94 protein-coding genes, 1 other RNA gene and 1 pseudogene (2 of these 96 cut by a window edge) are annotated in these 115,343 nt (G+C 59.1%); 41 read left to right on the forward strand and 55 right to left on the reverse strand.

What is annotated here, in order from left to right; all coding sequences use genetic code 11:
* Nucleotides 1–2 carry a 2-nt sliver of an Hpt domain-containing protein gene (locus ACFC5L_RS14010; RefSeq protein ID WP_375203752.1) on the forward strand. 352 nt of this gene lie to the left of the window's left edge, so a 2-nt sliver of its 354-nt coding sequence is all that appears in the window; its start codon lies beyond the left edge, outside the window; only part of the stop codon is in view: it crosses the left edge, with 2 bases visible at nt 1–2.
* 2 nt (nt 3–4) lie between these two features.
* Here ACFC5L_RS14010 and rodA read toward each other — a convergent pair whose 3' ends face one another.
* From rodA to ACFC5L_RS14040, 6 genes are all read right to left on the reverse strand, one after another.
* Nucleotides 5–1,153, reverse strand: a complete 1,149-nt coding sequence (gene rodA, locus ACFC5L_RS14015) for a rod shape-determining protein RodA (protein ID WP_375203751.1) — start codon at nt 1,151–1,153, stop codon at nt 5–7.
* 2 nt (nt 1,154–1,155) lie between these two features.
* Nucleotides 1,156–3,099, reverse strand: coding sequence for a penicillin-binding protein 2 (gene mrdA / locus ACFC5L_RS14020; protein WP_375203750.1), 1,944 nt, complete (start codon nt 3,097–3,099; stop codon nt 1,156–1,158).
* Between the two features lie 3 nt (nt 3,100–3,102).
* Nucleotides 3,103–3,615: a hypothetical protein gene (locus ACFC5L_RS14025; protein WP_375203749.1), complete on the reverse strand. Its 513-nt coding sequence runs from the start codon at nt 3,613–3,615 to the stop codon at nt 3,103–3,105.
* Nucleotides 3,616–3,620: 5 nt separating this feature from the next.
* Nucleotides 3,621–4,553, reverse strand: a complete 933-nt coding sequence (mreC, locus tag ACFC5L_RS14030; protein WP_375203748.1) for a rod shape-determining protein MreC — start codon at nt 4,551–4,553, stop codon at nt 3,621–3,623.
* Nucleotides 4,554–4,615: 62 nt separating this feature from the next.
* Nucleotides 4,616–5,656: a rod shape-determining protein gene (locus ACFC5L_RS14035; protein WP_375203747.1), complete on the reverse strand. Its 1,041-nt coding sequence runs from the start codon at nt 5,654–5,656 to the stop codon at nt 4,616–4,618.
* A 160-nt stretch (nt 5,657–5,816) separates the two neighbouring features.
* Nucleotides 5,817–6,584 carry a TVP38/TMEM64 family protein gene (locus ACFC5L_RS14040; protein WP_375203746.1) on the reverse strand — a complete coding sequence of 256 codons (768 nt, stop codon included), beginning with the start codon at nt 6,582–6,584 and terminating at the stop codon, nt 5,817–5,819.
* A gap of 310 nt (nt 6,585–6,894) precedes the next feature.
* On the opposite strand from ACFC5L_RS14040, the gene ACFC5L_RS14045 reads away from it, so the two are divergent.
* Nucleotides 6,895–7,614 carry a lysozyme gene (locus ACFC5L_RS14045; protein ID WP_375203745.1) on the forward strand — a complete coding sequence of 240 codons (720 nt, stop codon included), beginning with the start codon at nt 6,895–6,897 and terminating at the stop codon, nt 7,612–7,614.
* Here the strand turns inward: ACFC5L_RS14045 and ACFC5L_RS14050 are convergent.
* Both ACFC5L_RS14050 and miaA read right to left on the reverse strand, forming a co-directional pair.
* Nucleotides 7,611–8,063: a YybH family protein gene (locus ACFC5L_RS14050; protein ID WP_375203744.1), complete on the reverse strand. Its 453-nt coding sequence runs from the start codon at nt 8,061–8,063 to the stop codon at nt 7,611–7,613. The two genes, ACFC5L_RS14045 and ACFC5L_RS14050, sit on opposite strands and share 4 nt — an antisense overlap.
* A 57-nt stretch (nt 8,064–8,120) precedes the next feature.
* Nucleotides 8,121–9,044 carry a tRNA (adenosine(37)-N6)-dimethylallyltransferase MiaA gene (miaA, locus tag ACFC5L_RS14055; protein WP_375203743.1) on the reverse strand — a complete coding sequence of 308 codons (924 nt, stop codon included), beginning with the start codon at nt 9,042–9,044 and terminating at the stop codon, nt 8,121–8,123.
* A gap of 20 nt (nt 9,045–9,064) precedes the next feature.
* Between miaA and serB the strand changes: the two genes are divergently transcribed.
* Entirely contained in the window at nt 9,065–9,964 is a 900-nt protein-coding gene (gene serB, locus ACFC5L_RS14060; protein WP_375203742.1) for a phosphoserine phosphatase SerB, read from the forward strand.
* Nucleotides 9,965–9,968: 4 nt separating this feature from the next.
* On the opposite strand, the gene ACFC5L_RS14065 is transcribed toward serB, so the two are convergent.
* The 3 genes from ACFC5L_RS14065 to hflK all read right to left on the reverse strand — a co-directional run bounded on the left by ACFC5L_RS14065 (nt 9,969) and on the right by hflK (nt 13,542).
* Nucleotides 9,969–11,354: a Do family serine endopeptidase gene (locus ACFC5L_RS14065; protein WP_375203741.1), complete on the reverse strand. Its 1,386-nt coding sequence runs from the start codon at nt 11,352–11,354 to the stop codon at nt 9,969–9,971.
* A 129-nt stretch (nt 11,355–11,483) separates the two neighbouring features.
* On the reverse strand, nt 11,484–12,359 hold the full coding sequence (gene hflC / locus ACFC5L_RS14070) for a protease modulator HflC (protein ID WP_375203740.1): 876 nt from the start codon (nt 12,357–12,359) through the stop codon (nt 11,484–11,486).
* 1 nt (nt 12,360) lies between these two features.
* The gene (hflK, locus tag ACFC5L_RS14075; RefSeq protein ID WP_375203739.1) at nt 12,361–13,542 is read right to left on the reverse strand and encodes an FtsH protease activity modulator HflK; all 1,182 of its coding nucleotides are present in this window, start codon (nt 13,540–13,542) and stop codon (nt 12,361–12,363) included.
* Between the two features lie 155 nt (nt 13,543–13,697).
* Here hflK and ACFC5L_RS14080 point away from each other — a divergent pair, with 155 nt between their 5' ends.
* Nucleotides 13,698–14,789: an Mrp/NBP35 family ATP-binding protein gene (locus tag ACFC5L_RS14080; RefSeq protein ID WP_375203738.1), complete on the forward strand. Its 1,092-nt coding sequence runs from the start codon at nt 13,698–13,700 to the stop codon at nt 14,787–14,789.
* Nucleotides 14,790–14,796: 7 nt separating this feature from the next.
* On the opposite strand, the gene ACFC5L_RS14085 is transcribed toward ACFC5L_RS14080, so the two are convergent.
* The 4 genes from ACFC5L_RS14085 to ACFC5L_RS14100 form a co-directional block, all read right to left on the reverse strand.
* A complete protein-coding gene (locus ACFC5L_RS14085; RefSeq protein ID WP_375203737.1) occupies nt 14,797–16,026 on the reverse strand; it encodes a YybH family protein in 1,230 nt (409 codons plus the stop codon).
* Nucleotides 16,027–16,291: 265 nt separating this feature from the next.
* Entirely contained in the window at nt 16,292–16,954 is a 663-nt protein-coding gene (locus ACFC5L_RS14090) for a dihydrofolate reductase (RefSeq protein WP_375203736.1), read from the reverse strand.
* A 161-nt stretch (nt 16,955–17,115) separates the two neighbouring features.
* Nucleotides 17,116–17,598, reverse strand: coding sequence for a GNAT family N-acetyltransferase (locus ACFC5L_RS14095; RefSeq protein ID WP_375203735.1), 483 nt, complete (start codon nt 17,596–17,598; stop codon nt 17,116–17,118).
* Entirely contained in the window at nt 17,595–18,389 is a 795-nt protein-coding gene (locus ACFC5L_RS14100) for a thymidylate synthase (RefSeq protein WP_375203734.1), read from the reverse strand. The genes ACFC5L_RS14095 and ACFC5L_RS14100 overlap by 4 nt, the downstream gene beginning before the upstream one ends.
* A 127-nt stretch (nt 18,390–18,516) precedes the next feature.
* Here ACFC5L_RS14100 and ACFC5L_RS14105 point away from each other — a divergent pair, with 127 nt between their 5' ends.
* Nucleotides 18,517–19,992, forward strand: a complete 1,476-nt coding sequence (locus ACFC5L_RS14105; protein ID WP_375203733.1) for a DUF4153 domain-containing protein — start codon at nt 18,517–18,519, stop codon at nt 19,990–19,992.
* Here ACFC5L_RS14105 and ACFC5L_RS14110 read toward each other — a convergent pair.
* The gene (locus tag ACFC5L_RS14110) at nt 19,989–20,330 is read right to left on the reverse strand and encodes a helix-turn-helix domain-containing protein (protein WP_375203732.1); all 342 of its coding nucleotides are present in this window, start codon (nt 20,328–20,330) and stop codon (nt 19,989–19,991) included. The genes ACFC5L_RS14105 and ACFC5L_RS14110 overlap by 4 nt on opposite strands.
* Before the next feature lie 31 nt (nt 20,331–20,361).
* Here ACFC5L_RS14110 and ssrA point away from each other — a divergent pair.
* The 5 genes from ssrA (at nt 20,362) to ACFC5L_RS14135 (ending at nt 23,747) form a co-directional block, all read left to right on the forward strand.
* Nucleotides 20,362–20,738, forward strand: a transfer-messenger RNA (tmRNA) gene (gene ssrA, locus ACFC5L_RS14115).
* A gap of 342 nt (nt 20,739–21,080) precedes the next feature.
* The gene (locus ACFC5L_RS14120) at nt 21,081–21,602 is read left to right on the forward strand and encodes an SspB family protein (protein WP_375203731.1); all 522 of its coding nucleotides are present in this window, start codon (nt 21,081–21,083) and stop codon (nt 21,600–21,602) included.
* A gap of 103 nt (nt 21,603–21,705) precedes the next feature.
* Entirely contained in the window at nt 21,706–23,097 is a 1,392-nt protein-coding gene (fumC, locus tag ACFC5L_RS14125) for a class II fumarate hydratase (RefSeq protein WP_375203730.1), read from the forward strand.
* Nucleotides 23,098–23,230: 133 nt separating this feature from the next.
* Nucleotides 23,231–23,449 carry a hypothetical protein gene (locus ACFC5L_RS14130; RefSeq protein WP_375203729.1) on the forward strand — a complete coding sequence of 73 codons (219 nt, stop codon included), beginning with the start codon at nt 23,231–23,233 and terminating at the stop codon, nt 23,447–23,449.
* 82 nt (nt 23,450–23,531) lie between these two features.
* Nucleotides 23,532–23,747 carry a ribbon-helix-helix domain-containing protein gene (locus ACFC5L_RS14135; RefSeq protein ID WP_375203777.1) on the forward strand — a complete coding sequence of 72 codons (216 nt, stop codon included), beginning with the start codon at nt 23,532–23,534 and terminating at the stop codon, nt 23,745–23,747.
* Here ACFC5L_RS14135 and ACFC5L_RS14140 read toward each other — a convergent pair whose 3' ends face one another.
* Entirely contained in the window at nt 23,748–26,567 is a 2,820-nt protein-coding gene (locus tag ACFC5L_RS14140; RefSeq protein WP_375203728.1) for a hypothetical protein, read from the reverse strand.
* A gap of 140 nt (nt 26,568–26,707) precedes the next feature.
* Here ACFC5L_RS14140 and ACFC5L_RS14145 point away from each other — a divergent pair, with 140 nt between their 5' ends.
* Nucleotides 26,708–28,345: a chloride channel protein gene (locus ACFC5L_RS14145; RefSeq protein ID WP_375203727.1), complete on the forward strand. Its 1,638-nt coding sequence runs from the start codon at nt 26,708–26,710 to the stop codon at nt 28,343–28,345.
* A gap of 4 nt (nt 28,346–28,349) precedes the next feature.
* On the opposite strand, the gene ACFC5L_RS14150 is transcribed toward ACFC5L_RS14145, so the two are convergent.
* Nucleotides 28,350–29,069 carry a squalene/phytoene synthase family protein gene (locus tag ACFC5L_RS14150; RefSeq protein ID WP_375203726.1) on the reverse strand — a complete coding sequence of 240 codons (720 nt, stop codon included), beginning with the start codon at nt 29,067–29,069 and terminating at the stop codon, nt 28,350–28,352.
* Nucleotides 29,070–29,240: 171 nt separating this feature from the next.
* On the opposite strand from ACFC5L_RS14150, the gene ACFC5L_RS14155 reads away from it, so the two are divergent.
* Complete coding sequence (locus ACFC5L_RS14155) at nt 29,241–29,840, forward strand: superoxide dismutase (protein ID WP_375203725.1); 600 nt, start codon at nt 29,241–29,243, stop codon at nt 29,838–29,840.
* A gap of 29 nt (nt 29,841–29,869) precedes the next feature.
* On the opposite strand, the gene secF is transcribed toward ACFC5L_RS14155, so the two are convergent.
* The 3 genes from secF to yajC are packed head-to-tail and all read right to left on the reverse strand — an operon-like array spanning nt 29,870 to nt 32,862.
* Nucleotides 29,870–30,835, reverse strand: coding sequence for a protein translocase subunit SecF (secF, locus tag ACFC5L_RS14160; protein WP_375203724.1), 966 nt, complete (start codon nt 30,833–30,835; stop codon nt 29,870–29,872).
* A 10-nt stretch (nt 30,836–30,845) separates the two neighbouring features.
* Nucleotides 30,846–32,477: a protein translocase subunit SecD gene (secD, locus tag ACFC5L_RS14165; protein ID WP_375203723.1), complete on the reverse strand. Its 1,632-nt coding sequence runs from the start codon at nt 32,475–32,477 to the stop codon at nt 30,846–30,848.
* Nucleotides 32,478–32,532: 55 nt separating this feature from the next.
* Nucleotides 32,533–32,862 carry a preprotein translocase subunit YajC gene (gene yajC / locus ACFC5L_RS14170; RefSeq protein ID WP_375203722.1) on the reverse strand — a complete coding sequence of 110 codons (330 nt, stop codon included), beginning with the start codon at nt 32,860–32,862 and terminating at the stop codon, nt 32,533–32,535.
* Between the two features lie 244 nt (nt 32,863–33,106).
* Between yajC and ACFC5L_RS14175 the strand changes: the two genes are divergently transcribed.
* The 6 genes from ACFC5L_RS14175 (at nt 33,107) to ACFC5L_RS14200 (ending at nt 40,012) form a co-directional block, all read left to right on the forward strand.
* On the forward strand, nt 33,107–34,573 hold the full coding sequence (locus ACFC5L_RS14175; protein WP_375203721.1) for an alkaline phosphatase family protein: 1,467 nt from the start codon (nt 33,107–33,109) through the stop codon (nt 34,571–34,573).
* A 93-nt stretch (nt 34,574–34,666) separates the two neighbouring features.
* Nucleotides 34,667–36,163, forward strand: a complete 1,497-nt coding sequence (locus ACFC5L_RS14180) for an alkaline phosphatase family protein (protein ID WP_375203720.1) — start codon at nt 34,667–34,669, stop codon at nt 36,161–36,163.
* 424 nt (nt 36,164–36,587) lie between these two features.
* Entirely contained in the window at nt 36,588–37,205 is a 618-nt protein-coding gene (locus ACFC5L_RS14185; RefSeq protein ID WP_375203719.1) for a TetR/AcrR family transcriptional regulator, read from the forward strand.
* A gap of 11 nt (nt 37,206–37,216) precedes the next feature.
* Nucleotides 37,217–37,984 (forward strand): lysophospholipid acyltransferase family protein, encoded by a 768-nt coding sequence (locus ACFC5L_RS14190; RefSeq protein WP_375203718.1) that lies wholly within the window; start codon nt 37,217–37,219, stop codon nt 37,982–37,984.
* A 69-nt stretch (nt 37,985–38,053) separates the two neighbouring features.
* On the forward strand, nt 38,054–39,340 hold the full coding sequence (locus ACFC5L_RS14195; RefSeq protein ID WP_375203717.1) for an MFS transporter: 1,287 nt from the start codon (nt 38,054–38,056) through the stop codon (nt 39,338–39,340).
* Between the two features lie 159 nt (nt 39,341–39,499).
* Entirely contained in the window at nt 39,500–40,012 is a 513-nt protein-coding gene (locus ACFC5L_RS14200) for a hypothetical protein (protein WP_375203716.1), read from the forward strand.
* Between the two features lie 18 nt (nt 40,013–40,030).
* Here the strand turns inward: ACFC5L_RS14200 and ACFC5L_RS14205 are convergent, their stop codons facing one another.
* Both ACFC5L_RS14205 and ACFC5L_RS14210 read right to left on the reverse strand, forming a co-directional pair.
* Entirely contained in the window at nt 40,031–41,335 is a 1,305-nt protein-coding gene (locus ACFC5L_RS14205; RefSeq protein WP_375203715.1) for a UDP-glucose dehydrogenase family protein, read from the reverse strand.
* Nucleotides 41,336–41,425: 90 nt separating this feature from the next.
* Nucleotides 41,426–42,886: an undecaprenyl-phosphate glucose phosphotransferase gene (locus tag ACFC5L_RS14210; protein WP_375203714.1), complete on the reverse strand. Its 1,461-nt coding sequence runs from the start codon at nt 42,884–42,886 to the stop codon at nt 41,426–41,428.
* 172 nt (nt 42,887–43,058) lie between these two features.
* Between ACFC5L_RS14210 and ACFC5L_RS14215 the strand changes: the two genes are divergently transcribed.
* Nucleotides 43,059–43,283, forward strand: a complete 225-nt coding sequence (locus tag ACFC5L_RS14215) for a hypothetical protein (RefSeq protein WP_375203713.1) — start codon at nt 43,059–43,061, stop codon at nt 43,281–43,283.
* A 54-nt stretch (nt 43,284–43,337) separates the two neighbouring features.
* Nucleotides 43,338–44,132 carry a 3'(2'),5'-bisphosphate nucleotidase CysQ gene (gene cysQ, locus ACFC5L_RS14220; RefSeq protein ID WP_375203712.1) on the forward strand — a complete coding sequence of 265 codons (795 nt, stop codon included), beginning with the start codon at nt 43,338–43,340 and terminating at the stop codon, nt 44,130–44,132.
* Between the two features lie 14 nt (nt 44,133–44,146).
* On the opposite strand, the gene ACFC5L_RS14225 is transcribed toward cysQ, so the two are convergent.
* Nucleotides 44,147–45,790 (reverse strand): hypothetical protein, encoded by a 1,644-nt coding sequence (locus ACFC5L_RS14225; RefSeq protein WP_375210770.1) that lies wholly within the window; start codon nt 45,788–45,790, stop codon nt 44,147–44,149.
* Between the two features lie 182 nt (nt 45,791–45,972).
* On the opposite strand from ACFC5L_RS14225, the gene ACFC5L_RS14230 reads away from it, so the two are divergent.
* Both ACFC5L_RS14230 and queG read left to right on the forward strand, forming a co-directional pair.
* Nucleotides 45,973–46,656 (forward strand): glutathione S-transferase family protein, encoded by a 684-nt coding sequence (locus ACFC5L_RS14230; RefSeq protein ID WP_375203710.1) that lies wholly within the window; start codon nt 45,973–45,975, stop codon nt 46,654–46,656.
* A gap of 5 nt (nt 46,657–46,661) precedes the next feature.
* Entirely contained in the window at nt 46,662–47,774 is a 1,113-nt protein-coding gene (queG, locus tag ACFC5L_RS14235; protein ID WP_375203709.1) for a tRNA epoxyqueuosine(34) reductase QueG, read from the forward strand.
* Here queG and ACFC5L_RS14240 read toward each other — a convergent pair.
* The 7 genes from ACFC5L_RS14240 to ACFC5L_RS14270 form a co-directional block, all read right to left on the reverse strand.
* Complete coding sequence (locus ACFC5L_RS14240; protein ID WP_375203708.1) at nt 47,771–50,941, reverse strand: Ig-like domain-containing protein; 3,171 nt, start codon at nt 50,939–50,941, stop codon at nt 47,771–47,773. The two genes, queG and ACFC5L_RS14240, sit on opposite strands and share 4 nt — an antisense overlap.
* Before the next feature lie 253 nt (nt 50,942–51,194).
* The gene (locus tag ACFC5L_RS14245) at nt 51,195–53,327 is read right to left on the reverse strand and encodes an NAD-dependent epimerase/dehydratase family protein (RefSeq protein ID WP_375203707.1); all 2,133 of its coding nucleotides are present in this window, start codon (nt 53,325–53,327) and stop codon (nt 51,195–51,197) included.
* A 16-nt stretch (nt 53,328–53,343) separates the two neighbouring features.
* Entirely contained in the window at nt 53,344–54,324 is a 981-nt protein-coding gene (locus ACFC5L_RS14250) for a glycosyltransferase (RefSeq protein ID WP_375203706.1), read from the reverse strand.
* Entirely contained in the window at nt 54,321–55,520 is a 1,200-nt protein-coding gene (locus ACFC5L_RS14255; protein WP_375203705.1) for a glycosyltransferase family 2 protein, read from the reverse strand. Before ACFC5L_RS14255 ends, ACFC5L_RS14250 begins: the two co-directional genes overlap by 4 nt.
* A gap of 44 nt (nt 55,521–55,564) precedes the next feature.
* Nucleotides 55,565–57,718 (reverse strand): AAA family ATPase, encoded by a 2,154-nt coding sequence (locus ACFC5L_RS14260; RefSeq protein ID WP_375203704.1) that lies wholly within the window; start codon nt 57,716–57,718, stop codon nt 55,565–55,567.
* 60 nt (nt 57,719–57,778) lie between these two features.
* The gene (locus ACFC5L_RS14265) at nt 57,779–60,199 is read right to left on the reverse strand and encodes a tetratricopeptide repeat protein (RefSeq protein ID WP_375203703.1); all 2,421 of its coding nucleotides are present in this window, start codon (nt 60,197–60,199) and stop codon (nt 57,779–57,781) included.
* A gap of 66 nt (nt 60,200–60,265) precedes the next feature.
* On the reverse strand, nt 60,266–61,477 hold the full coding sequence (locus ACFC5L_RS14270) for a WecB/TagA/CpsF family glycosyltransferase (protein WP_375203702.1): 1,212 nt from the start codon (nt 61,475–61,477) through the stop codon (nt 60,266–60,268).
* A gap of 460 nt (nt 61,478–61,937) precedes the next feature.
* Between ACFC5L_RS14270 and xrtD the strand changes: the two genes are divergently transcribed.
* From xrtD to ACFC5L_RS14295, 5 genes are all read left to right on the forward strand, one after another.
* Nucleotides 61,938–63,563: a VPLPA-CTERM-specific exosortase XrtD gene (gene xrtD, locus ACFC5L_RS14275; protein WP_375203701.1), complete on the forward strand. Its 1,626-nt coding sequence runs from the start codon at nt 61,938–61,940 to the stop codon at nt 63,561–63,563.
* 269 nt (nt 63,564–63,832) lie between these two features.
* Nucleotides 63,833–65,488 (forward strand): GumC family protein, encoded by a 1,656-nt coding sequence (locus ACFC5L_RS14280; protein ID WP_375203700.1) that lies wholly within the window; start codon nt 63,833–63,835, stop codon nt 65,486–65,488.
* A gap of 35 nt (nt 65,489–65,523) precedes the next feature.
* Complete coding sequence (locus tag ACFC5L_RS14285; RefSeq protein ID WP_375203699.1) at nt 65,524–66,357, forward strand: CpsD/CapB family tyrosine-protein kinase; 834 nt, start codon at nt 65,524–65,526, stop codon at nt 66,355–66,357.
* Nucleotides 66,358–66,525: 168 nt separating this feature from the next.
* Nucleotides 66,526–67,599 (forward strand): efflux RND transporter periplasmic adaptor subunit, encoded by a 1,074-nt coding sequence (locus ACFC5L_RS14290; protein ID WP_375203698.1) that lies wholly within the window; start codon nt 66,526–66,528, stop codon nt 67,597–67,599.
* Nucleotides 67,596–70,901: an efflux RND transporter permease subunit gene (locus ACFC5L_RS14295; protein ID WP_375203697.1), complete on the forward strand. Its 3,306-nt coding sequence runs from the start codon at nt 67,596–67,598 to the stop codon at nt 70,899–70,901. The genes ACFC5L_RS14290 and ACFC5L_RS14295 overlap by 4 nt, the downstream gene beginning before the upstream one ends.
* A gap of 9 nt (nt 70,902–70,910) precedes the next feature.
* On the opposite strand, the gene ACFC5L_RS14300 is transcribed toward ACFC5L_RS14295, so the two are convergent.
* Nucleotides 70,911–71,894: a LysM peptidoglycan-binding domain-containing protein gene (locus ACFC5L_RS14300; RefSeq protein ID WP_375203696.1), complete on the reverse strand. Its 984-nt coding sequence runs from the start codon at nt 71,892–71,894 to the stop codon at nt 70,911–70,913.
* Between the two features lie 101 nt (nt 71,895–71,995).
* Here ACFC5L_RS14300 and ACFC5L_RS14305 point away from each other — a divergent pair, with 101 nt between their 5' ends.
* The gene (locus ACFC5L_RS14305; RefSeq protein WP_375203695.1) at nt 71,996–72,550 is read left to right on the forward strand and encodes an LOG family protein; all 555 of its coding nucleotides are present in this window, start codon (nt 71,996–71,998) and stop codon (nt 72,548–72,550) included.
* A 3-nt stretch (nt 72,551–72,553) separates the two neighbouring features.
* Here ACFC5L_RS14305 and gltX read toward each other — a convergent pair whose 3' ends face one another.
* The gene (gene gltX / locus ACFC5L_RS14310; protein ID WP_375203694.1) at nt 72,554–73,882 is read right to left on the reverse strand and encodes a glutamate--tRNA ligase; all 1,329 of its coding nucleotides are present in this window, start codon (nt 73,880–73,882) and stop codon (nt 72,554–72,556) included.
* Nucleotides 73,883–74,024: 142 nt separating this feature from the next.
* Between gltX and ACFC5L_RS14315 the strand changes: the two genes are divergently transcribed.
* A complete protein-coding gene (locus ACFC5L_RS14315) occupies nt 74,025–74,705 on the forward strand; it encodes a hypothetical protein (protein ID WP_375203693.1) in 681 nt (226 codons plus the stop codon).
* 48 nt (nt 74,706–74,753) lie between these two features.
* On the opposite strand, the gene ACFC5L_RS14320 is transcribed toward ACFC5L_RS14315, so the two are convergent.
* On the reverse strand, nt 74,754–75,635 hold the full coding sequence (locus tag ACFC5L_RS14320; protein WP_375203692.1) for an alpha/beta hydrolase: 882 nt from the start codon (nt 75,633–75,635) through the stop codon (nt 74,754–74,756).
* A gap of 231 nt (nt 75,636–75,866) precedes the next feature.
* Between ACFC5L_RS14320 and ACFC5L_RS14325 the strand changes: the two genes are divergently transcribed.
* The gene (locus tag ACFC5L_RS14325; RefSeq protein WP_375203691.1) at nt 75,867–78,266 is read left to right on the forward strand and encodes a TonB-dependent receptor plug domain-containing protein; all 2,400 of its coding nucleotides are present in this window, start codon (nt 75,867–75,869) and stop codon (nt 78,264–78,266) included.
* Between the two features lie 12 nt (nt 78,267–78,278).
* Nucleotides 78,279–79,547 carry an aminotransferase class V-fold PLP-dependent enzyme gene (locus ACFC5L_RS14330; RefSeq protein ID WP_375203690.1) on the forward strand — a complete coding sequence of 423 codons (1,269 nt, stop codon included), beginning with the start codon at nt 78,279–78,281 and terminating at the stop codon, nt 79,545–79,547.
* Here the strand turns inward: ACFC5L_RS14330 and ACFC5L_RS14335 are convergent.
* The 4 genes from ACFC5L_RS14335 to ACFC5L_RS14350 all read right to left on the reverse strand — a co-directional run bounded on the left by ACFC5L_RS14335 (nt 79,544) and on the right by ACFC5L_RS14350 (nt 84,157).
* Nucleotides 79,544–81,205 carry an NAD+ synthase gene (locus ACFC5L_RS14335; protein ID WP_375203689.1) on the reverse strand — a complete coding sequence of 554 codons (1,662 nt, stop codon included), beginning with the start codon at nt 81,203–81,205 and terminating at the stop codon, nt 79,544–79,546. The two genes, ACFC5L_RS14330 and ACFC5L_RS14335, sit on opposite strands and share 4 nt — an antisense overlap.
* Before the next feature lie 40 nt (nt 81,206–81,245).
* On the reverse strand, nt 81,246–81,638 hold the full coding sequence (locus ACFC5L_RS14340; protein ID WP_375203688.1) for a metallopeptidase family protein: 393 nt from the start codon (nt 81,636–81,638) through the stop codon (nt 81,246–81,248).
* Nucleotides 81,635–83,038: a serine hydrolase domain-containing protein gene (locus ACFC5L_RS14345; RefSeq protein WP_375203687.1), complete on the reverse strand. Its 1,404-nt coding sequence runs from the start codon at nt 83,036–83,038 to the stop codon at nt 81,635–81,637. Before ACFC5L_RS14345 ends, ACFC5L_RS14340 begins: the two co-directional genes overlap by 4 nt.
* A 75-nt stretch (nt 83,039–83,113) precedes the next feature.
* Nucleotides 83,114–84,157 (reverse strand): hypothetical protein, encoded by a 1,044-nt coding sequence (locus tag ACFC5L_RS14350; RefSeq protein WP_375203686.1) that lies wholly within the window; start codon nt 84,155–84,157, stop codon nt 83,114–83,116.
* Nucleotides 84,158–84,224: 67 nt separating this feature from the next.
* Between ACFC5L_RS14350 and ACFC5L_RS14355 the strand changes: the two genes are divergently transcribed.
* Nucleotides 84,225–84,929: a CoA transferase subunit A gene (locus tag ACFC5L_RS14355; protein ID WP_375203685.1), complete on the forward strand. Its 705-nt coding sequence runs from the start codon at nt 84,225–84,227 to the stop codon at nt 84,927–84,929.
* Nucleotides 84,929–85,567: a 3-oxoacid CoA-transferase subunit B gene (locus ACFC5L_RS14360; RefSeq protein WP_375203684.1), complete on the forward strand. Its 639-nt coding sequence runs from the start codon at nt 84,929–84,931 to the stop codon at nt 85,565–85,567. The genes ACFC5L_RS14355 and ACFC5L_RS14360 overlap by 1 nt, the downstream gene beginning before the upstream one ends.
* Here ACFC5L_RS14360 and ACFC5L_RS14365 read toward each other — a convergent pair.
* On the reverse strand, nt 85,564–86,268 hold the full coding sequence (locus ACFC5L_RS14365; RefSeq protein WP_375203683.1) for a winged helix-turn-helix transcriptional regulator: 705 nt from the start codon (nt 86,266–86,268) through the stop codon (nt 85,564–85,566). The two genes, ACFC5L_RS14360 and ACFC5L_RS14365, sit on opposite strands and share 4 nt — an antisense overlap.
* 199 nt (nt 86,269–86,467) lie before the next feature.
* Here ACFC5L_RS14365 and ACFC5L_RS14370 point away from each other — a divergent pair, with 199 nt between their 5' ends.
* Nucleotides 86,468–86,746, forward strand: a complete 279-nt coding sequence (locus tag ACFC5L_RS14370) for a hypothetical protein (RefSeq protein WP_375203682.1) — start codon at nt 86,468–86,470, stop codon at nt 86,744–86,746.
* Nucleotides 86,747–86,888: 142 nt separating this feature from the next.
* Here ACFC5L_RS14370 and ACFC5L_RS14375 read toward each other — a convergent pair whose 3' ends face one another.
* Nucleotides 86,889–87,818, reverse strand: a complete 930-nt coding sequence (locus ACFC5L_RS14375; RefSeq protein ID WP_375203681.1) for an MBL fold metallo-hydrolase — start codon at nt 87,816–87,818, stop codon at nt 86,889–86,891.
* A gap of 171 nt (nt 87,819–87,989) precedes the next feature.
* Between ACFC5L_RS14375 and ACFC5L_RS14380 the strand changes: the two genes are divergently transcribed.
* The 3 genes from ACFC5L_RS14380 to ACFC5L_RS14390 all read left to right on the forward strand — a co-directional run bounded on the left by ACFC5L_RS14380 (nt 87,990) and on the right by ACFC5L_RS14390 (nt 91,651).
* Nucleotides 87,990–89,345 carry a class II 3-deoxy-7-phosphoheptulonate synthase gene (locus tag ACFC5L_RS14380; RefSeq protein WP_375203680.1) on the forward strand — a complete coding sequence of 452 codons (1,356 nt, stop codon included), beginning with the start codon at nt 87,990–87,992 and terminating at the stop codon, nt 89,343–89,345.
* A gap of 195 nt (nt 89,346–89,540) precedes the next feature.
* Complete coding sequence (locus tag ACFC5L_RS14385; RefSeq protein ID WP_375203679.1) at nt 89,541–90,491, forward strand: Gfo/Idh/MocA family protein; 951 nt, start codon at nt 89,541–89,543, stop codon at nt 90,489–90,491.
* Complete coding sequence (locus ACFC5L_RS14390; RefSeq protein ID WP_375203678.1) at nt 90,488–91,651, forward strand: DegT/DnrJ/EryC1/StrS family aminotransferase; 1,164 nt, start codon at nt 90,488–90,490, stop codon at nt 91,649–91,651. Before ACFC5L_RS14385 ends, ACFC5L_RS14390 begins: the two co-directional genes overlap by 4 nt.
* Here the strand turns inward: ACFC5L_RS14390 and ACFC5L_RS14395 are convergent.
* The 4 genes from ACFC5L_RS14395 to ACFC5L_RS14410 all read right to left on the reverse strand — a co-directional run bounded on the left by ACFC5L_RS14395 (nt 91,648) and on the right by ACFC5L_RS14410 (nt 97,109).
* Nucleotides 91,648–93,396 carry a monovalent cation:proton antiporter-2 (CPA2) family protein gene (locus ACFC5L_RS14395; RefSeq protein WP_375203677.1) on the reverse strand — a complete coding sequence of 583 codons (1,749 nt, stop codon included), beginning with the start codon at nt 93,394–93,396 and terminating at the stop codon, nt 91,648–91,650. The two genes, ACFC5L_RS14390 and ACFC5L_RS14395, sit on opposite strands and share 4 nt — an antisense overlap.
* Nucleotides 93,397–93,417: 21 nt before the next feature.
* Nucleotides 93,418–94,365 carry an N-acetyl-gamma-glutamyl-phosphate reductase gene (argC, locus tag ACFC5L_RS14400; protein ID WP_375203676.1) on the reverse strand — a complete coding sequence of 316 codons (948 nt, stop codon included), beginning with the start codon at nt 94,363–94,365 and terminating at the stop codon, nt 93,418–93,420.
* Between the two features lies 1 nt (nt 94,366).
* Complete coding sequence (locus tag ACFC5L_RS14405; RefSeq protein WP_375203675.1) at nt 94,367–95,689, reverse strand: acetylglutamate kinase; 1,323 nt, start codon at nt 95,687–95,689, stop codon at nt 94,367–94,369.
* Nucleotides 95,690–96,113: 424 nt separating this feature from the next.
* Nucleotides 96,114–97,109 carry an N-acetylornithine carbamoyltransferase gene (locus tag ACFC5L_RS14410; protein ID WP_375203674.1) on the reverse strand — a complete coding sequence of 332 codons (996 nt, stop codon included), beginning with the start codon at nt 97,107–97,109 and terminating at the stop codon, nt 96,114–96,116.
* 144 nt (nt 97,110–97,253) lie between these two features.
* Here ACFC5L_RS14410 and ACFC5L_RS14415 point away from each other — a divergent pair, with 144 nt between their 5' ends.
* The 3 genes from ACFC5L_RS14415 (at nt 97,254) to ACFC5L_RS14425 (ending at nt 102,588) form a co-directional block, all read left to right on the forward strand.
* On the forward strand, nt 97,254–98,420 hold the full coding sequence (locus ACFC5L_RS14415) for an acyltransferase family protein (protein ID WP_375203673.1): 1,167 nt from the start codon (nt 97,254–97,256) through the stop codon (nt 98,418–98,420).
* Nucleotides 98,421–98,569: 149 nt separating this feature from the next.
* Nucleotides 98,570–100,813 carry a sensor histidine kinase gene (locus ACFC5L_RS14420; protein ID WP_375203672.1) on the forward strand — a complete coding sequence of 748 codons (2,244 nt, stop codon included), beginning with the start codon at nt 98,570–98,572 and terminating at the stop codon, nt 100,811–100,813.
* Nucleotides 100,814–100,920: 107 nt separating this feature from the next.
* The gene (locus ACFC5L_RS14425) at nt 100,921–102,588 is read left to right on the forward strand and encodes a hypothetical protein (protein WP_375203671.1); all 1,668 of its coding nucleotides are present in this window, start codon (nt 100,921–100,923) and stop codon (nt 102,586–102,588) included.
* Between the two features lies 1 nt (nt 102,589).
* On the opposite strand, the gene ACFC5L_RS14430 is transcribed toward ACFC5L_RS14425, so the two are convergent.
* A complete protein-coding gene (locus ACFC5L_RS14430) occupies nt 102,590–104,047 on the reverse strand; it encodes an amidohydrolase family protein (protein ID WP_375203670.1) in 1,458 nt (485 codons plus the stop codon).
* A 170-nt stretch (nt 104,048–104,217) separates the two neighbouring features.
* On the opposite strand from ACFC5L_RS14430, the gene ACFC5L_RS14435 reads away from it, so the two are divergent.
* Nucleotides 104,218–105,510, forward strand: coding sequence for a gallate dioxygenase (locus ACFC5L_RS14435; RefSeq protein WP_375203669.1), 1,293 nt, complete (start codon nt 104,218–104,220; stop codon nt 105,508–105,510).
* Nucleotides 105,511–105,519: 9 nt separating this feature from the next.
* On the opposite strand, the gene ACFC5L_RS14440 is transcribed toward ACFC5L_RS14435, so the two are convergent.
* From ACFC5L_RS14440 to ACFC5L_RS14485, 10 genes and pseudogenes are all read right to left on the reverse strand, one after another.
* Nucleotides 105,520–106,080, reverse strand: a complete 561-nt coding sequence (locus tag ACFC5L_RS14440; protein WP_375203668.1) for a periplasmic heavy metal sensor — start codon at nt 106,078–106,080, stop codon at nt 105,520–105,522.
* A complete protein-coding gene (locus tag ACFC5L_RS14445) occupies nt 106,065–106,532 on the reverse strand; it encodes a hypothetical protein (RefSeq protein WP_375203667.1) in 468 nt (155 codons plus the stop codon). Before ACFC5L_RS14445 ends, ACFC5L_RS14440 begins: the two co-directional genes overlap by 16 nt.
* Nucleotides 106,513–107,133, reverse strand: a pseudogene (locus ACFC5L_RS14450) (RNA polymerase sigma factor); the annotation flags it as partial. The pseudogene ACFC5L_RS14450 and the gene ACFC5L_RS14445, both read right to left, overlap by 20 nt.
* A gap of 45 nt (nt 107,134–107,178) precedes the next feature.
* Nucleotides 107,179–107,622: an EF-hand domain-containing protein gene (locus tag ACFC5L_RS14455; RefSeq protein WP_375203666.1), complete on the reverse strand. Its 444-nt coding sequence runs from the start codon at nt 107,620–107,622 to the stop codon at nt 107,179–107,181.
* 49 nt (nt 107,623–107,671) lie between these two features.
* Nucleotides 107,672–108,844 carry a glycine cleavage T C-terminal barrel domain-containing protein gene (locus ACFC5L_RS14460; RefSeq protein ID WP_375203665.1) on the reverse strand — a complete coding sequence of 391 codons (1,173 nt, stop codon included), beginning with the start codon at nt 108,842–108,844 and terminating at the stop codon, nt 107,672–107,674.
* Entirely contained in the window at nt 108,841–110,439 is a 1,599-nt protein-coding gene (locus tag ACFC5L_RS14465) for a phytoene desaturase family protein (protein ID WP_375203664.1), read from the reverse strand. The genes ACFC5L_RS14460 and ACFC5L_RS14465 overlap by 4 nt, the downstream gene beginning before the upstream one ends.
* Entirely contained in the window at nt 110,432–111,775 is a 1,344-nt protein-coding gene (locus ACFC5L_RS14470; protein WP_375203663.1) for a hypothetical protein, read from the reverse strand. Before ACFC5L_RS14470 ends, ACFC5L_RS14465 begins: the two co-directional genes overlap by 8 nt.
* Before the next feature lie 37 nt (nt 111,776–111,812).
* Nucleotides 111,813–114,680 carry a bifunctional [glutamine synthetase] adenylyltransferase/[glutamine synthetase]-adenylyl-L-tyrosine phosphorylase gene (locus ACFC5L_RS14475; protein WP_375203662.1) on the reverse strand — a complete coding sequence of 956 codons (2,868 nt, stop codon included), beginning with the start codon at nt 114,678–114,680 and terminating at the stop codon, nt 111,813–111,815.
* Between the two features lie 90 nt (nt 114,681–114,770).
* Nucleotides 114,771–115,055, reverse strand: coding sequence for an HU family DNA-binding protein (locus tag ACFC5L_RS14480; protein ID WP_375203661.1), 285 nt, complete (start codon nt 115,053–115,055; stop codon nt 114,771–114,773).
* Nucleotides 115,056–115,105: 50 nt separating this feature from the next.
* A protein-coding gene (locus tag ACFC5L_RS14485) for a sensor histidine kinase (RefSeq protein WP_375203660.1) crosses the window boundary here: on the reverse strand, nt 115,106–115,343 show its 3' portion. Its footprint extends 1,187 nt past the window's final position; the window shows 238 of its 1,425 coding nt (coding positions 1,188–1,425); the start codon falls outside the window, past its right edge; its stop codon occupies nt 115,106–115,108.

The following is a 115,343-nucleotide window of genomic DNA, read 5'->3' on the forward strand; positions in this document are numbered from 1 at the left end:
AGATTTAGAGTGAATCGCCAGAGCGATACATGTCCTGATCGCGATGGACATGGGCGCTCATCACGAGGCCGAAGCCGGCCATGATGGTCAGCATCACGGTGCCGCCATACGACACGAGCGGCAGCGGCACGCCGACCACTGGCGCAAGCCCCATCACCATCCCGGTATTGATCAGCACATAGAGCGTAAAGGTGGCGACAACGCCCACCGACATCATGCGCGCGAAATGAAGTTTCGACTGCATGGCGATGGAAAGCCCCACGAAAATGACCGCGAGATAAACCAGCAACAAACCGATGGCGCCGACGAAACCGAATTCCTCGCCGAAGACCGTAAAAATGAAGTCGGTCTGCATTTCCGGCAGAAATTTCAACTGCGCCTGCGTTCCTTCCATGAACCCCTTGCCCGTCAACCCGCCTGACCCGATGCCGGTTTTCGACTGCAGCAAGTGATAGCCCTGACCGAGGGGGTCGCGCTCAGGATCGAGGAAGGTAGTGATCCGCTTGAGTTGGTACTCTTTCAGAAAATCAAACCGATATGCAGCGTAACCGCCCGCCACGCCCGCAAGCATGCCAAGAAATCCAATCCGCCACGAAAGGCCGGCGACGAAAATCATGATGGCGCCGGTCGCCGCCAGAAGAAGCGCCGTGCCGAGATCGGGCTGGATGAAGATTAACCCGACGGGCGCGCCAACCATCAGCGCTGGCGGAATAAGATAGAGAATGTGCGAGACCTGTTCGGCGCGCAAGCTGTGATAGTAACGCGCCAAACCAAGAACCAGACCGATCTTCATCGCTTCGGAGGGCTGAAACTGAAGCCCGCCAAACTCGATCCACCGCCTTGCGCCCATATTCACTTCACCGATGAACGGCACCAGCGCCAGCGCGAAGAGCGCCGCAAAATAGGTGGGGTAAGCAAGCGCCATCCAGTAGCGGATCGGCACCATGGCGACGCCCGCAAGAATGCCGAGCGCCGCAAGATAGCGCAGGCCATGCTTTATCGCCCAAGGCTGCCAGTTTCCTTCGGCGACAGAATAAAGCGTGATGACGCCGGCGCCCGCGATCATGCTCAAAAGAATGATGAGCGGCCAGTGCAGTCTTGAAAGCTTGTCCCGTGCGCCTCTGCGACGGCCGGGAAGAATAATTGATGACACGCCTATCCCTCCCTTACGCCGGATGCGCGCGCAAGGCTGCGCGGATCAAGAGGAGTGCGCGACGCGGGATCTTTTTCCGCCACCGCTTTCATAATATCGCGCGCTTTCGGGCCCGCCGCCCGCGCGCCGCCAATGCCGTGCTCAACGACGACAGAACAGGCATAGCGCGGGTTTTCAAAAGGCATGTAACTGACAAATAGCGCATGGTCGCGGCGCGCCCAGGGCAAGTCTTCCGGCTTGGCGAGACCGCGGGCGCGGTCTTCCGCTGTAATCGCATAAACCTGGCTCGTGCCAGTTTTCCCCGCCATTTGCCAGTCGGGATCGTCAAGGCGCGAGCGCGCCGCCGTGCCATACTCATTGGTGACGGCGTTCATGCCGGCGCGGACAACGGCGAGATAATCCTGATCCACATCGATCAGCGGCGCTTCCGGCGCGGGTAGAATGAGATCGCCGACAGCGCGTACAAGGCGTGGGCGCACCGCCTTCCCGGTGGCGACGCGCGCGGACATCACCGCAAGCTGCAAGGGCGTCGAGGTGACATAACCCTGACCGATGATGCAGGACAGCGTCTCACCCTGGAACCATGGCTGCTGCGCCGGGTTGCCAGCAAAATATTCGCGCTTCCAGTCGCGGTCAGGCACGACGCCGCGCTGCTGGCCGGGAATGCCGAGTTCGTAGGTCTGACCCAATCCGAACTTGCGCGCCGTGTCCGCAAGCAGGTCGATCTCCAATGTTTTGGCGATGTCGTAATAAAAGACGTCACAAGAATGTTTGAGTGAGTCCTTCATATTCATGCGGCCGTGACCGCCGCGTTTCCAACAGTGGAAATAGCGATTGCCATACCAAATCCGGCCAGGACAATGGACGCTGTGGCTTGGCTTCACGCCGGCGCGCTGCGCGGCGATGGCGGAGATAACCTTGAAGGTCGAGCCTGGCGGGTAAACACCCGACAAAGGCTTGTTCAGCAGAGGCTTGTAGGGGCTCGCATTGAGGTCTTTCCAGAGATCCGGATCGATGCCTACATTGAAGTCATTGGGGTTAAACGCCGGCGTCGACGCGAGCACGAGAATATCGCCGGTGACAACATCCATCACCACGGCCGCCGCGCTCTGAACATCCTGACCGACGCCCGGCGTCGGCTCGGCCAGCACCTTCATGGTGTGCGCCTGCAACTCTGAATCAATAGTCAGCGTCAGCGTGCGTCCCTGCACCGGCGGTACGGCGCTATCGGTCATTTCCTCAATGACGCGCCCATGAGCGTTGATCTTGACGTTCATGGCGCCGGCCTCGCCGCGCAGCTCGTCTTCATAGGTGCGCTCAAGGCCCTCTCGGCCAACCTTGAAGCCCGGCTGACGCAGCAAGAGCCGTTCTTCATCGTTTTCCTGAGAGGCGAGATCGCGCTCGGTGACTGCGCCCACATAGCCGATCACGAAAGCCGCATCCGCGCCGTAGGGGTAATCACGCGTCTCCCCCACATCAGGCAGGACACCTGACAGATGCGGCAACTCAAAATTGAGTTTGGAAAAATCTTCCCACGGCAAATTGTCAGCGATCTGCACCGGCGTGAAGGCGCCGCGACGACGAATTTCACGCATAATCCGCGCGCGCTTGTCCTCGCTAACCGGAGTGATCTTGTCGATCTTGTCGAGGATCGCATCGACGTCTCTGGCCTGCTCGGGCACCAGAAGTACGCGGAAATTCTTGCGGTTTGACGCAAGCGGTCCGCCAAAGCGATCGACAATCTCACCGCGCAAAGGCGTCAGCACCCGCCGGTTGAACTGGTTCTCCTGCGCAAGGTCGAGATATTTCTGATGGTCCGAAATCTGGAGCTGATAAAGCCGCGCCGCAATCCCGCCAAAGAGCAGGCTAACGCCGCCGCCGAAGAGGACGGTGCGGCGCGAGACCGTTTCCTGACGTTCCGGATCATGAGCGTTTACGCCAGCCATGACCTAGACCTCCACCAGAACGCGGCGGTGCAGCTCGCCAAAGGCAACGCCGAACAACGGATAAATCGCCGCCGTCGCCGCCAACTGCAGCATGAGAAAACGTAGAGGCAATAACTCGCCGGACATGAGACTCATCACAAGCCACAAGATAAGCCCTGCGCCGAGCGCTGCAAAGGCGAAACCGATCCAGACGACCTTTTGTTCGCGGCCCAGAAAATAGGCGCGCTGCGACATCACAATAAATTGCGTAATAAGGTAAACCGCCGGCCACAGCCCCAAAGGCCCGCCGGTTAACAGATCCTGTAAAAGCCCGACCAGAAAGACGCTCAGGGGCGGCAGGTAATCAGGTCCATAGACCGACCAGAAAAAGACAATCACGAGCGGGATGATGGGGGTCGGCGCAACACCCTCGAAAAGCCGCACAGGCGCAGCGAGAATAAGAACCCCGAGCACGCCAAGAAGGGTTGGCGCCGCCGCTTTGAAAAGCCGGAAAAGATTTTCCGCGCGATAGCCCATCAGGCTTAACCCTCCGCCGGCGTTTCAGACGCGGCGTCCGTTTCCCCGTCTTCGGGGTCTCCGGCCGCAGCCTCATCTTCCGAAGTGACGGGGTCCACGACCGGGAAAGCGTAATTGATGACCCGCACCATGCGCGTGCGGGCGTAATTGGCGTAAAGGTCGACCGCAATGTCGCCGCGGTTTTCCCCGGTGACGACGCCGACGGGCAGCCCGCGCGGCAAGGCGCCGCCGGCGCCTGACGTCAGCACCCGCTGTCCTGGTTCCGGTTCAATATCGTCGGCGCTCGCCGTAAAACTGATGACGGGCTGCGCACGGGTGTTGCCGACAAGAATGCCCTCAACATCTGCATCTTCTATATAAACGGGAATGCGGCTTTGAATGTCGGTCAGAAGAAGAACGCGCGAGGCGCCCCCGCCAGCTTCAACGATGCGGCCGACCAGGCCGTTTTCGTCAACCACCGCCTGACCCACCTCAACATTATTGGCGCGCCCGGCGTTGACGATCATGGAACGCGCAAAGGCGTCATTGGATTCGCCGATAACAAAGGCGCTGATGGGCTGGGCTTGCGGCGGCGCAGCGTAACCTTGCAGCGCTTCAAAAGTCGCGATGGTTTCCCGCAGCTCGAGCGCTTCATTCATCCACTGGCGCAGCTCGGCGTTTTCTTCGCGTAGCGCCTTATTCTGCTCCATGACGTTGAAATAATCGCCGACCGAGCCGACGACGCCATTCACATAAGAGATCGGGCCGGAAAAAAGCGTCAGGACGGGCGACGCCACATCCATGACGCCTTCACGCGCTTTTTTAAAAACCGACGCCTGCGCCGAGTAGAGGCTCGACAACAGCAAAAGCACCGAAACGAGAATGAGCAATACGAGGACGAAGCGGGAATGCGCTTTCCGTCCCAGCCCTTCCCTACGGTCCTGCCCGAGAAATTCCATGCCTAGCGAACGTATTCCGTTTGGTCGCGCCGTTCCCGCTCGCTAAAATCAGGGGACGCGCCCTAGATTGCGGAAGAGAGAACGCCGCGCATTGCTTTCGTGTTTTCAAGCGCCGCGCCGGTGCCGAGCGCCACGCAAGAGAGCGGGTCGTCAGCTACGGAAACCGGAAGACCGGTTTCATCGCGCAGCACCTGATCGAGATTCTTGAGGAGCGCCCCGCCCCCAGTCAACATAATTCCGGTGTCGACAATATCGGCGGCGAGTTCCGGCGGCGTCGCCTCGAGGGCGACTTTCACTGCTTCAATGATGGCGCTCACAGGCTCTGCAAGGGCTTCGGCGACCTGCGCCTCGCCAATGCGAACTTCCTTCGGAACGCCATGCATCAAATCACGGCCCTTGATCTGAATGGTCACGCCCGACCCTTCGGTCGGGATCATGGCCGAGCCAACCTCTTTCTTGATCCGCTCCGCCGACGCTTCGCCAATCAGGAGGTTATACATACGGCGGATGTAACCGACGACCGCGTCGTCCATTTTGTCGCCGCCAACGCGCACCGAGCGTGAGTAGACGATGCCGCCAAGCGACAGAACCGCAACCTCGGTGGTGCCGCCGCCAATATCGACGACCATGGAGCCCGTCGGTTCAGTGACGGGAAGCCCGGCGCCAATCGCGGCGGCCATGGGCTCTTCGATAAGTTCGACTTTGCGTGCCCCGGCGGAGAGCGCTGATTCCTGAATGGCGCGGCGTTCAACCGCCGTAGCGCCCGACGGAACACAGACGACAATGCGCGGGGATGCAAACGAACGGCGGTTATGCACCTTGCGGATAAAATGTTTGATCATCGCCTCGGCGACTTCGAAGTCGGCGATGACGCCGTCGCGCATGGGGCGGATCGCCTCGATCTCGCCCGGGGTGCGGCCCAGCATTTCTTTTGCTTCGTTGCCGACGGCGCGAACAATCTTTCGCCCCTGTCGGGTCTCGATGGCGACGACGGAAGGCTCGTTCAGCACGATCCCCCGGCCTTTGACATAAACGAGGGTGTTGGCCGTACCGAGGTCTATGGCCATGTCCGCGGAAAGCATGCCGAACAAAGTGGAAAGCATTGGGCTGGTCCTATTCGTGGGTACTGAAATTCACGGACGGTCTTATCCTTAATGCGTTCCTAAATCGTCAACAAACGCCGGAAACGTGCGGCTTTTGCTGTTGCGCCCATACTGGCCCGTTTACGCTCTACCAAGATTCTTTACCCCGCGCAGACATTCCTTAATAAACATTTTCCCGCTTTCTGAGCCGCCGGTAGACCCAGCGCATCAGCAGCAAGAACGCCAACCAGCCGAGAATGACCAGCACGATCAGCCCCAAATCACGGGGGTCCCGGCTGGTGAAGAAGCTAAGAACATTATTCATTTCGGCCTGAAGCGCACTCGGATCCGGAAAAAAGGCGGACAAAACAGCGATCAATGCGATTTTCGGGATGATGCCGATCCCTGTGCCCGTCCAGAATTTCCATAAGGGGATATGCGCAGCCCCCGCGGCTGCATTGACGACAATGAAGGGCGCTGACGGCACCACACGCACCAGCCCGCTCGCCAGAACGCCATGATTGCCGATAAAATCTATCGTGCGCTGGACCCTGTCGCTGCCGATTCGGTTCACCCAGCGCCCCCCGAGAAAGTGACCAAGGGCGAAAGTAAGGGTCGCGCTCGCCATGGTCGCAATCCAAGAATAGATAGCGCCGTTTTTCGGCCCGAAAACGATCACCGTCACGGTGATGAGACCAATCTGGGGAAAACCGGTCAGCGCCAGGAAGGCGAAGATCGAAATCACCCCAAGCACCGCCCAGCGCGATTCCGCCGCCTTCATTAAAAGCCGGCTCAGCTCTCCGTCCTGCTCGAGATTGAGCCATTGCTGGCCATAGGCGAGCATCAAAATGACGAAAGCCAGAAGAAAAAGAGATACCGCCAGGGAGGTGATCGCCTTGGCGTCCATGGATGTTAAAAAGCGCCCCAATCGGCGCAGAAACTCGACCATACCCTTAAGGGTCCCGCTTTACGCTGAACCGGCCTTAGCGCTCCCCGCCTACCGATGTTGCCTGGCTCTACGGCTAGTTTGGCGCGCCCGGCCGAATCCGGATCAGGCGCTAGTTTACCTATTCGTCCCGCCATCTCCATCCCCGGGCGAGAGGCTTTTAGAGTGTGATTTAATAACGCCACGCGCCAATAAATGCAATCTGGCGTTAACCCATTCCCGACTGTTGATTTGATCTTTCGACGCCGAAACGTCAGCATAGGGGTGGGGAAAAAGCGGTGCTATGCGTCGCTGAATGGCGGGGAGAAATCCGATGCGTTTCCGGCTGATTGTCTGGCTGCTTTTATTCGTTCTGGGTCTTTTTGTGGGCGACCGCTACGGCCTGCCCGGCTGGGCGCGCAGCCTTACCGATCAGGGATTTTCATCGGTTGAAAGCTGGTTCGGGCAGCTGGACGAGCCAATCCCCGTCGCTGAAGAAGACGAGGACAGTGAAGCCGCATCAGAGGAAGAAACAGCCAGCCCCGATGTGACGCCGCCAGCGTCCACGCCCGCGCCGGCTTCCAGCGATCTCGGCGACACCGCGAACGCCAGTCTGCGCATGAACGATGCGGGCCTGAAAATAATCGAAGACAGCGAAGGGCTTCGCCTTGAGGCCTACAATGCCGGCGGGCACTGGCTGATCGGCTATGGCCACAGCCGTACGGCGGAAGCCGGCATGACCATCACTGAAAGCCAGGCTAAACAATTGCTCCGCGAAGACGTGCGCACCTCAGAAGACGCTGTAAAAAGAATGGTGCTGGTTCCGGTCAATGAAAACCAGTTCTCCGCCATGGTCTCGCTCGCCTACAATCTGGGCGAAGGCGGGTTTTCAGGAACGACGGTCCTGGAAAGGATCAACGCTGGCGATTACCAAGGGGCGGCGGATGGTTTTCTCCTTCACGACCGCGCCCGCATCAACGGCGAATTGCAATCTGTTCCGCACCTGACTGAGCGACGGGAGAAAGAACGCGCGTTGTTTTTGACGCCCGCTTAATCAGCCGGTTCAGGCACAGGGCTTTGATTGCCAATATCGACGATGAACTTCCAACCATCGGCGTCCTTGCGCCAAATGGAAACATATTTTCCGTATGAGGACGTTTCACCGTCTTCACCTTGCGCCGTGAAGACGTAGGTTCCCCATGTATAGCCGAAATCGCCGCTCGACGCGGCGGCGCCGTCCATAGGCGTCCAGTCAAGCATTGCGCCCTCGGGCCAGCCGGCGAATCTTTCAACAAGCTTGTCGCGTCCCTGATAAGGCGCTCCGCCCTCGGGAAACATACGCACGTCATCAGACGCATAGGCGGCGAAGGCTGCGGGAACGCCATCGGACTTCGCCATCGCAGCGAAGGCGCGATCGGCGCTTAGCATATCGTCGACAGGGCCTGCCAACGCAGCTGAGAGTAGCGTGGCGGCTGATATTGTGGCGGCGAGAATTTTTTTCATAACAGAACCCCTCTGCTCACTGATTACAGGATAACTCTATCCCGGCTCAGCTGGGCCTCACTTTCCAGTGATGTCCAACATTTCTATTACACGCGCTTCAGCCTCTTCTGCCGTGGCCGCGCGCGGCCAGTCCGGCGCCTGATTGCGAAACCAGGTGAGCTGGCGTTTGGCGAAACGCCGTGTGTTCTGCTGCAAGGCTTCCAGCGTTGTTTGCTTGTCCATTTCACCGCGAAGCATGGCCGCAATCTCCGGAACGCCAAGCGCCTTCATGACCGGCAAGGCGGGATCAAGATTGCGTCTAATAAGCGCTCGCACTTCTTCGATCGCGCCTTCCTCCATCATCGCCGCCGCGCGCGCATCGCAACGCGCATAAAGAACATCCCGCGCAGGCTCGATGACTATCCGCGCGTCCACGGCCTCAATCAGCGGCTCCCGAGGCTGCGCCTGATGCCAAGACAGGGGCTTGCCTGTCGCCGTGAACACTTCCCAGGCGCGCATCAACCGCTGACTGTCCCCCGCCGGCAAGCGCGCCATAGCAGGGTCTTGCGCCACTACCTCGTCGCGAAACGCCCCCGCCCCCAATTCATCGCGCCGGGCCTTGGCCAACATCCGCACCTCATCGGGAGTTTCCGGCACGGGCGACAAGCCGTCTTCCAGCGCACGGAAGTAAAGGCCTGTCCCCCCGCAGATAAGTGCAACTTTTCCGTGTGCTGCGCATTTGCCTAGCGCAGACTTGGCGAGCCGCGCCCAGCGTCCGGCGGAACACCGCTCCGACGCATCCAGTGCGCCATAAAGATGGTGCGTCGCTATGGCCTCATCTGAAGCTGTTGGACGGGCTGTTATGACATTCAAATCATCGTAAACTTGCATTGCATCAGCGTTGATGATTTCGCCGTCAAGGGCTCCGGCGAGCGCTAACGCCGCCGCCGACTTGCCGCTGGCAGTCGGCCCGGCAATAAAAATGAGACCCGGCTTAATCACGGTTCAAAGTCCGTATCAGTATGAAGTTTGTTTTATCGCTCATCGCCAATCCGTCAAAAACGTCCATCGACTCGGGCCTGATTGACGAATTCATAAACGCGCTCGGCCCCTACGCTGACGCGGAGACGTCCACAAAAGAGTTAGCGCCCGGCGAAGCTTATGACATAGCCCTGACCGAGCATCCAAGACCGGATTTCCTCCCCCGTATCGAGGCTGTCGCAATTCGCGCGCGCATGGACGCCAATATCATTCCGGCCGACAACCGCCGTAAAAAACTCCTGATCGCAGATATGGATTCCACCATTATCCAGCAGGAGTGCATCGATGAACTGGCGGAGTTCGCCGGCAAACGGGCGGAAATCTCCGACATCACCGAACGGGCGATGCGCGGCGAACTCGACTTTGAAGGCGCGCTTAATGAGCGTGTCGCCATGCTAGCAAACCTGCCCGAAACTGTGCTCGAAGAAACCTTTGAAAAACGTCTTACCCTGACGCCGGGCGCTGATGTTCTTGTTAAAACCATGAACGCCAATGGGGCCGTCACTGCTCTTGTCTCCGGCGGCTTTACTTATTTTACCGCACGCATCGCGCAGCGCGCGGAGTTTCAACGTCAGCAGGCGAATGAATTGCTGATCGAAAACGGAAAGCTCACCGGAAAAGTTAAGCAACCGATTTTAGGCCGCGCCGCCAAACAGGAAGCGCTGGAAACCATCGCAGCGGAAAACGACATCGCCTTGAGCGAAACCATGGCCGTGGGCGACGGCGCCAACGATCTTTCCATGCTGTCCCGCTCGGGTCTCGGCGTCGCCTTTCACGCCAAGCCGGCCGTCGCGCAGTCAGCGGAAACGCGTATCCACTACGCGGATCTGACCGCCCTGCTCTATCTGCAGGGCTATTCAAAATCGGAATTTACAGCCTGAAACCTTACGGGCGGAGCGACTCGTAAAACAACAGATCGCCGCGCTGCACATAGATTTGCACAGGGCCGCTGTTGAGATTTCTCAGCTTGCCGAGCTTATCAACCGCCGTTGACGGGCGCGTGATCCGCTCCCAGCCGATTTCGAGAATGACATCGCCTGGCTGAAGCACGATCGCCGCCGCGCTTTCCGGATCGACAGCCGTAACGACAACGCCCTGAACCGTCGGCGGCAATCCGTATGCCTGACGAATGTCATCCGTCGGCTCCTGCAGCGTCAGACCGGACCCGCGCGCCGCGTTGGCCGGCAAAATGCTCGAACCCCCATTGGCGGCCAGCATGCGGGTTTCGCGGCGGTCAACGCGCACGCGCACTGTCACCCGACGTCCATCACGCAGAACCTCCATCGGCACGGTTGTGCCAATCGGGGTGTCGGCGACGGCGCGGGTCAGATCCCGCACGCTTTCAATCTCACGACGATTAAACAGAAGAATGACGTCATTGGGTTCCAGCCCCGCATCCGACGCGGGACTGTTCGGGCGCACCACCGTCACGATGGCGCCTTTCGGCGTGCGCAAATTCATCGATGAAGCCAGCTCCGGCGTCACGTCATCAATAGAAACCCCGAGCCATCCACGGCGTGTTTCGCCGTAATTCAAAAGCTGGCTGACAACCGTCTCGGCAAGATCAGCGGGAACAGCAAAGCCAACGCCAACCGATCCGCCTGTCTGCGAATAAATCGCCGTGTTCACGCCAACGACCTTGCCGCTCATGTCAAAAAGCGGGCCGCCGGAATTGCCGCGGTTAATTGCAGCGTCGGTCTGAATGAAGTCGTCATACTGACCGGAGTTGATGTCGCGGTTGCGCGCCGAAACGATGCCGACTGTGACGGTGCCGCCAAGGCCGAACGGGTTGCCGATAGCGATCACCCAGTCGCCTACCCGCGCCGCGTCAGAATTGCCGAAATCGACATTGGGAAACTTGCCGCCGCCTTCGAGCTGCAGAACAGCGAGATCGGTTTCGCGGTCGCGGCCCTTCACGACCGCCGTAAACTCACGCCCGTCATGGAGCGTCACCGTAATATTCTCGGCGTTATCGATGACATGATTGTTGGTGACGACAATCCCTGACGCGTCAATGATAAAGCCGGAGCCGAGCGACACGGCGGGCTGGTCAAATTTACGCTGAAGCGGCGCAAGCTCGCCGCTGGCGCGGCCGCTGCGAGAACGCTGGGCGGAGGAGATGTTCACCACCGCCGGCGTTAGCGCTTCGGCAAGATCTGCAAAACTGTCTGGCGCCCCGCGCGGCGCGGCCTGAACCGCTTGCGCGGTCATCATTACGCCCGCCGCCATAACGCCAGCCACAAGCCCCCGAACCACGCCCAAACGAGCCATATCCGCCTCTATCTTTCCCCGGAACCAAACCTTTAGATTGAACAGGTTAACGCAAAGCCGCCCGCCCGCAAATCACCTTGCGGGCGGGCGGGGCAAATTCGTTTCAATTTGACCGCAAAGAATCGCGCCTTACTGACGAGATCCCTGCAAGTTATTGAAATAACGGAAGAATTCGCTCTCCGGCGACAGCAGGATCGTGGTGTCGCCTTTTTTCATGGATTGCTCATAAGCCAAAAGTGAGCGGTAGAAGGCGAAAAATTCCGGATCCTTACCGTAAGCAGCGGCGAAAATAGCGTTTCGCTCCGCATCGGCGGCGCCCCGGACAGTCTGCGCCTCTTCTTCGGCCTGTGCCTTGATTTCAATGACCTGACGGTCGGCCTGGGCGCGGATCTGATTCGCCCGCTCATTACCTTCGGAACGGTATTGCTGGGCGAGCTGGTTACGCTCGGCGATCATGCGCTGGAACACCGCTTCGGAGTTCGTTTGCGGAAGATCGGCGCGGCGAATTTTCACGTCAACGATGTCGACGCCGAGCGGACGCGCGGACTGCGTCAATTGCTCCTGAATGCGCCGCATCAATTCGCTGCGCCGTTCAGAAATGATTTCATCCACAGTGACAGAGCCAAGCACAGCGCGCAGCGAGTCGTTTAGCTGGTTGCTGAGGCGCTCCTCGCCTCTTTGTTCGGTGCGCACCGATTGATAAAACAACAGCGGATCGACAATGCGATAGCGCGCGAACGCATCGACGATCAGACGTTCCTGATTGCGCGCGATAATTTCAGTCTGTTCCTGTTCCAGATGGCGGTTGCGCCGGTCGATAAAATCGACGCTTTCCGCAAATGGAACTTTGAACTTAAGACCCGCCTCCTGATACTGGCTTTTCGGTTCGCCAAAGCGGAACACGAGCGCCGAATGTGTTTCAGGAACGATGAACGCCGAATTGACGACAATCACCAGCAGAATGAAAATAAAGAAACCGATTAACGGCAATGGAAGCCTGCTCATCTTAATTTGCTCCTTGCTGTTGGCGGCGGACCTCATTGAGGGGCAAATATGGCACCACCCCTGAGCCGGCGTCTTCGTCGATAATAATCTTGTCGACGTCTCCGAGAACTTTTTCGACCGTTTCCAGATACATGCGCTGGCGCGTCACTTCAGGCGCCTGTGCGTATTCTGAATAGATCTCATTAAAACGAGCGGCTTGACCGCGGGCGTCCGCGGTGCGTTCGGCCGCATAGGCACCCGCTTCTTCCAGAATGCGCTGCGCCTGGCCTCTCGCTTCCGGCACGACCCGGTTCGTGTACTGACGAGCCTGCTGGATCACAGTCGCCTGGTTTTGTTCGGCCGCCTGAACATCGCGAAAAGCTTCGTTCACTTCATTAGTAGGCGGTTCGGCGAGCGTCAGGTTGACCCGTTCGATCTGGATGCCGGCTTCATAGGAGTCCAGGGCGGTTTGCATCAGCTCGCGGGTCTGCGATGCAACCTCAGTGCGCCCTTCCGTTTGCACAAAGTCGAGCGTATTGCGCCCCACAACTTCACGCATGGCCGCTTCTGCGGTCATTCTGACAAGCGCTTCGGGATCATCGATGTTGAAGGTGTATTGCGCGACGCCCGGCATTTCCGCGCCCTGCTCGGGCACCAGATCGGACTTGATCTTCCACTGAACGGTAAAAGCAACGTCAACGATGTTTTTATCGCCAGTCAGCATCAAGCCGGGTGAGAGCTGGCCGCCGCGGCGGCCGGTCGCCGGAACCGGCATGTCGCGTACAGATAGCGCCTGCTGCTTTCGCACGTTCTGAATAGGCGCCGGAATATGCCAATGAAGGCCCGGGCTTTTCACCTCCTCATAATTGCCAAAGGTGGTGACGACAGCGAGTTCGTCTGACGCTACCTGATAAACACCGGTGAAAAGCCATAAACCTACCAGACCGGCGGCGATGAGGCCGATCACGCCCTTATTGGGCGGCATCATGCCGCCACTGCCAGATCCGCCCGGCCCGCCGCGGCCGCCGCGTGGGAAAGCGCGTTTCAAACGCTGACGCGAGGCCTGAAGCAGGTCCTCAAGATCGGGGGGCTCGCCGCCGCCGCGTCCCCCTCCGTTATTGGGACCGCCATTGCCGCCACGGGGCGGCTGTCCCCAAGGTCCGCGGCCGCCGCCGCGATTACCGGAATTGTCTTGCCAGGGCATTCAAGCCTCTCTCTCATGAAGAATTCGCGCCACTCAGCCGTTTGTCAGGCGGGCGCCGGTGGAAGAACCAGATTTGCGTCGTATATATGTTACCGATTCCGCCGGGCGCAACGCGCCCGGTGCGTTTTTTTAAAGGATTTCAAAGGGTATCCTCTGTGTCTGGCAGCCTCATTCTGCGCGTACGCGCCGCTCTTTCCGCCATTAAGGACCCCGCCTCCGGCCGTAATATCATCGCCTCCGGCGCTGTGAGCGGTCTTTCGGCGGATGAGGACGGCAAGGTGCGCTTTACGCTTGAGGTCCCGGATGGGGACAGACGCGCCGCGGAAGCTCTCCTCAAGGCGGCTGAGGACGCCGCCGCCGCCGCGCCCGGCGTAACTGGCGTTTCGGCTGTTGCGACTGCTCACAGCGCGGCCAAGCCCCAGCAGCCTGCGAAAGGCGGCCATGACAATCCGTTTGGCCTCAAGCAAAAACCGCGGATTGAAGCCGCCGGCGACCAGCTTGCCGGTGTAAAGTCGATGATCGCCATCGCCTCAGGCAAGGGCGGCGTCGGCAAGTCCACCGTGGCGGCCAATCTGGCGGTTGCGCTTGCCGCGCGCGGGCTAAAGACCGGCCTCCTCGACGCCGATATCTACGGACCGTCTTTGCCGACACTCTTCGGCATCGATGGCAAGCCGCAAATGCGGGATAACAAGATCGTGCCGTTCGAAAAATTCGGCGTCAAACTCATGTCCATCGGCTTTCTTCTCGATCCGGACCAGGCCGTCGCCTGGCGCGGCCCCATGGTGATGGGCGCGCTCAGGCAATTGATGAGCGATGTGGACTGGGGCGACCTCGACATCCTTCTCGTCGACACGCCGCCGGGCACTGGTGACGCGCATATTTCTCTCATCCAGTCGAAAAAACTTTCTGGCGCGGTCATCGTCTCGACGCCGCAGGAAATGGCGCTGGCTGACGTGCGGCGCGGCGTCCAGCTCTTTCGCCAGACAGAAACGCCCGTCATTGGCGTTATTGAAAATATGGCGTGGCTCGAAGGCCCCGGCGGATCAAAACAGTTCCTGTTCGGCGAAGGCGGCGCAGAGCGGGCTGCAAACGATCTCGGCGCGCCTTTTCTTGGCGCGGTGCCGCTATATCCCGACTTGCGTCAGGCGTCTGATGACGGATTGCCGGTCGCAGCAACCGATCATGCCGCGGCGACAGCATTCGATCAGCTGGCGGATCAAATTGCGAAATTTGCAGGGCTTGCGTAAGCGCGCCTTACTGCGCTGGATCGGCCGTCGTGTGATCGTGCACGATCTTCCATGAGCCTGCGTCGCGGCGCATCACCAACGAAAAAGCGCCGCTTGACGTTTCGCTGCTGCGCGCGAGATTGAACCGCCCGGTGACAATGGCGACATCATCGGTGATGAGCCTGACTTCAAGCTTGTCGAAACCAAGCTGGCCGAGTCCCTCCCCACCGGAATAACGATCACGGTATCGCTTCATGGTGGCGTTCCAGCCTCTGGTCACATTGACGCCGGAAACGAATTTCAGATCATCGCTCTTCCAGTAGGAACTCATGAAGCCATCGAGATCGCCTTCATTCCATGCAGCGGCCTGCGCCATCAGCGTCGCCCGGACAACGTCGGCGGGTTCGCGCAATTGCGATGACGAAGCGGCTTTCTCCGGCTGCGGCGCAGGCGCCGGACTTTGCGTTGCGGCAGGCTTTTTCGGTTCAGGCGCCGGTTCGACGACGGTTTCTGGCTGTGGCGCAGGCTCTTGAACGCTGGCCTGCGTCACCGCCGTCGCCGGACGCGGGGCGTCCGGTTCAGCGCCAACCAGACGGCCGACAGGTGAAGCTTGCGGACGCGCCGGCGGCTCGGCGTGCTGCGCCACCAATTGCGCCGGGCCCGTGGCGGCCTCCTCAACTGGCGGCTGCGCCAGAATTTTGCTCATTTCATCTTCAAGGCTCACGGAAGCTTCCGGCGCTTCCGCTTGTTTTACAGCCGCAGGTTCAACAGCCTGCGCAAGTTGCTGAGGCTCGACTTGCGAAGCCGCGGGGGCGATGTCGGGGGCGGCGGCCGGCTCATCCACGGGCGCTTGTGCAGCCGCAACCGGCGCCGGAGATGGCTGGGGTTGGGGCGCAACCTCGGCTGCGGGCCGCTTGGCGTCTACAACATAGTCGGAAGTCGGCGCAGCGTCGGCGCGCAAGGCGGGCGCCGTCTGCAGGCAGGTAAATCCCGAAAGCGCGAGACGCTTCGTCATTTCTTCGGCTTTGCGGGAACAGAAACTATCGGAATTATCGGCATGGTAGGGAACTGAAACATTGGACCCGCCCCCACGCGTATATCGCACATCGCAGCTCTGGCCGACTGTGCCCGGCGAGATTACTTCGATCACACGGGCGTCGTCGCCGCGGGTGCAGGTGGTTTTCGCCGCCGCGCTTTCGACCGCGCCCATTGCAGCCAGCAAGATCACCATCGCCGATGCTGATGCCGCCCGTTTCATGTCCCCCTCCTCGCTTTCCTTCGGATATCGCCCGGCAATGCCGAAACCGACAGGCGCCAAGACTAAGCCATAAGGCCTGCCAGTTGGAGCCTAAACACGGGTTATTGCCCATTCTATCGCTTAAGCCGTGAATCCGGGGTCGCCAAAATCCTTAAAAATTACCGCTCTTTGGACGGGATTCGGGACTTCCGGTCCAGAATGACAAATTCGCAAGCATGCGAATTTCGACCGGTTTCAGGATCAACAATCTGGCCGACAGGCCGAATCAGTTCGCTGTTGTAGTCGACAATTTAGCCCGGTGCTCGTGCATACCAGCTGAACTCGGAATCTTTCGACCAACGCCTTTTTCTTCACAATACTCGTAGTATGTGCAGTTATGTTCATTGTTTTCATCAGCCGCACATTGACCGATGAGTTGAACCGAGAACAACGGGAATTTGTCCTCTCTTGGGAAAGTGGCATCCCCATCAACTTCTGCCTCAACTACGGTGAGATAAATCTTTGAACAGGACGAGACGAAAGCCTCGAATATTTCTTGGCCGCCCGCGACTATTACTTCTTTTTCTGCACCTTCCAAAGAGGAATTATCCAAAAAGGCATTGGCAGTTCGCACGGCGTCACCAATTGTCGTTACAGCTCTTACGTTCTGGTAGCCCTGAGAATTTATATTCTTGGCGAATTCAGAGTTACGTGTAAGCACAATTGAAAGCCTACCAGTTAGTGGTGCTCCAATAGACTCAAAAGTCCGCCGTCCGATTATCACTGGCTTTCCAAGAGTAGTATTCTTGAACCGTTTCAAATCATCTTGTTGCCTCCACGGTAATTCGTTACTGCACCCTATGGTGTAGTTTCGAGAACGGGCAACAATGAGTGCAATTGGATAATCAGACAGATCTCTGTAGACGTCTGCTTGGGCCGCCGCTACCATATATGGGGTCCGCCTATGTCTTTCCCTCTAAATAGGGTATCTATCTATGTTAAGATTCTATTAACGGCGCTAGGCCTTTTTTTCTACAGGCCGTCAGTATCGCACGCTGCGGCAAATCATACCGCTTTTTTAAAAAAGACAGTCTGATTAATGCCGCTGAGTTACTCGCCTTTTGCCAGGCTCTCAAGCGGCGCGCCCGTAAGGCGATATACCGTCCACTCATCCATGGGAGCAGCGCCAAGAGATTTATAAAAAGCAATAGACGGTGCGTTCCAGTCGAGGACCGACCATTCCATTCGCCCGCAATTATTTTCGAGCGCAACCTGCGCCAGCGCCGCCAGCAGCGCCTTGCCGGCGCCGCAGCCGCGCGCGCTTTCACGCACAAAAAGGTCTTCGAGATAAAGCCCGTGTTTTCCCAGGAAAGTCGAAAAGTTGAAGAAATAAAGCGCAAATCCGACCGGCCCGCTGTCATCTTCTGCAATGAGGGCGAAAGCTTTCGGCGCATCGCAAAAGAGCGTGGCGGTCAGATGCGCCTCTGTCGCGACAACTTCATGAGAGAGCTTTTCGTATTTTGCGAGGTCGCGAATAAAGCTCAGGATCAGGGCTTCATCGCCCGGAGCGGCGCGCCGGATATTCATGCTCATACGGCGACCGGCGCCTTGATATGGGCCTGCGCCTCATAATCTTCGATCGCGATATCCTCATAACGGAAACCGAAAATGTCCTTGACCGACGGGTTGAGAACGAGCTTTGGCAACGGTCCGGGCTCGCGCGTCAGCTGTTCACGCGCTTGGTCCACATGGTTCGAGTATAAATGCGCATCGCCAAGCGTGTGAACAAAGTCGCCCGGTTCAAGATCGCAAACCTGCGCAACCATAGCGGTCAGCAACGCATAGGACCCGATATTGAAAGGCACACCGAGAAAAACGTCGCCGGACCGCTGATAAAGCTGACAAGACAGCCGTCCATCCGCGACGAAAAACTGAAACAGGCAGTGACAGGGCGCGAGCGCCATCTGTCCAAGATCAGCCGGGTTCCATGCGCTCACGACAAGGCGGCGTGAAGATGGATTGGTTTTGATCTCATTCACTACCCATTCGATCTGATCGATCGCGCGACCGTCGGGCGCCGCCCATGACCGCCACTGACGCCCGTATACAGGGCCGAGGTCGCCGTTTTCATCGGCCCATTCATCCCAGATCGAAACGCCGTGTTCTTTCAGGTAGCGAATATTGGTGTCGCCGGAGAGAAACCACAAAAGCTCGTGGATGACTGACTTGGTGTGGAGCTTTTTTGTCGTCAAAAGCGGGAAGCCCTCGGCGAGATCGAACCGCATCTGGTGGCCGAAGACGGCGCGCGTGCCGACGCCGGTGCGGTCGAGCCGCGCATCGCCCGCCTCGAGAACCCGGCCCAAAAGGTCAAGATACTGTCGCATATACGCTGCGAATCTCCTGTTTCCGGCGCAGTGTAACGTCTGCAGCCCCGCGGCCAATGGCGCTTTTTCCCCGGCGCGGCCGGTGTTATCGTCAATCCTGCGCGTGGGGCGACATATGAGGGGTCAGATGGCCAACGATAGCCAAGGCGGCGATCAGGCGTTTTCGCCGGAATCCAGCGGTAAAGGGCTCGCACTGCCCGGCCTCGTCATCGGCCTTCTCACCGGCCTCGCCGCCTATGGGATCGTGGAATACTGGATCGATGGGCGCGACGACAATCCGCTCGCGGTCGCCGTTCTCTTTTTCACGATTACGGCGTCCGCAGCCTATCTCCTGCTCGCAGAATCCGGCCGCTTTCTGCGCCCCGCGATCGGCGCCTGCGCCATCGCCGTCATCCTTTTCGGCCCTGACTATTTTATTTTCAGCACCATCAGCGGCGACGAAACCCGCCTGACGCCATTCCCGGTGATCTTCTGGATGGCGACGCGCGGGCTCGCCGCCTATCTGATGGTGACCCTCGTCAAGGCCGCCCAGGAAAGCGGCGCCCCGCCCGCCTATTCGCCAGTGTTTTTTCATGGCGTAACAATTCCGCTCATCGCCGGCGGCGCAAAACTTTTCGCCGCGCTCGCGCTCGTGCTTCTCTTCGCCTGGGCGCGTCTCCTGAAAGAACTCGACGTAACTTTCTTCAATAAGCTTTTTCAGGAACCCTGGTTCATCCTGCCATTCCTTGGCGCCATAGGCGGGCTGTCCATCGCCCTGATGCGCGGCCTGCAATCACTGCTCGGCGCCCTGCGTTTCGTACTGCTCCTTCTGGCGCGCATTCTCATGGTCATCACTGCCGTTTTCACCCTGACGCTGCTGATCGTTTTCGCGGTCAACGGCGTCGGGCTTGTTTTCGACCGGCCCTATCCAAGCGCCTGGATGATGGGGCTCGCGCTGCTGGGCATGCTCATTTTCAATGGCGTCTATCAAAACGGCGAAGGCCGTCCGCCGCCTCTATGGCTGCGTCTGCCGACGCTGATCACGTTGATCGGTTTCCCGGTTTATGCAGGGCTCGCTTTTTACGCCTTTTCACTCAGGATCGACGCCTATGGGCTAACGCCGCCGCGCATCGCCGGCATCGCCATCAATGGCCTTATCGCAGCCTATTCTATTGTCTGCCTCGCAGGACTTCTCACCGAAGTGAACTGGCGCAGTAAAAGATGGATGCCTTTGGTGGGAAGCCTGAACACCGCCATGGCGGCGCTCTGGGTCGCTGTCCTCGTCCTGATCGCCAGTCCGGTCGTCAATCCCTGGGCGATGAGTGCGAAAAGTCAGTACGCGCTTCTTGCACACGAACGCATCGCCGCGGAGGATTTCGATTTCGGTTATTTGCGTTTCAGGCTGGGCGATTATGGCGAGAAGGCTCTCGACAAATTATTGACGCTGGAGGGCCATCCGCAAGCCATTGAAATTCGCGACGGCGTCCAGCGCGCTCGCAGCGCCGAGAGCTATTGGAGCTACAAACACCCGGTCGAATTGTTTGAACCGGAAGTCCTGCCGCTAAATCCTCAAGGCGCAGATACAGGCCCCGATACCCCAGACGAAGAACCGTCAGGCGGTTAGGCCGTCTCGACGACCTTTAGCGGTTTGTTGTCGGCTTTTTCGAGCATGTGAATCTTGCGGTTGGGACCATTATAGTCCTCGACGCCCTGAGATATCGCATAGCAGGCGAGCCGCACTGACCGTGGGATCTTCACCTTGTCGCCGTCACGCTCGCCTTTTTCGTAATACTGGATCATGCGGCGCTTGAGGCCGAGAAGATTTGCTGCGTCTTTCTGGGACAGACCCAGAGCCTTACGCCATTTCTTGAAATCGCTCGATTCCATCTCGTCCGGCTCCAACCGAAAACGCCCCCTGACGTCATGCGCACATAATGCATGGATATTACAGAATCTTGACATTCTTGCGTTTTTTCGCGGCCTTTGGGTCACTGGCCTTTAATTCTTTACCCGGCGGGCCTATATTCAGGGGGCTCGCGCAAGCGGGCTATGGCGATAAAAGACCCGTGCAATAACCGTATCGGACCCGGGGGCGGTACCCGGCGGCTCCACCAAAACCCCTCTCACCGCAGACCCATGGGGGAGGCTTTGGCGGGGCCGAAATAGGATCGACGAGCGTCTAAAGACGATGTTTTCGCCCGGTTTGCCTCCGTTATTTGGCTAAAACTGAATAGTTGCTAATGACAACAATTCGGAAGGGCTCGCTCTTGCTGCTTAACGCGGCTGAGTAACCCGATTAATTGAAGCCCTGACGCCCATCCAAGCGTCAGGCGGGGCTGCCCCGGGGCCTGGCAACAGAACCCGGGGACTTTATTTTCTCTCATCATGGAATTCACAGCTATTTTGCAGGCGCCGGGGATTCTTCAGACTTGCGGGCGTTCGCCCGCGGGAGCACCTGGCAACAGAAGCTCCCACTTAATTTTCTTTTTAAATCAGGCGCTCCCGAGCTATCCACTGTTGAGCTTCGCTCAAGGGCCCGGGGCCTGGCGCCAGAACCCGAGGACTTTCATTTCCGGCATCCTCGCTCCCATAAATTTGTGCTGACGGCCCGCGCCATTTTCCCCAAATCCTTCGCTTCCGGTACTGCTGGCCTCACGCGGTCAACCCCGCTACAACATCGGCGGATTTTGACGACCCGAAAGGCTGTTTGCAGTGAGTGAAGACATCGAGCTGGATTACAACGACCTTATTCAGGAGGCCCAGAAGCGCGCCTATCGCTTTCTCATGCGCGATGTCCTGAAGCTGGTGGCGGAACTCGGGGACGCGCCTGGCGAACACCACTTCTTCATCGAGTTTCTAACCGGCGCGCCCGGTGTCTCCATTCCCGACCATCTTAAAGAGCAATATCCCGAGCGGATGACCATCGTCCTCCAGCACCAGTTCGAGAACCTCACCGTCACCGATGACGAAGTTGGCGTCACTTTGTGGTTCAAAGGCAAAGAGGCGCGGCTTGAAATCCCTTTCGATGCTGTCACGCAGTTCGCCGATCCGAGCGCCCAGTTTGGGGTCAATTTCGATGTGTCCGGCCCCGAGAACGACGAAGACGGCCCTGCGGATCAGCCCGAAGCGGCGTCCGAGCCCAATGGGAAAAAAGAAGCTGCTGATTCTGACGACGATACCGCCAAGCAGGAAGGCGCGGACATCGTCAGCCTCGATTCATTCCGCAAGAAGTAGCGACGCGGCGACAGGCCGCTTGCCTGATACGTGCGCAGTGCCGTAAACCGCGCACGCCCTCCACGCTTACATGTCCAGATAAATCCTGCCGAAAGATCACATCATGGCTAAAACCCGCACCGAATCCGACAGCTTTGGCAATCTCAAAGTCCCCGCCGACAAATATTACGGCGCACAGTCAGCGCGCTCGCTGATCAATTTCCCGATCGGAGAAGAGACAATGCCGGCGCCGTTGGTGCGCGCGCTCGGGATCGTCAAGCTTTCGGCAGCGCGCACTAATATGGCGCAACAATCCTTGCCCGCGAAAACCGGCAAGGCGATTGAAAAAGCCGCCCTTGAAGTCGCCGAAGGCAAACTCAACGATCATTTCCCGCTGTCAGTGTGGCAGACAGGCTCCGGCACACAGTCAAACATGAACACAAATGAGGTGGTCGCGAACCGCGCCATCGAATTGCTTGGCGGCGTTATCGGTTCAAAAGACCCGGTGCACCCGAACGATCATGTGAATATGAGCCAGTCGTCCAACGACACATTTCCCACGGCCATGCATATCGCCGCCGCCGAACAAATCGTGCATGAACTGATCCCGGCGCTCGAGCACCTCCACGAAGCGCTCGCGGCGAAACAAAAAGATTTTGCAAAAATCATCAAAATCGGCCGCACTCATTTGCAGGACGCAACGCCGGTGACGCTCGGCCAGGAGTTTTCCGGCTACGCAGCGATGGTGAAGAATGGCGCAAAACGCGCCAAGGCCGCGCTGCCGCCGCTCTACGCGCTTGCTCAAGGCGGCACTGCTGTCGGGACCGGCGTCAATTCCAAAAAAGGCTTTGCAAAAATGTTCGCCGCCGAAGTCGCTTCCTATACGAAGCTTCCCTTCGTCACGGCGCCGAACAAATTCGAGGCGCTGGCGACCCATGACGCCATGGTCGAAGCCCATGGCGCGCTCAATGAAATCGCAGTGAGCCTGTTCAAGATCGCCAATGATATTCGTCTTCTCGGCTCCGGTCCGCGCTCCGGTCTTGGAGAAATCTCCCTGCCGGAAAACGAGCCTGGTTCCTCGATCATGCCGGGCAAAGTGAACCCGACCCAATGCGAAGCCATGACCATGGTTTGCGCTCAGGTCATGGGCAACAACGCCACCGTCAGCTTTGCTGGCAGTCAGGGCCATTTCGAGCTCAACGTCTTCAAGCCGGTGATCGCCTACAATACGCTGCAATCAATCCGGCTCCTCAGCGATGCATCCCGCTCCTTCACCGACAAATGTGTTGTCGGGATCGAAGCGAATGAAAAGCGCATCACATCGCTCATGGAGCAATCGCTGATGCTGGTGACCGCCCTGGCGCCGGAAATCGGCTATGACAACGCCACCAAGATCGCCAAGACAGCGCACAAAAATGGCACAACTTTGAAGGAAGAAGCGGTGAAGATGGGGCTCGTCAGCGCCGCTGACTATGACCGGATCGTCCGGCCGGAAAAAATGATTGGCCCCAAATAAGCCCTTTATATCAGGGAATTGGGCGTCAGTTTTCCCCTGCGCCCTCTTTCCTGCGGCGTTGGACCGGTTCTTGCCTTATCATTCGTGAACGCGCACAGCGTGTGACGCATTTTGGGACAAGGACGTTACGATCATGGCCGATAAACCTTCCGACAGCCAGCTCCGGCTCCTCCTTGCGCAATTCCTGTTTGCGCATGATGTGGACATTGAGACGCTTTACACCGCCCTTGGCGCCGACCTTTCGAGCGCCGATTCCGAAGCCGTCTCACACATGGCCGGCATCATCGACGGTGTGACTCTCGCCACCTCGAAAATCCGCGCCCACGGCCTCGACAACTGGGCCAAGAGCTAACGCTTTCCAACTCTTTGCTTGCACAAGCGCGGCGAACCGGTTTCCTCTTGGGGAAGAGGCAACCGGTTTTGCTGTTTCAATGATGCGCAAACGCTCCATTACGCTCAAAGGCCACCGCACCAGCATCGCACTGGAGGCGGAATTCTGGGACGCGCTCGACGCCATCGCGGCGACGGACAAGCGCACCCTGCCCGCGCTGATCGATTCCATCGACAGAAATCGCCTGAAACAAACACCGCCGCCGGGATTGGCCTCGGCGATCCGGGTTTACGTGCTGAAGCGTTTGCAGGCCGCCTGATCAGCCTGCCGCGTGCGAGGCGATATTCATGGAAGGTCGGCCAAGGACGACTTGCGCATAGCTGCGCGTCACTTCGTCAGCATAACCACGCATCATCGGGCGCACCTGCTCGAATTTCTGAACGCCCGCCGCGCGCGCTATAAGCCCGCCAAAGCGGCGGCGCACCGGCGCCTTCAACGGATCGCTCCAGCCGGCAAGCCCACGCACAAGCTGCAACCGCGCCCAGAACGCCCGCGCCGAAGAGAGCGATTGCGCCGTCTCTTCACTAATCAGCCCTGAACGCGCCATCGCTTCGAGGGCTTCCGCCGGAGACGCATCCTGAACGAAAGGATGCGCCGAAGCGTGTTTGTAGATCAGGGTCGAGATGACGAGCTCCACATCGGCGCGACCGCCTTCGAGACGGTCAATATCCCATTCCGACGATGCGCGTTCGCGGCGCATGCGTTGAGCGCGGGCGCGGTCGAGATCGCGGAAAAGAATATCGGCGCGGCGCGCGCCTGCAATGGCGCTGCGCAACGCTTCGCGCGCGCTTTCCGCAATCTTGTCGTCGCCCGCCGCAATAACACGTCCACGCGCCAGCATGATTTGCTCATGAGCCACGGCTTCGGACTGAACATAAGCTCTGAAGGCTTTGAGGTCGGGAACCACCGGGCCCGCAACGCCGCAGGGACGGTGCGTTGCATCCGGTGTAATCGCGAAGACGCCATCGCCAATCTCGCTCAACGCTTGCAGATATCGTTTTGCGAACGCCTCACTCGCCTCACCCCCGTCTTCGCGGGCGATAAAGCCCAAATGGGTCGAAGCGCCAGGCAAATGCGGTCCATCGGATTCAAAAACATGCAATGCAATATTGCCGGCCGCTTTTTTCTCTGCGGCAGGCGCGCTCTCGCGCGCAATCTGGAACACATTGCCCAGTGTGCGGATATGGATGTCTTCAAACGCCTCCACCGCCGCATCAAAGCCGGTGGCGCCAGTTGCTGCGCCATAGGCGATGCGCGCCATGACCTCACGGCGCCACGCCGCAAGATCTGCGAGCGCAGTCTTGCCTTTGGGCGCCGGCGGTGTGAAGCGGCTCAGCCATTCCTTGCCAGTTTGTGGGGTTTCCGCACCCGTTTGCTCGAAAAAGACCTCTGCAAGCTCCGGAGAAGCCGTCAACGGCTCTACGGCCGCACCGAACGAGCCGAACGCGTCAACCAGCCCGTCGCGGCTTTCGGCGCCTTCTCCAACCAGGGTGAAGACGTCGCGCTTATCGCCGACCGCGGCAAGAAGCTGATCGAAGAGGCGGAAGGCGTCATTCGGGTGCTGCGTTTCGCCAAAAGCGGTTAACAGACCCGGCGCATGGGCGGAAAAACGCTTGCCGCCAAGGCGGGATTCCGCACTGCGCGCCCAATTGTCCACCGCTTCTGAAAGACTCGGCCCGTTGAGGAAACCAAGGTCTTCAAGCTTGTCGGCGTCTCCCTCTTTTTCTGACTCGCCATTGCGATAGAGAGAAATTTCTTCCTGCGGGCCAGCGGCGAGACGGCGCAGCGTGTTCGCCGCATCGATGCGAGCGCCGTTGAGCGCGGCTTCAAGGTCCTTGTAGTCGCTGAAACCGCAAAGAAGCGCCAGCGCGTGCTGCTCGTCTTCGCGTTCGACGCCAGTGACGGCCGCGCCTTTCATCATTTGCAGACGGGAGACGGCGATATGCGCCAGTTCCTCGCCGGCGACGAGACGCCGGGCGGCGTCTTTCGACAGGGTGCGCGAGCTTGCGGCGGTGTCAAAGATTTCCCGCGCTGACGCCGTGCGGAACACCGGGCGCAGGCCGCCAATAGCAAGGCGGCAAAGGCCGGCGACCCGGCGAAACGCGCCCCGCGGATCGGTGTCTTTTTGGGCGACGAAACTGCGCAGCGCTTCCATCGCGATCGGATTATCCGACCAGACAATCTGCTCCATCTCTTCGAGGAAGGCGCCGCCCGCTGTGCGGTCGCCGGCGACGACACGCGCCGCGCCGAGCCACATTTTCAATGCGTCAGCCTGCGGTCCTGACGCCGTCGCTTTCACGCGGGAGATACTGTCAGCATACCCCGCGCCGCCGACGCCGGAGCCAAGCGGCGTTCTGAGGCCGTAAAGCGGGAATTCGCCCGGCTTTCCTTCAAAAGCTTCGCGCAGTTCGGCGCCGATGCGCACAAAGATGCGGTCAGCGCCGCGCGCTGTCGGGCCGCCAAAAGCCTGTTCATCGTAAAGCACAATGATGTCGAGGGGGCCGAAAGGCGAAAGATCTTCATGGGCGAAGTCATCGCCCGCCACCACGAAAACGCCACGCAGGAAGTTTTCGGGATCTTCAACGGTGAGTTCGCCGCGCTTGACGGCGGCTCGCACCAGCCAGCGCAAGCCCGTCTCCACCATCCGTTCGGCAAAGTCGACCCGGGCGGCGGTCGCGTTTGCGACGCTCCATTCGCCACTCATCTCAGCAATGGCGATCGCCACATCAACGCGATTTTTAAGCGGCGCCAGCGCTGCATGGAGCGCATCCGGTCCGCCCACGCCGCGATCAAGCGCGGTCATGTCGCGGGCCGCTTCGGCGAGCACCGGAGAGGCGCCGTCGATGAGCGCCGTCGCAGCGGCGTCAGGATGGGTCATGCAAAGGTCAGCGAGTCGTCTTGTCGCGCCGAAGACGCGAAGCATCAGGAGCCTGCGGTCGGGCCGGTCTAGCGGCGCTCCGGGATCGCCGCCCATGGCGTCCGCCACCGCACGACGCCAGCGCTCCAGCGCCGCGGGCGCGCGCGCCGGGTCGATTTTGTCCGCCACTGTGCGTGCTGATTGCGTTGTCGGCGCCGCCATAATCATCCCCGTGACTCATAGCTATGGATTGCAAGGCGATGATGGCAAAGCAGGGTGAATTCGCCGTTAAACAATTCGTGACATTTAGACTTCGCTCAGAATGCTGATATGAACGAAACTCGTTAACTATAACGCCCATCATGCCGCGGAAGATTGCACGCATCTTAATCGCCTTGCGCAAACTACGCCGCCGGCTCCGGCGGGTGGATGTGCTTCGCGTATGGACGCTCGCGGTCCTGATCGGCGTGGCCGCAGCCTATGGGGTGATCGCCTTCCGTTACGCCATCGACGCGGTGTCAGGTCTTGCATTCGGCGAAGATGAAGCCGGCGTCGTCAGCGGCGCGGCGTCCCTCACACCGTGGCGCGCCTGGGCCGCGCCGGTGATCGGCGGGTTTGCCGTATCCGGCCTCCTTTACCTTGCTGACCGCTTTAAATGGTTGACGAATGGCCGCGCGCAGGGAGTCGCTGACGTGATCGAGGCGCGGGCGGTGAGCGGCGGCCATGTCTCTTTACGCGCCGGTCTTGCGGCCGCGACTGTTTCCGTCGTCTCCCTCGGCGCCGGAGGCAGCGCCGGGCGGGAAGGCCCGGCCGTCCATCTCGGCGCCACCATCGCCTCCATTTTGAACCGCAAGCTCGGCTTTACGGCCAAACACCGGCGCGCACTTCTCGGCTGCGGCGCTGCGGCGGCGGTCTCGGCCAGTTTCAACGCGCCGGTCGCAGGCGTGCTCTTTGCGCTCGAAGTCATTCTCGGCAATTACGCGTTGTCGGTCTTCGGCCCTATCGCGGCGGCCAGCGTCGCAGCGGCGATTGTCACGCGCATTCATCTCGGTGACTTTCCTGCTTTCGCACTGCCTGACTATGGCGCTGTCCACAATACAATCGACGTGCCTCTCGCCGCCCTGCTCGGCGTTTTCTGCGGCCTTGTCGCATCCGGGTTTTTGCAAGCGGTCGAAAGGATGACGGTCAGAGTGCGTGAATTCGCACAAGACCGGAACATCTCTTATCTCCTCCTGCCGCCTATTGGCGGGGTCATCGTCGGCTTTATCGGAATTTTCTATCCGGAAGTGTTTGGCGTCGGTTATGAAGCGGTGACAAAAGCCCTCAATGGCGACTACGCCCTCCATCTATTGATCATTCTTGTGCTGATGAAAGCGGCCGCGACGGCGGTGACGCTCTCCTGCCGCTTTGGCGGCGGTGTTTTTTCACCAGGACTTGTCATCGGCGCTTTCATGGGGGCGGCTTTCGGCGCCGGCCTCAGCCAGATTTTCCCGGACGCGACCGCCAGCCCCGTTTATTACGCCATGATCGGAATGGGCGCAGTCAGCGGCGCAATTCTTGGGGCGCCGATTTCAACAACGCTGATTGTCTTCGAGATGACCGGCGAATACGGCATCACGGTCTCCCTTATGGTCGCCGTCGCTATCGCGACACTCATCACGCAATGGACCTGCGGCCGGTCCTTCTTTCATTGGCAATTATCTCGCCGCGGCTACGACCTTTCTGAAGGTCCGCAAGGCATCATTTTGAAAACGATGCGGGTGCGTGAAGTGATGGAGAAAATGCCCCCGGGCTCGCCCCTACCTGCAGAGGCTGATCGCCTTGAAGCGACCCAATCTCTTGGCGAGGCGCTCGCGAAGCTGAATGAAGCCGAAGAGCATGGTCTTCCCGTCGTTAATGCTGCGGAAAAAGATCAGGTCGTCGGTTATCTGTCGCGCGTGAAAGCGCTCGCCGCCTATAACAAGGCGCTCATCGACGAAAATATCGAGCATCACACCTGACAGCCTAAAAACGCGCAAAGGCCATCGCTGAAAAAAGCGTCATGCGCTTTCGCAAGGGCGCGCGCCGCACACCATCGCGCAGATAACCAGGCGTCAACGCCAGGTGAAGAAGCGACGGCGCGGTCGCTGGCGGCGCTTTCGACAAGACCGGCGCCGCATTCTTGAATAGCGCCGCCGCGTAAGCTTCAACCTCATCGCCAAGCCTTGGCGCCAGCATCCGCCCTTCTCTGGCCATGGCGAAAGCGGCGCCGGCGCTGGCCGCAGCATCGGCCAGCATGTGATCGCCATCGGCCATCTCCACCGCCAGCGCATCGAGCGCGCCTTCAGTCTCTCTCAACCATTCGCCAAGATCCGCAGCTGAAGAAAAATCCTCGCCATAGAGCGGACGCGAAGACGCATCGATGACTGCGTCCAATCGTCCAGCCCACCGCCCTTCGGCGAGTGATGTCGCCGCCACGATCTCCAATACCGGATGGGCGCGCGGCGCACCGCCGCCCCGGATCGCCTCCAGCCCTTCCCGCCACCATTGCAGACGGATTTCGCCAAGCGGCGGCTCGCTCACCTGCGATGGGATACGCCGCAACTCGATACGCAGCGCCGCCAACGCCAATAGAGCAGTTTGAAGCGGTTCTTTCGCATATTGTGCGGCCAGCCAGCGATCTTCGTCCTGCTCACGGACCAGACTGGAACAATGATCGAGACTTTGTGTTGGCGTTTCAGACATCCGCGTCAATCAATGACAGGTTGGCGGCGCTGTAAAGAGAATCGACTTTCATAAAATAAGCGGCGTCCATCCAGCCTGTCTTTAGTTTGACTGACCCAAATTTCAAAAAAGCGCAGTTGCGCTGGCGCAGCGGCCTGCATAGATAACGCGCATAGCAAATGAGAGGCGAAAATGGCGATCGAATTACCTGATCTTCCCTATGAAAAGAGCGCACTGGCGCCGCATATCTCCAAGGAAACGCTCGAATTTCACCACGACAAGCACCACGCCGCTTATGTGGACAAGACCAACGCAGCCATCAAGGGCACGCCGCTGGACGACGCTTCGATCGAGGAGATTGTGAAAGCGGCGGCGGAGAAAGGCGATCAGGGTCTTTTTAATAACGCCGCCCAGACCTGGAATCACACTTTCTACTGGAATTCAATGAGCCCCAATGGCGGCGGCGCGCCGTCTGGCCAACTGGCCGAACTCATCGACGCCGCTTTTGGCGATTACGAAGGCTTCAAAAAGGCTTTCGCAGACGCCGGCGCAACGCAATTCGGGTCCGGCTGGGCATGGCTTGTCGCCAAAGACGGCAAGCTTGAAGTGCGCAAAACGCTGAATGCTGAAACGCCGCTGACGGAAGCAGGCGTCACACCGCTCCTCACAATGGATGTGTGGGAACATGCATATTATCTCGATTACCAGAACAAGCGGCCGGATTACATCTCGACCTTCCTCGACAAGCTTGTGAACTGGGATTTCGCCAGCGACAATCTGCGGAACGCCTAACGTTCCGCATTGCCTATCGTCGAAAGCCGTTACGCTCCGGCGGGAACGGCTTTCGACCAATCGCGCTTGACGCCTGTCGCCAGAAGGAAAGGCGACGCGACGAAGATCGATGAATAGGTGCCGATCACGATCCCCCAGATCATCGCCATCGTGAAGCCGCGCAGCACCTCACCCCCGAAAATCACCAGCGCCAGCAAAGCCAGCATCGTTGTACCTGAGGTCATAATCGTTCGGGTCAGCGTGTCGTTGATCGAAAGATCGAGAAGCTCCGCCAGCGGCTTTTGCTTAAACTTGCGGAGATTTTCGCGAACGCGGTCATAAACAACCACCGTATCGTTCATGGAATAGCCGACAATCGTCAGGATCGCAGCGATGATCGCGAGATTGAACTCCAGCCGCGTCACCGAGAACATGCCCAGCGTGATGATCACGTCATGGACCAACGCCACAATAGCGCCCATCGAAAACTGCCATTCAAAGCGTAGCCAGATGTAGATCAGCATCATGCCGATAGCCAGCGCCACAGCGAGCGCGCCTTTCTGCACAAGCTCGCCGGAAACGGTCGGGCCCACAACTTCCACTTTCCGGAAATCGACGCCGTCGCCCAGAAGCTCGCGCAGCGCATTCTGCACAGCGACGGACGCCTCCTGTTGCGCTGTCTCTCCAGCTGTCTCGTCCGCGCCGTCTTCAGCTTCCTGCTGTGAAATACGGATAAGCACCGCTTCATCCGCATCGGCGAAGTCACGAATCGTCTGCACGTCGACGCTGCCAAGACCGAGGTCGGAAACAACCGTTCGCACTGCGGCGATATCAATCGGTTCATCGTCGGCGACCTCGATGGTGACGCCGCCTTTGAAATCGACGCCGAAATTAAAGCCCAGCGTAAAGATCGCGCCCAGCGATGCGACAACAAGAATCGCTGAAAAAGCGAGCGCTATAAACCGCACCCGCGTAAAGCCGATGGAAGTGTTGTCCGGGATCAGCTTGAGCAACATGCGCCCACCCTTAAAGTTTGATTTCTTTTGGACGCTTGGCGAGGAGATAGCCCCCCGCAAACAACCGCGTCAGCACATAGGCGGTGAAGACCGAGGTCACGACTCCGACGGCCAGCGTAATCGCAAAGCCGCGCACCGGCCCCGCCCCGAGCTGGAACATGATCAACGCCGCCAGAAATGTTGTAATGTTGGCGTCGATAATCGCCGAGCGTGCTTTGTCATAGCCGGTTTCGGCCGCTTTGATCGGCGCCTTGCCGGCGAGGATTTCCTCGCGAATGCGCTCAAAGATCAGAACATTGGCGTCCACCGCCATGCCGATAGTCAAAACGATGCCGGCAATGCCCGGCAGCGTCAGCGTCGATCCCAGAAGCGACAGAACCCCGGCGATGAGAATGACATTGGCGATTAGCGCAAAGTCGGCGTAAACGCCGAAACGGCCATAGCTGATGATCATGTAGATGATGACCGCAAGGAAGCCGATGATCAGCGCTTTCGCGCCCGCCTCAACCGAATCCTGGCCGAGCTGCGCGCCAACGGAGCGCTGTTCGATTGTATTGAGTTCCGCCGGCAAAGCGCCCGACCGGATCAGGAGCGCCGTATCGAACGCTTCCTGCGCCGTGAAGTTGCCTGTAATCCGCCCCTGCCCTTGTGTGATCGCTGACTGAATGGTCGGCGCCGAAATGATCTCATTGTCGAGCACGATGGCGAAGACGGAGCCTATATTGTTGCGTGTGTACTCACCGAACCGACGCGCGCCGCGGTTGTCGAAACCAAAGTTGATCTGAAATCCGCCATCGGGGTTCGGTTCCGACGTCGCAGTCACAACCATATCGCCGGTGACGTCGGCGTCTTCATAAAGGACAAGTCCCGGACGCCCCGATGCTTCCATCGCGGCGAAGGGGACATAGATCCGCCCCGGCGGCAGCAAGCCCGCCTGCGCGTCGGAAAAACTCACGGTCGGATCCGAACGGTGAAAGCTGAGCTGACCGGTGCGGTTGATCAGCGCCTTCAGCGCTTCGGGGTCATTGTCCCCCGGCACCTGCACTACGATGCGATCAACGCCCTGAGGCGCGATCAGCACTTCCTTGTTGCCGGCCGGGTCGATCCGCCGCCGCACAACTTCGATCGAGTCGCGCACAGCTTCGTCGGACCAGTAGCGCACCGCCTCCGGCGTCATCGCGACCTCAAAGCGCTGACCATCGGCGCTCAAACTATAGGCCCGAATACCGAGGCCAAGGGCGCCGCCCACGCCGCCGCGGGTCAGGCCGCGCAAGCGCTCTTCGGCCTCCTCCGCATCCGCCGGATCAGCGATGAGAAGCGAGATCGTGTGCGTCGCATCATCGTAAGAGAGACTTTCCACCGACACGCGATCGCGATTCGCCGACCGGTTAGGCCGCAACTCACGTCTTATGTCTCCCATCAACGCCTTCAAGCGGTCGTCAATGACTTTCGCTGTATCGACGCTGAGCATCAGGTGCGAGCCGCCCTGAAGATCGAGGCCGAGATTGATCGTCCCTTTGGGCAGGAAGCCCGGCAGGCTATTGCGGGCGTCTTCGGACAATAGATTAGGAAGCGCGAAAAGCGCGCCGAGAAACACAATCAGCGCAACGCCTGCGGTCTGGTATTTTGTAAACTGGAGCATGAATATCGGCCCGTTTTCAGCGCCTTACGCGCCGTCTCGTTGCATGCGGCGCGGCTTAGTCGTTAGCGGGCGGTTGCGGCTTGGTGCGCACATCGCTCAAGGTCGACTTCACCACCTTCACCGTCACATTGTCCGCAAGCTCGACCATGACCTCCTCACCCTCGAGGACTTTCGTCACCTTGCCAACGATGCCGCCGGCCGTGACCACAACGTCGCCGCGGCGCACATTCGACACCATTTCCTGATGCTTCTTGCGCGCCGTCATCTGGGGGCGAATCAAGAGGAAATAGAAAATCACGAAAATCAGAACCGGGAACGCCAGATTAAGAATCGGATTAGGCGCTGCGGCGTCGGCGGCCTGCGCATAAGCGGGCGAAAAGAACATCAGCAGATAACTCCCTCGGGAAGCGGACCGGGCCGCCGGATAATTGTTTTCCTATGGGCCTATCGGCAGACTCAGGGCCCGGTAAGGTCCGCGGGATATATAGCCATCCAAGGTCCGGTTGCAATGCGCCCGGCCGCCCTTTTCCCGCCGCCCCCGCTCGCCACCCCGCCTGGCGGCGCAAGATTTGCTGGTTATGGGCGCCGGATCAGCAAAAAACAGGCAAAGCTTAGTGGAGCAGCGATACATGGGCGCAAAAACCCTTATTCTCGGCCTGGACGGCGCTGATCATCGCCTGATCGACCGGATGATCGCCGCTGGCGAATTGCCCAATTTCCGCCGCCTGAAGGAGCGGTCAGCGACGTTTGAGCTTGAAAACGATCCCGGCCAAGGGAACGTCCAATTCTGGACCTCGGCGGCCATCGGCCAAAACCCAGCCCATCACGGCCATTACTTCTACCTCCAGTTCCGGCCGGACACCTATGATATTGTCAGCGACCATGACCTCGGCCTGCCGGCGGTGACGCCGTTTTGGAAAGCGCTCGACGCGGAAGGCTATCGGGGCGCCGTCGTCGACTGGTACGAAATGCCGGTCACGCCCCTCACGCATGGCGAGGTTCTGCATCGCTGGTTCGCCCATGAACCCCTGACCCACACGGTCTGCCACCCGCCGGAGTTAGAACAGATCACTGCACGCTACGCCGATAGTGACCCGATCGCCGAAGGCTTCGCCAGCCAGCCACGCCAGGGCGCCGCCGCAATGCAGGAATTTCTCGGTCGCGTCTTCAAGCGCGTGGAGATCAAAGCGTCTTTTTTCGCCGACCAGCTGCGGGAAAAGGAATATGACTTCTATGTCGCCTGCCTCTCCGAAGCCCACAATGTCGGCCACTATTACATGGAGGTCGAAGATGAAGATCACGGCCTCCACGACCCGGAGATCGCCGCCGCGCTCGGTAAACCCCTGCAGGAATGTTATCGCCGCCTCGACAAGGCGATTGGCGCAATCATCTCCGCCGCTGGTGAAGACGCGGCGGTCTTCCTGCTCGGCGGACCATGCATGGAGAGATTCATCAGCGCCAACGACGCCCTCGATGAAATCGTGCGGCGTGTGGACGTTGGCTATTCAGCGCCCCTCACCACGGCCGAGACAGCGAAGAAAACCTATCATTCCCTGATCCCGGAGTCTTTGCGCCGCACTCTCTCCCCGCTTGCGCATTGGGCGCGGCGGCGCCTCGCCAAAAACGCCTATGAAGGCCGGCGGTTTTTCGCTGTTCCGCATAATGACAATGCCGGCGCCATCCGCATCAATCTTAAAGGCCGAGAGAAATTCGGCACCGTCGCGCCGGGCAATGAATATCAGTCGGTGATTGAAGATATTCGCGAAGGCGTCTCCTCCTTTATCAATCCCGCAACCGGACGTTCTATCGTCAAGCGTGTGGTCGACACATCGAAAGAGTTCGACGGTCCCTATCGCGACCTCCTTCCCGATGTCTTTATTGAATGGGATCGCACCGACACCCGGGGCGATTATAGCAAGCTCGTTTCGCAATCATTAGGCGAAGTCGAGGTCTCACGGCACGCCCGCACAGGCGACCACAGCCCCCTAGGATTTTTCTGGGCGCCCTCCGCCTGCTCCGGCGCCGCGATCAATCGTCCGAAAGACGTCACGCCGCACATTCTCGCCAGCGTGCGCGATAAGCGGCCGCATCCGTAGGGCCCGCAAGACCCTTTGTTAATCATGTCATTCATGGCAGGATTTTTGCTGCGACAGGGGTTTTTACAGATCGCAATCGGGATGGGGCGAAATATGCCGGCGAAAATATTGATGTTTGGGATGGATGGAGCGGATCCGGCCTTCATGGACGCCATGATTGAGGCTGGAGACCTGCCCAATTTCAAGCGTCTGAGAGACCAAGCCGCCGTCCATCCGATCGAGAATGACGCCGCCCAGGGCGCAGCGCAATTCTGGAACAGCGCCTCCATCGGCGCCGGGCCGGCCCATCACGGCCATTATTTCTTCATGCAGTTCAAGCCCGACACCTACGACATTATCCCAAACCACGAATCGTCGATCCCGGACATTACGCCCTTCTGGAACCGTCTCGACCGGGAAGGCTACCGCGTCGCCGTCGTTGACTGGCACCGGATGATGCCCAAGCCACTGGATAACGGACATCTGGTCGACAACTGGCTCGGCCACGATCCCTTGACCGACACCATCTGGCTGCCGCCGGCGCTGGCGGAGGAAGGCGCCAAATATTTTCAGGGCGATCCTATCGGCGGCGGCTTTGAGTTAAAGCCGAGAGAAACAGCGGAAGAGATTGGCGATTACCTCCACCACCTTTTCAATCGCATTAAAAGCAAAACCGGGTTTTGTTGCGATCAGTTGCGCAAGCATGACTGGGACATGTTTGTCGCCTGCTTTTCCGACGCCCATGATGTGGGCCACCATCTCTATCACCTCGAAGATGAAAGCCATGAAGCCTACGACCCAGCAATCGCCGAGGTGATCAAGAAACCGCTGGCGGAATGTTACCGCCGTATTGACGAAGCCATTGGCAAAATTCTCGACGCGGCAGGCCCGGACGCACAAGTCTTTGCGTATGGCGGGCCCGGGATGGAGACGCTGATTACTGCGAACCCCGTCATGGATGAAATGCTGCGCCGTATCGACTGGGGTGTTGAGGCGCCGCCGACGGTCGCGGAAACTGCAAAACAAAGCTTTCATTCTCTCGTGCCGCTGAACCTTCGCAGGCGGCTGGCGCCGCTTGTGCGCGCGGTGCGCCGTAAAGTCGCCGTCAACGATTTCGCGCGACGGCGCTATTTCGCCGTTCCGCATAATGACAATGCCGGCGCCGTGCGCATCAACGTCAAGGGCCGCGAAAAATATGGCGTCGTCGAACCCGGCGCAGATTATGACGCTGTGATCAAAGAACTCACCGACGCCCTCATGACCTTCAAAAACGCCGAGACCGGATTGCCGCTCGTCAAACAGGTTGTCGCCATGCGCGGCAATTACGATGGACCCTATATAGAAGAGCTGCCCGATCTTTATGTCGAATGGGATCGCGACACGGCGCCGAACAATTTCCGCAAAATTGTTTCAGACATTTACGGCGAGATCGAGCTGGCGCCGGTTCAGCGCACCGGCGATCACAATCCCTCCGGTTTCTTCTGGGGTCCGCCTGAAATGCACGATCCCGGCATCAAGCTGCCTGAGCATATCGCAGCGCCCGTGATGAACGCCGTCAGAAGCGCTTGCAAACCTTCCCACCGGGCGACGCCAAGCCACGCGGCGGAGTAGCGGGCGGCGAGCGGCCCGCGCCACTTTTGCCCCGCTAATTTGCCGGGGCTGCAGCCGATCTGGCGCCATTTGATATTTTCTGCTCCTGATCATTCGCATTCCATTTTCACCACTGCACAAGGCTCGCACGGGGGGCTTGCGCGCGCCGTCAGCGCAGGCGCCCGATGTCCTTGACCGGACAGCATCATAGGGCCGTCCCGGAGGTTGTGGATAACTCTTCACCAAACCTCAAAAAACCGCAGGAATTCATCAGATTTGAGGTGTTTTTCCCGTCATTGGAGCGCCCTCTGGAACACCCCCTCCCGGCATTATTTCCCAAAAAATGAGTGAGCGCTCACTTGACTTTGCGTCCCGGTTCCTTATTTTACATGTGTGAGTGAACGCTCACACCGGCCAGTTTGGCCAAATTGCGGGAGAACGGCCCATGCGGGACATAGTCGACCCAAAGGACCTTGAAGGTGTGACAGAGGGCGCGGCCGGCGCGAAAGCCCGGATCGAACGGGCGGCGCTGGGGCTCTTTTGCGCGCGCGGCGTCGACGCGGTCACCACTCGTGAAATGGCGGCGACCAGCGGCGTTTCCGAAGGCGCGCTCTATCGCCATTATCCCAGCAAGGAATCCCTGGCCGAAGCCATGTTCTTCGCCATCCACACCCGCCTCGCCCGCGAAGTGGCCGCGGCGGCGCAAACGGCGCAAGGCATTGAGGCGAAGGCGCGCGCCATCGTCGCCGCCTATGCAAAGATCGCAGACGAGGACTGGACGCTTTTTTCCTATCATCTTCTGACAACACACCGTTTTCTTCCCTATGCGGATAAATCGGCGCGCGTGCACGATCTCAACATTGTCGCCATTGTTGAGGACATGATCGCCGCAGCGGCGGCCGCCAGGGAAATCCCCGAAGGCGATGCGGCGCTGAAAGCGGCGAGCGCACTCGGCGTCGTGTTGCAGGCGGCGCTTCACAAGATCTACGGGCGGGTGACGGGCGATCTCACAGATCACCAGGACGCCCTCGCCCGCGCTGTCATCGCCGTATTGAAATCCTAAGCGAGGCCGTCATGATTACGACCATCCGCTCTATCGTCTTTCAGGCGCTTTATTGGCTGACGTCGATCTTCTATGTGCTCGGCGCCATTCCCCTCTTGATCTTGCCGGGGCGGAAACCGCTCATGCGCTGGATCTTCGGCTATACCCGCGTCATGTGTTTCTGGATGCGATGGATCGCAGGTATAAAGATCGTCGTGCGCGGCAAGGAAAAAGTTCCGGACGGACCGCTCATCATCGCCGCCAAGCACCAGAGCTGGGGCGACGGGTTTTTAACCTTCTCCCAGTTCGAGGATATCGCGTTCGTCACCGGCGATCACCTGGAGAACTTTCCGCTGGTTGGCGGCGTATTGCGGAAGATGGGCGCCATTGTCGTCGACAATTGCGGCGGCGCCCACGCCCGCGCGCGGCTCGTGGATCAAGAGCTCAAAAAGGCGCAGAACCAGAACCGGCGGATTCTCATTTACCCCGAAGGCCATCTCGCGCCGGTGGGCCAGCAATATCGATACAAAAAGGGCGTTTTTCACATGTATCAAGCTTACGGCCGACCGGTGGTGCCCGCCGCAACCAATCTCGGCCTCAGATGGCCGCAACAGCATTGGCGCCTGACGCCGGGCGAAGCGGTGATCGAATATCTTGATCCGATTGAGCCCGGCCTCGACAAGGAGACTTTCATGCTGCGCCTTGAGCGCGCCATCGAAACACGGTCTATTGAGCTTCTGGGCGAAGAAGCGCCGAAAGACAGAGAACTTGGCGCCTTGCTGCCCGACCCGCGGAGTTAAACTCAAGTGACAGCCGCCCCGGCCCGCGCCGCTAAACTTCCCCTGTTTTTTCAGCGGCGTTTTCTTCCTATGTGGACAGCGCTTTCTTTCGGCACCTTCGCCGACAACACGCTGCGCCAGGCGCTGCTGATCGGGATACCAGCGGGGATCATTTCCGTGCCGGTGTTTTCAAAACCCGACGACGCGATCCCGGTCATCGGCACGCTCTTGCCTGCGGCAATCCTGATTTTTTCCTCTGTATCGGGACAATTGGCCGACAAATACGAAACATCGCTGATGTTTCGGCGCACAAAGACTGCGGAGCTCTTTTTGATGCTGACCGCCGGCGCCGCCTTCGCTTTCGGCTGGGGCGGCCTCGCCATCGCCATGCTGTTCGCCATGGGCGCGCAATCGGCCTTTTTTTCTCCGGTGCGGGTTTCCGCAATGCCGAAATATCTCGCCTTTGATGAGCTCGTGCGCGGCAATGGCCTCTGCAATGCGGGGCTCTTTACGTTCATCCTGCTTGGCTACCTCGTCGGCGGCTCATTGATTGTCCTGCCCGATGGCGGCGTTCTTGTGGGCGCAATACTGGTCATTGCGTCAAGCATCGGCCTTGCCGCCGCTCTTTTCGCGCCGCATGCCGCTGCGAACGATCCCGACCTCAAGCTCAGTTTCAATGGCTTCAAGCAAACGGCCAGAATGTTCCGGCATGTTTTTGAAAGCCCGGGCGTCGCTCCGCCGTTATTCGGCTCGGCGCTTTTTTATTTTCTCTCAACAGCGCTCACCGTCGCCATCCCCCTTTATGGACGCGACGCGCTTCATGCGACGCCATTAGTCTGGGCGGCGCTCAACGGCTTCTTCGCCATTGGCGCAGGGCTCGGCGCCGTTACCGCCGCAAGTCTGTCGCGGAAAACATCGGGGCTCGGCGCCTCAACAATCGCAATCGCCGGCGCCGGGATCATGAGCATCGCGATCTATTTTCTGACGCCCCTCGCCGCGGGAACCGCCGAGGCGCCGCTGACCCTTGAGATGATGGTGACGTCAGGCGGCGGGCGGATATTGATCGCCGCTCTTATCCTCACCTCGGGCCTTTCCGGCGTTTATATCGCGCCTTTGCAGGCCGCGATGCAGCGCCGCGCCCGGCGGGACGTGCGGGCGCGGATCATGGCCGCCGGGGCTTTCGCCTATGCCGCCTTCGCCATCCCGGGGTCGCTCTCAGTTCTTGCAATCACCCGCACCGGGGCCGATCCGCGATTGGCCTTTGTCGCCGCCGGTGCGGTCATGCTCCTCGCCGCCGGCGTGATGATATATCGCCGACGCACCCTGCCCCACGGCCTCTATGACGAAATGCTGTCTGACGCGCCGCCGCCGCTTTAATCATGCCCCCGCAGCGCTGCTTTCGCTTTTGCCGTCTCGGCTTGCGTGATATTAATCTTTCGTAAACCTTCCCGTCCCCGGCCCAGCCCCTGGGCAGGCGCGCATTGCAAACAGCGGGTTAACGGGAAAGCAAGGACGAGAGGGTATTTTCCACATCGTATGGAACTGACTTTCGCCATCATCGCGACGTGCCTTGTCTTTGGTTTTATCGCCGCGCTCGCCTCTTTCCGGCCCAATCTCATTCCCGAGATTGGCACGAGCCTGCGCAACGCTGAAACAGTGAAAAAGTTTTCGCCGCGCAACACGCTTTTCATCATCGGGCCAGGCGCCAACCATCCCGCCTGCCGGATGCAACGGCGATTGTTGAAGCCGGCCATCGCCGCGCTCATCCGTGAAGACATTACGGTAATGGAAGTCTATGGCGACGCGACGCCGCGTCAGAATGGCGATCCTATGGACTGGCTCGACCCGGCGCTTTTACGTCATGCGCTGCACGCCGAAGAAGGCTTTTTCATTATCTATGTGGATGACGACGGCAAGACGCTGTTCCGCAGCGAGGCGCCCATGGTGACCGCCGATATTTTGAGCCGCGCTCGTCTCGATATCAGCGCGCCGCCGAAACCCGGCGCATCGCGCAAAAACGCAATCCTCAAAAAACTTCGCGCCGCCTAATTTTTCTGACTACGCTCTCTAGGGGCGCCCGATGGAGTGATAGGCGATTCCCGCCTCCGCCATTTCGTCCGGGCGGTAGATGTTGCGCAAATCGATCATGATCGGCGTTTTCATCAATGACTTTACGCGCTCCAGATCGAGGGCGCGAAATTCGTCCCATTCAGTGATGATGACGACGGCGTCCGCCCCTTCAAGGGTGTTATACGGGCCGTCGACATACTCAACATCTTTCAAAAGACCCTGCGCTTCATGCATACCTGCAGGATCGAAGGCGCGCACTTTCGCGCCAGCCGCCTTGAGCGCGGGCACGATATCAAGCGACGGCGCATCGCGCATATCATCCGTATTGGGCTTGAAGGTGAGCCCGAGCACCGCAACCGTCTTGCCCTCAAGGGAGCCGCCGCAAGCGTCGATGACGCGTGACGCCATTTTCTTCTTGCGGTTGTCGTTGATCTCGACGACGGCTTCGACAATCCTTGTGGGCGCATCATTCACCTGCGCGGTGCGCACCAGCGCCAGCGTATCTTTCGGAAAACACGAACCGCCATAACCGGGGCCGGCATGAAGAAACTTTGAACCTATGCGCCCGTCCAGCCCAATGCCTTTTGCAACTTCCTGAACATTCGCCCCGACCTTTTCACAGATGTCCGCCATCTCGTTGATGAAGGTGATCTTGGTCGCAAGAAACGCATTGGCCGCATATTTGATCAACTCGGACGTCGCGCGGTTGGTAAAGACAATCGGCGTTTCATTGAGATAGAGCGGGCGATAAAGCTCGCGCATGACTTTTTTAGCGCGTTCGTCCTCGGCTCCGACAATAACGCGATCCGGTTTTTTGAAATCCATGATCGCCGCGCCTTCGCGCAAAAACTCCGGATTGGAGACGACGGAGAAATCGGCGTCGGGCCGCACGCGGCGGATGATTTCCTCAACCTCCGTACCGGTGCCTACCGGCACCGTCGACTTGGTGACAACGACAGTATAGCCGTCCATCACTTCGGCGATTTCCTCAGCGGCTTTGTAGACATAGGAGAGGTCGGCGAAACCGTCGCCACGGCGCGACGGCGTTCCCACCGCGATAAAGACTGCGTCGGCCGTCGGCGTCGACGCCGCGAGGTCCAGACTGAACGATAAGCGGCCCGCCTTCACATTCTCTGCGACGAGCGCCTCAAGCCCCGGTTCGTAAATCGGGATTTCACCGGCTTCGAGCTTGCGGATCTTGGTTTCGTCCTTGTCGACGCAAACAACTTCATGGCCGAAATCAGCGAAACAGGCCCCGGAAACAAGGCCTACATATCCGGTGCCAATCATGGTGACGCGCATGGCGGCATTCCCATCGTCAAAGGCCGCTGGAAGGGCGTCGCACGGAAATGGCGCGCCCGGGCGGCGAAGCTCTCAATATGGTGGGAGGTCTTAAACGGCGTTTTTCGGAAAGACCACTGCCTTCACAGTCAAAAACAGGATTTTGATGTCAAACCAGAGGGACCAGTTGTCGACATAAGCGAGGTCATATCGCACCCTGTCCTCCATCTGCTCCGTTTCCGAGGTTTCACCCCGGAACCCATTGACCTGGGCCCAGCCGGTGATGCCTGGCTTCACCTTGTGCCGGCCCGAATAGTTCTCAATCATCTGGGCGTATTGGTGGTTATGCGCCAACGCGTGGGGACGCGGCCCCACAAGCGACATCTCACCCCGGATGACATTGAGGAGCTGCGGCAGTTCATCAAGGCTGTACCGGCGCAGGATCGCGCCCAGCGGCGTGATGCGCGCATCACCAACCTTGGCCTGCGTGACAACATCGCCGTCTTCGGCGACCGTCATGGTGCGGAACTTATAGACTTTAAACACAGCATTGTTGAAACCGTGCCGCTTCTGCGCGAACAGGACAGGCCCCTTTCCCTGCAGCTTCACGGCCGCCGCAATCACCAGCATCACCGGCGTCAACAGGACAAGCGCAATAGCGCCCAGCACATAGTCCTCAATCGTCTTGAGAACCCCGCCCCAACCCTCCAGCGGACGCCGGTAAAGCGACAGAACGCGCACGCCGCCCACATCGCTGATAGCGCCGCCAAGATGGTCGAGCCAGTGAATGTTGGGGCAAATGGCGATGGACACCGGAAGGATCGACAGCCGGCGCACAAGCTTTTCCATTTCAGTTCCTGATGCGCGCGGCACGGCTATGACGATATCGTCAACTTCACCGTTGCGCGCAGCATGCGCGAGATCATTGAGATCGCCCTTCGCTGCGTTTTGATTACCGTCTCCGTTATTGATGAGGCCCGCGTCATAAATCCCGACAATGTAAATGCCTGCCGGAGAGTTCTTCGCATACTCGGCGAATTTAACGCCGAGCTGCGTAGCGCCGACAACCGCCACGCGCCGCGCAAAGACGCCGCCATCCTTGCTCATGCGCCGCGCCATTTCACCGGCAGCAAGACGAACGCCAATCACGGAAACCAGCGTCGCGCCTGACCACGAAGTCAGCCAGACACGGGAGAAATTCTCAGAAATCTTGAGGGCGAAGCCGAAAGCGAGAAGCCCGAGAAGAACCAGCGCCCAGCGGGAAACGATCGCCCGCATCATCTTGGACGCCGAGGCGATCTGGTCGAACTCGTAATAGCCGTCGCGGCGCAAAAGCGCGGTCAGCCCGGTCGCCCCCATAATGCCGGCGGCGGCATAGTTCTGAAGATCGATGGCCGTCTGCAGAAAGAAGACGTGATAGACCTCAGCCACCGCCACGGAAGCGACAATGACAAGGAGGAAGTCGATAAACTGGACGATGTCGCCGAAAAGCGCGCGCGCCACCGGCCCGCGCCGGCGCACGCCGTCGGTCGAAAAACTGTCTATTGTCTCTTTAACGCCCGGTTCCGCCATTCGAAGGTCTGTTTTCCCAATCCGCTCCCGCCGCCGACCCAGGGTCGCCGTCTTGAGAAAGGAAACCGGAACCGGCCCCTTCCCATCGGGCGCGGATATCAACCGGCCCGAAGTTTGAATGTCAATCGGGGCCGGTTTAAGGCTAATTTACGTCAAAAAGGTTACTTGTGCCATGTCGAAACAGTTTGCGGCGTTTCATGTGAGCTGGCGGGACGCCAAGGTCCGCCCGCTCGGCCTCGTAGCCGATGAACGCGACTATGGCCGGGCCGCCGCCCAGGCCCTTCAGGCGCGTCTCAACCAGCTCGCGGATGAGGGCTGGATCGTGCAGGAAATCCTGCCTTGCGGGGGATTAACCCCACGCCAGACCTCGGGTTTCACCATCGTCGCCTTCCGCTGAGAGTCGGCCTTTCGCGGGTTGCCATTTCGCTTCGTCTCCGTCATGGGTGACTCCATGACTGATGCTCTTTTCTCTGACGACACGCTTTCCGAAGCCCTTTGCGCGCTCGCGATCAAGGCCGGCGCCGCCGCCATGGAAATCTATGCGCGCGAGGTTGTGGCAGAAACCAAGGCGGACAAATCGCCCGTGACTGAGGCGGACAGGCTGGGCGAAGAAATCATTCTCGCCGGGCTCGCCGCCTTTGCGCCGGATGTGCCGGTCCTCGCCGAGGAAAGTGCGAGCGAGGGCAAAATTCCGGAGCTTGGCGACCGCTTCTTTCTTGTTGATCCGCTCGACGGCACCAAGGAATTCATCACGCGCACCGGTGAATTCACAGTCAATATTGCGCTTGTCGAAAACGGCAAGCCGGTCTTCGGCGTCGTTTACGCACCGGCGATCAACAAGCTTTTTGTCGGCGGACGTGACGGCGCGTGGAAAGCCGCCGTGGACGCCAAAGGCGTGATCAGCGCACGTGAAGTCATCCGCGCCCGTAAGGCGCCTGCGGACGGCCTTATCGCTGTCGCCAGCCGCTCACATCGCTCGGCCGAAACCGACGACTATCTGAAGACGCTCAACGTCGCAGACTTCACCGCCGCCGGCTCATCCTTGAAATTCTGCCTCATCGCCGAAGGCGTCGCGGACATCTATCCGCGGTTCGGGCGCACGATGGAGTGGGATACGGGCGCAGGCCAGGCCGTTCTGGAAGCGGCGGGCGGACGTGTCATCACGCATCCGGAGGGCGCCCCCCTCGCCTATAACAAAAAGGCGCGTGGCTTCGACAATCCGCATTTCATCGCCTGGGGCGCATAAGCCCAAGCGCTACATCAGCGATAGAGCGACTCAGACATCTGGAAGAGATTTGCAGGCGCTCCGGAATCGCGGCGAACCCAGATTTCCCATAACGCCGTGCGCTCAACCATCTTGAACTGCGTATAAAGAAGCGCTTCGGCGCGCCCTTTGGCTTCAGCGCTTTTCGGATCCATTTCGAGGCGCGGCACAAAGATGACATTCGCCTTTTCCGCCGCGGCGGGGCCGTCCGCCTGACATTTGCGGTCTTCGGCGAGAACGCAAGCCGTGTCCGCGCCAGTGAGAAACGCAATGTCGAGACCATTCGCAGCGAGCGTACGCGCACGCGCCGCCGCCTCGAGCAGCATGGCCGACTGATCCACGGGCGTTAGCGCAAAGAACTCCCGCGCTTCCGGCGTGGAAAAACGTCCTTCCTCCACCCATTTCGCAATAGTCGGCCCGCCAGGCTGAACCAGAGCCAGCTCTGAACGTATGTTTTCCGGAGCCGTCTTGATGGCCTGATACTGGAGCGAAAACTGGCCGGCGGCGTGAATGGCAATGACACCGGTCCAGAACAATGTCAGCGCGCCAGCGGAAAAAGCGCTCGCCACACTGGCCCGGTCATGATCGCGGAAAAGCCCGTCATAGAAAGGCGATGATACGGAAAAGCACGCCAGCCCCGCCGCCAGCGCAAATACCGGCAGAGCATTGGCGCCGGCAAGACGCGCCGCGACAAGCCCGGCCAGCAACAAGCCGACGGCGGCGGCCCAGTTCTTCCAATGCGGTTTGCCGCCAAAAACAGCGCTCATGAAAATGATCACACCTGCGCCATAGGCGGCGGCGCCGAGACCGAAGGCGCTGCTCTCTCCGCCCTTTATAATATTGTGTAAGGTCAGCGTTTCCGGCGCTGCGGCGGCGCGCGCCATGTTCATCCCCGGCATCAAGATTTCTGTGATGCCGGCAAGCAGAACAAAACCGCCAAAAGCAAAAGCGTAACGCCACAAACCATAACGGCCTGTCAGGAACGGACAGACTGACAAAAGAATAAAACCGATCAGGGCGAACGCCGGATTAAGCAGCCACAAGACGAAAAGAAGACCGCCGCCAAGCGCGCCTTCAAGCCGTGCGCGCGAGGCGGAGTCATCGGCTGAAACAGAAACAAAGGAAAGGCCGCACACTAACAGCAACGCAAGCCCGAGCTCTTCAGGACCCGAAAACGGCGCGGCGGCGAAACCGGCGAGCGCAGCAGTCGCCGCAACGCCAAACGCCGTCGGAAAGCGCGTCGAAGCAAGATAGGCGAAAGGATAAAGCACCAAAAAGGCGCCCATGGCCTTGGCGACAAGATGCACCCGGCCCGGCGCATCAGCGAACATGTCTGCGGCCATCAAAAGCATAAGATAAAAAGGAGACTCTTGCGCCGCGAGATCGGCTTGCCCCGCCATTACGGCGCGCGCCTCAGCGATAGGCGCGATCATATCCACTGTCGGCGAAAGACTTAACAAGGCCGGCGAAAGCGCCGCCGCGATGACAAATACGGTTGCAGCTCCGACGGACCACAAAAACGACCAGCCGGGCTCACGCCAGGAGTAGATCGACATCGCCGCCCTTCTGGCGCGAGGAGCCGACGCACGCCAGCCCAGCTCTGTTTCAAATGCGTCCTGTGCACCGTGAGACGTATTCATCTGGGACAACCCCTGACCTTTACCCACCCGGCGGGACACGCCCGCCAATCCTTAACGAGGACTTTGCAAGTCGCCTGCCGCAGGTTGAGAACAGGGGGAAAAATCGCCGGAAAAGAGCGTCTTACGGGTTTGCCCTGAGATTGGCGCTGTTATCATCAAGGTTACTGCGTTAACGAGTAGCCATGCGCACCCTGTTTCACATGCCTCTTGATCCCGCCTCGCGGATGATCCGTATCGCGCTCGCCGAAAAAGGCCTGCCGGCTCAGTTTGTGGAAAAACGCCCATGGGCGGATGAGGACGGCGCGCTCGCCGCTGCGAACCCGGCTGGCGCCATTCCGGTGCTCATTGACGAGGCGCCGACGGGAGAAGACGTCGCACTCTCGCCCGCGAGCGCTATTATCGAATATATCGAGGAAGCCTATTCCAGCGAACCGCTGCTGCCGTCGACTTCTGCAAGCCGCGCCGAAGCGCGGCGTCTCACCGCCTGGTTTCTGGACAAGTTCGAGGCTGACGTTTCCGCCTTCACCCTGCGCGAGCGCATCGACAAAAGATTAATGCGCCGGGGGCAGCCGGATTACGAACTCCTCAAAGCCGGCGCCGAGGCGCTCTCTTGGCATCTTGATTATATGTCCTGGCTCTTGGAGCAGCGCTACTGGCTCGCGGGAGAGCGTATTACCGTCGCCGACCTCGCCGCTGCGGGCCAGCTGTCTGCGCTCGACTATATCGACTCCGTACCCTGGGAAAAGTTTCCAACCGTCAAGGAGTGGTATGCGCGCTTGAAGTCGCGTCCTTCCATGCGGCCGGTCCTGCGCGACCGTATCGACGGCCTGCCGCCGCCCGCCCATTACGACAATCCGGATTTTTAGCATCCATGAGCGAGGCGGTGACAACGCGCATTCTCGCCATGGCGAAAGAGGCGGGTTTCGACGCCGCCGGCATCGCGCCTGCGAGCCTTCCGGAAAGCATGCGCGAAAAGCTATTGCGTTTTTTAAAACTCGGCCGTCATGGAACCATGGGATGGATGGAGACGCGTGCAGAACAGCGCGCGCAACCCCAGACCCTCTGGCCGGAGGCCAAAAGCATCATCATGTTCGGCATGAATTACGGACCGGACAAAGATCCACTCAGCGCGCTAAGCGAAAAATCCAACGGCGCAATTTCTGTTTATGCGCAAAACCGCGATTATCACGACGTTGTCAAAAAACGTCTCAAACGCATCGCCCGCGAAATTGTGGAGGACACCGGCGCAGAAGTGAAAGTCTTTGTGGACACGGCGCCCGTCATGGAAAAGCCTCTCGCAGCACAGGCGGGAATTGGCTGGCAGGGAAAGCACACCAATCTTGTGTCACGCGAATTTGGCTCCTGGTTGTTTCTCGGCGCAATCTTTACGACGCTCGACCTAACGCAGGATAAACCTGAGTCCGACCACTGCGGATCATGCAATAACTGCCTTGACATCTGCCCGACAAATGCGTTTCCGGCGCCTTATCAACTCGATGCGCAGCGTTGCATCTCCTATCTCACCATCGAACATCCCGGCCCAATTCCTCGCGCGTTCCGTAAGCCCATGGGCAACCGTATCTATGGCTGCGATGACTGCCTTGCTGTTTGTCCCTGGAACAAATTTGCAGATCGCGCAAAAGAAGCCGCGTTTCACGCCCGCGATGATCTCCACTCGCCAGCCCTGCGAGACCTTGCCAGCCTGAACGATACCGCGTTTCGCGCCCTTTTCTCAGGCTCGCCTGTGAAACGCACAGGCCGCGATCGTTTTGTGCGCAACGTGATGATCGCTATCGGAAACTCAGGCGACGACAGTCTGGTCGAAACCGTCCTGGAGCGAATACATGATGACAGCGCGGTTGTACGCGGCGCCGCGGTCTGGGCGCTGTCACAATTAGCGCCGCAAAAAATCGAAGCGCTGCGTAGCAAGCATCTCACAAAGGAAACTGACGAAACCGTGTGCGCCGAATGGCTGGCGGCCTAGACTTCCACCGTCACCTGCACATGGCCTTTAGTGAAATTGCCATTGTCATCTTCCACCCAATACCAGAACTCGTCGGACCCGGAATAGTTGGGATCGGCCATGTAAGTCAGCGTTCCATCTTCATTTTCGAATATGGAGCCATGGCTGGCGTAAGTAACGCCGTCGACTGCAATCGTATCTCCATCAGGATCAAAGTCGTTGGCGAGAACATCGAAGGTGACCGACCCATTTTGATCCAAAGTGACAAAGTCCGTACGGGCGACTGGCGCATCGCTTGAGAGATCAAGGACGCCGTTATATTTCAATTCCTGGCCCTCGTTGCTCGCGTCGCTCAATTTGTAAGTCCACTCGACAACAACCCCGACCTTGTCGATTGCGCCTGTAGCGCGATCGGCGAAATACTGGTCCATCACGACCACGGTCCGGCCATCAGGCAGGGTCCAGTATCCCTCTTCCTGAATAGCGATGCGAAGGGTGAAGTAGTTATGGCGGATCGGATCCCAACTGGGCGAGACCACATCCTCACCGATTTCATCCGTCCGCACGCCGGTCAGGTCAATATATTCCGGCGTGTTGGGCACCGGCGTATCGGGAATGCCGACGACAGTGGATTCATATTCAAGGCGCCCCTCAACCAGATCGGCGCGTGTGAGAAATTTCTCCTTGCCGTCTAGGTTATAATAATCCTCAGCGGCGCCCTCAACGTTCACATCGATGAACACATATCCCCAATCTCCGTCGAAGGGGTGGTTCATGCCCGTCTGATCCTTCATGAGGTAAACCCCGACGGGGAAACCCTCAACATCAGCGCCATTGATCACCATGTTGACAGCGGCGGGGCCGTATTCAATTCCGCGCCATGCAGTCCTGCCGGCTGACCCGTCCGTGGCAACAAGATCAATGTCTTTCAGCGTGTAATGCGCCGTATATTCAAGATGTATCCCGGTGCCGACTTCCCAGCCTTTGAAGTCGTCAATCACGGTGCGGACATCGTGATGCTGTTCGGAATTATTCTTGATAACGATCAGACCCGTCCCGACAGCAAAAGCTTCATTGCCCTCAAACTGTGTGATGGCCGGAATCTGGTTTGCGACGAGTTCGTGATACCCAAACGATTCAGACAGATGCGCCGTATTGGGGTCAAGATAGATGCCGCCCCGCGACATATAGACAAAGCCCTGACCGCCCGGCACGCCGGCGGCGACATTGTCTACCGCCTCGACCAGACGGCCCTGGAACCAGAACCCCGCGCCCGTGCGCCCCATGTCGCCGGCCGTCACATCCTCATGCCATTTCGGACCGCCGCCATTGCCGATCGACTTGATGGAGATGTTGTGGGACCAGCGCCCGATTTCATTGCCGGATTCCGCAACAAACGCGGCGCCATAGACATCGTAAGCGGCGTTATCGGCAAGAACGGCGTTTGAATCGTGATGAACATAACCCCAGCCGGGAGAGCCCCAGACCGCATTGCCAACGATCATGGCGGGATCGTCAACGTCTGAAACACCCGCGCGGTGTATGTGCAGTGAATAGCGCGCCTTGACATTGCTGTCGCTTTCGAGGTGATCGGCGTCGGCGGCTTCAAAGGCGCGCTCAGACTTGTCGGTACGGCCCAGCTCATAGAACTCCGCATACCGCACATCGATATTATCGGAGTGCATAAACATCGTATGCCCGCGCTGGTGCACCGGCAGGCTGTCTGCATTTTCTGTCTCAAAGCGGACATTGCGGCTATAATTCGCAACATAGGCTTTCAAGTCCGCCCGCGCGCCGTCGTGATCAAACTCAAGCGGCTTGTCAAAATAGATCGTGTTGCCTTCGATCTTGGTGATGACCAACTCTTCATCCTGGGTCTGGTCATTGCGGGGCTCAAGCGGCAAAGCGTCTTCCGTCGGCGTCAGATGCGTGCCTGTCAGCACCAGCTTGTCGCCAACCTGCCACCCTTCCGGCGATGACTCCAGCGTCAGCGATGTATCGCCCGCCATGGGATCGGCGGCGACCTTGAGGAAAGTTTCTTTTTCTGCGCCGTGGATCTGAATATCGCCATGACTGATCAGCCCGCGCGACAGCAGCATCGGATCCCAGCTCACGTCGATAGGGCCGTTATCCGCGAATTGAATAACGGTTTCGACACCCGCCGATACCGGTTGGTCTATCGTTCCGATGGTCAGCTTGCCGGTCGGCGCGACAACAAACGTGTCCACTTCCATGAAAGTGTCGCGGTCAGTCGCAAAATCGAGCGAACCATCAACGCGCACCGTAAAAAGCGAGACCGCGCTTTCGCCGTCATAGGTTACGTCAACGCCGTCAGGGATGACGACTTTCGCGCCTTCCCCCGGCACCTCGCCGCTCGCCCAGGTGTTCGGATCAAACCAGGAACCGTTATTCACCGCGATATGCGTCGCTTCTTCCACCGGTACGAGATTGAGCACCGCCATGTGCTCGGAAGCCTTCATGGGATCGTCCGGATGCACATGGGAATGGCCGTCGCCTGCCGGCATGTCGCCATGATCGCCATGATCGCCCATATCCATGCCATCATGACCATCATCCATGCCGTCTTGCGGACCAACATGAACTTCGACCTGCGCGCGGCTCAGATTGCCATTGCTGTCGCGCACTTCATACTGAAAGCTTGCTTCGCCTTCATATCCCGCCTCGGGCGTAAAATGCACGGCGCCGTCATGAAGCATCACCGTGCCGTGGGACGCGCCGAAGACACGGACAAGCTGAGCGCTGACCCCTTCGGGCACAATATCATTGGAGAGAAGATCGTCAGCCGCGATCTGAATCCCCTCGCCGGCATCCGTATGGAAATGGTCGTCATTGAACGCCTCAATAGCAGAAGGCTCAACCGGCGCTGCAGGCGTCACTGGCGGCGTCGCTGTTCCGCCGCCATTCCTGCTATTGCTTTTATCTCCGCCGTCTGGAGCGCGGTCCTCGCCGCCTTTTAATGGACCGTCATTGCCGCCAATGGTGTAACACCCTTCCAGCGCCAGCAAAGGCGCCAGCATGCTCGCCTGAGCCAGACGCTGCTTGGCCCCTTGTTTTTGAGCCTTGCGGTTGCGCCTGATCGACGTTCGAGCATTACTGCTTGCTGCATCAACAAGGTCGGAAAAGTCTAGTCGGGCGGCGCTGTCGCGGGCGACAAAATCGAAACTCATATTATGTCCACGCACACTATAAGTAGGCTGAGAGAGAGGATTGAAGCCTAGCTGCACACGCGGAAAAGGTTGATTGAAAGGATTGTTAGAATTGTTTGGAACACCACCAAAACATGCGGGGTATGGCGCAAATTACACAGAGTTAATCGCCTCGTCTGGAAACTATTGAGGCGCGCGAGACAAGACCTTAACAAGCGGTTGTTTGAAACAATTGAATAGTTCGCGTTAATGCAAAACGATTCGCAAATATTCTTTATGAGTCGCTAACGCCAAAGAGCTTGGCCGTCGCCACGCCTCGCTCAACAAAGCGCTGTTTATCCTGCTCCGGCGCCCATCCAAGGGCGGATTTCGCCCCCTCATTGGCGTAAGGCGACAATTGCGCCCGGGATTTCCAGTCGCGATAGCTAGGCTTTGTAAGGCCTTTCTTTTTGGCGAGATGGCGCTTTAGCCAATATTTGACGACATCGATCGCGTAATACGTCCAGAGCGGTGTCGGTTTTGCGCGCATGGCGACGCCATAGGCGTCTTCAATCGTCTTGAAATATTCACGGGACGAAAGCATCGGTTCGCCAATCAGGTTGAATGATGCGCCGCCGGCGCCCTCCGTTTCCATCGCGAGAACCAAACCGTCCGCGACGTCATCGACGAGAACGAAAGGCATAATGTTTTCGCCGTCGCCCCATAATTTACAAGCGGTCGCCCCGCGCCACATGGCGATGCCCCAATGCTGCAAGGGCCCGCCTTCGCCGATAACAATGCCCGGCCGTGCGATTACCAGCGGCAAGCCGCGTTCACGCTCAAGCTTCTTCAGCTCTTCTTCGCAGGCAGCCTTCGAGCGCGCGTAAAGGTTACGGCGCGTAAGGTCATGGTCGAACGGCGTTGCTTCCGTAATGACGCGATCCGGCTGCGACGCATCATAGGAATCGATCGTGCCTGTATAAACAAGTCGGCGCACGCTGGCGGCGAGACACGCCTCGCCTATTCGATTCGTAACACCCACATCGTTTTGAAGATAACCTTCCCAGCTCGTCTCGGTGGCGCGCGCCAGATGGAAAACGCAGCCAATGCCTTCCATCGCCTCGCACAGATCATCACTGGAGTTCAGGCTGCCGGTGAACACCGAAATGCGCCCGTCCTCACGATCAAGCCCCGCCCCTGAACCGCGGGAAAATACGCGGACGTCGTAGCCCTTGTCCGCAAGCGCGTGACATAGTGCACGACCGATAAAACCGGTTCCACCAATGACCAGCGCCGTTTCGCCCTTCGCCGGCGCAGCGCTGCGTGACGGCGGCGGCGCTTTTGGTAAAAATTTGGGACGCGCCGCCTCCAGCGTCTCCTCGATCATCGCCGTCGCATTCGCAGCAAGCCCGGCGGACAGCCGCCGGTCTACGGGCGCCCCCGCTTTTACAGAAGCATAGAAGTTGTCGATAGCGCGCTGGATCGACAGGCCATAGGGAGCTAGACCATTGAGCGATTTCAGCTGTCGGAACGCATTGGCGAGGCCAGCGCCCGCCGCCTGCCCTGCGACCGAAAGCTGGCGCGCCAGCGGTCCCACGACAATGTCCTGCATTGAGGCGCGTTCGCGCAGATAGGTGTCTTCTGCGAAATTATAGCCCGCAACAGCGCCAAGGCCGCGCAAACGGATGCTGCGATTATCCTCCCCCTCAACCAGCGACAGGTTCAGCACCACAGAGGCGCCTTTCGCCTCCCCGGCAATACACCAGCTCTGGTAATGGCCGACGCCGCCCGGCAGCGTTATGGGATTGCGCAGGGATACGCTGATGTTGTTCAGCTCGCCAAAGAGGTCTGCGACAAAGGCAAAAAGATGGGGGCCGATTTCAAACAGAATGTTTTCCGGCGCCCGCAACATCCACAGATTGAAAGGGCCTGAACGCAATGGCGGCAATGGAAATTGCCAGTTCGCCTCAAAACTGTCGATCGGGCCGATGGTGCGGCATTCGATATCCGCTTTCAACCTGTCATAAGACGGCAACATCAGGAAGTTGTGGTTGACCCCAAGAGCGACATTTTTCTCTCGCGCCAATGTCTCAAGACGGCGGCAGTCAGAAGAGTTTAGCGCAAACGGTTTCTCGACGAAGGCGGCGAGGCCCGCTTTAAGAATTTTCGCCGTCGCGTCCGCATGAAGATGAGGCGGCGTCAAGACATGCACGCAATCGGCGACACCGGCGGCGAGAAGATCGTCCAGCGACGTAAAGACATGGGCCGCGCCATAGGCGCTGGCGATCCCTTCCGCTGCGCCGCGCGACAGATCGCATACGGCGACAAGGTCAACACCCGGCGTGCGCTTCAAGGCATCCGCATGCCAGGTTGAAATGTATCCTGCGCCAAGAAGCGCAACCCTGATCGGCTTTTTGTCCATGGTCATCGCGCGGTTCGCGGCCTCATTTATATTCAACAATGCCGATATGACGGCCGGTCAGTTTCTTTCGCTTGTAATCCAGCAGGCCTATCACATTCGGAAATTTCGACAGGGTCAGAAATTTCGCCGCAAGGGTCGCATGCTCCGGCGCCGCCCCTCTGGCGATAAGGCCGCGCCGCGTTTTCCATAACGAGGCCGGGTAAAGAAGAAGCAAAGCAAGGCTCGCCCCATAGGTGAAAGGCGCGGCGATTATCGACACAGCGGGAAGAACAAGTCCCCAAAGCCAGGCCCGGCGGCGCTCAGCGGCGAAATAACCGGGATGAAGCTCGCCCACCTGCGCAAAGGCGTGTCCGGCGCGCACCATGCGCCGCCACCATTGGCCGAAACGGTGAATATCCGCGTCATGAAAGCACATATCGCGGCCCAGCCGGACAATTTTGACGCCGGTTTCGCGCAGGCGGATGCAGAAATCATCATCTTCCGCCGCAATCACGGTCGGATTGAACCCACTCACAGCGTTAAAACTGTCGGCGCGCACCATGAAGATGCCGCCGCAGGCCTTGATCTCGCCCACAGGGCCGTCCCACTCCATGTCACAAAGGCGGTTATAAATTGTGGCGTCGGGAAAGCGCTCACGGCAACGACCGGTCACAGCGCCAAGTGAAGGATCACGCGTTAGCGCCTTCACCGCCTCAGTAGCGAAGCCGGGCGCCAATTCACAATCGCCGTCGATGAACATCACATAGTCGGTATCGGGCCATGCCTTCAACAATGCGTCAAATCCCGCATTGCGGGCGCGCGCCGCCGTGAAAGGCGCAGCGCAGTCAAGCTCGATGACTTCAACACCTTCGCCTTTCGCAAAGGCGACGCTGCCGTCAGCCGAGCCGGAATCCACATAGACAATGCGCGAGGCCTCTTTCTTCAAGGAAAGGAGACAACGCTCAAAACGCTCGCCTTCATTGCGGCCAATGGCGACAAAACCGATAGAAGGCGCGCCGCTCATTCGCCTGCCTCGTCATTGCCGCCGCGCGTCGGCGTCCATGTCTTTGCACTGGCCCTGCCTTTGGCGCCAAAGACAGAAACTTTGGAAAGAAGAAAGCCAATGGCGCCGCGAAGAGCCGATGGCGGCAACGATTCCCGCCCAAAGCGCAACCATGCGACCACTATGGACGCTCCTGTCAGGACAAGCGCCCAGAAAACAAGCTGGAAGGCGACGGAAACACCAGTCACCAGCCAGGCGAAAAAGCAGATGATAGCGAGCACGAACAAGAGCGCGACAAAAATCGTCAATGGCGGAATCATCAGATCGATGGCCGCGCCGATTTGAGCGAAACGCCCTTTGGAAAAACCATCCATAAGCGCGCCAAGGCTCGCCCTTGCGCTATAGCGCAAGGAACCGATGGACCAGCGCGCCGACTGGCGTGTGAGCGCTGCGTCCTCCGTGGGAAATGCGCTCGTAACAACAGCATCGGGGACAAAGAGCGGCGGCGCACCTTTACGGATAAGCGTCATAGTGAGCGCCAGGTCCTCGACGATTTCACCCGAGCCGAGATCGAGCCCTGACAGCATCCGCCAGGGCGCGGCAAAGCCAGCGCCGGTGAACCGCGTCACGTCGAAAAGCCGGGCCAGCCCGCGCATGCGCACATTGTTGATAAAGGCCCAGGCAAATTCGGCCACCTGAAGGCGCGGCCCCGCTTCCTCTGGCGCCTTCATCAAATAAAGCGCTTGCGCTGGACGGTCTTCTCGCGCCGCAACCGCTGCGATCTGCTGCAAGGCGCCAGGCGCAAACAGACAGTCAGCGTCGGTAAAGACAACGATGTCAGGCGGTGAAGCACGCAAATGATCGAGCGCGAACTGCAACGCATAGCCCTTCCCCCGCCGGGAAGGGTCATTACGTTCAATGGCTTCGGCGCCGTTTGTTAGCGCCACTTTCGCCGTTTCGTCGGTGCAATTGTCAGCGACGACGAGGATGTGATCGCTTGCGCGAAGTTGCGAACGCACATTTTGAAGCGTCGGCGCAATTGCCGCCGCCTCGTTATGCGCAGGAATAACGACGACAATGGACCCGGCCAGCGGTGCATCCGCTTCAGCGTCATTCGTCTCCATGACCGCCGCTGCAACTTCAAGCGCAAGGAAGAGCGCAAGAGCGAAACCGGCCAGCGCCAGCGCATATAAAAGGACAAGAACCAGAAAGCTCATGGAGCGAGGATCCTATGAACCGGCGGCGATCACTCGCCGCCTTGTCACGCGCGCGCCGGCCGGTCGCCGCCGAACCAGAAACGGAAAACGCCGAGCGCCTCGGCAAACCGGCCAAAGACCGCGCCAAACGCCTCCCCCCATGATTTGAGACGAAACGGCCCGCGGCGGAGGATGCTCGCCAAAATCTTGAACGCATAAACCGCCACGCCGATCGCAAGAACGCCAGCGGCAGCAATCGGCGCCGGGGTCATAGGCGCAAACATGCTCGCTACGATCGCACCCAGCGCCGCCGCCGCGACAATACCGGCAGGGATGAAAAAGCCCCACAAAACGGCGCGTACAGTTTCGCCGACGCCATGACGTTCGGGCGGGCCGCCATGAAGCGACATAGCGTAAGCATTGTCGAAACCGCGCAGAACGGCGCGTTTCCACCAGCTCGATTTGCGCGGCTCCCGGATCATCATATCAGTTTCGAGACGCCAGATATGGGCTCCGCGTCGGCGTTGGCGAATGCAGAGATCATCATCCTCGCAGGAAAGAAGATCGCCGCGGAAACCGCCCGCCGCTTCGAAGGCCTCTGTGCGCATAAAAGCGCCCGGCGCAACAACCGATACAATTTCACCGGGCGTTTCATTTTTACGCTGTTCAGCGACGGTGGGATAAGTCACCTCATCGCCATTGCGGCGGCGCATGCGTCCTTCGATCACAGCGACTTCCGGGCGGCGCTCCATGAACTTTTCCGCATGGACGAGCCAGTCGGGATCGAGCACGCTCGCTGCATCCATGAACTGCACATAACGGACGCCAGGCAGGATTTTCTTAAGATGACGGTAGCCAGCATTCTTGGCGCGCCCGGCTGTTTGCGGCCCCTTGCCAATATCAGCGATCTCGGCGCCGACTTTACGCGCTGCGGCGACAGCTTCGTTCATGGGACCGAGCGGCATGAACACAACCGCGCATCCTTCCGGCAGTGAGCGGATCGCAGCCTCGGGCGAAACACGCGGATCGGAGCCGATAATGACCGCGCCAATGAGCGCTTTTTGCTGAGCGGGCGCAGCCGGTTGCGGCGCAGGCGCCGCCATTGGCGCAGGCTCGGGCTCGGCTTGCGGTTGGGGCGTGGGACGCTCTGCAAGCCGCACTTCTGTCTCATCGGACGCCGGCATGATCCGGCTCGTCACTTCAGCGCGCAGATCTGTGAGCGTCTTCACCGGAACATCCCCGGCATATTCTTCTTCCCGTCCGCCGCCGGCAGGCTCATTATCGTCGGGCGCGGACGGCAAAGGCCGGTTCAGAAAGTCAGTGCGATCATCGACAAACGCATCGGGGCCTTCATCTTCTTCATCGGCCGCCGCGATGGGCGGTGCGCTTGGTTCATGCGAGGCTATGCCGAAAACGCCGTATGATTTTTTGTCCCGCACAACCGTGCGGATTGTCTCAACGCCGACGACCAGATCTTCCGCAGAAAAGGCGTAAACGAGCGCCGTGTCGGCAATGACGTTGATAACGCGGGGAACGCCGCGCGATTGCTCGGCAATTAGGTCGATAGCGCGCTCCGTGAAAATCCGGCGCCGGCACCCTGCGATCGACAGCCGGGTTTCGATATAAGAATGAACTTCTTCGCGGCTCAGCGGCGTCAGATGGAAATCAGACCCCACACGCTGCGTGAGCTGCAACAATTCCGGTCTGTTGAGGACGTCTTTCAATTGCGGTTGACCAACGAGAATGAGCTGTAAAAGCTGGTCCTTGCCGGCATTGATATTTGATAAAAGCCGCAGCTCCTCCAGCATATCGGTCGACAGGTTCTGCGCCTCGTCAATGATGAGAACGATGCGGCGGCCTTGCGCATACTCACTGATGAAGAATTGTTGCAACTGGGAGAACAGCGCCACATGCGAACTGTCGTCAAAAGGCTGGCCGAAAGCCATCAACAACCAGCTAAGAAGGTCGCCCCGTCCTTCCTGAACATTCGACAAGAGTGCGACCGTATGGGTATCGGAGAGTTGATCGAGCAGCCGGTGAATGAGCGTGGTCTTGCCGCATCCGACTTCACCAGTGATGACAGAAATGCCGGCATGATTCAAAACGCCATATTCCAGCATCGCATAAGCGAGCCGGTGGGTCCTTCCCCAATAGAGGAAGGACGGGTCCGGTTGGATGGAAAACGGCTTTTCTGTTAGGCCGAAAAACTGTTCGTACATTACGTCAATGCTTTCGATTGGCGTCAGCCAAACTGTTAAACGGCCACTAAACGGCCGGCGCTAAAGACTGGCCAGAAGCGACGTCGCCTCATCGGCAAATGACAGGTTTCCACCGCCAAGGCTCAACGCCTTTTCGAGGTTTTCACGCGCCGCAGCCTTGTCGCCGTTCGCCGCCTGCGCGGCGCCCAGATGATAAAGCATCTCCGGGTTGTCTCCGGCGGCGGCCACTGCCTGCGACAGATACTCTATCGCCTTGGCGTAATCGCCGGCGCGATAATACGCCCAGCCAACTGTGTCGCGATAATAAGGATTGTCGATGCTCTCGATTGTTTTCGCAACTTCAAGCGCGCGGGCGATGCTGGCGTCATCCAGACGCATATCGCTCGACAGGCTGACAAAGTTGTTGGCGATGATGCGGTCATCGGGGCGTTTCTCTATAAGCTCGCTGTAAAGCGTAAGAGCGCCTTGGCGATCTCCGCTATTGAGAAGCACATCAGCCTTGAAGACTTTGAGAGCGTCGTTCTCCGGAGCCGCACGCAATCCCCGCTCAATGAGTTCAGAAGCGGCGTCGCGACGGTTCTCCGCGAGATAGTGGCGATAGAGGAAATCAAACGCTTCGGAACGCTGCGGGTTTGTCTCCGTCGCCTTCAACAATATGGATTCATACTCGCTCTTTTCACCCCGGGCGAGATGGACCCGCGCCATTTGAAGCTGAGCGACGTAATTTTCCGGATCCGTTTCAAGCATGCGCGCCAAAAGCTCTTTGGCCTCATCCGTGCGCTCTTCGCGAATATAAGCATCGATGAGCGCGTTAAGCGGACGCCCCTGCAACGGCGCACTCTCATTCTGAGCGGACAGCGTTTCGATGACGCTGCCAAAGTCCTGAAGGCCGATATAGGCGGCGGACTTGATCGTTGAAGCAAGCTGCGCGTCACGGCCGGCATTCGCCAGCAATTGGCCAACCTCTTCGGCGCCGCGCCAATCCTGCTGGGCGAGACGGATCGATGCGAGAAGGCGCAAATTCTCAACCTCGTTCGGATGCACCGCCAGAGAATCTTCAAGAACCTCTTCGGCGCGATTGGCGTTCTTGCGGCGAAGCAGGAAGCGCGCAAATTGCTGCGCAACAGCCGGGCTCTTCTGGCTAGCCTCGAAAGCTTTCGCGAGTTCAGCCTGCGCGAAGCTAAAATTATCCTGACGCTCGAAAGCCGCCGCCATGAGGATCATCGCCTGAAAGGTTTCCGGGCTGTTGTCGATCACGGCGCGCAGATTGTTGATCGCCTGATCATATTCTTCAGCATCGATCTGCAGCGCGGACCGGCGCAGCAGCGCGTCGGTGTTATATTCGTCGGCGGCGAGAATCTCATCGACAAGCGCAGCCGCTTCATCTGTCTTGCCTTCTGCGAACAAAATTGTGGTGATTCTGTTTTTCGCCTTCAGCACAACGTCCATATCTTCACTGGCCGCCAGGCCCTCGAGCACGTCGCGGGCTTTGTCATCCTGATCTGAACCAGCGTAGAAATCAGCGAGCGCGAATTGAAGATCCATATTGTCGGGTGAGGCCTCGGCATAGCTGCGGAGCTTTTCTTCCGCTGCATCGGCGCCTTCATTCCTGTTAATAATGCGGACAACATCCAGTTTCGCATTCAGATTTTCAGGCTGTAGAGCAACGATGCCTTCGAGCTGATCGCGGGCGCCGGCGAAATCGTTCACTTTGATAAGCTCATTCGCATAGACGCGGCGATAAGCAGGCTGTTCCGGGAAGAGTTCGATCAGGTCTGCATAAGCAGTGCGAACATCATCCGTGCGTTCAAGCATGGTGAGCGCATGAATGCGCAAGAGCTGAAGCATTGCGACTTCGGGATTGATTTCGAGCGCGCGGTCCAGTTCGCCAAGCGCCTTCTCCCATCCGTCATTGATGGAATATTGCGTTACGCGCACTGTTACCGCTTCCGGGTTCGCCGGATCCTCAGCGATCACTTCGTCAGCGAGCTCAATGGCGCCGGCGCTGTCTCCGATTTTCAGAAGGACGCCCGACTTCAGAGCCCGTGCGTCAATATTGCCGGGCTCGATGGCGAGCGCTTTTTCCGCCTCCTCGAGCGCGGTCGTTTCATCGCTGCCGATGAGATAGAGCTTGCCGAGCTTCACATGAGCGTCGACAAGGTTGGGATCGAGCCGCACAGCACGCTGCAGCAGACCAAACATGCCCTGGAAGTCCTGGCGCTGTTCAGCAATCTCGGCGAGACCAAGCAATGACGGCACATGCTCTTCATTAATTTTGATCGCGTTCTGATACTGGATAAACGCCCGGTTGAGATCGCCCTCTTCAAGGAACTCCGCGGCTTCGGCGGAGTATTTTGCGACTTTCTCTTCCGGCGACGCACAAGCAGCCGTGAGCGCCAGCGCTGAAACAGCGAGAAGCCTTGAGAGTCTCAAGCTCGCGCTTTTTCCTGATCGCCGTGTTTTTGTCGTTGTCGCCGTCATTATCTCCACCCTTCTTACTAAGGTCTTTGGGTTTGCCACTGTTGGAACCTTGTTACAACGTCTGTCCTAGAAAGCCGCTTTACGCAGGCCGGTTTCGTCCCGGGCGGCGCTTTGTGAGGCGCCTGCCGGGGCGTAATTCATTCTGTTGGCGCGGAAAAGCGCCTTGAGCCGCCGATTTGCGCCGGAAAGCGTAATTGAAGCGCCAGCGCGGGCGAGATGTTTTTCCAGCATCAGGACCTGTCCCAAAAAGGCGCGGTCCGCGGCTTCAACCCCGGCGAGGTCGAGACACACCGGGCGGCCCCGGGCGGCGGCGCTTCGAAACGCCTCGCGCACGGGCTTGAGGCTGTTATGGCCCGGCTTGCCGGTAATACGGACAATCGTCTCACCCGCGCCCTGGGTTACATCGGCCTGCGCATCGCCGGCAACGGCGCCCGCCTGGCGGCTTTGCGGCAGCAACCCGGTCAAAGCGAGCCAGGCCAGCGCCACCCCGTCATCGAAATAACGCCGCCATAAGGAAGGTTCTTCTTTAATGCGCCATACCCATTCAAGACCGGCGCGCTGCACCCATTCCGGGGCGCGGGCCACACCGCCCGCCGTAAAATCCACAACTGCGCCGAGATGAGCCGTCACGGGCGCGGTCAGGCGATCACGGTTATACTCGATCCAGGCCTGCCCTTTGGCGGCGCCAAGCGCCACCATGACGAAATCCGGCTCCGTTGAATTGATCTTCGTGATCACCTCGTCAGAGCTCATGCTTTCTACGTCGCCGAAACCGGGATTGTGCCAGCCCACCGCCTCAACGCCGCCTTTTTCGCGGTTGATGGCGTCGAAGGCGGCTTCGGCGGCGCCGGGACGGCCGCCGAAAAAGAAGACCTTGAGACGACGGCCGGAAAAACCCGGGCGGCGGCGCAGCGCCTCGAAAAGATCGGAACCGGCGACGCGGGAGGGCACTGGAACGCCCAGCATTTTCGCCATGGCGACCAGCGGCGCGCCATCGGCAAGGCTGAGATCGGCATTCAAGATGTCGCGCCGCGCGCTTTCGTCTTTCATGGCCCGCACGAGAAAATTCACATTTGGCGTCACGAAGGAAAGCTGGCGGCGCGTCCTGACAGAGTCATCGATCTCTGCGATAGCGCGGTTAATGTCCGCGGCGTCCACCGCAAGCCCCATCAGGCACCAGACATCGCGATCAAAATCATCCCGGCGCAGCGGCGCCACAGCGCCGACCGCTTCCGGGCTTTGCGCCGTCTGGTTCAAAAGGGGATCGCTCATACTCATCAGGGGCTGTTCCAAAAGTTAACCCGTTAACACCGTTTCAGTTCGAAACCGGAAGCGCTGTAAACCAAAAGCGCTTGTCCATTGGCCCGCTACACAGCAAACTGCAGGCCAGATTCACCCCTTGCGTGTCTTTTAGAGTTTTTTTACCCCACAACCCCATGAAAATCATGGCGCCGACTCTAACGCCACCCCTGGCGCAATCGGGAAGGATTGCTTTAAGAGACTGTTATGATTAATTTTTTCCGGCCTCGAGATGCTTAAGACCGGACCGACAAGATTAACAAACCGGCGTGAGATCGGGTGGGCGAGCCTTTACTTTGCGGGTAGAGGTCGCAAATGATCCGGCGCCAATCTTGCTGAAATCCCGTCCTTAAATAACGCGCGCGAGAACGCGGCGACCACAACAGGGCCAGTCACAGGGGCTGTCCCGCCCAGAAAATGCAGGAAACACCCATCCCTCATGTCCGATAACAGCAACGAGCAGCCCTCCCCTTCAGGCGCAGGCTTTACGCTTCGCCCAGTCTATCTGGCCGCCGCCCTCGCTGCGGCGACGGTGTTTGCCTTTTTCGGCGGGATTGAAAACCTGTTCATGCGATGGGGCGAGCAACAGGAATTAAGCCACGGCTATTTCCTGCCGGTGATTTCAGCATGGATCATCTGGTCGCGCCGCGACGCACTGAAAGGCAGCCTCGGTAAACCTGTCGCGCTGGGCCTCGCCGGCGTCGCTCTGTCCGCCATTATTCTGGTGCTCTCAGAACTGACCGTCACATCGCTGATGATCTTCCAGCATCTCGCGATGATCCTGCTTTTCTCCTCGCTGGCGCTGGCGCTCGGCGGCTGGCGGATTTTCTGGCTGACGCTGCTCCCAATCGGCTTCCTGCTATTTATGGTGCCGCCGCCTTATTGGGTCATCACCGTCCTCTCACAGCATTTCCAGCTCTGGTCCTCGCAGCTCGGGGTCTGGATGATCGAGCTCCTCGGCATCCCTGTTTACCTCTCCGGCAACATTATCGACCTCGGCGACTACAAGCTGCAGGTCGCCGAAGCCTGCTCGGGCCTGCGCTATCTGTTTCCATTTTTGAGCCTTGGCTTTCTCGCCGCTTATCTGTTCCACGCTCCGATCTGGCAGCGCGCCATCGTGTTCCTTTCGACGATCCCGATCACCATCGTCATGAACTCTTTCCGCGTGGCCGTCACCGGTCTCCTCGTTCAGCGTTTTGGCCCGGAGCATGCCGAAGGCTTCATCCACATGTTTGAAGGCTGGGTGGTTTTCCTTCTCTGCCTTGCGCTGCTTTTCGCCGTCATTGCAGTCCTTTCCCGGCTTTCGGGCCGCAAGTCCGTCGGCGATGTTCTCGGCCTGCCGGACATCGAAGCGCAACCTGACGGAACACAATGGAGCCGTAAGCAATACACGCTTCACGGGCTTATCGCGCTTGCCATGATCGTCATCGCCGGCGGTTACGTTCATTTCGCGACGTCAAATATTTTGCGGGTGCCGGAACGCTCCGATCTCGCAGGTCTTCCCTATGAACTCGATGGCTGGAAGAGCTACGTTCAGGAGGTCGATGCAGACACGCTCAACGTGCTGGGCGCAGACGACTACATCATCACAAATCTGCAAAGCCCGGAAAACGAAGTTTTCAACCTCTATATCGCTTATCTGAACATGCAGCGCCACGGCCATAGCTGGCACTCGCCGCGCCAATGCATCCCCGGCGGCGGCTGGCAAATCGTCGACCATGACTATGCGTCAATAGAACTCGATGACGGCGACAGCTTCAGCTTTAACCGCATCGTGATTGAAAACCGCGGCGTCAAGCAGCTCGTCTACTACTGGTACGACCAGCGCGGGCGTAAACTCGCCAATGAATTCGCGATGAAGTCCTTTTTGATCCTGGACGCGGTGAAACTGCGCAGGACCGACGGCGCCATGATCCGGATTATGACCCCGATCGACCGGGGAGAGCTGGAAAGCGACGCTGATGCACGCCTGCAAGGGTTCCTTCGCACGCTTGATCCCAAGCTTGACGCCTATATTCCAGACGCCAGCGCCACGGCGACCCAGGAGTTCGATCCAAACGATTAGGGGACCGATAGCCGCCTCTTGGCCATTTTTCATACAAGAGGCGGTTTTTTTTCGGTTTTTTCTTTTTTTGCATTTGCTAAGGTCCGCTTCAGAAAGTCGGCCTAGGCTCGCTGGCCGGATGGCGCGGCGCGGAAGACCGGGCTTACCCGGCAAAATCGCCAGCGCCGCCGCCCTATCTGGCTGAATGCCTTGAAATCGGCGCAATATTTGCAAATCAAGGGGCGCATCAGGACCGGCGGACCCGGCCCACAGAAAGCAGGATCACCCAGATGGGCGAAGAATTCTCACTTGAAGACATTCTAATCATCCTCAAGCGCCGGTTTCTGGCCTTCATTCTGCCGGTTATCGCGCTTGCCCCCATTGGCATTGTGGCCGTGATGCTGCTGCCGGCGAAATACACGGCGCAGGGCACAATCCTTGTCGAGTCTCAACAGATCCCGACGGAATATGTGCGATCCACGATTAACTCCTATGCGCAGGAGCGTATCTCCATGATCCGCCAGCGGGTCATGACTCGCAATCGCTTACTCGAAGTCGCTGACGAGTATAATCTCTTTCCGCGCTCCCTCGGCCTTTCGGAGAGCGAACGCGTTAATCTCATGCGCCAACGCCTTCGCGTTGATTTGATTACAACCTCGGCGCAAGCGCGCAGCGCAGGCCGCGACAATACGATCGCGTTCACTGTCGCCTATACGGACCGCGACGCCAACAAAGCCTATCTCGTCGCCAATAAGTTCATCACGCTCTTCCTGGACGAAGATGTTCGCACCCGAACCGCCGGCGCTTCGAACACAACGGAATTCTTCGAACGTGAATCCACGCGCCTGCGTGAAGAAGTTGCGAAGATGGAAGAGCGAGTTTCCCAGTACAAGGCGCAAAATGCAAATGCGCTGCCTGAACATCTCAACATGCATCTCAACATGCTGGAGCGGGCGCGCAACAATCTCAGCAATGCTGAATCGACGATCACCCAGCTTGAAGAAGAACGCCGCTTCCTTGAAACGCAGCTGATCAGCGGCGCCAACGCCGACAACAGTCTTTCTTCAGAGCTCGCCCGGCTCGAATCCGAACTCGCTCGCCTGCGCGCCACTTACCGCGACAACTATCCGGAAGTCGTCGCCAAACGCGAAGAAATCGCATCGATCAAGGCGCGCATGGCGCCGAGCTCCGATATCACTCGCCTGCGCGGAGAATTGAGCGCCGCCGAAGATGCGCTTACAGCACTGGAGCGCGCTGAAACACCTGACGAAGAAGCAATCGCCGCGGCGGAAGCCGATGTCGAAGCGGCGCGCAACACGCTCTCGGACCGCATCTCGGAAGAAACCCGCAAGGGCACCTCCGACATCGCCGGCGTACAGATCGAAGGCCGCATCGCCGTTGTCGAAAACCGCATTCGCATGCTGACAAAGCAAACCGAGAGTTTGATGACCGAGATCGCCAATCTCGAAGAGCGCATCGCCCGCACCCCGGAAGTCGAACGCGGCATCACCGCCCTCACGCGTGATTACGACAACTTGTTCCAGGAATATCAGGAAGTGCTCTCCAAGCGCGGCAGCGCCCAGCTGGCGGAAAATCTCGAAGAAAATCAACAGGCGGAGAAGTTCTCCATCCTTGAGCCCGCCCTGCAGCCTGACAAGCCGTCAAGCCCGGACCGCCCGAAGCTGATCGTCATGGCGCTGTTCGCGGCTTTCGGATTGGGGGGTATGGTCGCGCTGGGGCTGGAATTGCTGCAGGCGCGTATCCGCGGCCGCAATCATCTGGCCTCGATCATGGAAGTCCAGCCGATCGCCGTCATTCCCTTTATATACAGCGAGGCCGATAAGAAGGGCCGCTTCCCAGCCTTTAAGCCGCCAAATTGGGGACGCGGCCGACGCAAGGCCAAGCGGCGGCCAGGGCCCGAGCCGACTCCGGAACCGGCGCTGTGAACCCGATGAAAAAAGATTCAGAGTAAGGCGATCCCATGGACCGAATTCGCAACGCAGTCACCCGGGCGCGGCAAACGCGGGAAACAGCTACGCAAGGCGATGTCGCTGCTGCGCCAAGACCGCAGCCGTCGGAAGCGCCGCCGAGCGTTCGTTCCGTATCCGCCGACCATGGCGACCCGCTCAACCTGCCGTCCGTTCAGTGCAACTTCGATAACTTCGCGCGCAACCGGATCATCGCCAATGAACAGGATCCGGTGCTGAACGCCTATCGCGTGTTGCGCACGAGAGTGCTGCAAAGAATTGACGCCGAAGGCTGGAAAACCATCGCCGTCGTCTCGCCGGGCTCCGGCGCAGGCAAAACCGTCACGGCGATCAATCTCGCCATCGCCATCAGCTCAAAAGCGGGTTCGCGGGCGACGCTTGTCGACCTCGATTTCTATCGGCCGAGCGTCGCGCGCTATCTCGGCGTTACCGATGCGCCATCATCCCTGGACTTCTTTGAAGGCAAATGCACGGTCCGCGATGTGGCGGTGCGCCCTGGCCTGTCAGACGTGGTGCTGATCGCCAATGAGCGTGTGACGCGCCGCGGGGCCGAACATCTGACCTCATCCCGCGCTGACGAACTGATCAATACGGCGGTCCACGACTTCAACTCCCGTGTGGTCATTTTCGACATGTCGCCGCTGCTCGGCTGCGACGACACGATCGCTTTCCTGCCCAAGGTCGATTGCGCGCTTCTGGTCGCGGCCAGCGGCGACACGCGGGCCGACGACCTCAAGGAAGCCAAGCGGATCCTCGGCAAGAGCAATATTCTCGGCACGGTCCTGAACAAGGCGCCCGCCGCCTTCATGCCCAACCAGTATTACTGAGGGCTGAAACAGGCTAACCTAGCGACCGCCGCTGCATAAAAGCAGTTCCCAGCCGTTCTGCGCGCTTGAAGCTGGACGGTAAACTTACCAGTATAGTGAACCATGAAGGATTTATTCACAGAATAGGTCTTAACTCCCTGTTATCCATCTACCGCAAGAGCCGGCCTTATGAATGTGTCCCAGTCCGTCAAGCTCGCCGGCATTTTCGTCGCCCTGATTGTCCTCTATTTTCTGGCCCGTGGTCTCTTTGGCGGCGGCGCAAGCGACGCCGCGCCCGAGGCGGCGGCAGCCGATACATTCACAGTCGTGGTGGACACAATTTCTCCGGCCGAGTGGCGTGACGAAATCGTTGTGCGCGGGCGCACCAAGGCTGAGCGCAAGGTCATTCTCCGCGCTGAGACCAGCGGCATTGTCGCGGAAACACCCGCGGCGCTTGGCGCGCAAGTTTCCGAGGGCGATATTTTGTGCCGGCTTAATGTAGATGCACGCAAGGCCCAGCTCGCCGAAGCGCGGGCCGCTTACGCCAAGGCGGATCTCGATTACAAGGCCGCAACGAAGCTGAGCGAAGGCGGATACCGTTCTGAAACCGCTGTCGCCAGCGTGAAAGCCGCGCGGGACCAGGCCGCTGCTGCGCTTGAGCGCGCGCGCGTCGAACTCGACAAAACCGATATCAAGGCGCCGTTTGACGGCGTCTATGACGAGCGGCACGCCGAAATCGGCGCGTTTTTGAATGTTGGCGATCCCTGCGCCACAATTATCAAACGCTCGCCCTTTCTTGTTGTCGGCGCCGTCTCCGAACGCGACGTCGCCAAGGTGCATCAGGGCGACAGAGGCCGCGCCCGTCTCGCCACTGGTGAAACCATTGAAGGCGTTGTGCGGTTTGTTTCGTCGAGCGCCGACCCTGCGACCCGGACTTTCGACATAGAGCTTGAAGTGCCGAACGAGGACGGCGCGCTTCGTGACGGCGTCACCGCTGAATTCACCATCTTCGCCGAAGAAACGAGCGCGCATCGCGTCCCCCGCGCTGCGCTTGTCCTCAATGATGACGGCGAGATTGGCCTGCGCAGCCTCGACAAGGACAATATTGTCGTTTTCACTCCTGTACGGCCGATCGGCGAAACGCCTTCAGGCTTTTGGGTCGCGGGCGTAGAAGGTGATATCCGTCTGATTGTCACCGGCCAGGAATATGTCACGGCCGGGCAAAAAGTTGACGCCGTGACAGCGGACGAGGCGGGCGCATGACCGGCATCATCGACGCCGCATTTTCGCGCACACGCGTCGTCATGACGGCGCTCGTCGTCATGGTGTTTTTTGGCCTGCTTGCCTATCGCACCATCCCGCGCGAAGCCGACCCTGACGTGCCCGCGCCGTTTGTCGGCGTCACCATTCCGCTTCCGGGCATTTCGCCGGAAGACGGCGAACGACTTCTTGTACGCCCTGCAGAGCTTGAACTTCAAAATGTCGAAGGGCTCAAACAGATTGACGCGTTCGCCTATGACAGCGCCGCCCAGTTTATTCTAGAATTTCAGGCGACGGTCGACATCGATCAGGCGGTGCTTGACGTGCGCGAGGCGATGGACCGCGCCAAATCCGAGTTTCCCGACGAAGCGGAAGAGCCGATCGTTCAGGAGTTCAACGCCCAGACACTGTTCCCGATCCTGACAACGATCATTTATGGAGACGCCCCGGAACGGGCGCTGTTACAGGTTGCCCAACGTCTTGAAGACAGGCTCGAAAGCCTTTCCGGCGTGCTGGAAGCGCGCCTGACGGGCTCACGCGAAGAGTTGCTCGAGATCATCGTCGATCCTGAAACGCTTGAATCCTACGGCCTCACAGAGCTTGAAGTCATCAATGCGGTGACGGCCAACAACCAGCTTGTCACCGCCGGGTCCGTCGATCTTGGCGACGGCCGTTTCACGGTGAAAGCGCCGGGGCTGGTGCGCAACGCCGCCGACCTCGCCTCGACGCCAGTGCGCGTCAACGGCGACAATGTCGTGACCATTGGCGATATCGCCTCCGTTCGACGCACCTTCAAGGACCGTGACGGCTATGCGATCTTCAACGGCGACCTCGCCATCGGCGTGGAAATTTCAAAGCGTTCCGGCTTTAACATCGTCGAGACGATTGAAGAAGCCCGCCACGCCATTGAAGAAGAATCAAAGACCTGGCCCGCCACCATCAGATATGAGTTTACCAGCGACCAATCGGTTTTCGTCAAAGACAGTCTTGAAAATCTGACTTCTTCCGTGATGACGGCGATCCTTCTCGTCATGATCGTGGTCGTCGCCGCCCTGGGGCTCCGATCGGCGTTGATGGTTGGGATCGCCATCCCTTCGACGTTCCTGATGGGATTCCTCCTGCTTGCGTCTTTTGGATACACGCTGAACATGATGGTGATGTTCGGCCTCCTTCTCGCCGTGGGGATGCTCGTTGACGGCGCCATCGTCATTGTCGAATACGCCGACCGCCGCATGGCGGAAGGCGCACCGCGACGCGAGGCCTATCTTGAAGCGTCGAAGCGCATGTTCTGGCCGGTGATCACGTCAACAGCGACAACACTCGCCGCCTTCGTGCCATTCCTGTTCTGGAATGACATGGTCGGCGAATTCATGAAGTTTCTTCCGCTGACGATGATTTTTGTCCTGACTTCATCGCTCTTCGTTGCACTCATATTTCTTCCGGTCATCGGCTCACTTTTTGGCATTCCCGAGTGGATGAAGAAGAAACTCCACATAAAAGGGAAGACTGAAAGCCCGGAAAAGAGATACGAAGTTGACGAAATCGATCCGACCAAGCTCGACGGCCCGATCGCGACTTACGCCCGAGTTCTCAAAGAACTTGTCGCGCGGCCTTTGCTTGTCGTAGTGGCTGCGGTAGGCGTCGTTTTCATCTGCATCTCCTCTTTCATAGCAGCCGCGCCGGAAGTGGAATTCTTTATTCGTAACGACGACGATCAGGCCAACATCCTCGTGCTGGCGCGGGGGAACCTTTCGTCAGAACAGAAAATCGACATCGTCAAGGACGTCGCCGCCCGCGTCGAAGATCATCCTGCGATCGGACATATCTACATTCAGACCGGCCCTGAACTCGCTCGCGGCCGGGAAGCGCCTGTCGAAACGATTGGGCAGATCAGCCTGACGCTCGTAGATTACACCAAGCGTGAACATTCCTATATTGTGCTCGATCAGTTGCGCGAACGTGTGCGCAATGTGCCGGGCGTTCATGTAGAAGTGCGCCAGCGCGCCCAAGGCCCTGATGTCGGGAAAGACGCGCAACTAGAAATCTCCTCGCCCGATTTCGAGGCCATGGTCGCCGCCGCAAAGAAAGCGCGCGCGTTCATCGACACCACTGCTATTGTCATCGATGGTCAGGAAGTGCCTACTTATATGGATCAGGAAGACACGCTGCCCCTGCCGGGCATCGAATGGTCTATCGAAATCGATCGTGCGCTCGCGGGCCGCTATGGCCTTTCCGTGCAGCAGGCGGGCGCCGTTCTCCAACTCGTGACCGATGGGCTTCTCGTCGATAAATACCGCCCGCAAGACGCCGACGATGAAGTTGATATTCGCGTGCGTTATCCAGAAAAAAATCGCAATATCTTCGCCCTTGATCAGGTGCGTGTGCAGACGCCGCAAGGGTCAGTGCCGCTGTCGAATTTCGTCGCACGCTTGCCGAAACCGCAGGTTGACCGAATTATCCGCCGCGACGGCGCCCGCATCATCGAAGTGAAAGCGAACGGCAATACGCGCGTCAGCGGCCATGAAGTCAGCCAGGATCGCGCCATCAACCATCTGAAAGAATGGCTCGAAACGGGCGCGCTCGGTCCCGACGTTACGTGGGTGATGCGCGGCGCAGACGAAGAAACGGCGGCGGCGGCGAGTTTCTTCCAGAACGCCATGCTTGCGGCGCTCTTCATGATCGCCATGATCCTGCTGCTGGAATTCAACAGTTTCTATCATGCGGCGCTGACACTCTCCGCCGTGATCCTCTCCGTCTTCGGCGTGCTGTTGTCGATCGCGATTACCGGTCAATATATTTCCGTCATCATGACCGGCACCGGCATCGTCGCGCTGGCCGGTATTGTTGTGAACAACAACATCGTCCTGATCGACACCTATCAGTATCTCCGGCGCAAGGGCCTTTCCGTAGAGGATGCGGTCGTGCGCACCGCGGCGCAGCGCATCCGTCCGGTGCTTCTCACCACCGCGACCACTATTCTCGGGCTGTTGCCGATGGTGTTCGAGATCAATGTGGATTTCGCCGCGGGTACAGTGACCCATGGCTCGACGACGTCGGACTGGTGGGTGCTCTTGTCATCCGCCGTCGTTTACGGCCTCGCCTTTTCCACCGTTCTGACACTGGTTTTGACGCCGGTCATGCTGGCCGCGCCGACAGTGTTGCGCAATCGGGCCCCCGCCGCCGCGGGCTGGTGCAACCGCCGTTTCAATTGGATCAAAACAAGGGTCGGTTTGAAAACGCCCAGCCATGCTCCTGCAACGCCGGTTAAACCAGCGGATCAGGGCTATCCTCACGCAGCGGAATAACTGCGCGGGCTAGTTCGCTTCTTCTTGCGTTTCTTCTGTCTCTGCCTCGGGCACATCAAAAATCTGTCCCGGATAGATAAGGTCGGGATTGCGAATCTGCGCAGCGTTCGCCGCATAGATGATGGTGTATTGAGCGCCCTGCCCATAGGCGCGCCGTGCGATGCGCCAAAGGCTGTTGCCGGGCTGTACGATCACCTTGCCGTCACGCAGCTGAATGTCGTCCATACTGGCTCGCTCAAAAGGCAACTCAATCGCATATTCCGGCCGGCCCGTTTCATCCAGCTGGATCACCAGCAAATTATAAACGCCGGGCGCGATCTGCGCCTCCGGCGCAACGGTCCAGCGACCTTCTTCGTTGGCGGGGACCCGTCCGATCAGCTGGCGATTGATGTAGAGCTCAACAATGCGTCCCGGCGTCGCCCGGCCCGAGAAAATCACGGCGCCGGCGTCGTCATAGTCGATCACATCTAGCGACAATGGGCCCAGGCCTTCCGGTCGCTCACTCGGGTCCTGCAACACTTCCGTGGCGCCGCCCGGCGTCGTGCGCAGAACTAGCGGCAGGTCGCCGTCACGCTCCGGCACATAAATAACGATTGTATCTTCCGACCGAATAACAGTTCCGTCTTCGGTGCGCATGGAGAGGCTGAGCTCCACCGGACCGGCGTCAAGCGGCGTATCCGTTGCAATCACCCAGGAGCCGTCCGGTTCAGCAGGCGCTTTTGCAAGCTCTGCTTCATTGGCGTAGATCGTGACTTCTGAACCGGGTTGGGCGCGCCCGGCAATGACGGCGTACCCAGTACGATCAACACGCACAATGTCAAAGCTCGGCAGCGCAGGCTCCGCAGGCGTTTCTCCGAGCGGCTCATCCGCGTCAGGCGTTTGCTCTTCAACTATTTCATCTGCAGGACTTTCGATAATTTTAAATCGCTCGGCCGCCTTCCAGCCAATGAAACCCACGACGATCAGTAACAGGATTATGATGATGACACGCATGGATGGCTGCTCCTTAACGCTTTCTTCCCGGCTTAAATGGTACTTTACCCATAGGTAAATCGGCGTACAATGCCACCCCAAACCAAGAAACGTGTAAGCTCATGAAATCATTATGTGTTTATTGCGGGTCACGACCCGGTACGGACCCCGCCTTTAAAGAAGCCGCCATCGCCATCGGAAAAGAAGCCGCCAAACGAGGCTGCCGTATTGTCTATGGCGGCGGCAAGCTCGGCCTGATGGGCGCAACCGCCGGCGCAGCGCGCGATGCGGGCGGCCCAGTCTTCGGCGTTATTCCCGATTTTCTTGTCGAACTTGAAGGCGTTCTTGAAGGCGTCGATCACAAAATCGTCACGAACATGCATGAACGCAAGATGATGATGTATGAAGAATCGGACGCTTTCCTCACGCTGCCCGGCGGCATCGGGACCCTGGAAGAGCTTATCGAAGTTCTGTCCTGGGCGCGGCTCGGGCTTCACCGCAAGCCGCTCATCGTTTTGAACATCAATGGCTTCTGGTCGCCGTTGAAAGAACTTCTCGATCACTTCGTCGAAAAAGGTCTCGCCGACTCAGAGCTCGTGAACGACCTGAAATTCGTCGATACTGTTGACGAAGTTTTCGAAGCCGCCGAACGCAGCACGCTTCGCGAGCGGGCGTAGGCCCTAGGCGCGTTTTCCCGACAGACGGGCGCGCGCTTTTTCCGAACCGATCAAGGGAAAGAGCGCCGCCATTTCCGGTCCGCGCTGACGGCCGGTCAGCGCCAGCCGCAAGGGCATGAAAAGATTCTTGCCCTTGGCGCCGGTTTTTTCTTTTACCGCATTGGTGAAAGCGCTCCAGCTTTCCGCGTCAAGATTGTCAGGCACAAGCGCCGCCGCTTCGCTAGCGAAATCAGCATTCTCAATCACGGGATCCACTTCACCGTCAACAACATTCACCCATTCCGCCGCATCAGTAAGGCGGGTGATATTTCCCCTCACCGCTTCCCACAAAGTCTCATTGACGCCCAGCGATTGAAGACGCTCAGCGACTTTTTCATAGTGCGTTTCGTGGAGAATCTTTGCGTTCAGCGCTTCAAGCTCCGCCATGTCGAAACGCGCGGGCGCACGGCCAACACGGTCAAAATCGAAACTTTCAGCGAGCGCCATCAGGTCCGGCTGCGGCAGCACCGGATCAGCGGTGCCGAGCTTTGCAAGGAGGCTCGTGATCGCGGCAGGCTCCAGCCCGTCTTCGCGCATGGCCTCAATCGACAGGGAGCCAAGCCTTTTTGACAAGCCCTGCCCGTCCGCGCCGACCAGCAGCGAATGATGCGCGAAAACCGGCGGCTCTCCGCCGAGCGCCCGAATAATCTCGATCTGTACGCCCGTATTCGTGACATGGTCTTCGCCGCGCATGACATGCGTGATGTTCACATCAATATCATCGACACAGCTCGGCAGCGTATAAAGATACATGCCGTCTTCGCGGATCAGCACCGGGTCGGAAACGCTCGCCGTGTCCACCACGGTTTCGCCGCGTATAAGATCGTCCCACTTCGCCGGCGTTTGCGACAGCTTGAACCGCCAGTGCGGTTTGCGGCCCTCAGCTTCAAAGGCCGCTTTCTGTTCGTCGGTCAGCTCCAACGCCGCGCGGTCATATACTGGCGGCAAAGAGCGGGCGCGCTGGATCTTGCGCTTGCGGTCAAGCTCTTCAGCGGTCTCGTAACAGGGATAAAGAAGCCCCTCGGCAATCAGTTTGTCGCGCGCCGCATCGTAACTGTCGAAGCGCGCAGACTGACTGAAGGTCTCGTCATAATCGAGGCCAAGCCAGGCGAGATCCGCGCGGATGCCATCCTCATAGGCCTTCGTCGACCGCTCAAGGTCCGTGTCGTCGATCCGGAGCACGAAAATTCCGCCGGATTTGCGGGCGAAGAGCCAGTTCCACAGGGCGGCGCGCACATTGCCCACATGGATCTTTCCCGTAGGAGACGGCGCGAAACGGACTTTGACGGTCATGGGGGTCCCAAAAGCTGAAAAAGCGACGCCTTAACCCTTCGCCGCAGCCGGGTCAAACACCCTGTTTCTCCTTGTTTGAGCGGCCTCGAACTTGAAAGCAAGGAGGCGGAACCCGCCGTCAGACCGCATCAGGAGTATCAAGGTGTCCCGCATCAAGACAGTTCTCGCCGCCCTCGCGCTCAGTATCGCAGCGCCCGGCCTCGCCAACGCCGCCACCGTTTCCATACGCGACAACCCGGATAATGGCGGATCGGTGTTCGCCAGCGGCTTCAACCGCTCCATCAGCATCCAGCATGACGGGACCAACCGGAACGTCCAGGCCGGGGTCTTTTCCCTTCAATATGACGAGGGCGATGGCTGGGTCGATTTCTACACTTTTTGCCTGCAGCTGTCGGAGTATCTCTCCCTGCCGCGCGAGCATGAACGCGTCGCGGGAGCGGACTATTTCGCCTCTGGCGACGATCTCAACGCTCTTGGCGTCCTTTACGGCTCGCTGATGACGACGGAGTATGTTTTCAAAAACGCCAACACCGCGGCAGCCGCTCAGTCGATCATCTGGGAGATCACCGAAGACGGCGCCTCCGCTTTTGATCTTGCCGCCGGTGATTTCAAACTGTTCACGGCGGATGTTCTCGCCGAAGCCAATGCGCTTTGGGCGGTGATCATCTCCGGCGACTTCGCCGCCAACGCGATTGACGTCTTCGCCGCGCGCGGCACCCAGGACCTCATCACGTCGAGCGTGCCAATCCCCGGCGCATTGCCGCTCCTCTTTTCCGGGCTTGCAGGGCTTGGCTTCGCCAGCCGCAAACAACGCCACGCCTGATCAAGGCGTATCGTGGGGGAAGAAAAGACCGGGCTTTGCCCGGTCTTTTTATTTTGCGAATTCCGTAAGAAACGCATCCAGGAGCTCGAAAAACTTCGGCTGACAACTTGTCGTCGCATGAATGCGATGCGGCGCGTCTTTGATCATTTCGACTTTGGCGGCGGGATTGGCCGCCGCAAAGCGCGCTTCGTGCTCCGGCGCGAAACCGGCGCCCAGCTTCGGATCGGCCCGCACCAGCATCGCCGGAACTTTAAGCGGCCCATCGCCTTTAAAGCTTTCAAACACCGCTGTTGATTTCGCCGGCGTCCAGCAGTCAGGGTCCTGACGCATAAGCGCCGAGGCGGCGCTGAGAAGATGTCTCGAACTCACATGATCCGCCTGAATGCCCCCTTGCGGCGCCGGCGCTCCGCCCGCGGCCTCTATATACTCGCCAAGCCCCGCGCCCTTTTCCCGCATGGCGACCAGCATTTGCTGAACGGCGTTAAAGCGCTTGTCATTTCCGGACTTCGCAAACGCCGCCGCCTCCCCGAAAAAATAAGGCGGATCCTCCATAAACAACGCCTTCACATACGCGTTCGGCTGTTGCGCGAGAAAAGCTCCCGTCACGGCGCCGAGCGAATGACTAACGATGATTGTCGGACGGCGGATAAAATCAAGCGCAGCGGCTGCGTCCGTTGCATAGTCTTCAACCAGATAGGAATTGGCGCGATCAGAGTGGCCATGGCCGCGAAAATCCAGCGTACAGACCTGAAAGCGGTCTTCGTAGCGGCGAACCGTCTCTTCCCAGGTGTCGCGCGATCCGGCGATGCCATGGAGACATAAAACCGCAGGCGCGCCTTCCGGCCCGTAGACGGAGGCCGCCAGATCGAGGTCGCCGTTTTTAATGGTGAGGTCGGTCACGACATTCTCTGATGCGCATTGCTTGCGCATTGCTTGCGCACCCTACCTTATCATCAACGCCGGTCAAACATTATCGAACCTCTACGACGTTATCACTATTCCTTACATCGCACGCGCACAGCGCTTTCTGCGATCAAGGAATTCGGATCAACCCAAAACACAGATGCGACAATCATCAAAATCTCACAATTCTAAAACAAAAGCGTCATCACACTCTGGTTAATCGCCCCGGGGATCAACTCTCTCAAACAAGGCAGGGGTATGTTTAACAAAATATCAGTCACCGCACTTGCGATTGCAATCAGCGTGGGCCCACAAGCTTATGCGCAAACCACCGACACAGCGTCAGCGCAAAACAACGACACCGTCATCGTGACCGGCACTCGCGTGACCGGGCGCACTGCATTCGACAGTCTGGCGCCGGTCGATGTTATTTCCGATGAGGCGCTCAATCTCACGGCTTCCGATGAAATCATGGATTCGCTTGCGCAGTTGACGCCCTCTTTCAACGTTCAGCGCCTTCCGCTGAATGACGGGCTGATTTTTGTTCGCCCGGCGCGCCTGCGCAATCTCTCGCCCGATCACACACTCGTGCTGGTCAACGGCAAGCGCCGTCACCGCACCGCCCTTCTGGGCTCCAATGGCGCGCAGTCGCCGGATCTGGCGCAAATCCCGTCTTTCGCCGTGAAACGCATCGAAGTTCTGCGCGACGGCGCCTCGGCTCAATATGGGTCGGACGCCATCGCTGGTGTCATCAACATTATTCTCGACGACGAGCCGGGCCTTAGCGCCTTCGGTCAGTATGGTCAGTATTATGAAAATGACGGCGATCAGTATCGCGCCGGCATTCAGGGCGGACTTGCCGGCGATTTCGGCTTTGTGAACGCTACGTTTGAATATTCGGACTCCGCGCGCACATCACGCACGCGCCAGCGCCAGGATGCTATCGACTTTCAGGCCGCCAATCCCGATATAGACGTGCCCAACCCGGTGCAGAACTGGGGCCAGCCCGAGCGCACTTCCTATCGGTTCGCGCTCAACAGCGCCCTCGACGCCGGTTTCACCGAACTCTACGCCTTCGGAACCTATGGCTGGGGCACGGGCGTGTCGGACTTCAACTGGCGCAACCCGGCGACCACGAGCGCTTATAATCCAAGCGCCGCCTTCCCCGGTTTCGATCTCAACGACATCTTCCCGGCAGGCTTCTCCCCGCAATTCGGACAGGACGATGAAGACTATTCGATCAATGGCGGATTGCGCAGCAACGGCGAAGACCCGCTCACCTATGATGTGAGCGCCAGCTATGGCCGCAACGAAATCGACTACTTTATCTACGACACAATCAACGCCTCGCTCGGACCGGACAGCCCGACATCCTTCGATCCGGGCAATCTCGTCCAGAGCGAATTCAACATCAATGTCGACTTCGGCTATGAATGGGATTCCGGTTTTTTTGCAGGGCCTGTCAACATCGCCTGGGGCGGCGAACGGCGTGAAGAAACATATGAGATTGTTGCGGGCGATCTCGCCTCCTACGCGATCGGCGCGGGCGCCGCAGACGGGCTTCCCTCCGGCTCTAACGGCTTTCCCGGTTATAGCGACGCGCAGGCCGGCGAATTCGACCAGACGAGCTATGCGGGCTATGTCGATGTTGAAATCCCGCTAACGGATATCTGGACCATCGGTCTTGCAGGCCGCTACGAGGATTACAGCGAATATGGCGACTCGCTGGATGGCAAGATCTCGACCCGTCTTGAAGTAACGCCGAACTTCGCGTTGCGCGCCACGGCCTCAACCGGCTTCCGGGCGCCGACGCCGGGCCAGCTGTTCAGTGAACGAACATCACAAGGTCTCGACACGGTGACCCTCAACATCTTCACCGCTGGCCGCTTCAGCCCGCAAGGCCCTGTCGCGGACGTCATCAATGCTCGCGCAGACGCGGATATCCGTCCGCTTGAAGCCGAGGAATCTGAGAATTACACCGCCGGCATGACCTTTCGTCAGGGCGGCCTGACGGCGACGGTGGACTTCTATCAGATCAATATCTCCAATCGCTTCGGGTCGTCCCAGACCTTTAACCCGACGCCGGAAGAACAGGCCCAATTCGTTGCGCTTGGCGTGCCGGGCGGCGAAGGCATCACCCGCGTCAACTTCTTCCAGAACGATTTCGACACCCGCACCCGCGGCGTCGATGTCGTTACAACCTACGCCATGGAGGCGGGCCCGGGCGACCTCACCCTCACCGGCGCCTATAATTACAATGTCACCAAAGTCACCGGCGGCGACCTCGCGCTTAACGAGACCAGCCGTATTCGTTTCGAGGAAAACCTGCCGAACCATACGGCGACAGCGTCGGCAAACTACGCAGTGGGCGCATTCGAGCTTCTTGGCAGGGTGCGCTATTATGGCTCGTGGACAGACTTCTCATTCAACGCAATGGGCGACATCTTCCAGGAGTTCGGCGGCGAGATATTTGTGGACCTCGCGGCCACCTATCACCTGACTGATCAGTTCTCCATCCGCGCGGGCGCCGAAAACGTGCTCGACGCTTATCCGGATGAAGCCGAATTTCAGGCGAACCGCGGCCTCATCTATTCGCGCAACGCGCCTTACGACACCGATGGCGGCTTCTACTATGTTCGCTTCGACGTGAAGCTGTGATAGCCTTTCGGCATGAAAGCATCACGACGCACATTATTGAAAGGCGCCGCCGCACTGGCGGCGCCTTCTTTCGCCGGGACCGCTTTCGCGGCTCCTTCCCGTTCTCCGGCTGGAGCGGACGACGAAACCTATTGGCGCGAGGTCGCAAAGGCCTATGACGTCAAGAAAGACATCATCAATCTTGAAAACGGCTATTGGGGCGTCATGGCCCGCCCGGTGGCCGAACGCTATGTCGAAAACCTGAAACGCATCAATCACGACAACTCTTATTACGCCCGCCGCAGCTATGGCGACGACTACAAAACAGTGATTGCGCAGCTGGCGGCGGCCCTTGGCGCGGAAGACGAAGAAATCGCCCTGACACGCGGCGCAACGGAAGCATTGAAAGGCCTCATCGCCGGCTACAATAAGCTGGAGCCGGGCGATGCGGTGATGTACGCCGATCTCGATTATCCGGAAATGATCGCCATGATGGACTGGCGCGCTGCAAAAAGCGAATGCGAGGTCGTGAAAGTTTCGATCCCCGAGCCCTCAACCCATGACGGGCTCATCGCCTTTTACAAAAAAGCGCTCACCGATAATCCATCCGTGAAGCTGTTGCTGCTCACGCATATCAGCAATCGCACGGGTCTCGCGATCCCACTGAAGGAAATCGTCGCCATGGCGCGCGCAAAAGGCGTCGACTGCATCGTCGATGCGGCGCATTCATGGGGCCAAATGGATTTCAGCGCCAATGACATCGGCGCGGATTTTGTCGGCTATAATCTGCATAAATGGATTGGGGCGCCCATTGGCGTCGGCATGATCTATATCCGCAAGGGCCGCCTTGACGACATCAGTCCCGACCCCGGCGCGCCGGCATATGACATGGAGCGCGTCGCCGGCCGCATTCATACGGGTACGATGGATTTCGCGGCGGCGCTGACTCTGCCGGCGGCGTTGAAGTTTCACCATGATGTCGGGCCTGCGCTTAAAGCCGCACGTTTTTCCTATCTGCGCGATCTCTGGGCGGAATCATCGCGCGAGTTGCCGGGCGTTGAAATATTGACGCCCAGCGACCCGCGCCTTCACGCCGGCATCACCTCTTTCCGGCTGGCGCGAAAAACAACGCCGGAAGACAATATCGCCGTCTCGAAACGCCTTTTGGATGAGTTTAATATTTTTACTGTGCATCGCGTCGGCGTCGCGGCTGGCGCCTGCGTACGCGTGACGCCCGCGCTCTATAACACGCCGGATGATGTCATTGCGCTGGCGAAGGCGTTGAAGGTGATGAGCGCCTAACGATCCCGCCAGCCATTGGTGATCGGATAGCGGCGGTCACGGCCGAAATTGACGCTTGCGACTTTCGGGCCCGGCGGCGCCTGACGGCGCTTATACTCGGCCACATAAAGAAGATGTTCGATGCGGCGCACCGTTTTTTCATCATAGCCTTCGGCGACGATGTCGCGCACGCCCATTTCCTTTTCGACCAGCATTTCCAAAATCGGGTCGAGGACATCATAAGGCGGCAGTGAATCTTCGTCTTTCTGGTCTTCGCGCAATTCGGCTGAGGGCGGCTTGGTGATGATCCGCTCGGGGATCACCTCTCCTTCCGGTCCCTTCAATTCCGGCGTGTGATGGGCGTTGCGCCAGCGCGACAGAGCGAAAACCTCCAGCTTGTAGAGATCTTTCAGCGGATTGAAGCCGCCGTTCATATCGCCATAAAGCGTGGCGTAACCGACCGACATTTCCGACTTGTTGCCGGTGGTCAGCACCATATCGCCGAACTTGTTCGACAGCGCCATGAGAAGAACGCCGCGCAGGCGCGACTGAATATTTTCTTCGGTGACGTCTTTCGGAAGATTGTCAAAGGCGGGCGCGAGCATATTGTCGAAGGCTTCAACGCCCGGCTCAATCCCGATAGAGCGATAGGTGACGCCAAGCGCCTTGGCGCAGGCTTCAGCGTCTTCAAGACTTTCCTGCGACGTATAGCGCGACGGCATCATCACACAGTGAACGGCGTCGGGCCCGAGGGCGTCGACCGCAATCGCCGCCGTCAGCGCCGAGTCGACGCCGCCCGAAAGCCCGATGACAACGCCTTTGAACCGGTTCTTCACCACATAGTCATGAACAGCGAGCGTCACGGCGCGATAGATCATCTCCTCGCCGCCAACCCATTTCGCTTCCGGCCCTTCGACACACGCCCAACCCGCGGCGTCTTTTTTCCAGCGGGTGATCGCGACCATTTCGTCAAACTGGGGCGCGCGATATTGAACGACGCCCGCCGAATCCATCACGAAGGCGGCGCCCTCAAACAGGACTTCATCCTGTCCTGCGAGCTGGTTCACAAAAATCAGCGGTCTGTCCGTTGACGTTACGCGCGCGCGCGCCGCCATGGTGCGTTCTTCCAATGCGGTTTTGCGGAAGGGAGACCCGTGCGGCACGATGAAAAGTTCTGCGCCTTCCGCCGCAAGGTGTTCGCCGGCGCCGGGCAGCCACATGTCCTCGCAGATCATCAAGCCGAGCTTGACGCCCTTGAACTCCGTCGGATCGGGATAATGCGCGCCTGGCGTAAAGCGGCGCGGCTCATCAAAAACGCCATAATTCGGCAGCCGCACCTTGTCCCGGCGCGCGGCTATTTTTCCGCCGGCCAGAAGAAATCCGGCGTTATAAAGCGCGTCGCCTTCTTTCCAGGGAGATCCGACGATGATCGCAGGCCCGCCATCGCCCGTCTCTTTCGCAAGCCGCTCCACCGCCTCCATGCAATGGCGCTGATAAGACGGTTTTTGAACCAGATCTTCGGGCGGATAGCCGGACACAACCAACTCACAGAAAACCGCGAGATCCGCACCCTTCTCCGCCGCCTCGGCGCGCGCTTTCAAGATGCGCTGCACATTGCCGTCGATATCGCCCACATGAGGCGCGATCTGACAAATGGCGATAGAAAGCGTATCGGTCATGGGGTCCTATTTATGCTCTTTTTGAGCACATGTGAAGCGCCTATTCTGTCGCTTCTTCAATAGCGTGCATAGCCGCATCGGAAAGACCGAAATGATGGCCGATTTCATGGACCAGCACATGGACAATCAAATCTTCAAGACGGAGGCCCGGCGTTTCGCGCCATTCCGCCAGAATCGAGCGGCGATAAAGGTGAACATGGTTAGGCGCCGCCTCCTCAGCCGCCGCCAGCTCAACGCCCTCAAACAGCCCCGAAAGCTCCAGCGGGTCGCCGATCCCCATCTCGTCCAACAGCTCTCGCTCGGCCTCTTCCGCAACGTGGATCACCACATTTCCGCATAGCGAACGAAACTCTTCCGGCAGTCCGGTATAGGCGGCGCGAACGAGTTTATCGAATGCATCGAGATCAGGCGCCTCACGAGTGGAGCCGTTCACCGCGCCGCCTCTCCGACGGCGGCGTCAGGAAAACCGACAGCGTCGTAGATTTCTTTCAGCAACGGCGCCACTTCCGGCATGGCGGGACGGCCGCGAGTCATGCCGGTGCGAACGACGACCATCCGCTTGTCGGGAATGATGAAAACATACTGGCCCTCATGACCAGCGAAGAAAAACATCTCTTCCGGCACGCCGGGAAAGAAGCGTTCCCTCCCGGCCTCGCCGTCTCTGTTCAGCCAGAACTGCGCGCCATACTGACCATCTGACGCGCCTGCCGGCGTTTTGACATAGTCCATCCAGTCTTCGGGCAAAAGGCGTTCGCCATTCCAGACGCCGTCCTGAAGATAAAGCTGACCAAGGCGCGCCCAGTCCCGCGCCGTCGCATACACAAAAGACGAGCCAATGACGGAGCCCGATGTATCAGGCTCCAGCGTCACCGTTGCGGCGCCGATGGGTTCAAAAATAGCCTCTTGCGCAAAGGCGAAAAAGTCGGCGCCCTCCTGTTCCAGAACCTGCCGCAATGTGCGTGCAATAAGATTGGTCGTCCCGCTCGAATAATACCAGAACTCGCCGGGCGCGTGCTCAACAGAACTGCGCGCCGCCATACCGCCGGCATCCGCGCGCTCAAACAGCATGCGATTCACATCGGAACGTACTTGATCGTAGTGTTCGCCAAAGGCGAGACCGGACTGCATGTGCAGAAGGTCATTCCACGTAATAAGAGACTTTTGCGCGTCGCCCTCCCATTCGGGAACAGGCGCCGGATCATTGATATCCAAATAGCCATGTTCCACCGCAGCGCCGACCAGTGTCGCCGTGACGCTCTTGGCCATCGACCAGGAAAGGAACGGCGTCGACGCGTCAAATCCGTCCGCATAGCGCTCATCGATAATCTTGCCGTCCACCGCCACAAGCACGCCGCGATGATTGGGCGTATTGTCCTCGAAAGCGCGCGTCAGCGCGTAATCGACGGCGCCATAATCAACGCGCATCAGCGCCTTGCCGGATACCGGCGGCGCTTCCTCCCAAGGGTCGGCGGCGAAGCCTGAGGGCGGCGCAGACAACGGCGCAACCCGGCCGGCATTCGCCAAAGTACAGCCGTAGCCTTCGCGATAAATCGCGCGCGCGGCGCCGAGACCAAACGGGCCTTTCGCACGAACGGTTTTGGCGTTGTCTTTGACGACAACACTCACCTGCTCCATCGCATCCGGCATGCCCTCGAACTCACCGGGAATAACGTCACTGCGCTCACGGCCGGCGACAAAGATTTCAGAACAGGCGATCTTCGCTTTGTAGCCGGCGCCGATGCGCACAAGGCGGTCGGCCTTCACGCCGGCCTGAACAATGACCGCCACAGCGATGGCCGCCGCGCCGATAAGAATCGTATTTCGCATGGACATGAAATATTCCGTGTTGTTTGACGGGGAGCTTACCGGGTCCGGGGCGCTCTGTCAGCGCTGGCGCGCAGAAGACCGTCAAGCCATAAGCGGTTTCGGCAGACGGTTAGGCACGTCCACGGCAAGCTTTAATTGCCTCGCCCATCCCTCGATCAAATCAAGCTCTGCTCTGTAGGCGTCTTCGAGCGAGCTTTCATCGCGAGAGCGTTCTTCGGGCGTATATTCCTGATCCTCGAACTTCGAGTTTTTCGAAAACACCGCCGCCACATTGCCGGCAAGCATGGCGTCCGTGAGATCAAGCTTTAGATGCGCCGCCGCGGCTTTCAACACGGCTTGCGGGTTCTTCAAAAGATCGCGGAAATAAAGGGAACGGACATTCGCGCCGCCGGAAGAAAGAATGCGCGTGAACAGTTCCATCTGATGACGCCAGACCAGCGCGGCGATCTGTAAATCGGTGAAACCAAGAGCCTGACGCTCTGGGATGGAAGCGACGCCTTCCTTGTCGAGGGCGAAAATCGTGTATTGCTTGCGCGTGAACGCCTTGCACGCCTCACCCTTTTTCAAAACCGACAGAAGAAAGCCGCGTAAATCGCCATACAAAAAGATCACAGGCGCGCCGGAAGCAACAATGAGCGGCGCGATATTGTTTGCCGTGTTAGTTGGCTTGATCAGAATGCGCTCACCGGCCTGATGCGGTCTCGCCAGCAGATTAACGGTCGCCGAAACCGTTTTGCGCGCATTTTCAACGCCGGCGCCGTTGGCCATGCGCAAGACATTCGCCGCATCCATGAGCACATTGGGCTCTTTCAGCCCAAGAACGGCGCCGCTTGAGTCAAGCGCCTTGGCCATAAGCGTGGAACAGCAAAAGGCGGTGTGAAATATAAAAGACGGCTGCGGGTTTGAGGGCGCCGCCGAAGCCAGCGCATCGAAAGGCGCCGTTACGGACCCCGTCACCGACTTCTCCATGCGTTGATCGAGAAAAGGTTCGTTTGAAAGCCCTGAACGATCAATCCGGGCGAGCGCAAGAAGACGCCGGTTGGCGTCCAGAGCATGAGGAAACCAGGCGGGATCACGCGCCAGCGCGCCCACATCTTTCGGTGTTGTGTTTGTCGCGGTTGTCATTGCGCTTTTTGTGGACTTAACAGGGCTTTTACGCTAGTGCAAAATCGCTTTTTGGAGCTTGTTGCGAATGAAAAAAATCTATCCCGACGCCCGGGCCGCGCTGGATGGGCTGACCTTTGACGGCATGACAGTCATGTCAGGCGGTTTCGGCCTTTGCGGCATTCCTGAAAATCTGATTGTCGCACTGCGCGATTCCGGGGTTAAAGACATTACTGTGATCTCGAACAACGCCGGCGTCGACGATTTTGGCCTCGGTCTCTTGCTGCAGACGCGCCAGATCAAGAAGATGATCTCTTCTTATGTCGGCGAGAACAAGGAGTTCGAGCGGCAATATCTTTCGAACGAGCTGGAGCTTGAGTTCAACCCGCAAGGCACCCTCGCAGAACGCTGCCGCGCAGGCGGCGCGGGCATCCCCGGCTTTTACACCAAGACCGGCGTCGGCACGCTGATCGCCGAAGGCAAGGAGCACAAAGAGTTCAACGGCGAGACCTATATTATGGAAACCGGGCTCGTTGCAGATCTTTCCATCGTCAAGGCGTGGAAAGCAGATGAGCAAGGCAATCTCGTCTTCCGCAAGACCGCGCGTAACTTCAACCCGATGATGGCGACAGCCGGCAAAGTCACCGTCGCCGAAGTTGAGGAAATTGTCCCGCTCGGCAGCCTCGATCCCGATTGCATTCACACTCCGGGCGTTTATGTGCAACGCCTCATCAAGGGCGATCATGAAAAACGCGTCGAACAACGCACTGTCCGTCAACGGGAGACTGCATAATGGCGTGGGATAGAAACCAGATGGCCGAACGCGCGGCCAAAGAACTGGAAGACGGTTTTTACGTCAATCTCGGCATCGGCATTCCGACCCTCGTAGCGAATTACATTCCGGACGGCGTCGACGTCACCTTGCAGTCGGAAAACGGCATGCTCGGCATGGGGCCTTTCCCTTATGACGATGAAGTCGACCCCGATCTCATCAACGCCGGCAAACAGACGATCACCGAACTGCGCCGCACCTCTTATTTTTCATCGGCGGATTCTTTCGCCATGATCCGCGGCGGACATATCGACCTGTCCATTCTCGGCGCCATGGAAGTTTCCGAAAAAGGCGACCTCGCCAACTGGATGATTCCCGGCAAGATGGTGAAAGGCATGGGCGGCGCCATGGACCTTGTTGCCGGCGTCAAACGCGTGGTTGTGGTCATGGATCACGCCTCCAAATCAGGTGATCCGAAGCTGTTGCATCAATGCTCCCTGCCGCTTACGGGCCAGCAGGTAGTCGATATGGTGATCACCAATCTCGGCGTTTTCGAGATCGAGCGCGGCAAAGGCATGAAACTGACGGAGCTGGCGCCAGGCGTTACGGTCGATGACGTAAAGGCCCAGACGGAAGCCGACTTCGACGTCGCCGTTTAAAAGGACGCCGCCAGCGGCGTTACATTGCTATCGCCATGCACTTCCTTGTGCACGATGCAACGCAGAAGGTGAGCGAGCGCTTTTTGATCGCCGCTCATCTTCATCCGGGATCTCGCTTCTTCCAGAGAGAGCTCCATCCGGAAGGACTGCATAATTGTCGCCACGTCTGAAATGATCGTCGCCACTGCGGGACCATCGCCGCCTCGCCGGACCGTCATCTGCCCGTTCATATTGTAGATGGTGTACGGAAAATCATCGATCAGGATATGCGCGACATAGTTGTTGTCCGGCTCCGGGCAATACGCCGCAAATATCTCGATCGCTAACGCCACAGAGTCCGGCTGCAGATTATCCGTATAAATACACTCCCGCGCCGGACATGATTCCGGCCGTTCAAAGAAATACATGATCGACCATTTCATCATGGTGCGGATGGAGGGCCGGAGCGCTTCGCCAGTATCAGTGAGGCGGTATCGCCCGCGCGCATCGCCCGTCGAGACCGCTTCAATGAGCCCGGCTTCCTCTAACTCTTTCAGCCGCTTCGACAAAAGATTCGCCCCGATCCCGGGCAACGCGGCCTGCAGATCGCCAAAACGCTGGGGCCCTAAAAACAAGTCCCGGATGATCAGAAGGGTCCAGCGCTCGCCCAAAAGGTCCAGCGCATGGGCCAGAATGCAGTCCTGATTATATGTCCGCGCCATTCGGCGTCCTCCCGGCCCATTTGGGCTGTTTTTTCTCATCCTACTACGAGCGCTATTAATTTGTCGTGCTAGTAACAAAATCGTGCGCTAGGTAGAAAATATATTTGACACTTCATTTTTATATAGTAAAGTCCATATTGTTTTCAATCGGTGAATAAAAATAGCGCCACGCCGAGCGCACTCAAAATGGAGAGACCCAATGCGTATCAATATCTTAGCTGGCCTTGCCCTCGCCGCCGCCGCTGTCGCCGCCCCCGCCCAGGCCGAAGACTGGAGCGGTCACCTGGACGCTTGCGCCGCCGAAGCCGAGGCCCAGGGCCTCGTCGCCGCTGGCGAATACAAGGCGAAATTCCTCACTGGTTCAGGCGGATCCCTGAAACGGATCGCTTTCGAGCTGATCCCTGACGCTGGTGAGACGATCAAAGCCGAATGCAAAGTCAAACGCGGCAATGTCAAGGAACTGACGATCAAGACCTGACCGCCGCGCCTAAATTCCGCTCGGGCCGGGTGTCCCTGTTTCCACCCTGCCCGGCCCGACGCGGGATGAACCCCTGATAATAATCCCTGATAACTGAAGCGCCCTGACTTTGAGGGCGCTTTTTTCTTTTACAAAGACAAGATCAATGATCGTGACCGCCCTCATGTTCGGCGGTCAGCGACTTGTATGCGGCCCGCGTCATGGCCTCACCGGAAATAAATCCCTGTCCCCATTTTTCGTTGAGATCGCGGAGCGGGTTGGCGGCGACAGTTTCGTCTTCGCTCTTGCCCGCGTCGATTTCGGCCCGAATAAGACGGGCCACTTCTTTCAGCATATCAGCGTAATTCTGGAGGTCCGCTTTCGTTGCCAGCGGGCCATGACCGGGAATGACTTTAACCTCGTCATCGACCTTTGACAGCACTTTCTCGTAATAGCCGGCATAGCCGGACAGAACGCCGCCGGATGTAATATCGACAAAGGGATATCCGCCATTGATCATGAGATCGCCCATATGGACGACATTCGCCGTTTTAAAATAAACGACGGCGTCTCCATCCGTATGCGCCGCAGATTGATGCCAGACACGGATGTCCTGGCCGTTCCAGTGGAAAGACATGGCCTCGGAAAAAGTCAGCACAGGAAGCGCGCCTTCGGGCGAAGGCGGGGTTACAGCGCCGTCGGGAAGAATATTCGGCTCCATCATCCGCTTGCGCACATTGTCATGGGCCACGATATGCGAACCAGCCTCGCCGAAGGCTTCATTCCCGCCGGTGTGATCGCCATGATAATGCGTGTTGACGACGAACTCGACGGGCTCCTTCGTCACTTTGCCGATCGCCTTCATGATCTTGTCGCTCAAAGGCGCATACTGATCGTCTATGACGAACGCCCCATCCTCGCCGATCAACAGGCCGATATTCCCGCCGGCCCCTTCCAGCATGTAGATGCCGTCAGCGACTTTCGTGGTTTTGATTTCGACCTGAGCAAAATCACGCTGCGCGTAGGCGGCGCAGATTGATGCGAGCGACAGGACTGAGGACAGGGTGAAGGCGGCGGCGATCCGGTGACCCATGAGATTTGCTCCTCTCACATTCAGCTTTTCTTCAAGGCCTGAAGCCTAGGGGCGCCCTTTGAAAAACTGAAATGACAATAGCGTCATGGCGCATCCGGCAATTCCCCGCCGCAGGCTTGTTGCGGGGCCGTCTTCCACAGGCTAAAGACCTTCACCGTAAGGAGTTTTGACATGACCTGGACGCCTCAGAGCTGGCGCGAAAAAGCCGCCCTGCATATCCCGACGGACTATCCCGACCCGGCGGCGCTGACCGCCGTGGAAAAGGAGCTTTCGAATTATCCGCCGCTGGTGTTTGCAGGCGAGGCCCGGACCCTGCGCCAGTCGCTGGCGCGCGTCGCCCGGGGCGAGGCGTTCCTGCTCCAGGGCGGGGACTGCGCTGAAAGCTTCAAGGAATTCCATCCGAACAACATCCGCGACACCTTCCGCGTGCTGTTGCAGATGGCTGTTGTCATGACCTTCGGTGCGGGCGTGCCGGTCGTCAAAGTCGGCCGTATCGCCGGCCAATACGCCAAGCCCCGCTCCTCGCCGACAGAAACGATTGAAGGCGAGACGCTGCCGAGCTATCGCGGCGATAATATCAACGCCATGGAATTTGAGGCGGGCGCCCGTGCGCCGGACCCGCAGCGCCTGTTGCGCGCCTATGGCCAGGCGGCGGCGACGCTCAATCTTATTCGCGCCTTTGCCTATGGCGGTTACGCCGATCTTAGAAACGTCCAGAAATGGAATCTCGAATTCGTTTCCGGCAATCCGCAGGAAAACCGCTATCGCGAGATTGCGGACAAAATTTCTGAATCCATGACCTTCATGGAAGCGTGCGGCATTAACGGCTCAACCGTCCGCGCCATTCGCGAAGTCGATTTTTACACGAGCCACGAAGCGCTGTTGCTTGGCTATGAGAGCGCCATGACGCGCGTCGATTCCACGACGGATAAATGGTACGACACCTCGGCCCATATGCTCTGGATTGGCGATCGCACGCGCCAACCCGACGGCGCTCATGTGGAGTTCTGCCGAGGGATCGAAAACCCCATCGGGATGAAATGCGGGCCGAGCCTCGATCCGGATGAACTTCTTCGCCTCCTCGATATTCTTAATCCGAATAACGAGGAAGGCCGGATGGTTCTCATCTCCCGCTTCGGCGCCGGAAAAGTCGAAGACGGCTTGCCGCCGCTCGTTCGCGCCGTTCAGCGCGAAGGCCGGAATGTCGTCTGGTCCTGCGATCCTATGCACGGCAATACGGTGAAAGCAGGCTCGGGCTATAAAACCCGGCATGTGGACGCCATCCTGTCCGAAGTCGGATCATTCTTTGATGTTTGCTATGCTGAAGGGGCCAACCCGGGCGGCGTCCATTTCGAAATGACGGGTCAGAACGTCACGGAATGCCTTGGCGGCTCCCGGGAAGTCTCGGAGGCGGACCTTCATTCCCGCTACCACACCCATTGCGACCCACGATTAAACGCAAGCCAATCCCTTGATCTTGCTTTTATTCTCGCTGACCGCTTCAAAGCCCGCCGGGCCGCCGGATAGGTGCAAATAAAACCAGTATTGCTCTTAACACCGCCTGCGAAACAGGTGGAAATATAGTGTGAATGTCCTAAACTCCTTGGGTGCTTTCCTGCGCTGCGACGCAGGTTAGTATCAGGGGATATCGCAGGGTCCGGCTTTTCTCAGGGGGGCTGGTCCCGCCGGTCAACGGGGCGCAACTGGCGGAGCAGTATTTTTGTGACGAAGCGTATCAAAATCGGCGTCGCTGGCGCCGGGGTTTTTGGCGGCTATCACTGCAGCAAAATCGCCGATCTTGATGGCGTTGATCTTTCCTGCGTTTACGATCTCGATCCGGAAAAGGCGCTGACACAGGCGCGCAAGCACAATGTGCCGGCGGAAACCGATTTTGACGCGCTGCTGGATCGTTCTGAAGCCGTTGTTATCGCAGCGCCCGCAATCGCTCACTACGAACTCGCGCTGAAGGCGCTCAACGCAGGCCGGCATGTTTTTGTGGAAAAGCCGGTCGCCCTTGCCCTTGGCGAAGCGGATGAGTTGATTGCACTGGCGAGAACGAAAGGGCTTGTCCTTCAGGTCGGCCATCAGGAACGCTATGTGGCGGAAGCCGTCGGCCTATTCGACCGCAAAAAGCCGCCGGTGAAAATCGACTGCATCCGCCATACAGCCGCCACAGGACGCTGCGAAGATGTATCGGTAGTTCTTGACTTAATGATCCACGACATTGACCTCATCCGGAAGCTTACCGGCGCCGAGATTGAAACCGTTGTCGCCTATGGCGAACGCAACGCCGCCGACGCCGAGCTGACGCTCGACAATGGCACAAGCGTGATGCTGGCGGCGTCACGGCGCGACGGCTCGCCGGAACGGCGAATGACGCTTGTTTATGACGACGGCGTCGTCGAATTCGATTTCATCAACCGCACGGCGGAAAACACGACCCCCTCCCCGCTTCACGCCTGTTTCGACGGCGAACATGCGCCGCTGTCCTTCACCGATCCCCTCGCTTATGGCGCAGCGGCCTTCGCCGCCGCTGTCGCGGCTGGCGATGCGCCGCAGGTCACTGGCATGGACGGACGCCAGGCGCTCGATTGGGCGTTGCGCATCGAAGAGGCGGCCGGAATCGACATCGCATCCAACCAATACAAGACCCCGGAAAGGCGGCGAGCATGAACAGCGTTGTGAACCTCTCCATTGCAGGCAAATCGTCGGTGGGCGATATCGCCTTTATCGACCTGAAGGCCCAGCAGCGGCGCATCCGCCCGGCCATAGAACAACGCCTGCAAACTGTGCTCGATCACGGCCGTTACATTGCCGGACCGGAAATCGATGAGCTTGAAGAAACGCTCGCCGCGCGCTCAGGCGCCTCTACGGTCATCGCCTGCGCCAGCGGCACGGCGGCGTTGATCATTCCGCTCCTCGCCCGCGGGATCGGCCCCGGCGACGCCGTGTTCTGTCCGGCTTTCACCTATAACGCTACGGCGAACGCCATCCTGCTGGCGGGCGCCACGCCTGTTTTCGTCGACATCGACGCCAAGACTTTCAATATCGACCCAAAAGATCTTGATCACCGGATCGCCGCCGTGCGCGCCGAAGGCAAACTTCAGCCACGCGCCGTCATCCCCGTCGACCTTTTCGGTTCGCCTGCGGATTATCGCGCCATCTCGGCCATAGCTGCGCGTGAGGACCTGTTTGTTCTTTCAGACGGCGCGCAGAGCTTCGGCGGCGAACTGGACGGACGCGAAGTCGGCGGCCTCGCCCCGGCGACCGCCACCAGCTTTTTCCCGGGCAAAGCGCTTGGCGCTTATGGCGACGCCGGCGCTATCTTCTCGATGAACAGCCTTGACCGCGAACGCTGGGCCTCAATCCGGTGGCACGGGACTGACGACGCCCGCAAGGAATCGGTGCGCGTCGGCTTCAATGGCCGCATGGACACCTTTCAGGCGACGATCCTGCTTGAAAAGCTTGCGATCTTCGATGACGAACGCGAAGCCCGCCGGCGCATCGCCGCTGATTACGACCAGGCGCTGTCCGATATCGCCCGTCCACAGGCCCAGGTTGACGGCGCGGCGTCCGGATACGGTTATTATTCACTCTGCGTCGATAACCGCGATCAGGTCGTGAAAAAACTGAAGGCCATGGGCGTGCCCACAGCGATTTATTATACGACCCCGCTGCACCTGATGCCGGCTTTTGCAGATTTTGCGCCGGCAAATGGCCTGCCGGCTACGGAGAAAGTCGCTTCAGAAATTTTTGCGCTGCCGATGCATCCTTATCTGACGCCGGATCAAGTGGATTACATCTGTGACGCCGTGCGTCAGGCGACGTCCTAGGTCTGCTTTTCCGAACTCTTGTAGGGCTGATGAATAAAATGCTGCCCGGCTTCCGGCCCCTCATCGATCTGGGCAAGCAGGCGCTCACGATCTGTTACGCGGAACTGCTGGATATAGTCCTCAATCACATGCCCTTCAAAGCCCATGCGCGATAGCGTCTCACGCGCAATCAGGATGCTCGATTCAAGCGTCTCGCGCACGATGACGTCGGGCCCCAGTTTTCTCAATTCAATCTCGTGCATGCGATCATGAGCGACGGCGAGGATGATCACATTGGGGAAGCGTTCGCGCAACGCCGTCACCGCAGCGTTGACCGATTTCGGATCGTCCATGCACAAGATAATCGCACGGGCGTCGGCGGCGCCAGCGGCCTCAAGAATGTCGAGCCTTGATCCATCGCCGTAATAGACCTTGAAGCCGAACCGCTCGGCGTTGCGGATATGGCCGGGATTGCGGTCAATCGCGATGATGTCGACGCCGGAATTTTTGAGCACCTGCGACACAATCTGCCCCATGCGCCCAAATCCTGCGATGATGGTGTGATCGCGGCCGCCTTCAGGCTCTGCGAGACCATCGGCGCTATCCCCGCTTTCACGCATGAGGCGGTTGGCCGCGAAATACATTCCCGGCGTCATCATCATGGAAAGCGTGACAATCGCCGCCATCAGGCTTGCCTGCGCATCGGTGAAAAGGGCGGCGCTGACGCCAAGCGTAAAGACGACAAATGCAAACTCGCCGCCCTGCGACAGGGTCGCCGCGCTTTTCAGCGCCACATCCCGTCCCGCCCGCATCACCCGCGACAGAGCGTAAAGAATTATGGACTTGATCGCGACGAGCCCAACCGCGCCGCCGATCACCAAAAGCCATTCGCGCGCAATGACCCCGAGATCGAGACGCATCCCGATGGAAATGAAAAAGAGGCCCAGCAAGAGCCCGCGAAACGGCTCAATGTCAGTCTCAATCTGATGCTTGAAGGAAGATTCCGCCAACAGCGCACCAGCCAAAAAAGCGCCGAGCGCCATGGAAAGCCCGGCCCAGGCGACGGCGAGCGACACCAACGCAACGACAAAGAGCGCTGTCGCTGCGAACGCCTCGCGCGAGCCCGATGACGCCACCATCCTGAACACGCGATCAAGCCCGAATTTTCCGACGAGAATAACAAGAGCAACGACGCCCGCCGCTTTCAACGCTGCATCAACGCTGTTCTCGCCGCCGCCCGCCCCGGCGACAAAAGGAACGGCGGCAAGCAACGGGATGACGGCCAGATCCTGAAACAGGAGCACCGAAAAGGACTGTCTTCCATAAGCGGTGCTGAGTTCGCCGCGGTCCTTCATCCATTGCAGTGCGAACGCCGTCGACGAGAAAGCAAGTGAAAAGCCTGCGATCGCCGCGGCAGGCGCCGGCATCACTTCCGCAAAGACGAACAGACAAGCGATCACGGCGCCGGTCACGGTCATCTGCGCCGCGCCGAGGCCGAAGATCTGTTTGCGCATGGACCAGAGCCGCGACAGCGACAGCTCAAGCCCGATTACAAAGAGAAAAAGCACAACGCCGAGCTCGGCAATGTGAAAGACGCCTTCAGGTTGATGCAGAAGATTTAAACCAAAAGGCCCGACGGCGACGCCGGCGGCGAGGAAGCCTAGAATAGAGCCAAGCTTTAAACGATTGAAAACAGGAACGGCGACAGCGGCGGCGCCTAGATAAGTTGCAGACTGGATGAGGAAGTCGCTTTCCGTCGCCGCCATAGGTCTTGTCTGTTCCTTTCGCTAAAGAATGCCTTTCAGTTCTTCGAGCCCAAGCGCGAGATTAACATTCTGGATCGCCTGCACCGCCGCGCCTTTGAGGAGATTGTCCTCCGCTGCGACGATGACTGCGTGTCCCCCATCTTCGCTCATGGTGAAACCGCCAATAAGTACGCCTTTGCGGTTCGTTCCATCCTTAAGTTCCGGCGGCGCATTTCGCAAGGCGATGAGCGGCTCGCCCTCATATTTTTCTTCAAAAAGTTTCGCGAGCGCGGCCGACTCCATTTTCTCCGCAAGCGGAATATGCGCCGTGACGACAATGCCTCGAAACGCCGGATGCACATGCGGCGTGAACCGGACTTTCGCGCCGAGATGGCGCGTCGCCTCCCGCTCATGATTATGGCCGGTCAGCGCATAAGGCATCAGATTGTCTTTGAGGCGTTCCTGATCGTTTTTGGGGCTCGGCTTCGTGCCGGCGCCTGAATAGCCGGAAACGCCGAACACCGACGGAACGCCATTCAGCCTGGTCAGGAGCGGCGCAATGGCGAGCTGCATTGCAGTGGCGTAGCAGCCCGGATTGGCGATGCGCTTATGACCGGCAATCTTGTCGCGGTGCAGCTCCGGCAGGCCATAGGCCCAGTCGTCATTGAAGCGGTAATCTGCGGACAGATCGACAATGATCCGGTCCGGCGCATGGTTTTCGATCGCGGCCACATAGTCTGACGCGGCGCCGTCGGGAAGCGCGAGAATGACCACATCTGAGCGGCGCTTGGCGGCCTCTTCGGGACCCAGCGCCTCAAAGACGCACTCGTCCTTATCCTCTGGCGCAATATCGGAAACGGGACGCCCCGCAAACTCCCGGCTTACCGCATAAGCGAGCATCAGCTCCGGATGTCCGGCGATCAGGCGAATGAGCTCGCGGCCTGTATGGCCGCGGGCGCCCACAAGTCCGACTAGAAAAGGCGTGCTCATCTTAATGGTCCCCTATGAAGGAAGGCGGCATGGCGGCGACGCGCTCGACAATGCGCGAAATCCGCGCCCAGTCCTTCTCACCTTTCCAGAAAACAGTCCATTGCCCCGCCTTCACGGAGCCGTCGGCGCTGTCGTGATAGAAGGCGTTAAACCCGTTTGATGTGCGCGAGCGCCAGAAGAAAGCCGGATTGTCCTTCACAAAGCCGCGCCAGACCGTGCGCGACAGGCCTTCACCCCGGGCGTCTTCGACCACCGCGAATTTATCGAGATAGATGAAGTCATCGACCTGGGTGAGAATCGCCCCGGCCCGATAACTCGCCGACATATGCACCTGATGCAGTTTCAACCCATCCCACCAGCCGCCTTTGAGCTTGCGGCCGAAGGCGTTTTCGACCAGCGATTCTGTCCGCTCGCGGTCGAGTTTGTCCTTGTCGGTCTCAAGCTTGATCATCTCCCCCATGCGCACCAGCGTGCCGGACCCGCCATGGGTAAACAATTCGCGGATGAGCCCTGCTGGCGTCGTGATCGAAACCGAGGTCGATAGGGGCGAGGCTTCGAGGAGACGTTTAATCTCCGTCAGCTTCAGCCGCATCCCGCCCTCGACCCAGCTCGCATTCATCAGCTTGTCGAAATCGGAAGCGAGGTTGATGGAGTGCATCACGCTCCCATGCTTGTCGAGCAGCCCGCCGACGCCGGTCAAAAACACGATCTTCATGGGCTGCAATTCAGCCACCAGCGCGCGCGTCGCGGAATCGCCGTTCACATTGACGAGCTGGCCGCCCGGCGCGATGCCAAGGCATGTAAGGATCGGCATAGCGCCCGACCGCACGACGGAGCTGATCAGACCATGGCGAATGGTTTTGGGCTCCCCCACAAAGCCCAATTTGTCCTTGTCGAGATATTCCGCCTCAATGACGCCGGCGATGAGCCCCTCCGCCTCAACGCCTTGCTTCCGCACAGCTTCGACAAGCTTGATGTTCTCGCCGATGAAAACGTCGCGCGCGACATCGAGGGTGTCCGCGTCGGTGACACGCAGCCCGTCGATCTTTTTGGTTTCAACGCCGCGCTCTTTCAAAGCGATGTCGAGCTGCGGTCCGCCGCCATGGAGCACGATCGGCGTCAGCCCAACCGTATGCAGAAAAGCAAGCGCCGACGCCGTCTCCTCAAGCTGCTCATTAAGGATCGCCCCGCCGATCTTGATGACCGCGAAGCGTGACTGATCGACCTCGGAGAAACGCTGGAGATAGGCGCGAATCTCCTTGCCGTCGCTCATGTTCGACAGCAACTGGACAATCGTCTGGCGGGTGAAGGCGGTCTGGGTCATTACTTTCTTAATCTAGCTGTTTTTGGAAAAAATGCCGGCAAATTTCCGTGTTCAATTCGATATAGAAATCGTGGCATGTTCCGATTTTCTAATTCTACGCTTAGCCCATGGAGCATTTTAATTTCGTGTGATTTAGTTCTTCGAACAGATTTTTGGCGCCTAGCGAGACGATGAAGGAAAGCAAAGTAGTTCCAGTTGACCATGCTCATAATGAAATACTCCCCCCAGTTAATCGGCAACCCTCGCACCTGAAAGCCGTCAGCTGATAACATGTCTTCTATTGACTCATACTGATCAAACAATCCTGAAACCGTATATCGCCTTGTTGACCGGCGCCTATCTATTTCAAGCGGAATTATGATCGGCCACAAATGCAGGCATGCGGCAATCAAGGCTTGATGCTTTTCCGGACAGGCTGACATCATCACCCCACGACCGCCTTCATAATCGCCTTCTGCACATGCAGACGGTTTTCCGCTTCTTCATAGGCGATGCAGTTTGCACTATCGAAAACACCGTCAGTCATTTTCACATTCCGCCGCATCGGCAGGCAGTGAGAAACCAGCGCGTTGTTGGTCTTCGCCATCTTGTCTTCATCGACGATGAAATGACGGTACTGATCGCGGATCGGTTTTTCTTCTTCCCAGTTGCCGAAGAAGGGAAGCGCGCCCCAGCTTTTGGCGTAAACGACATCGGCGCCTTTATAGGCTTCCTCAATATCGTGACTCACATGGACATGCCGGCCATTGGCCTTCGCGTCCTGTTCCGCCTGACTCATGAATTTCATATCGAGCAGATATTCCGGTTGCGGGCAAAGCAGCGTCACATCCATCCCGAATTTTGCGGCGATCATCAGCGCGGAATTCGCCACCGCCGTGTTGAGGGGCTTGGGGTGATAGGTCCAGGTGAGGACGAATTTCTTGCCGTCGAGCTGGCCCAGCCGCTCCTGAAGCGCCATCACATGGGCCATCTCCTGACAGGGATGGGTGATGGTCTCCATATTGATCACCGGCACATCGGCGTATTTGGCGAAGGCGTTAAGGATCTTGTCCTTGCGATCCTCCTGCCAATCGACAAATTTCGGGAAAGCGCGGATGCCGATCATGTCGCAATAGCGCGAGAGGACCTTGGCCGCTTCCTTAACATGCTCCTCGGCGTCGCCGTCCATAACGACGCCATCCTCGAATTCCAGCGGCCACATGCCGCCGGACGGAGACAGGACCACCGCATGCCCGCCAAGCTGCTGCGCGCCCACATCAAAGGAGGTCCGGGTCCTCAGGGAGTTGTTGAGGAACAGGAGAGCGACAGTTTTCCCTTTTAAAGCATCGCCATAGGGCGACGTCTTCAGACGTCTCGCCTCGTCGATCATGGCCTGCAGTTCGGGTCGGGACCAGTCAGCGGTATTCAAAAAGTGTTTCATCACGGCTCTTTAGAGCATTATCCCAAAAGGTGGGAACGGGTTTTGCGTAAAATTTCACGGAAGAGTGGAAATTCTGGTCCCAAACCGCGGCTCTCGGCCCCATAAGGGGCGCAACCGACGCGAAGGCCGCAGCAAGAGGCGCTCATGAAGCCAATCCTGACAGTCCAGTATCTGCGCGCCGTCGCTGCGATTTTGGTGGTGATTTACCATCATAACAACGCGATCCGCGAGAGCTTCGGGCCGGTGATGCCGGGTTTCCATGTCGGGGCCTTCGGGGTCGACATCTTCTTTGTCATCAGCGGCTTCATCATGTGGACGATTTCCACGGCGCGGCCGACCAAGCCCGGCGGCTTCATGAAGCGCCGGATCATCCGCATCGCGCCGGTCTATTGGGTCTTCACCCTGATCGCCGCCTTCATTTCCACCGATGGGGGCCTCCGGATCGGCTTCGATCCGGAGATCGGCACGTTCTTGAACTCGCTGTTCTTCATTCCCGACTGGAACCCGAAATATCCGGAGATGGTCGCGCCGATCCTCGTGGTCGGCTGGACCCTCAATCTTGAGATGATGTTCTATGTGCTGTTTTCCGGGGCGCTGTTTCTGCCGCAGCGCCTGCGTCTTGGCGCGCTGCTGGCCGTGCTCGCCGTCATGGGAACGGCGCGGCTATGGATCGATTATGCGGGCAATCCCGCAATCAGCCTTTATTCGCAATCGATTGTGCTCGAATTCGGCTTCGGTGCCCTTCTTGGGTGGGCCTATATGAACGGTCTGGAGAGGCGGATTGGCGGGCGCCATGGCTGGAAAATCGCGCTTGCGTTGTTTTCCGCGGCGCTGGCGGCGCTCGTCATGCGCGAGTCGATGACAGAATCGCGCGCACTGCATTGGGGCGTTCCCGCACTGTTGATCGTCGCGGGGGGCTTGTTTCTTGAGCCCTATGCCCGCTCAAGACCCAGCCGCAGCCTGAAATTTCTGGGTGACGCCTCGTACTCGATCTATCTTTCTCACCTGATGGCGCTGGCGCTCAGCCAGAAATTCATCGGCGCCGCTCTGGGTGCAAGCGCGCCTTATCTCGCCCTGGCCCTCGAAACCCTCTTCGCCATCGGTTTTGGCGCAGTCGCCTATCTCCTGATCGAGCGGCCTGCAACAGAAGCGGCGAGGCGCCTCTGGGCAGGCGACCTCAAGGGCGCTCTGGAGGCCGCAACAGGCTTCAACACCCTCTCCAGAACGGCCGCCAGGCTTGGCTCTATGGGGAAAACGGCCCGCCCCGCCCGCGCCGATTCGCAGGTGACAGTCAGCGGCGAAACAGAATAGTTTCCAATTCCTTAACCGGCAGGCTCAGTGGTGTCTGGCGTCCGGGGATGGTATTTTTGACAACTGGAGCGCGAGGGAGCCTACCCTTTCACTCTCTGGGCGGCGTCCCGGTATTGGCCGGGACCCGAAAATCCGGCGGCGGAAACAAGATGGCGGATGAACAGCAGCATCTGGACGGAGACCGGCTTGCCGCGCGCATCGACGCGCTGAGCCCGCGCCGTCTGGCGGCGCTGACCGGCGCATTTCTGATCGCCCTCGCCGCACTTTTCATTTTCGAGCTCAATGAAAAAGCGCAATTGCGCGAAATCGAAACCCAGCTGCGTCTGGCGCAGGCGGCAAGCGACGGCGCATCAGCACTCAACATTTCCATCATGACCGGCGCGCCCGTGCGCGAGACCATGACAAGCGTCCGGCCTGGCGGCCTCACGGCGCTGTTTCATCTCTCGCCATCAGGCGACATTCTGACAGCCGCCGGCGCCACGGACGTTATCGACATTCCGGCCGGAACCTTGCGCGCCCTCGATATCGATAACGCCAAGGATGCGCGTCTCGATCTTCCCGGCGGCGATGTCGCCGTCGCCTGGCGCCGTCTCGATAATGGCGACGCCTTTCTGGTCGCGGCGCCGGCGCGGGATATGTTCGACCGCTCGCGCGTCTGGATTTTGTTCGCCGTTATTTTCGGCGCCATCACGCTCGCGATCGCCTCCCTGATGGCGGCCTTCATTCGCCAGTCGCGCGCGGCGGCGTCGGCGGCCCACGCCCTGTCGACTCTGACGGAATTCAATGCGGCGCTGACCGGCGGGCGCTGTTCGCCCTGGTTTTATGACCACAAGGACCGCATGGTGCATTTGACCAAGGCGTTTCTTCAGCCGCTTGGTCTTTCAGCCCGCGACCGAAAATTCACCATGCGCGAGATTTCAGCGCTGGTGCATCCACAGGATTTGAGAACGGCGCTCGCCGTTCTCTCAGGCGAACCTTCCGGCGTTTCAGAAGGCGTTGTGCGCGTGCGCGAACCCGGCGGCGGCTGGGCCCGCTCCTATTTCCGCACCTCACCGGAAGCGACCCGTTTCCATCGCGCCGGCGTTGCGTTCGATCTTGCAGGCGCTGCGACGCTGGCGCCGGGCGCAGCCATCGCCGAGACACGCCTTAAAGATGCGATCGAAAGCATCCCTGAGGCCTTCGTTCTCTGGGACGCGCAAGGACGGCTCGCCATCTGGAACAAGCGCTTCGCGGCGATCTTCCGCATTCCCGCAAAAGTGCTGAAGCCGGGGCTGACGCTCGAAGAAGTCGTGACCTGCGCCGGCGTCGCGGGCGATATTCTCTCCACGCATTTCGGGCCCGCCGGAGACAAACAGCAGGAAAATATCGAAGTCGCCCTTCCCGGGTCGCGCTGGGCTCATGTCTCGCGCCGGAAAACGGCTGAAGGCGGATATGTCTGCGTCGCCACCAATGTCACCGATCTCAAACGCCGCGCGTGGGCGCAGAAAAAGAAAGAGCGCGAGCTGCGCGAGACGGTTGAGGATCTGGAAGCCTCCCGCAAGGAGCTTTCCGAAGCCTTGCGCAAATATGAGTATGAGAAATATCGCGCCGAAGAAGCGAGCCGCTCCAAAAGCGAGTTCCTCGCCAATATGAGCCATGAGCTTCGCACGCCCCTGAACGCCATCAATGGTTTCTCCGAGCTGATGCAGTCGGAGCTCTATGGGCCGCTCGGCGATCAGAAATATAAGGAATATGTCTCGGACATTCTTTCCAGCGGGCGTCACCTGCTCGAACTCATCGACGACATTCTCGACATGTCCAAGATCGAGGCCGGGCGCCTGACGCTGGAGCCCAAGCGCATCGAACTGGAAAAAATTCTCAACGAGTCGACGCGCCTTGTCGCAAAACGGGCGCAGGACGCGGGCGTCAAACTCACCGCCTCCGTCGCGCACGCCCCCGCCGTCTGGGCTGATGCGCGCGCAGTGAAACAGGTGGTGTTGAACCTCCTGTCCAACGCTTTGAAATTCACGCCCAAGGGCGGTGAAGTCACGCTCACCGCCGAGGCCGATCTCGACGGCGTGACAGTGATTGTCGCCGACTCCGGCTCCGGCATCGACCGCGCCAAACTCACAAAACTCGGGGCGCCGTTCGAGCTGACCGAAAGCCATTTCTCGCGTTCAGGCTCGGGCTCCGGCATCGGCCTTGCGCTCTCGAAATCGCTGATGGACATGCAGGGCGGCATCCTCGCCCTCGCCTCGCAGCCGGGCAAAGGCACGGTCGCCTGCGCCACCTTCCCGCGGCGCAAGGAAGCGAAAGTCCGCCTGCCGCAATTCATCCGCAAGGAAGCCCATGTTCTGACCGGCCGCGAAACGCAGGCGCCCGTGCCGGTCGTCGCCACACAGGCGGCGGAGTAAAACTCCACACAAGTTGAAATAGATTGTCCTGAAATTTTAATGTCCGGCTTTACGCCGCGTTACTTTCAGCACGCGAAAATTGCGCGCCCATCATAAAGGCGGCGCCCATGCGCGTTGATATCGACAGCCAGGATATTCTGAACGCCCTCACGGATACGCGGAAGAAATTCGACCGCACCACAGTGGGGCTGATCGTTTCGCTCAGTCTTCTGGGGGGGCTTTTCTGCGCCGCCGGGTTTGGGCTCTGGCGCGCTGTTACAGAGATTTTGAACCTCATGCCGGAAGCGTCGCTGAATGGCGGCCTTCAGGCCTTTAACGCCCATCCCGCGCCGTTTTATCTGTTCTCCGCCAGCGCATCCTTCGCCATCGCCGCCATCCTGACGGCTGTCGCCATTTTCAAGGCCCGGCGCAAGCGCGCCGCCGCCCACAAGGAAGAAGCGCTGAACAACACGCTCATGAGCGGGCGGTTCGATTTCATTTTTTCCGCTGAAAAGCTGACCATTACGGGCCCGCTGGCGGTGAAGAAAATCAGCTGGCAGAACATCACCGGGATCGAAAAGCGCAAATCCACCATCGTTTTTCACCGCAAGGATGGCGGCTTCGATTTCATCCCGAAAAACGTCGTTCCGAATGACAATTTCTATGACCTGATGATGGTCAAGCACGGGCCCCTGCTCAACAAGCCTTGCCCTTACGAAGAAGCGCACCTCGCCAAGCCTCTAAGCGTCACCTATGAGGCGGCGCGCGGCGATCTCGACGATTACTACGCGCAATATTTCAAGAAACGCGACGGCAAGCTTTATTTCCTCCGTCAGCTTTGCGGGTGGAAACCCTGGGCGCCGTTCCTGTTCCTGACCTTCGCGGCGCTCGCTGTCGCGTGCGGGTTTATCGCCTTTCAGACTTACAGCCTCATTCAGGCGGGAATCGCCATTGCCGCCGCACTCGCCGCCGGCGCCGTCTTCGTGATGAACAGCAGCTATTTCCGCGGACCCGCCCATCCTTTCCGTAAAAACGCCGCCTGGCCTTATGCGCAGACTGACCTGACAACAGTCAGCCTTTCAAATGACGGCGTCTTTCACGCGCGCAACGGCGCGGCCGATGTGATCAAATGGGGCGCCTTCAGCGGCTATATGGAATCAAAACGCTTCGGCTATCTGGTCGTGGCGCCGAAACAGGTCATTGCGCTGCCCAAGCGCGCCTATCTCAACAAGGCGCATTTCGAAGATTTCACCCTCTACGCCAAACGCAGCATCACACTCGCCAAGAAACAAAAGAGCGATGCTGAGCGCGGACGGATGATGCGCTCTCTTGAGAGCAAAGGCGCAACGGCGAACCAGCTACACCTGCCCGCGCCGACAGCGGAAACCGCAGCCAAGCGCCGCCCGGCGGCGGCCGCGCCTGAAAAACCCGCCGGTCCCTCGCCCAGAGCCGCGCCCGCGCAAATCAAACCGGCGCCGGCTCCGGTTGCGGCGCCACGAAAAGCTCCAGCAGCGCAAAAACCAGCGCCAGCGAAACCGGTGCAACAGCTTCCAGCGCCGGCGAAACCCGCACCGCAACAATCCGAATCCGCAAAGAAAGAACCAGTGAAGGCGCCTGTCCCCAAAAAGGCCGCCGCCAAACGCCCTGCGCCCAAACCAGACTCTCAAACGCAGGCGATCCTGGCCTCCGCGTTAAAAAAAGCAGCGCAGCTGGAAGCTAAAGCGAAAGCTGCGGCATCAGCCGACATCCCCGAGGCCAACGTGCCGGAACCCGAAAAGAAACGCGCCGCAGAATAACTCAGAGGTCACGCAACATGGCGATGGCCCGCCGCGCCGTACGCGGTATCGATGTTTGCGCCGCACCCTTGCGCAAGTCTGCCAGCTTGTCCGCATCGAGCCATTTGCCGCCGATCATCACCGCCGATGGGTTTTCAACGAAGCTGACATCTTCCAGAGGGTCGCCCTCTACGAGAATCATATTGGCGCGATAGCCGGGCGCAATCACGCCTGTCTTTTCGAACCCCAGAACCTCACCGGCATTCACGGTTGCGGTTTGCAGCGCTTCATAAGGGGTCAGCCCGGCCTTCACCAACAACTCCAACTCGCGCGTCATGGCCGAGCCCGGGATGTTCGTAAAAATACCGGCGTCCGTGCCGGCGACCAGCGTAACGCCGGCGTCGTGTAACACCTTCGTCGCTTTCAGATAAAACGCCGCGCGCGGCGTCTCACGCGGCGTCGGATCCATCGCACTCCAGAAATCATAGATTCCCTGATCCAGCATCTTGTATAGTGGGTTGATGGTATCCGTTCCGGGGCGGTTCAGATATTCCCCCCGTGAGTTCGCCACGCGCACCAGATTGTCATGAGCGATCAGCGTTGGCGTCACCGCCTCACCCGACATTGCGATCTTTTCTGCAAGATCGCGCATTGCGATGTCGTCAAGCTCATCGCGCAGCCCGTGCCAGACAATCGATTCCACATGCTCGATGGTTGTAAAGCCACGGCCCAGCGACGCCTCGAATGGAATGTCAAACGGTTTGTCATAAGGCACGCCGTCTTCACGCACGCCTTCAGGCGTATGACCTGAAACGCTCATACCGCGCGCCGCCGCCTCTTCCATCACGGCGTCATAGGCGTCGCTATAGAGGTTGGAATAAACTTTCAGCGCGCGATAGCCCGCTTCATCTTGTTTCGCCACCGCCGCCCGCGCTTCTTGCGCTGTGGCGACAATTTGATGATTGTCCTGCTGGTTATGGCCGGGACTGTTCAGGATCGGCCCTGTCGTAATAAAATCCGGACCGAGAATGCGCCCGTCTTCGATACGCTGTTGAAGCGGCAGGTGAAACGGCATGCCCGACATATTGCGGACGCCCGTCACGCCATGGACGAGATAGCCGGCAAGCTCCGCCTCGTCCCAGACATGGACATGCGCATCGACAAGCCCCGGCATAAGCGTTTTGCCGCCGCCGTCGATGTGGATGACTTCTTCCGCCTTCAGATCATCAGGCACTATGATCGTGCCGGTGTCCCCGGCCGCTGCGATCACGCCGTCAACAACCAATACGGATTGCGCGTCCACGGCCTGCGCGGCGCCGGGCGCCATGGAAACGACGCGCACATTGTCGATCTGGATGGCGCGCGGCGCATCCTGCATGGGCGCCAGCGCACGTGGATAACCGGTCGCAGAAACGCCGAGCCAAATCGCCGCAATAACAAGCAAAACGCCAAGCGCCGTCAGGCCCCGCCGCACATTCATTGTTTTTCCTTCCCTGTGGGGACTGCCCCAGCCCCGCTTTTTCGCGGAAATTCCATGTAGGTACGATTACCTGCCTTGTGAAGGTGGCGCCATAACTAACAGCAACTGCGCCGCATTTCCGAAGCAACCGTCCATGCGCTAAGCACGACGGGAAAACAGGGAGAAACATCATGGCCAAGGTCGTCGGCGGCATCGCCACTTCGCACACGCCCACCATCTCGTTCGCACAAGACGCCGGGAAACAAAACGATCCGGTTTGGGCGCCGATTTTCAAGGGCTATGAGCCGGTTCAGGACTGGCTCGCCGATACGAAACCTGATGTCCTGTTCTACATCTACAACGACCACATGACGTCGTTTTTCATCGACCATTATTCCCATTTCGCGCTCGGCGTCGGCGATCAGTTTCTATCCGCGGATGAAGGTGGCGGCCCCCGTGACCTGCCGCCGATCAAGGGCGATCCGGCGCTCGCTGAACATATCGCCAAAGGTCTCGTCGCGGACGAGTTCGATATTTCGACATTCCAGAATAAGGGCCTCGATCACGGCTGTTTCTCGCCGCTGTCGCTGTTGCTGCCGCATGAAAAGGAATGGCCGCTAAAACTCATTCCGTTCCAGATCGGCGTGTTGCAGTTTCCGGCGCCGACCATGCGCCGCTGCTACAAGATCGGCCGGGCGATCCGCCGCGCGATTGAGCATTATCCTGAAGACATTACCGTGGCGATCGCAGGCACCGGCGGTCTTTCGCACCAGGTCCATGGCGAGCGCTGCGGCTTCAACAATACGCCCTGGGACATGGAGTTCATGGAGCGTCTCGAAAAAGACCCGGAAGGCCTTCTCGACATGACTCATGCGGAGCTCGCCGAACTTGGCGGGCTTGAAGGCGCGGAGGTCGTCATGTGGATGATCATGCGCGGCGCGCTGTCCAAGAAAGTCGAAACGACCCACAAGGCCTACTACCTGCCATCCATGTGCGCGATCGCCAATATGGTCATCGAGGAACGTTCGGACGAAAAACCGGAAGAGTCTGATGAAGCGTATCTAAAGCGCATCAATCATCAGGTCGCCGGCGTTGAAAAGCTGGACGGCACCTACCCCTTCACCATCGGTCGCGGCGTCAAGGCTTTCCGGCTCAACAACTATCTCCACAGCCTTGTGGAACCGTCGCACCGCAAGCTGTTCCTTGAAGACCCGGAAAAGAGCTTCGAGGAAGCGGGCCTTACTGAAGAGGAAAAGAGCCTCGTGCGCGACCGCAACTGGCGCGGCCTCATCCATTACGGCGTCATTTTCTTTATGCTTGAAAAGCTCGGCGCCGTTGTCGGTACCTCTAACCTTCACATCTACGCGGCCATGCGCGGCGAAACGCTGGAAGATTTCCAGAAAACCCGCAATGCACAGATCATGTACTCCGTGGCGGGCACAGATAAAGGCAAGACCGACTGGGATAAAGAACCGGCGAAGTAGGTTGCCGGTCTAGTCTTCCGGCGGAGGCGGAGGCGCATTTTCGTCGCCTGGCGGCGGTCCTCGACGGTCGTCGCGACGTTCTTTCCAGCGCTTGCGCCGCTCCGCCCGGCGTTCATTCGCCGTATCGATAAGACGTTTGCGTTCGTCCGCCGGCAGGCTTTCAAAAGCGCTCATAAACGCTTTGTTGAACGCGTCGCGCTGGCTCTCTTGGACGGCGTCGATCTCATCAAGTTTCGCCAGGATCGCAGCTTCGTCCCAATCTTCGGCGCTCATCAACTCGCCAAGTTCGCGGCGAAGGCCGCCCATTTCCCGATGGCTTTGGCGCATGACAGGAAGCTGTTCCCGGAACGCGCCGCGAAAACGCTCGCGCAACTCTGGCGACAATTCTTCCGCATAGCGCATGATTTTAAACGGATCCTCAAATCCGCCGCGCGGACCATGCTTGACGTCGTGATGCTGCGGCGGTTGGCCTGCAATCATGCGGCCGGACACATGACCGAGCGCAAAAATATTGACGGCGAGCGACACGAACAAAAGCGCGGCGAGCCCGATGATTACTCCGCGTCCCATGAAAGACCTCCGTCGTCGCTGATCTCGCCAAGAGTGAGATCGTCCATGTAAGCGAGCGCTTCATATTCCGGCGTCAGCGCATCCTGAGCAGACGCGCTCATCACGCCGGACGCCATGCCGAGAGCGCCGACGCCTGCCAGCGCGCCGGCGGGCGCAAGCCGCATAACCGGCGCAAGGCCGCGCAGAAAGTCAAACAGACCGGCAGGCGCTTTCGGGGCCGCATAGTCCGCCACAACGCGGTTCACCAGATCATCGCTCATGCGCGGCGCAGTCGCCGCATTCAAAAATCCGTCCAGCGCACGCGCCTCCGCCAGGATCGCCGCGGCTTCATTCGTCTCGAGAAGGTCGGCGAACTCTGCACGACGCTCCGCCGGCCAGCGCGCCGGATCTCCGCCGAAAGCATCGGCGCAAAAATGCAGCGCATCGAGCCGTTCAGTTGATATGGGTGTCATGTTCATCATCCATCTTCCCCATCAAATGCTCCCGCATGGGCGCAAGGCTTGTTCGCAAGGCGCGCCGTCCCCGCGCCAAAAGCGATTCCAGCGCATCAACGCTGACATTCATAATTTCGGCCGCTTCGATATTGCTCAGTTCCTGATAATGGCAGAGCGTAATCGCCAGCTTTTGCCGCTCGGGCAATCTTTCAAGCGCTTCGTCGATCGCAAAGCGGCGTTCGGCGGCGAAAATCGCCTGGTCCTGCCGCTCAGCGTTGTCGGCGCGTTCAGGAGCCGCATCCTCCGGCGCCTCGCGCTTGGTTTTGCGCAACTGATCGAGGCAGTAATTCATGGCGACGCGGTAAAGCCAGGTTTCGAATTTCGCGCCTTGCGGTTTCCACTTCGCAGCATTGCGCCACAGCCGCAAAAATGTCTCCTGCACCGCATCTTCGGCGGCGGCCTTAGAGCCCAGCATGCGATAACTGGCGGCGTAGATCATGCGCGTATGCCTTTCCACTAGCTGCGCAGCCGCGGCTCTGTCGCCGAGACCTGCGCGCCGCACCAGCGCTTCATCGCTATCCGTTTCCTGCTTCAACAAAGCGCCGGTCTGGTTTGTCCGGCGCCGCGCACCCCAGCGAGCGCAGCGCCGAAAAGTTTAAGACGACTAGTCTTTTTTGCCGCGACGGCCGTGATGACCGCGGCGTTGACGTTGTTCGTCTTCACTGAGGACGCCATTGCCGTCTTTGTCCATCTTATCGAAGCGCTCCTGCGCCGCGTTGAGATATTCCGTTTTGTCGACAACGCCGTCGCCATTTTTATCGGGATTGCGCTTTTCGCGCCATTCGGCTCGCTTGGCCTCATGAAACGCTTTCATCTCGTCCTTGGTGACGGCGCCGTCGCCATCGGCGTCAGCGTCTTCGATGAACTGCGCGTGTTTTTCGGACATTTCATCCGCCGTCAAAACGCCGTCGCCATTAACATCCATGCGGTCCCAGTGGCCGCTCCAGCGGCCTTCCCCGCCTGGGCCCTTGCCTTCGCCCGCAAACGCGCTTGCCGCGATGAGCGCCGCGCCAGCTGCTGCGATGGAGCCAATCATGATCTTCTTCATAGTAGGGGTTCCCTTTCCAGGTTTCGCCTTCCAGCACCCCTTTAACGCCTCAGCGCCGGAAATCCGTCGCGAGCCCCTGCGTATAGCCCTGTTCGTCGGCGAACGCCTTGGCGAGGGCGCTTTCGACTGTCTCCAGACGGGCCGCCGAAAGCCGCGCGGACGCCGTATCTGGAGCTGAAATTTCATAAGCATTTCCAGCACTTGCCGCATCCATATCAGCCAGCGCGATAACTCTTTTTCGGGCTGGCGACCAGGCGCAGCTCGTGATCCGGCCCTGGGGCTTGCCGTCACAGAAAACCGCCGCGCCGGGGGACGCTTCTTCGGCGTCGATAGCAAAGGCCCTGAGGCGCCGGCGCGGCTTGCCGGCCATCTCTCGCAGAGCCCGGCGGCCATTGAACCAGCCCCGGTCCAGGGGAGCGAGATGGGCGAGACCAAGCTCTTCCGGCGTTCGCGGGCTCGCCCCCGCCCGGCCCGCCGGCGTGAAATCGAGCCCGGGCCGCGGGGCGCCGGCTTCAAGCCGCAAAATTTCGAACGCATCAAGGCCAATGGGCGCGCCCGCACCGCGGCGGATGATCCGCTCCCAGATGGTCAGGGCTTCTTCCTTCGGAAAGATCAGCTCGACGCCCGGCATGGTGCCGAACTGGATCGGCCGCGCCGCGGTTTCAACGCCGCGTAAGACGCCTGAGGCCGCTGTGGTTTCGTTCACCGATTTCAGGCCCGCCGCAGAAAGGACGCCAGCCGTTTGCGGTCCGAACACACCAAGCGCGGCGACATCGGCGGAAATATCATTCGCCTCCACCGTCATACCGCGCGAGGCGAGCGCGATATGGCGCGCATGCGGGGCCGGCAATGTGAGAAGAAACAAGTCTTCCGATAGGCGCGAGACCTCGGCAAGATCGATAACAAAGCCCGCATCGTTGAGCATCAGGCCGCGCGCGCTTTCCCCGACATTCAGATTCACCGCCGGCGCTGTCGTCAACCGGCCCAAAAATTCCCCGGCCTCAGCGCCGCGCACGGCGTAGCGCGCAAGGGGACCGAGATCGGCGAGCGCGGCGCCGGATTTCGCCGTTTCATATTCACTCGACACGGAAGAATAAACGCGCGCCGCCGTCCAGCCATTGATGGTGGTCCAGAGATTCGCCTCACTCTCAGCGGCCACCGCAGCAAAAAGCGGCGTCGGACGCGGCGCATCGGTGAAGAAATCTTCCGCAGGAAAAATCATGCCGCCCCCTTTTTATAGGCGCGCAAAGCCGCCTTGGCGGCGGCGCGGCCGGCGGCGCAGGAAAGCCCGGCGCCGATCTGCGCTTCCGGACCGCAGAAATAAAAGCCGCTGATGCGCGGCCCGCCGGTGACAGCAGCGGCGAGCGCCCATTGCTGCAAGACATCCGGCTTTGCGGCGTAGGCGGCCATATGCGCATCGGCAGCGGCGGCGTCATCATTTGTCAGGCGCAGATCCTCAACCTCGATGCGCCCGGAAAATCCAGCGGCGAACATTTCGATGGAATCGAGAATGGCGGAGCGGATCGCCTCGCGCCGGTCTGCATCGGGCGCTTCGTCAAACGGCAAAGGATGCGCCATCACCGACATGACCTGGCGTTTGTCGAGCGCGGCGCCTTCATCGAGGGCGGTTGGGAAGACCGCTTCGACGATGACGCGTTCGGGAACCCGGCCTGCGCGCGCATCCATAAACGCTTTCGACAGCGCTTCAGGCGACGGCGCGTAAACGAGCCGTCGCATCATGTTTTTGCGCGTCGCTTCATCCTGGGCCACGCCTTTCAGAATGATCTGCATCCGCGCCGACGCAATCTCGGGACGCCGTGCCGTCAGGATGCGCTGCAACCCGATATCAATGACGCCGGGTCCGATCATGTCCTGAAAAACTTTTCGGGCGTCAATCGCCGCCAGGACAATCGGCGCACGCAACTGTCCGCCATCATCCATCACAACGCCGGCGACGCGGTCGCCTTCAATCAGGATTGATTTCACCGGCGCAGCGGCGCGCATATCGACTTTCGCCCCTTGCGCCGCCCGGCGCAGCGCATCGATGATTGAGACGGCGCCGCCTTTGGCATAGGCGGCCGCGCCTTGAAGGCCCGCGGCCTCTCCGGCGTAGCGGCGCAACAGCGACATAAAGCTGAACGGTTCATGGGGGGCGGCGGCGGACCGGAACGAGGTTTCCGCAAGCAGCAATGTTCTTAACTGGCTGTCTTCAAAACGCGCGCGCAAAATATCTTCGGCCGTCGCATAGAGATAGCGCTGAATGCGCGCAGCCATTTCCGGCGGCGCCTGGCCCACTGCTTTTTCAAGGGCGCGCTGCTTGTCGCCGCCGGGGCCCTTATACCCCCCACCATGAAACGCCGGTCGCAAAAAGGCGGCGGTTTCAAGAACGTCGCCCATGAACGCCTCCAGCGCCTCACGGTCGCTGTCATCGTCGAGATTGAGAAGCGCCGCCTGCGTCAGGTCTCCGTCAAAGCGCAACACGCCGCCATTTTCAAAAAAATAGGTCGTGTCGAGACGACGGGCCGCGAATTCAACGCCGTAGCGATAAAGGTCGAGTTCGGAAATGACATCGGGATCGAGCACCGTGATCAGATGTTCGCCGTCAATGCCGGTGACGCCCGGGGCGATTTCGCGCGCGGCGATGCGCCCGCCCAGCTCAGGCCCCGCGCCCACCAGCACAGTGCGCAGCCCGGCCTTGCCGAGATAGGCGCTCGCCGCAAGACCATCAGCGCCGGCGCCGATAACAACGGCGTCGATGCCGCCTTCAATGCGGTTGCCGCCTTTATTCTCACCGTTCTGGTCAAGAGGATTAGTCATCGCCGGCCATCACCTGATCAATGAGCTTCACCGCCGCGCTGATCGCGTTGTGACGGTGGGGCTGAATGATGACCCGCCCGCAATTGGCGAAAGGCGATGCGCCCGAAGGCGGCGCCGACAATTCGGTTTCAGTGCGCCGGATGAGCGAGGCGAAGCCCGGCATACGGCTCGACAACCGGTCCTTGATGATTGACGCCGCCGCTTGGCGGTCCTGCCCGGTCCAGGCGCGCCATTCGCCGTCTTCGAAAAAAGCGGCGGGAAGATAGGCCGAGCGCGCAATCACCTCGCCATTGCCGGCGAATTCAAACTCCACGGGTATCTCATCGCAAAGCCGGCCTTGAAGCGCCGCATTGCGCGCAGCCTGAATGTCGCCGCCATCGTCAATCACCTGAAAGATGGCGCCAGGATTATTCAAGGGCGCCTCGATCGTATCATTGAGTTTGAACCGCACGGTGAAATCCGCATGGGCGCCTTCACTCAACATGCCTGACCCTTGGGCGCTGCGTCCGTCGCTGACGCCCCATTGACGCGCGGCCGCCGGCGTCGCGAAAAAAAGATGCTTCACTTTGATCTTGTCATCGCCATCAAAAGAGATTTGCGAAAATTTGCCATTGGCGATGACGTCCACAGGTTTCTTGTGGGTCGTTTCAACGCCCATATCCTGACAAACCTGTTCAAGGACAGCGCGCAATGCGACGCCGCCCTTGGGTGCGCGCACCCGCCAGGAGTCGGCGTCGAGAAATTCTGCAAGGGCCTGCGCCGAACCCGCTTCCCGGTCGCCGCGCCCGCCAGCGCCGAGCGCATGAGCGCCAAGATGGCTGCGCAGACGCTCATCGGAAAAATAATCGTCGAGAATATCCCCGCACGATCCAAACAACCGCGCCGCCTGTTCAAGGCGCGCCGGGTCCGCCAGCAAAGCGGCAAACGCCTTTATATCCGGCGCTCCGGGCTTTTCGTATCCTGCAGGCGCATATGGCGGCGCGCCGGCGAGCAAGGTCATATCCTCAACAAAGTCGCGCCATAAAAGATGATCGGGCGAGCCTTTTTCCGCCAGTTCCTCGGCGGTTTCGCGCGCATTCGCATAGGTGGCCACAGGCGCGCCTTCCTTGAGCAGCGTCACACGCGCGCTAACCGGCTCAAGGGTCAGATCGTAGTCCTGAAGATCGAGACGGCGCCAGACGAAATTGGCGATCGCCGGCGATGCGGCGGCGGCGCGCTTTTTTCTGTCCGCAGACGTCAGCAGCGCGACGCGGGCATGCGCCTTCGCCGCCGCAGCAGCTGCGGCGAGGCTCGGCTCGTCATCGCCGATCACCAGAAAATCAAACTGTCCGTTCATTCTGCGCGGACCTTCTTCCCCGTTCCTTCCCGCCCGTTTACGTTTGGCGGGCGCGCCGTTCGCCGACAATCATGGTAAACAGACCGGACGACTGCGCAGCCAAATCCAGCAATTTTCGTTCCGCGTTTACAATCGATTCTTCTCCGCATACGGACGCCATGCGCGCGCAGAGGGCCTCTCCCGCCTTTTCGGGCGCAAAGACGCCGCCTACAGCGGCCCGGCTCGCCTGCAAAACCGCCTCAAACACCTTATGCGCCGCCATTAAGGTTTCCGCGTCTTCCTGCGCCAATTCGCCCGCCTTCGCAAACCACCGAAGGGCGTCCGCGACCCCGCGTGGGGGCCGTCCCTCACCCGAACGGCTGAGCGCCAGCACCTGACAGATGAAGGCGATATCAGTCAGACCGCCGACAATATTCTTAACGTCCCAGACGCCGGCTGGCCGCTTCGCCTCATCGAGGCGCACACGCATATCGGCGGCGTCGGCTCCAATCTTTTCGCGGTCGCGCGGCTGGGCGAGAATGGCGGCGATCTCGTCTTCTACGGTTTTAGCAAGCGGGCCATCGGGACCAATCACCCGTGCTTTGACAAGGGCCATCGCCTCCCATGTCCAGGCTTCTTCGGCGTAGTACCGGCGAAACGCAGCAAAACTTACCGCCGCCGGTCCGGCCTTGCCTGACGGACGCAGCTGCATATCGACTTCGTAGAGTGCGCCCTCCTCTGTCGCGGCGGAAAGCGCCGTCACCGCGCGGCGCACAAGACGCGTGAAGTAGTCGACAGCGCCGAGCGAACGGGCGCCATCGGAATGAGCGTCCACAGGCGCATCATAAACGAACATCAAATCGATATCGGACGTTGCGGTCATTTCCGCCGCGCCCAAACGGCCAAGGCCAACGACCACGAACTCACCTTCAATTGCCCCATGCTGGGATTGCATCTCCGCAATCGCCGCATCGGTGAGCGCGCGGATAGACGCGTCAGCAATGGCCGTAAAGTGTCGAGACGCCACATCCGCCGCCAGCATGCCGACGCCAAGCTGCGCCGTAATCTGGAATTGCTGCTCGCCGGCCCAGCGCCGCACCGCGTTCAAGGCGCCTTCGTAGTCGGGCGCCGCCGCAACAACCGTGCGGCACGCGGTCTCATAACTGTCCCTGTCAGGGGGCGGCTCGGACCAGCGATTGTCGAGCAGCCGCTCCACCAAATTCAGATGTTTTGAGAACTCCCGGCCGAGATAAGGCGAGATTGTCATGATGCGGATCAGCACATCAAAAATCTCAAGATTGTTAAGCAGGAGGGAAAAGACCTGAACGCCGGCGGGAAGCCGCGTCAGAAAATCCTCAAAGGCGAAAAAGGCGTCATCGGCGTCGCTTGCCTTCGCCAACGCCTCCAGCAATGGCGGAATGAGTTTCGTCAACAACACGCGCGAGCGTTCGGTGCGTGTTGCGCGAAGCCCACCCTTGTGCCAGCGCATAATCGCCGCGCTCACTTCCTGCGCGCGTTTGAAGCCGAGCCTCTCAAGGGTTTGCATGGTCGCCGGGTGATGTTCAACGCCGGTGAAAACGAGCGGGCCCAGCCGCGATTCGGGCACATCCGCAGTTTCAAACAAGCCGTCATATCGCTCGCCAACCGCCGCCAGCGTCGCCAGTATTTTCTCGCGAAACGCGTCAGCATTCCCGGCGCCGGAAAAAACCGCAACCCGCGCGACATCTTTCGAGGCCATCGGAATTCGGTGGGTCTGTTCATCGTTCACCATCTGAAGCCGGTGCTCCACATGGCGGAGATAAAGATACGCCTCGCTTAAGACATCCCTGTCGTCAGCATCAATGGCGCCCGCATCCGACAGCGCTGACAACGCATCAAGCGTTGCACGCTGGCGCAGCTTTTCATTCTTTCCGCCTAGAATTAACTGCTGTGTCTGCGCATAGAATTCGATCTCGCGAATGCCGCCACGCCCCAGCTTGATGTCGTGGCCTTCAAAAGCGATCTCGCCGCCGCCTTTCGCCGAATGCATCTGGCGCTTGACGGCATGGACGTCTTCGATGGCGGCGTAATCGAGATATTTGCGCCACATGAAAGGCCGCAGGGTTTTCAAAAACTGATCGCCAATGGAGAGATCACCAGCCACAGGCCGCGCCTTGATGAAGGCCATGCGCTCCCAGTTCTGCCCGAAGGCTTCATAATAGGCTTCCGCCGCGCTGACCGTCACGGCGAGCGCGGTGACGCCCGGATCGGGACGGAGACGCAGGTCGGTGCGAAAGACATAGCCGTCAGCGGTTTGCGTCTGGATGAGATTGATAACATCGCGCGTGACCGCAACGGCGTGCTTTTGCGCCATGTGGCGGTCATCGAACCCCATGCGCGCGGGATCGAACAGAATAACCAGATCAATGTCGCTCGAATAATTAAGCTCAAACGCCCCGTGCTTGCCCATGGCGAGAATAACAAGGCCTTGCGCGCTATCCAAAGGCGAGCAGGCGATGGCGGCGGCGAGCGCGCCCTGGAGCGCAGCGTCGGCAAATTCCGACAAGGCTTTCGTCGCCCGCATCACCCCCCATGCGCCGCCAATATCGCTAAACGCAATCAACAACGCCGCTTCCTGCTTCAACAGGCGCAGCGTCCGGATCTGTTCGTCGGGGGCTTCATGTTCGGCGACCGCGGCGGCGCCGGCATTGATGCGATGCATGACGTCGTCCGGGGACGCCGCGAACAGCGCCGGCAAATCATCCTTACGTTTTAAGGCCAGGCGACGCAGATATGGCGAACAGCCCGCCACCCCCTTCAGAAGGGACTGAGCCGCTTCGGGAAGATCCTGAAATCCCCCCTCAAACTCTTCAACGAAATGCGCCGCCGCGTCGCCGTCAAAAGCTTCGGGCGCAGTGACGATCATGTCCGTTAAGGTTTTCATCATACGCAAAATGCCATTGGCGGCGGGGATAAATCCAGCAAAAAGAACCGCCGCGCCGTGAATGGACTGGAATTGATTTGTATCAATTTCGACCTAACAGCCGGCCGCATCCTTCAGCGCCGAGGATGGTCGGAAGCGCAGACTTTTCGACGCCTTGATGTCGATTTCTTCTCCGGTGCGAGGGTTCCGCCCTTTTCGCGCGGGACGCTTGGAGATCGTGAAAGTGCCGAAAGTGCCAATGGTGTATTTTCCGTCTTTGCGGGCTCGCTTGAGGCCCTCTTCGATCTCGCCGAAGACAAGCTCCACAACGCGCTTGGCTTCGGCGTTGGAGAGACCTCCAGCCTCCGCAACATTGGCGATGAATTCGGTCTTGCTCATGGGGCTCCTTTCAGGGGTGAAATTTTTGCTTGGACGTGAAAATCCTGGCGCTAATCCGCCGGCGCAAACGTCATGACAATGCGCAAGCCGCAGCCTTCATTATCTTTATGTTTCAAGCCGTCCTGCAACTCAAGCGTTGCTCCATGGGCGCGGGCGATGGCGGAAACAAGCGAAAGACCGAGACCCGATCCCGGCGTCGACCGGCTTTGTTCAAGACGCACGAAACGCTCAAAGATACGGTCGCGATTTTCGGGCGCCACACCGGATCCATCGTCAGCGACGGAAAGG

Source organism: Hyphococcus sp. (assembly GCF_041986965.1).
GTDB lineage: Bacteria > Pseudomonadota > Alphaproteobacteria > Caulobacterales > Parvularculaceae > Hyphococcus.

What these genes read in the sequence shown, in the direction of transcription:
- ACFC5L_RS14320 (WP_375203692.1), bottom strand. Translation starts at nt 75,635, where the DNA reads ATGCGCAAGCAATGCGCATCAGAGAATGTCGTGACCGACCTCACCATT.
- ACFC5L_RS14480 (WP_375203661.1), bottom strand. Translation starts at nt 115,055, where the DNA reads ATGAGCAAGACCGAATTCATCGCCAATGTTGCGGAGGCTGGAGGTCTC.
- ACFC5L_RS14285 (WP_375203699.1), top strand. Translation starts at nt 65,524, where the DNA reads ATGGACCGAATTCGCAACGCAGTCACCCGGGCGCGGCAAACGCGGGAA.
- gltX (WP_375203694.1), bottom strand. Translation starts at nt 73,882, where the DNA reads ATGACCGTCAAAGTCCGTTTCGCGCCGTCTCCTACGGGAAAGATCCAT.
- ACFC5L_RS14280 (WP_375203700.1), top strand. Translation starts at nt 63,833, where the DNA reads ATGGGCGAAGAATTCTCACTTGAAGACATTCTAATCATCCTCAAGCGC.
- ACFC5L_RS14470 (WP_375203663.1), bottom strand. Translation starts at nt 111,775, where the DNA reads ATGAACGGACAGTTTGATTTTCTGGTGATCGGCGATGACGAGCCGAGC.
- ACFC5L_RS14370 (WP_375203682.1), top strand. Translation starts at nt 86,468, where the DNA reads ATGCGTATCAATATCTTAGCTGGCCTTGCCCTCGCCGCCGCCGCTGTC.
- ACFC5L_RS14300 (WP_375203696.1), bottom strand. Translation starts at nt 71,894, where the DNA reads ATGCGTGTCATCATCATAATCCTGTTACTGATCGTCGTGGGTTTCATT.
- ACFC5L_RS14215 (WP_375203713.1), top strand. Translation starts at nt 43,059, where the DNA reads ATGTCGAAACAGTTTGCGGCGTTTCATGTGAGCTGGCGGGACGCCAAG.
- ACFC5L_RS14440 (WP_375203668.1), bottom strand. Translation starts at nt 106,080, where the DNA reads ATGGGACGCGGAGTAATCATCGGGCTCGCCGCGCTTTTGTTCGTGTCG.
- ACFC5L_RS14145 (WP_375203727.1), top strand. Translation starts at nt 26,708, where the DNA reads ATGCCGCGGAAGATTGCACGCATCTTAATCGCCTTGCGCAAACTACGC.
- ACFC5L_RS14195 (WP_375203717.1), top strand. Translation starts at nt 38,054, where the DNA reads ATGTGGACAGCGCTTTCTTTCGGCACCTTCGCCGACAACACGCTGCGC.
- ACFC5L_RS14175 (WP_375203721.1), top strand. Translation starts at nt 33,107, where the DNA reads ATGGGCGCAAAAACCCTTATTCTCGGCCTGGACGGCGCTGATCATCGC.
- ACFC5L_RS14040 (WP_375203746.1), bottom strand. Translation starts at nt 6,584, where the DNA reads ATGGTCGAGTTTCTGCGCCGATTGGGGCGCTTTTTAACATCCATGGAC.
- ACFC5L_RS14190 (WP_375203718.1), top strand. Translation starts at nt 37,217, where the DNA reads ATGATTACGACCATCCGCTCTATCGTCTTTCAGGCGCTTTATTGGCTG.
- ACFC5L_RS14065 (WP_375203741.1), bottom strand. Translation starts at nt 11,354, where the DNA reads ATGGCTCGTTTGGGCGTGGTTCGGGGGCTTGTGGCTGGCGTTATGGCG.
- ACFC5L_RS14350 (WP_375203686.1), bottom strand. Translation starts at nt 84,157, where the DNA reads ATGACAACCGCGACAAACACAACACCGAAAGATGTGGGCGCGCTGGCG.
- ACFC5L_RS14205 (WP_375203715.1), bottom strand. Translation starts at nt 41,335, where the DNA reads ATGCGCGTCACCATGATTGGCACCGGATATGTAGGCCTTGTTTCCGGG.
- ACFC5L_RS14045 (WP_375203745.1), top strand. Translation starts at nt 6,895, where the DNA reads ATGCGTTTCCGGCTGATTGTCTGGCTGCTTTTATTCGTTCTGGGTCTT.
- serB (WP_375203742.1), top strand. Translation starts at nt 9,065, where the DNA reads ATGAAGTTTGTTTTATCGCTCATCGCCAATCCGTCAAAAACGTCCATC.
- ACFC5L_RS14050 (WP_375203744.1), bottom strand. Translation starts at nt 8,063, where the DNA reads ATGAAAAAAATTCTCGCCGCCACAATATCAGCCGCCACGCTACTCTCA.
- ACFC5L_RS14295 (WP_375203697.1), top strand. Translation starts at nt 67,596, where the DNA reads ATGACCGGCATCATCGACGCCGCATTTTCGCGCACACGCGTCGTCATG.
- ACFC5L_RS14110 (WP_375203732.1), bottom strand. Translation starts at nt 20,330, where the DNA reads ATGTCAAGATTCTGTAATATCCATGCATTATGTGCGCATGACGTCAGG.
- ACFC5L_RS14330 (WP_375203690.1), top strand. Translation starts at nt 78,279, where the DNA reads ATGAAAGCATCACGACGCACATTATTGAAAGGCGCCGCCGCACTGGCG.
- fumC (WP_375203730.1), top strand. Translation starts at nt 21,706, where the DNA reads ATGGCTAAAACCCGCACCGAATCCGACAGCTTTGGCAATCTCAAAGTC.
- ACFC5L_RS14445 (WP_375203667.1), bottom strand. Translation starts at nt 106,532, where the DNA reads ATGACACCCATATCAACTGAACGGCTCGATGCGCTGCATTTTTGCGCC.
- ACFC5L_RS14430 (WP_375203670.1), bottom strand. Translation starts at nt 104,047, where the DNA reads ATGAATGTGCGGCGGGGCCTGACGGCGCTTGGCGTTTTGCTTGTTATT.
- ACFC5L_RS14250 (WP_375203706.1), bottom strand. Translation starts at nt 54,324, where the DNA reads ATGAGCGGCGCGCCTTCTATCGGTTTTGTCGCCATTGGCCGCAATGAA.
- ACFC5L_RS14475 (WP_375203662.1), bottom strand. Translation starts at nt 114,680, where the DNA reads ATGATGAAAACCTTAACGGACATGATCGTCACTGCGCCCGAAGCTTTT.
- ACFC5L_RS14180 (WP_375203720.1), top strand. Translation starts at nt 34,667, where the DNA reads ATGCCGGCGAAAATATTGATGTTTGGGATGGATGGAGCGGATCCGGCC.
- ACFC5L_RS14210 (WP_375203714.1), bottom strand. Translation starts at nt 42,886, where the DNA reads ATGGCGGAACCGGGCGTTAAAGAGACAATAGACAGTTTTTCGACCGAC.
- ACFC5L_RS14415 (WP_375203673.1), top strand. Translation starts at nt 97,254, where the DNA reads ATGAAGCCAATCCTGACAGTCCAGTATCTGCGCGCCGTCGCTGCGATT.
- ACFC5L_RS14200 (WP_375203716.1), top strand. Translation starts at nt 39,500, where the DNA reads ATGGAACTGACTTTCGCCATCATCGCGACGTGCCTTGTCTTTGGTTTT.
- yajC (WP_375203722.1), bottom strand. Translation starts at nt 32,862, where the DNA reads ATGTTCTTTTCGCCCGCTTATGCGCAGGCCGCCGACGCCGCAGCGCCT.
- ACFC5L_RS14435 (WP_375203669.1), top strand. Translation starts at nt 104,218, where the DNA reads ATGGCCAAGGTCGTCGGCGGCATCGCCACTTCGCACACGCCCACCATC.
- ACFC5L_RS14150 (WP_375203726.1), bottom strand. Translation starts at nt 29,069, where the DNA reads ATGTCTGAAACGCCAACACAAAGTCTCGATCATTGTTCCAGTCTGGTC.
- ACFC5L_RS14225 (WP_375210770.1), bottom strand. Translation starts at nt 45,790, where the DNA reads ATGAATACGTCTCACGGTGCACAGGACGCATTTGAAACAGAGCTGGGC.
- ACFC5L_RS14265 (WP_375203703.1), bottom strand. Translation starts at nt 60,199, where the DNA reads ATGACGGCGACAACGACAAAAACACGGCGATCAGGAAAAAGCGCGAGC.
- ACFC5L_RS14025 (WP_375203749.1), bottom strand. Translation starts at nt 3,615, where the DNA reads ATGGGCTATCGCGCGGAAAATCTTTTCCGGCTTTTCAAAGCGGCGGCG.
- ACFC5L_RS14420 (WP_375203672.1), top strand. Translation starts at nt 98,570, where the DNA reads ATGGCGGATGAACAGCAGCATCTGGACGGAGACCGGCTTGCCGCGCGC.
- cysQ (WP_375203712.1), top strand. Translation starts at nt 43,338, where the DNA reads ATGACTGATGCTCTTTTCTCTGACGACACGCTTTCCGAAGCCCTTTGC.
- ACFC5L_RS14305 (WP_375203695.1), top strand. Translation starts at nt 71,996, where the DNA reads ATGAAATCATTATGTGTTTATTGCGGGTCACGACCCGGTACGGACCCC.
- ACFC5L_RS14335 (WP_375203689.1), bottom strand. Translation starts at nt 81,205, where the DNA reads ATGACCGATACGCTTTCTATCGCCATTTGTCAGATCGCGCCTCATGTG.
- ACFC5L_RS14230 (WP_375203710.1), top strand. Translation starts at nt 45,973, where the DNA reads ATGCGCACCCTGTTTCACATGCCTCTTGATCCCGCCTCGCGGATGATC.
- ACFC5L_RS14260 (WP_375203704.1), bottom strand. Translation starts at nt 57,718, where the DNA reads ATGTACGAACAGTTTTTCGGCCTAACAGAAAAGCCGTTTTCCATCCAA.
- ACFC5L_RS14130 (WP_375203729.1), top strand. Translation starts at nt 23,231, where the DNA reads ATGGCCGATAAACCTTCCGACAGCCAGCTCCGGCTCCTCCTTGCGCAA.
- ACFC5L_RS14395 (WP_375203677.1), bottom strand. Translation starts at nt 93,396, where the DNA reads ATGGCGGCGACGGAAAGCGACTTCCTCATCCAGTCTGCAACTTATCTA.
- ACFC5L_RS14185 (WP_375203719.1), top strand. Translation starts at nt 36,588, where the DNA reads ATGCGGGACATAGTCGACCCAAAGGACCTTGAAGGTGTGACAGAGGGC.
- ACFC5L_RS14245 (WP_375203707.1), bottom strand. Translation starts at nt 53,327, where the DNA reads ATGACCATGGACAAAAAGCCGATCAGGGTTGCGCTTCTTGGCGCAGGA.
- ACFC5L_RS14325 (WP_375203691.1), top strand. Translation starts at nt 75,867, where the DNA reads ATGTTTAACAAAATATCAGTCACCGCACTTGCGATTGCAATCAGCGTG.
- ACFC5L_RS14345 (WP_375203687.1), bottom strand. Translation starts at nt 83,038, where the DNA reads ATGTCCATGCGAAATACGATTCTTATCGGCGCGGCGGCCATCGCTGTG.
- queG (WP_375203709.1), top strand. Translation starts at nt 46,662, where the DNA reads ATGAGCGAGGCGGTGACAACGCGCATTCTCGCCATGGCGAAAGAGGCG.
- ACFC5L_RS14095 (WP_375203735.1), bottom strand. Translation starts at nt 17,598, where the DNA reads ATGAGCATGAATATCCGGCGCGCCGCTCCGGGCGATGAAGCCCTGATC.
- hflK (WP_375203739.1), bottom strand. Translation starts at nt 13,542, where the DNA reads ATGCCCTGGCAAGACAATTCCGGTAATCGCGGCGGCGGCCGCGGACCT.
- mreC (WP_375203748.1), bottom strand. Translation starts at nt 4,553, where the DNA reads ATGGAATTTCTCGGGCAGGACCGTAGGGAAGGGCTGGGACGGAAAGCG.
- ACFC5L_RS14365 (WP_375203683.1), bottom strand. Translation starts at nt 86,268, where the DNA reads ATGGCGCGGACATATAATCAGGACTGCATTCTGGCCCATGCGCTGGAC.
- ACFC5L_RS14085 (WP_375203737.1), bottom strand. Translation starts at nt 16,026, where the DNA reads ATGAAACGGGCGGCATCAGCATCGGCGATGGTGATCTTGCTGGCTGCA.
- ACFC5L_RS14270 (WP_375203702.1), bottom strand. Translation starts at nt 61,477, where the DNA reads ATGAGTATGAGCGATCCCCTTTTGAACCAGACGGCGCAAAGCCCGGAA.
- secF (WP_375203724.1), bottom strand. Translation starts at nt 30,835, where the DNA reads ATGTTGCTCAAGCTGATCCCGGACAACACTTCCATCGGCTTTACGCGG.
- ACFC5L_RS14135 (WP_375203777.1), top strand. Translation starts at nt 23,532, where the DNA reads ATGCGCAAACGCTCCATTACGCTCAAAGGCCACCGCACCAGCATCGCA.
- ACFC5L_RS14465 (WP_375203664.1), bottom strand. Translation starts at nt 110,439, where the DNA reads ATGACTAATCCTCTTGACCAGAACGGTGAGAATAAAGGCGGCAACCGC.
- ACFC5L_RS14425 (WP_375203671.1), top strand. Translation starts at nt 100,921, where the DNA reads ATGCGCGTTGATATCGACAGCCAGGATATTCTGAACGCCCTCACGGAT.
- ACFC5L_RS14105 (WP_375203733.1), top strand. Translation starts at nt 18,517, where the DNA reads ATGGCCAACGATAGCCAAGGCGGCGATCAGGCGTTTTCGCCGGAATCC.
- ACFC5L_RS14240 (WP_375203708.1), bottom strand. Translation starts at nt 50,941, where the DNA reads ATGAGTTTCGATTTTGTCGCCCGCGACAGCGCCGCCCGACTAGACTTT.
- ACFC5L_RS14155 (WP_375203725.1), top strand. Translation starts at nt 29,241, where the DNA reads ATGGCGATCGAATTACCTGATCTTCCCTATGAAAAGAGCGCACTGGCG.
- ACFC5L_RS14140 (WP_375203728.1), bottom strand. Translation starts at nt 26,567, where the DNA reads ATGGCGGCGCCGACAACGCAATCAGCACGCACAGTGGCGGACAAAATC.
- ACFC5L_RS14100 (WP_375203734.1), bottom strand. Translation starts at nt 18,389, where the DNA reads ATGCGACAGTATCTTGACCTTTTGGGCCGGGTTCTCGAGGCGGGCGAT.
- argC (WP_375203676.1), bottom strand. Translation starts at nt 94,365, where the DNA reads ATGAGCACGCCTTTTCTAGTCGGACTTGTGGGCGCCCGCGGCCATACA.
- ACFC5L_RS14360 (WP_375203684.1), top strand. Translation starts at nt 84,929, where the DNA reads ATGGCGTGGGATAGAAACCAGATGGCCGAACGCGCGGCCAAAGAACTG.
- ACFC5L_RS14375 (WP_375203681.1), bottom strand. Translation starts at nt 87,818, where the DNA reads ATGGGTCACCGGATCGCCGCCGCCTTCACCCTGTCCTCAGTCCTGTCG.
- ACFC5L_RS14390 (WP_375203678.1), top strand. Translation starts at nt 90,488, where the DNA reads ATGAACAGCGTTGTGAACCTCTCCATTGCAGGCAAATCGTCGGTGGGC.
- xrtD (WP_375203701.1), top strand. Translation starts at nt 61,938, where the DNA reads ATGTCCGATAACAGCAACGAGCAGCCCTCCCCTTCAGGCGCAGGCTTT.
- ACFC5L_RS14035 (WP_375203747.1), bottom strand. Translation starts at nt 5,656, where the DNA reads ATGCTTTCCACTTTGTTCGGCATGCTTTCCGCGGACATGGCCATAGAC.
- ACFC5L_RS14460 (WP_375203665.1), bottom strand. Translation starts at nt 108,844, where the DNA reads ATGATTTTTCCTGCGGAAGATTTCTTCACCGATGCGCCGCGTCCGACG.
- ACFC5L_RS14380 (WP_375203680.1), top strand. Translation starts at nt 87,990, where the DNA reads ATGACCTGGACGCCTCAGAGCTGGCGCGAAAAAGCCGCCCTGCATATC.
- ACFC5L_RS14355 (WP_375203685.1), top strand. Translation starts at nt 84,225, where the DNA reads ATGAAAAAAATCTATCCCGACGCCCGGGCCGCGCTGGATGGGCTGACC.
- ACFC5L_RS14090 (WP_375203736.1), bottom strand. Translation starts at nt 16,954, where the DNA reads ATGGTAGCGGCGGCCCAAGCAGACGTCTACAGAGATCTGTCTGATTAT.
- ACFC5L_RS14455 (WP_375203666.1), bottom strand. Translation starts at nt 107,622, where the DNA reads ATGAAGAAGATCATGATTGGCTCCATCGCAGCAGCTGGCGCGGCGCTC.
- ACFC5L_RS14410 (WP_375203674.1), bottom strand. Translation starts at nt 97,109, where the DNA reads ATGAAACACTTTTTGAATACCGCTGACTGGTCCCGACCCGAACTGCAG.
- hflC (WP_375203740.1), bottom strand. Translation starts at nt 12,359, where the DNA reads ATGAGCAGGCTTCCATTGCCGTTAATCGGTTTCTTTATTTTCATTCTG.
- ACFC5L_RS14290 (WP_375203698.1), top strand. Translation starts at nt 66,526, where the DNA reads ATGAATGTGTCCCAGTCCGTCAAGCTCGCCGGCATTTTCGTCGCCCTG.
- secD (WP_375203723.1), bottom strand. Translation starts at nt 32,477, where the DNA reads ATGCTCCAGTTTACAAAATACCAGACCGCAGGCGTTGCGCTGATTGTG.
- ACFC5L_RS14255 (WP_375203705.1), bottom strand. Translation starts at nt 55,520, where the DNA reads ATGAGCTTTCTGGTTCTTGTCCTTTTATATGCGCTGGCGCTGGCCGGT.
- ACFC5L_RS14405 (WP_375203675.1), bottom strand. Translation starts at nt 95,689, where the DNA reads ATGACCCAGACCGCCTTCACCCGCCAGACGATTGTCCAGTTGCTGTCG.
- mrdA (WP_375203750.1), bottom strand. Translation starts at nt 3,099, where the DNA reads ATGGCTGGCGTAAACGCTCATGATCCGGAACGTCAGGAAACGGTCTCG.